This window comes from Pseudoalteromonas sp. S3178 (genome assembly GCF_005886985.1).
Taxonomy (GTDB): Bacteria; Pseudomonadota; Gammaproteobacteria; order Enterobacterales; family Alteromonadaceae; genus Pseudoalteromonas; species Pseudoalteromonas carrageenovora.
In genome coordinates this window covers 115,343-211,741 of record NZ_PNCW01000025.1, presented here as the reverse complement: position 1 = coordinate 211,741, position 96,399 = coordinate 115,343, and the positions used below count along the sequence as shown (strand labels likewise).

Here is a 96,399-nt window from a genome sequence, read left to right as displayed (position 1 = left end):
TTGATAGTTGAATTTGCAGCAGTATGTTTGGTTTTAAGGCAAGGCAGAGCTTATGAAGTGTGGTTATTCCACATAAATAGGCGATAACGCAGCATAAATGCCAAACATGCGCTGCCCTTCGGGTTCTGCCTAGGGGCGATAAACTCTTTGTTGCTCGGTTTTTACTTAGCCCACTAGGTTACAAACCTCGCGCCGCGATTTAATCGCCCCTAGATTGAACAAATTTCAATCCGCAAAGATCAACACGCCCTAGCAATTAGGCAAAAAAAACCGCCAAAGTGGCGGTTAAAAGGTCTACACAACAAAATATAACTACTTTTTTGTTATTTTAATAACGCCAACACATCAAAGCAGGCACCCATAGTGTGGTAATCAGTTTTACCAATAGGGCTTTTTTCGGTATCCATTTTTTTGTTATCTACGGTTAAAATTCTAAACCACGCACCGTATTGATGATCAACTAAGTGCTGCCATGAATACTGCCAAATTTTGTCATACCATTGCTGGTATTTTTCATCACCTGTGGTTTCATAAAGGTACGCTGCACAACACAGTGTTTCGGCTTGTACCCAAAAGTACTTGTCGTCATCACATATGCTTTTATCTGGCGCAAATCCATAACAAATACCGCCGTGTTGTTTATCCCACGCAACATCTATTGAGTTATCAAATAAGGCTTTAGCTCGCTCTACAAGCCAAGCTTGTGGCTTATGCTTATTTAAAAACATCAGCAATTTTGACCACTCGGTTTGGTGACCAGGTTGAAAACCCCACGGGCGAAATAAATTTTTAGGGTCGTTTTTGTTGTACTCTAAATCAACCTGCCAGTTTATATCGTAGTGTTCCCAAATAAGCCCACCCATTAAATTAGCTTGGCGATTAACCATGTTATCGGCAAGTGTGAGCGCGCGATTTAAAAATAGCTCATCTTGAGTTGCTTCATAAGCGGCAATAAGTGCTTCGCACGTATGCATATTGGCGTTTTGCCCGCGATACGCATCGCACTGAGTAAAGTCACTGTTGTGCTGATCTTTATATAAACCCGCTTTGGCATCCCAAAAATGCGTTTCCATTGTTTGAAATGTATCGTTTAGGTATTCACGTGCCTCTGTAACGCCTGCGCGGTAGGCCCAGCTGTAGGCTAAAATAACAAATGCAAAACCATAACAGTGGTTTGTGTTATCAAGCACCGTGGCTTTACCATCGGCTACTTTTAACAGCCAATTGTAGCCACCGGTTTGCTCAACAAAATGATGCTTACGAATAAACTCAATACCCGATTTAACACGGGTAAGGTACTTTTCGTCTTTAAAGGTTTGGTACGCGCGTGCATAATTAAATACAAAGCGGGTAGAGCTTACTAAATGGCGAGTTTGCTTATCAAACACCTCACCATTATCTGAAAAATTTTGGTAAAAGCCGCCGTGCTCATCGTCAATGTTTGGCTCATAAAACGCCAGTGTATCGGCAATGTGCTGCGTTAAAAACTCTCGGCTTTTAAAGTTGTCAGGTGTGTGGCTCATAGTGCGCTCCTAAAATCGTTAAGCGATTTTTCGTTAGGTAAGGAGGTAAACGCTCCTTTGTAAGATGCGGCATGTGCACCACATAACGAAGCAAATTCAAATATAGTTGTTAGCGTATCGGGTTTGTCGCAAAGCCCGTTAAAACTTGCAGGCGTTAAATTTTGTAAGCCTAGCTGATACAGTAACCCACCTACAAATGCATCACCTGCGGCGGTGGCATCAACCATAGTTACTTTTTTTGGAATAAGCGTTTGCTTGGCATTTTTGGTATACCAGTGCATTGGATTGCCTGCATCAGTTACTACAAATAACTCACAACCGTTATTAAGTGTGTGGGCAATAAATTCTTCACCCGTTTGCTCACCGGCTAAATACTCAAGTTCTTCTTTTGAGGCTTTAATAATAGAGCAGTGTTTTAGCAAGGGTAAAATATGCTCTCGCGGGTTGGCATTACTTGGCCATAAGTTTAGGCGCAAGTTAATGTCAAAACTGACAATCGCGTTATTTTGTTTGGCAAACTCAACACCGTAAGCAGTTGTTTTACGTATGTGCTCGTCGGTTAAGGTGTTTGAGCAAATATGAAATATGTCGCATTGCTCAAACCATTCACTGCTAAAGTCATCATTACTAAAGTGTAGGTCGGCGGTGTTATCACGGTAAAACTCAAACGTACGGTCGCCGTCGTTATCAAGCGATACAAACGCAAGGGCGGTTTTAGCTTGGTTTGTAAAGCGCATAAAGTGGGTTTTTACACCTTGCTCTTTTAAAGCGTTATGTAAAAAACTGCCAAAACTGTCGGTGCTCAGCATGCCCGCAAAGTAAGCGTTACCACCTAGCTTTGCAATGGCTACGCTTACGTTTGCAGGTGCACCACCTGCAAATTTAGTAAATGCTTCGTGCTCGCTGTTATTTTGACTTAATTTATCTGAGAGTAAATCAACCAGTACTTCACCAAAACATATTGTGTGTTTCATGATGTTGCCTTAGTTATTAATCAAGTAGCCAATGCAGTGCAATTGCTGCTGTCCATGAGAAGTCTTTACCACCACAGCCTGCGCCAGTTTCTGGGTTAAAGTATTCGTAGTAACCCGATTTAAGCACTAAGTCGCGGGTGTCATCCTGAATTTTTTCAGCAGTTTTCACAAAGCCTGCTTCTTTTAGGCCTGTGGCTATCATCCAGTTAATGTGTAACCAAATAGGGCCGCGCCAGTAGCGTTGTGGTTCGTACTTTTCTTCTTTAGGGTGGGTAGATGCCACACTAAATTGGCTAGACTCAATAAAGTCTTCAGTTGCGGTATTAATAATCTGAGTTTGCTCGTCAGATGTTAAACCAGCATAAACAGTTAATAGTGCTGCTGAGGTTTTAACTTTAGCTAGGCTATTTGTTAGCACGTCTTTACAGTAAAAATACTGGCTCTGCTCACACCACAAAGTGTTAATTGATTGTTGTGTAAGCTCAGCACGCTGGGCTAAATAATCAGTGCGTGCATCGCTTAAACCAAGTTGTTCACCCATTTCGAGTAAATCTTTTGTGGCACGATGTAAAATAGCAATAATACCTAGGTCGTTCATTTTGTAAGGGCTGGTCTCGTAAATCACTTTGCTGTCAAAGTTGTTACGCTTAAAAAAGTCTACTAGGTATAAAAAGCGGTCGTACTCACTTTTATGTGGGCGCTGCGATGAATCTACATGGCTTGTATCACGACGAGTGTACTCCCAATCAACACATGGCACGGCTTGGAGCGCGTCATCCCATGATGGGCTGTTATCCATGCCCGACTCCCACGGATGGTAAGTCACTACTAAACCTGTATTTTCAGGATCGCGGTCGTTGTACCACCATAAATGGTAATCAACAACTTTTGAGAATAATGACTTAACTTTTTGCTCTGCAAGGGTTTTATCTTGTGCGCTTGCAAGCATTTCTTTCATTACTGTGGCCACAACGGGTGGCTGTGAAATAGACGTACTTTTAATTTTTTTGTCTGAGCCCCACACATCAGGACCTGGGAAATACGTGTCGGCATCTTTATGAAATAAGATATGTGGCACCATGCCGTCATCCCACTGACCTGAAAATAACACATCAATTTCTTGCCACGCACGCCCCTCATCAGACTTCATCCAACCTAGCGCAGTTATTGCTGAATCCCAGTTCCATTGAAACGGGTAAAGGCCATGAGTTGGTACTGTATAGCCACCTAAATCGTTTGCTATAAGTGTTTTAGTAGCAAGGTCTGCAAGTGATGCAGCAGTGACTGCATCAATTTTACTGCTGTTTATAGTAGTCATATTGGGTGCTCTTTGTGTGTTATTTTCAATTCGGATAATATTAAAGCACTCATTATGGGTTGTAAATGTTTTTTTTCTGTGCTTAAATCCTGTTCGAAGTAACAAAAAACTAACATGTATATCTTGATTATTTCTACTTTACTTAGCCACACTCTAAGTAAATACACACAGACAACTAGCACAATTGGAGAATACCCGTGAATAAAACAACGATCGCCTCTATTGTATCTTTATGCCTCACACAGGGCGCGTTTGCCGCAGAAGAGTCTGCGCCAGATACAGCAAAAAAAGCTAATAACGTTGAGCGTATTATCGTCTCTGGTACCAGTAAAGGACGTGTAATTTCAGATACTCCACAATCTGTAACCTCAATTAGCGAAGACGAATTAGTAAAGCTTTCATCAAGCAGCCAAGCAGATGTACTCCGTTACATCCCAGGTATTAAAGTAGAAGGGGGCGGTGGTGAGGTTGCAACAAACCTACAAGTAAGGGGCTTGCCTTCGTCGGGTCAGTTTCAGTTTACGCCTTTATCGTATGATGGTTCACCTAGTTTGAGTGTTTTTGGCTTAAACTCGTCGGCATTTGATGTTTACTACCGTAATGACTTAGGCATTGAGCGTGTAGAGTTTGTACGTGGCGGTGTATCTAACTTATTTGGCCAAGGCTCTGTAGCGGGTATTATTAACTACATTTCTAAAACGGGCAGTGATGATCCGCAAAGTACCGTGCAAATGGAGCTATCTGATCAGGGGCGTACTCGTTTAGACTTTGCTACAAGCGGGCCGCTTAACGAAGATGGCCTTTACTATGCGCTATCGGGTTTTTACCGTTACGACGAGGGCCCGTTAGATACAGGACTTGAGACTAAAGGTACTCAGCTTCGCGGTAATATTCGTAAAGAATTTGATGACGGCTCAGGCTCATTTACGGTTTATGGCCAATACATTGACGATCAAGCGCAGTTTTACCTTCCTATTCCGCTTGATGGCGATAGCCGCGAGCGTTTAAGTGGTAACGATGGCAGCGAAGTGGAGTCACTACAAACTGCCAATGTATCTAACCTTACCTATGACACTGCAAATGGTCGTCATGAATCGCCAATTAGCGATGGTGTGGTTACTAAAGGTGGTTCTATTTCAGTTGTATTTGAAAAAGAGCTAGCCAACGACTTTGCAATTAACATGCGCAGCAAATACGCAAAGTACCAGCACGAATTTAACCTATTTTTAGATGGCGACGGTATTATTAACGTCCCTGAGAGCCAAGAAGACTTTTTAGCTAACCGTGGTTTAGGCGATGCAAGTGGTGCAGCGTTTACTTACACCGCATCGGGTCAGGCACTTGCAAGTGATGACTTACTATTTGCTAACCGTATTTTAGACCGCGATCGCCCAGCAGAAGATTTTTCTGCCGAGTTTAATGTTATTAAAAGTATTTTTGTTGGCGATTTTAGCCATGATATTACGGTAGGTACGTTTTTTTCACACAGTGAAGCCGATGACGATAACGTTATTACCACCTACTTAGGGGAGTTTAACAATAACCCTGAGCTGGTGGATTTAACGTACACCAATGCCGACGGCGATGTTGTTCAGTACACACAAAATGGCATTAGTGGGCCTGGTATTTCATACACTAACCAAACTATTAGCGCTACGCGCCGTGCACTTTATATAGCGGATCAAATGGAAAGCGATGATTGGATTATCGACTTTGGTGTACGTTATGAAGAAATTGACGGCAAAATTAGCCGTGAAGGCAGCCAAGTAGTTCAGATTTCTGATGACCCAATGCTTGCCCCTAATTTACAAGTTAACACTACGGGCAGTGGTGTAATGACTTACGGTGAAGTAGACACCTCTGAATTTGCAGTATCGGGTGCGGCGTTATATCGCTTAACTGATAATTTAAATGTATATGCTAATGCATCTCGCGGGTTTTTCTTCCCAGAAATTAGAGGTATTCAGTTTAACGATTTAGGCGAGCCTGCCAGCTACGAAGCCGAAATTGTTGAACAAGGTGAGCTAGGTGTTAAGTTTTTTGATAACGACTTTAGCGGTAGCATTGCTTTATTTAGAACCGATTTAAAAGATAGACGCAGCGTAGACTTTGTAAACGATGGTAACGGGGGCGTATTAGAGCTGCCAGTTATGCAATCGACCAAAGCAACGGGTGTGGAGCTTACTGGTCGTTACGATATTACAGACGAGTGGGCTGTTGATGCCAACATGACCTACACCGACCACGAATTTACTGAGTTTGACTCAGACCCTTCTATTATTGGTAACGAGTTACGTCGTAAACCAAAAATATTATTTAACTCATCTATTAGTTACACCGCAGATAACTGGGATGCATCGATTTACCACAACTTTACCGGTAAAAACTATGCTAACGACTCAAACTCGGTAGAGCTTGATTCATTTCACTTATTTAGATTTGATGCAGGTTATAACTGGCAAATTGCACCAGAGCAAACAGTACGCTTAAGCGTAGGGGTATTTAACTTGTTTGACTCTGATGGTGTAACCGAAGGCTCGCCGCGTTTAGGTAATAGTCAAACGTCAGATAACCCGTATTTTGTAGGTCGCCCAATTCTCCCACGACGCGTTACATTAAGAGTTAAATACGACTTTTAAATAAATGCTTTATGCCTATTAACCTACTTTTTGGTTAATAGGCTTTTTGCATTGTGATGCATTTTTCAGCTAAGTTAGCTATAGGCTTGTTTTTTGACGCTACTTTTATAGAAGTAAGCAAATAGCAAATTTGGTTTTTTATTTTTGAGAAGGCGCTGTGTTTTCTTATTTTGAATACGCGAAATAATTATGAATATATTAGATTTTTCAATAGTTGCTCTCTACCTTGGTGCCTTATTGGTAATGGGGTTTATGCTACGCGAACAAACCAATAAAAGTGATTACTTTTTAGGAGGCAAAAGCTTAGGGTGGAAACCGCTGGCTTTGTCGGTAATGGCCACTCAGCTTTCGGCTATTAGCTTTATTTCGGCTCCTGCATTTGTTGGTTTGCGTGAAGGCGGTGGTATGCAATGGCTCTCGTATGAGTTAGGTGTACCGCTGGCGATGATTTTAATTTTAGCGACTATTTTACCTAAGCTTTATAAGAGCGGCATTGTCAGTATTTACGATTACTTAGAAATGCGTTTTGGCCGCTCAACCCGTGTGCTTATTAGTGTGGTATTTCAGTTTAGCCGCGCATTTGCCACCGGTATTATGATTTATGCCGTATCGCTTATTTTACAAGGCACCATGGGCATAGAAGCGTGGCAGGCCATTGTGCTTACCGGCGTTATAACTGTTTTATATTCACTACAAGGTGGTATGAAAGCGGTTGTATATGGTGATGCCATTCAAATGATCATCATTGTACTGGGTACCATTGCCTGTATTGGCTTTGGGCTTTATCACTTAGGTGGTGTTGATACCTTTATTGCTAATGTTGATTCGAGCCGATTAGAAGCTATAAAGCTTGATTCGTTTGGCTTTAGTGGTGACGGCTTTGGCTTTTTACCTATGATTTTTGGTGGTGTGGTACTTTACGCTTCGTACTACGGGTGTGACCAAACACAAGCACAGCGTGCGCTTAGTGCAAAAGATCCTAAAAACTTGCGCTACATGATTTTAGCCAACGGGGTCGTGCGTTTTCCTATTACTATTTTATATTGTGTGTCGGGTTTAATTGTAGGCACACTGGCTATGACTAATCCTGACTTTTTAGCAAAAATTCCAGCCGATAACCCAGATTGGATGATGCCAATATTTATTTTAGATTACTTGCCGCATGGCCTAATTGGTTTATTAGTTGTAGCTATTTTATCGGCGGCTATGTCGTCACTTAGCTCAGCTATTAACTCGCTTTCGGCGGTCAGTATTGAAGATTACAGCCGTATTTCTAATAAAGAGCTAGACCAACCAACGTATTTAAAACTGGCTAAGTACTTAGGCTTAGCGTGGGGCGCAATTACTCTTGTGTTATCACTTTTTGCTGGTGACATAGCGCCCACGATTATTGAAGCAATTAACAAAGTGGGCTCACTATTTTATGGCCCAATACTCGCGGTATTTTTAATCGCAGTGTTAAGTAAGCGAAGTGCAGCACTACATGCAAATATAGGTTTAATTAGTGGTGTACTAATTAACTTGTTTGTGTCGATATTTGCGCCTGATGTATTTTGGTTTTGGTGGAACTTTATTGGCTTTGTAAGCACTGCAATTATTATTTATGTAACCAGCCGCGTTATTCCGCGTGAAGTAAACGAAGTCGCTAAAGCGCAAAACGCTGAGACAACCTCAAACTCTATTTTAACCGGTAAAGATATCGTTATGCTGCTGAGCATGTTTGTAGTGATGATATTAATGTGCCTTGCTATTCCTTCAATTTTTTCGTGAGCTTTGACTAATGGATGCTAACAAGTCGTTTTTAATCGATTTATTTACCACTGCGGTAAATGCCTGTAAACCGAGTGCTTGCATGAGCAAGTACTTAAAAAATATAGATGCCAGCAATGGCTTATGTGTAGTAGGTGCAGGTAAAGCGGCCGCAGAAATGGCCGCTGAGGTCAATCGCTTTTATGGTGATAAATGCTTTGGCGCTGTAGTGACACGTTATGGCTACGAAAGTGCTGGCGATACTGGGCGCATAAAAGTACTGAGCGCTAACCATCCAACACCAGATGATAACAGCTTAGCTGCAGGCAAAGCACTGTTAGAGCTTGTAAAAAATAACCCTGCCGATATTCCTATTTTGTTTATTATATCAGGTGGTGGCTCGTCGCTTATGTGCTTACCGGTAGATGATGTACCGTTTGCGCAAAAGCAGGCACTTAATCAGTTTTTACTTAAAAGTGGTGCAAGTGTTGATGAAATTAATGTTGTGCGCAAACAACTCTCGCTTGTTAAAGGCGGTAAGTTAGCGCAAGCGGCTGAATCGGATTATGTAACGCTGATTATTTCTGATGTAGTAGGCGATAAGCCAAGCGATATTGCCTCAGGCCCCACTATTAGCGATGGCAGCACTAAAGCTGATGCACTGGCTATTTTACAAAAGTATAATTGGCCAGTCATAAGCGAGATTGAAGCTCATTTACTAAAACCTGAGCAAGCGCGTGCAGCCGATACAGTGGGAGAGCACTTTATTGTAGCTAATGCGCAGCACGCCATTGATAGCGCAATAAATGTAGCACAGCATCAAGGTTGGGATACGCAAGTACTTGGATACGATATTCAAGGAGAGGCAAAAGACGTTGCCCGCGCACATGCTAAAATTGCTCTTGAGCAAAAAGCGCAAGGTAAGCGCGTTATGTTGTTCTCAGGTGGCGAGCTTACAGTAACTGTTGCCGATGTATACGGCGATGGCGGCCCTAATCAAGAGTATTTAATGGCACTGGCTGATGCGCTAAATGGCGAAGCCGGTATTTACGCAATAGCGTGCGATACCGACGGCGTTGATGGTAGTAAAGACGTTGCTGGCGCGTATATAGATAGCAGTACGATTGCTCGCGCACAAGCCGCCGGCGAGAACTTACAAGCGCAGTTACAAGGTCATAATAGCCATCAGTTTTTTAAAGCCATTGATGATTTAATTATTACTGGGCCAACAAACACTAACGTTAACGATTTTAGAGTCATTGTGATTGAGTAGGCGCTGCGCCGTACTTGTTCTTTATAGTGGTTTAACGTAATCTTGTGCTCCAATTTTATTAGGGTTAATAGCTATGTTTTCGCTAAATAACAGTAACTTATTACGCTCAGGTTTTGAGCTTGGAAAAGGCGATAAGCTTTTTCAAGACATTGAGCGTGATATTATTAAAGTGGTGTTTTGGGAGCAATGCGTAACACAAAGCCATATTGTGAGCGCCACCCGAATTCCGCAGCAAACTGTCTCGCGTTTACTTAAGTCGTTAACCCAGCACGGCGTAATAGTGCAAACCGATACGCTCATTCCTAATAAAAAAGGCAAACCTGGGTTTGGCATTGCGCTAAACCCTGATTACGGGTTTACCTTTGGTTTAGCTATTTTGCTTGATGCCATTTCACTTGCGGTTATGGATTTTACTGGCAAAGTGGTTTACACCCACATGCAGCTAATGTCGGATATGAGCATTAATAACGTGCTTAAATGCGCGCAAAAGCTGGTGGATGATATAAGCGCAGAACGCGATATTCCAAGCGATAAAATACTGGGTATGGGCGTGGGTATTTCAGGCTTTTTTAGTTCTATGGACGGTAAAATGAATACCCACCATATGCTAGAAGAGTGGTCGCAAGTTGATATTATCGATATTGTATCGCAGCATTTTCAGTTACCTACTTGGGTGGTTAACGACGCCACAGGCGCAGCTGCAGGCGAGGGCGTTGCAGGTATTGGCCGTGAATATAAAAACTTTGTATATATGTTTGTATCGGCCGCATTTGGTGGCGGTATAGTTAATAACGGCGACGTACTGCGTGGTACTTACGGTAACGCTGGCGAGCTTGGCGATATGCTACCGCCTAAGCTATATGCTCATCCTAATTTAGAGTTACTAAAACGTATTTTGAAAAAAAATGGCGTTGCGGTTAATTCAATTTACGACCTACACGATAACTTTGACCCAGAATGGCCAGGCGTTGAAGAGTGGCTATTTAAAGTTCAAGACTCGTTTGATTTAGTGGCAACTTGTTGCTCAGCGCTATTAGATGCAGAAGCGATTATTATTGGCGGCCATATACCTAAAGAGCTGGCTGAAAAAGTAATAGCCCGCACAGAGGTTTACGCGCAATTTAGACGAGGGGCCAAACGCCCAATGCCTAAGCTGGTGGTGTCTAATATTGATAATTTTCCAGTGTCGATAGGCGCAGCCACATTGCCTTTTAGAGAGCTGTGTTTGTAGCGTTTTCTTATCTTTAATAAATCGCTTAATTTAGCGATTTGGTACTGTAAGCGTAAGCTTAAAAACAAAAAGCCGATAATGCATATGCACTATCGGCTTTTTAGTGTTATTTAGTAAAGCTATTAGGCTTTAGCAAACGCATCTTGTAGTGGTGGTACTACTTGCTTTTTACGGCTTAATACGCCGTTTAACCATACTTTATCATTTTCTGGTTTTACGCCGTAAGCCTGCTCAACTAGGCTTGCATCGTCAGATACAATTAGCATCTCTGAGCCTTCTTTCATGATATCGGTAAGCAGTAAAAATACAGAGTGACGATTACCTTCAGTTTTAAGTTTTGCAATATCAGCTTCAAGGTCAGCTTTAATATCGTCAAACACAGCAAGGTCGATTACTTCTAGTTGGCCAATACCTACTAGGTTACCGTTCATGTTGAAATCTTTAAAGTCACGCATAACTAAGTCACGTGCAGGTGTATCTTCTACTGCAGACTTAACGCGGAACATATCCATGCCTAGTTCTTTAAAGTCTTCAACACCCGCAATTTCAGCAAGTGCTTCAACACATTTAATATCGGCAGTGGTACATGTAGGTGATTTAAATATTACGGTGTCGCTTAAAATTGCACACATCATAATACCTGCGATGTCCTTAGGGATTTCTACGCTGTAAAAATCGTACATCATTTTAATAATGGTGTTTGAACAGCCAACAGGACGGATCCAGCATTCAAGCGGGGTAGATGATGTTAAGTCACCTAATTTATGGTGATCTACCACGCCAACAACACGGGCTTGGTCGATATCATCAGGTGCTTGTGTTTTTTCTGTGTGATCCACAATATACACATCTTCGCCCGCGTAGCTTAATTTAAGCTCAGGTGCTTCGAAGCCAAATTTATCAAGGATAAATTGAGTTTCTGGTGAAACTTCACCAAGACGAGTTGGTATTGCCGGCTCATCGATTTGGTTTTTTAAATAAGCCAGTGCAATTGCACCACAAATAGAATCTGAATCTGGGATTTTATGGCCCACTACATACATAGACATTGACGGAACTCCTTTAAATTTGCCGATATTCTAACAAAGTCTACGCCCTTTAACATATAGACAGTGCAATTAAGTTTTAGTTACACTTTAAAATCTTGAATTTACTAGGTGTATAAATATGCGACTGGGCCGTAAAGGTTGGAACAACGTTATAATTTTTTCAATGTTGATTATGATCTTCTTTTTAAATGGCTGGCATAAGCAATTTTTGGGAGGGGAGGATAAACCAGCATTACAAGCAGTGCTTCCTGAGCAAAGTTTTGTATTAACACTTAAGTTCGTTGATCAAAAAATTGAACGTATAGGTACTAGCTGGCGAACAACACCACTACAAAAAGATGCGCCGCTTATTTGGCAGGCAACTGAGCAGCAACTTAAAGATTTAGTTAGCTATTGGCAAAACGCGCAGCTAATGGGTGTAAATGAATCAGTGGTTTTTAATCCTAATTCACCTTTATATGTTGCCACCTTTGAGCTTGCGGGCGAGAGCCTTCCTTGGGTTTACTTGCTTTATAAAGGATCTGGGCAATATTATTTGCTAGAAAAAAATAGCCAGCGAATACTCGCTCTTGATTTAAGTACTGCACAGCAGTTGTTTCCAAGTTTTGATTTTTCACAAAGTGAGTCTAATTAATGCCTGAATTACCAGAGGTAGAAGTGAGCCGTATGGGGATCACCCCCCATATAAAAAACCAGGTTGTAACTAAGGTCAATATTTATAATGCCAGTATGCGCTGGCCTGTACCTGATGATGTTTACCAGCTAGAAGGGTTAACTGTTACTAGTATTGAGCGCCGTGCAAAATATTTATTACTGCATTGTGAGCTTGGTAGCACTATTTTACATTTAGGTATGTCGGGCAACTTACGGGTTGTAGATAAAAGCGAGCCTTTAAAAAAGCACGACCATGTAGAGTTTGTATTTGGAAATAATAAGGCGCTGCGCTTAAACGATCCACGCCGTTTTGGTTGCTGCTTATGGCAAGAGCCTGGCGAAGTACATAAGTTGCTTTCAAAGCTTGGGCCTGAGCCTCTTACTGATGATTTTTTTGCAAAGCGGGTGTACGAGCAGTCACGCAATAAAAAAGTACCTGTTAAACAGTTTATTATGGATAACGCCGTGGTTGTTGGTGTAGGAAATATTTACGCTAACGAGTCATTGTTTAAAGCAGGGATACATCCAAAACGCGAAGCTGGGAAGGTTTCTCTTAAACGCTATCAAGCGCTTATCCCAATAATAAAAGACACGCTTGCGGCCGCTATAACTCAAGGTGGTACAACCCTTAAAGATTTTGCACAAAGTGATGGTAAGCCAGGCTATTTTGCACAAGAGTTATTAGTGTATGGGCGAAAAGGAAAGCCCTGTTTAACGTGTGATAATGAGTTAGAAGAAATAAGACTGGGGCAGCGTAGCACCGTTTTTTGTTCAAATTGCCAAAAGTAACTACCTTTACTTTTTAATGCTCTAAAGAAAACCCCGTTAGCACATAGTGCTAACGGGGTTTTATTATCTATAAAGCGTTTTATACCAATCCGCAATAATACTTAATCATTTTGCGGGGCTAAACGTGCTGCTACCTGCATTAAAAGACTGCATGGATGCAGAAGGTAGAGCAATGCAGGAACAATTGCCGAGAACAACTCAATAGCGAATTTTTTGCCTAGCTATCAACACGCTTTTCCAGCCTCAAAATAGATCATTTAATTAAGTGAATTGACATTAAACTTTAAATTCGTCTACTGATAAACGTAGCTCTTCAGCAAGTTTTGCAACTTCAGAGCTTGAAATGTTCGTTTGGTTTGCGCCTTCAGCAGTTTGCTCTGCAATCGCTACAATCGACTCTAAACGTTCGCTAATCTCTTGCGCTACTTGTTGTTGCTCTAGTGCTGCTGTTGATATTTCTTCACTTACATCATGCGCTTGTGAAACCGCAAAAGTAATTGAGTCAAGCGCGCTACTTGCTAGGTCTGTTTGTTCAACACACGATACCGCACGTTGCTTACCTTTACCCATTGCTGTTACAGCAGCCTCTGCGCCTGTTTGTAGCGATTCAATCATCGATTGTATCTCTTGGGTCGACTCTTGTGTTTTGCTTGCTAAAGAGCGCACTTCGTCTGCTACAACGGCAAAGCCTCGGCCGTATTCACCCGCACGTGCAGCTTCAATAGCGGCATTAAGTGCAAGTAAGTTAGTTTGGTCAGCAATACCGCGTATAACATCTAAAATACTACCAATTGATGCGCTATCTTGGTGTAGTTTATTTATAACTTGCGACGCATCATCTACTTCGCGTGCTAGTTGCTCAATAGTTGCTTTATTTTGGTTTGAAATACCTTTAACGCGTTCGGCTTCTTTATCGGCATTTTTAATTTCGCTTAGAGCTTGTTGAGCACTGCCACTTACTGTTTGTGAAGTACTGCTCATTTCAGTGGTTGCCGTAGCTGCTTGTTCTACTTGTGCTTGCTGGTTACGAATTGCTTGGCTTGACTCAGCAGTAATTGCAGAGGTTTGCTCTGATGCCGCAGCAAGTTGGGTTGAGCGAGAAATAATACCTTTAATTAAGCTGCGTAGGCTGTCTATTAAGGTATTACAGCTTTTAGATAGTTCGCCAAACTCATCTTTAGCACTATCGTCTAAGCGTTGGGTCATATCGCCGCTAGCTACAATGTCTAAAATACGGTTAACTTCAGCGAGTGGTTTAGTAATACGGCTTACTGTAATAATGGCTATGGCAATAGCAAGTAATGTAGCTATTATCATACCTACCCATGTCCATAAGTTAGCTGAGTCAACGTCGCTACGAACGCCTTGCTGTAATTTAAACGCAACATCACTGGCTTGCTTTACAAGCTCATCAATTTGATTAAGTGCCATTTTTGTTGCTTGTTCTGATTGAGCAAGCTCGGCTTCGGTCAGTGTAATCGCATCAATTAAGCGCTTTTTGTTAGCGGCTAATCCATTGTTACCTTTTATGTTGCTCTCTAACGTATCAACATATTCTTTAAGGCTTGTGTACAAGTCACTATGTGATTGTTCTATTGCTGGTTTAATAAGAGCAAGTGTACGGGTAACTTCATCAAGGTAATAAGTTTGCTCATTTTTAACAATATCGAGCGTACTGAGTGTTTTTACAGTTAGCATATCGGTGCTGTTACTTACGACCGACATGAAGTTGTTTTCTAAGTTGTTTGCAGCTTGATAAGCACGGGGGTGGTTTTGCTCAAATCCATCAATATCAATAATATCTAATACGACCGAGTTAGCGTCTTCAGCACTTAGCTCTATATTTTCAAGTTGTGCGGTTAAGGCTTTATTTAGTGCAAGTTGTTTGCTTTTATCCGTTAGTAAGCTTTCTACTGTGCTTAAAAAGCTTAGGTAAGTTTTTTCTACGTTTTGGCTACTTTGATTCAGAGCGGTATCGTTTTTAACTACTTCTTGAAGTTCACGATGAAGTGTATTAAATAGCTGCTTTTGTTCATTAACTTGTTTTTTTATTGGTTCTAATTCTTTAGCTGATGAAGTGTAAAAGCTAGCTTGAGCGGCTTTACTCATTAAAATAAATTCAGCTTGTAACTCTGAACTCTTATTTAATGCTGGAAGTGATAGTTGATTCACTTTTTGAGTAGAGCGATCGATATTTGCTATTTTTATTAAGGAGTTACCACCAATTATTAGTAGTAAAAGGGTAATAAATATAAAACCACCCCAAATACGTTGGCTTACTGTTAGGTTCATAAGTTTTCCACTCAAAAATACTTCAATTAAATCTTATCGGCGTTTGTACCAATAAGTTAAGCAATTAAAATCAATTACTTTAACTAATTTTAACTTTTAATTGATAAATCTAACAGATGTATTAGTTTATTTCAGTTTATTTAGACAAAAGGTGGGATTTTTCTACAATTAATTTTTTATTACTCAGCTCCATAAGGGTCATACTGCCCCCCCACACACAGCCAGTATCTAAGGCATGAATACATGGGTTTGCTGTTTTACCTTCAAGCGCAGCCCAGTGGCCAAAAATAATATCGTGCTTCGCATTTACTATATTTGGGTGTTTAAACCATGGCGTTAGCTCGCGACTATCAGTTATTGCACCTTTTGCATTAAGCTCTAATTGATTATTAGCAGTTAAAAAACGCATGCGAGTAAAATAATTGACTATGTATCTAAACTTTTCAAAATCATCGAGCTCGCTTGAAAATTTACCAGGATGAGGCTGATACATACGCTCAAAAAATAGTTTGGCATTACTTGATTGGTAACAGCTTTTTGCAAATTCGGCGTACCTTAGCGCATTGTTTATTGTCCAATCAGGGTTTAACCCTGCATGAGAAATAAAACAATTATATTGTTTTAGCTCTATTGCTAATGGCTGAGTTTGTAAAAAAGAAATGTAGCGAGCAAGGAAAGGGCTTTCAAATATAGGGCCTAACTTGTCTTTAGGATTAATTGATTTGTTAAGGTAATAACAGGCAACCATATGAAGGTCGTGATTACCTAAAGTGATAGTCATACTATCTTGGTGTTTGTAAATGTGATCTAGGCAAGCAAGAGAGTCTGGCCCTCTGGCTACTACATCGCCAACTAAATATAAGTGATCTTGGCTTGGGTTAAAATTAACGCGTTGTAAAAGGGTGTTAAATTCACTAAAACACCCTTGTAAATCACCTATTGCGTAATCGGCCATCGATACACTTAATGTAAAATGTTAGGGCAGGCCAGGCGAAACACATTAATAGGTGCCTGAAACTCAGAGCCAAACTCGTTACGTAATGTGTAATGACCCTGCATTGTACCCACTGGCGTATCTAAAATTGCACCACTGGTGTATTTATAGCTTTCGCCAGGGCCAATGTCTGGCATTTCGCCTACAACACCTTCACCTTCAACTTCGACTTCTTTGCCGTTTGCATCAGTGATTAACCAATAACGGCTCAGTAGCTTGGCACTACAAAGGCTATGATTTTTAATTGTTACTGAGTAAGCAAATACGTATTTTTCAAGCTCAGGTTGAGACTGACCTTCTACGTAAAATGTTTCTACAGATACCTTTACAGGCGATCCTATATTACTGCTTGTTGTCATAAATCCAGTTAGCTATATCAATAAATTGTTGTAACGATAGGCTTTCAGCACGAAGAGTAATATCTATACCAATGCTTGTAAGCTCATCAGCTGTTAGTAAATTACCTAAACTATTTCGTAATGTTTTACGACGTTGGTTAAATGCTTCTAAACATACTGTGTTTAAAATTTTCACGCTTTTAGCTGTACGTTGCTCTGCTTTTTTAGGGATTAAGCGAATAACTGCCGAATCAACCTTTGGAGCAGGTTTAAAGCACTCTGGCGGTACTTCAACTACAGGCATTGCATTACAGTAATACTGCGTCATAACACTTAAGCGGCCAAATGTTTTACTGCCAGGGCCAGCTACCATGCGCTTAACGACTTCTTTTTGAAGCATAAAGTGCATGTGCTCAATATGGTCAGCAAATTCAAAAAGATGAAATAGCAAAGGCGTAGAAATATTGTAAGGTAAGTTACCAAACACTTTTAATTTTTTGTCGTCACGTACCAGGCTTGCAAAGTCAAACTTCATTGCATCGCCTTGGTTTACCGTTAATTTAGGACCTAAAAATGGGTGCTCAATTAAACGTTGTGCCAAATCTTTGTCTAGTTCAACAACCGTTAAATGGCCGCTTAAATCAGCCACAGGCTCAGTAATAGCGCCAAGGCCTGGGCCTATTTCTACTAAGTTGTCTTCTGGTTTAGGATCTATCGCGGTGACTATTTTATCGATGATAGATTCATCAAATAAAAAGTTTTGTCCAAAACGTTTACGGGCGCGGTGTCCTAAATGTACTTTATCGGTCATTGATTCTGTGCTTTTTCTTGGGCGAGCTTAATTGCTTCGCGGATCGCTAATTCAAAACTGCCAACATCAGCGGTTCCAGTGCCTGCTAAATCGAGTGCAGTACCGTGGTCAACTGAGGTGCGGATAAATGGTAAGCCTAAGGTAATATTTACCGATTTACCAAATCCCTTGTATTTTAGCACAGGTAATCCCTGATCGTGATACATAGCAAGCACAGCATCGGCTTCAGATAGATATTTATCTTGAAACAGGGTATCGGCTGGAAGTGGACCAATTAAGTTCATGCCTTGGCTATTGAGCAGTTCAAGCGTTGGGGTAATTGTTTCTATTTCCTCAGTGCCTAAATGTCCATCTTCACCTGCGTGTGGGTTTAAACCACACACTAAAATACGTGGTTTTTCTATACCAAACTTAGTTTGTAAGTCGTGGTTTAAAATACCTGCTACTTTAGTTAAACGCTCTGGTGTAATAGCGCGAGATACATAGGCAAGTGGAATATGAGTAGTTACAAGGGCAACACGTAAACCTTCAGTTGCTAGCATCATTACTACATCGGCAGTATTTGATTGCTGTGCAAAATATTCAGTGTGGCCACTGAACGAAATACCCGCTTTATTTATAATACCTTTGTGAACAGGACCTGTAACAACGGCGTCGAAGCTACCGTCCATGTTTTTCTCGCTTGCTATGCGCAAGGTATCTAGTACGTATTGGCCGTTACCATCATCAAGTACGCCAAGCTCTACATCTACACCTAAATCAACTTGATGAATGTATAAGCTGCCCGCAGGCGCTACCATTGCAGGCGCTTCTTCATCAAATTCAATTAAGTTTATTGTTAAGCCTAAATGCTCTGCACGCTCTTTCAATAGTTTGCCATCAGCAATAGCTACTAGTTGAGCGTCCCACGCTTGCTGAGCAAGCGTGAGTAGCAAATCTGGGCCAATACCGGCAGGTTCACCCGGGGTAATAGCAATTCGTAAGGTCATATTTATTGTTCTGTTGGGAAAATTTCAACGTGAGCTTGCTCGCGCATTTCTTGCTGCCAGTTGAAACTTTCTTCCTTAAATTTACGGTTAAATAACATGCCGTGAGCACGGTTACGTTTAGCAAGCTCTGTTTTATCAGCTACGCGTTTTCCTAGTAGCTGAACAATGTGCCAACCAAATTGCGTTCTAAACGGTTCGCTTATTTCATCTTGCTTAAGAGAAAGTAATGTATCTTTAAACGCGGGTACGTAGGTCGTAGGATCAGTCCAGTCGTATTCACCACCTTTAAGTGCTGAGCCTGGATCTTCAGAGTATTCTTTAGCTAGCTCGCCAAAGTCAGCTGTTCCTGCGCGCAAATCTTTTGCAAAACCTGCAAGCATAGAGCGTGCTTTTTCTTCGCTTAAAATAATCGATGGTTTAATAAGAATGTGACGAGAACGAACCTCTGTAGTTTCGACTACTTGTAGGCCACGTACGTCTTGTACTTTAATGATATGAAAACCAGCGCCTGAACGAAGAGGACCAACAATAGCGCCTGTTTTTTTACCTTTTACAGCTTCAGCAAAAAGCGATGGCATTTCGTTAATACCCATATAACCAAGCTGACCACCTTCAAGTGCTTGAGAGCCGCTTGATGATGAAATTGCAATACGTTTAAATTCTTGGCCGTCGTTTAATAGCTCAATAACTTTATCTGCACGTGTTTTAGCACTCGTAATCTCTTCAGCGGTAGCATCGTTAGGGATATCAATTAAAATATGACCAATGTCGTACTCTTCAGCACTTTGACCTTGGGTTTCCATAATTTTTAAAAGGTTATCAACTTCTTGCTCACTGATATAAATACGGCGATCAACGTTGGCTCGCGTTACTTGTTGCGTGGTTATTTCTTTACGAATTTCTTCGCGGTAGCTTTGAAAGCTTTCACCAGCACCTTCAATAGTACGACGTAAATCAGCAATAGTACCGCCTTGCTCTTTAGCCATGTTGGCAAGTGTTTGATCCAGTTGGCTGTCTGAGATTTGTAGACCCATTCGCTCAGCCATTTGCATCATAAGCGCTTGGTTAACTAAACGTTCTACAGCTTGTACACGAAGCGTTTCGTCTTTTGGAAGTTGTTGACCTTGCTCTGCTGCTTGCTTTTTAACACGATCAATAATGGTGTCTACTTCGCTTTTTAAAATTACGCCTTGGTTTACAACGCCTATAACTTTATCAATTTCTACTGGTGCAGCCATTGCACTTTGACAAAGGCTGACACTTAAAACTGCTGATGTTAATAATTTTTTTAAATTCATATTCTTTTTACTACTCTTGCTAATAGTACTGTTGTGATACTAGTTATTAAGAAAATACGGTCTACGATAGCCAAAAATACCTTGTTGTAATAATTTTTGTGCATCATAACGGCTTTTACTGCCAAGTCCTTTTAATACAAAATTCAAACTAATACCTGAATCAAAAGTTGCTTGTTCTTGCCCTATTAACTGATTTAAATCAGTTTCTATTTGGCGATGGCCAGTAATTTGGATTGCCCAACAGCATGATTCATACTGAAATCCGCTCAATACTTCGATGCTTCGATTATTTTCAAGGTCTCGGTGATAACTTGCAATAAATTGCCATTCGTCACTAATAGGAACACTTGTAAATACACCTGCTTGCTCGATTGTATTTCCTGAGACATCATTTGCATAGCGATGGTTCAATTGTACTAGCTGATTATTATCACCTTTGTAATCAAGAGTGACATTAGACTGTACCATTTGCTTGCCATCTGTATCGTACTGAATGCCCCCAGCAAGATACCAGCGGCGATGCCAATGTAACATGGTTTGTGCTGCAAATAGTGCATTATAATTAGTATCGGAGTTTAAGCCTTGCTCTGTAGGCTTTGCATCGTCACTTAAATAAAAGATTTGCCCTGCACTGAAGTTAAACACTTCTTCTTGTTTTTTATCGAACAAGCGAGTTGTTGCACCTAACGTAAATTGATTAGCTGCCGCTATTCGGTCAACACCTGAAAAGCGCACGTCTCTGAATAAGCCGTAATAATCGTCTTGTAATTTGGTGGTATCAAATAAGCCTATGTCTGACTGATCTTTATTTGGGGTATATAAATACTGAATTTGTGGCTCAAGTGTTTGTATACCGTCTTCAAAAAAGTAAGACGCGTCACGCTCAAAATTAAGCTGAGAATACAAGCGTACTTTAGGAATTGTACGAGAAACTGTATCGCTATATTGCGTACCGGTTAAGTTACCATTTTGCTTATAGTTAGTTTGTAATAAGCTCACTTCAGATAAAAAAGACCACGCATGAGTTGCATAGTTATAGCGAGCTTTAGGCTCAATGTGCACGCGTGTTGCACTATCTATATCTACCTCTGAAGAGCCATTAGTAAAATGGCTAATCTCGCCTGATAGCGTAAAGTCAAAGTTGTCAAAGCGCCACGGAGCAGTTTGAGTAAAGTTAATTTGCGGTACAGCCGTGTATGATTCTAAGTGATCGCCGAGTACTTCGAAATTTTGTACTTTTATATCGGTGCGCCATGTCTCACCTAAGTGAGTAAGCGAGCCTGTACGATAAAGCTGAGTATCGGTTTTACTGGCGTAACTTGAACCTAAGTCAGTTATGTAGTTATCATCACTTACGTTAGTTACATCAACATTCGCACGCCAGTTTTCACCTAAGTAACTTTGCTGCTGCCAATGAAATATGTAGCGCTCTTCTAAATCAGGCTCTGAGTCATCGCTATCTAAATATTCAACACCCACTAAACCTTCATGTTGTTCAGTTAGGTATCTAAACTCAGTTTGTAATTGCAGCCCTTTATTAGACATATAGCGAGGGGTGATGGTGGCATCAAAGTTAGGCGCAATATTTAAATAATACGGTGTAACGGTTTCTACGCCGTATTTATCAGAACTTGAAATAGTCGGTGTAAGTAAGCCCGATTTACGGCGCTCATCTAATGGGAATGTGAAATACGGTAAATATAAAACAGGTGTATCTAAAATACGTAAAACTGCGTTGTAGGTTTCGCCCCAACCTTCTTCTCGCGAGAGGTTAATTTCATCGGCTTCTATTTCCCATACTGGCGTATCACTTGGGCAGGTAGTAAAGCTTGCATTCATTAGCAATAAGCCAGACTGATTAACAGTAAGTTTTTCAGCGCCGCCTTTGCCTTGTTGTTCGCTCAGGCTGTAATCGGCGCCTAACAAACTTACTTCTGAATTATTTAAATCGGCGTTTAAACCGGTGCTATTTACCTTACTAACATAATCTTGATAAGTAATTGGCCCTGTTGCATTTAGTAACCCACGCTGTTTGTCTATCAACGCAGTTTGTGCGGACAAACTCATCTTAAGGGTGTTAATATCAACATTGCCGGTAAATTCAGCGCTTTGAGTGCCAAGTAGCTCGACATCATCAGCTTGAATGTCAACTTCACCAAGGTTAAGGCCTTCAAGTGGTTGCCAAGCTCTGGTTTGCATTGAAATGCCACACAAGTTGTGTGCAAGTTCAGTTTCGGCAAGCGATGGTGCGCTAACTACGCTTAGCATCAATATGCCCCAGGTTTTGCTCATTTATTGACCTTAATGCTGTGTGATTAAATATAATCTACACATAATAAAGGAAAATAATGGCAAATACAGTAATTGACCTATAAAAATAGATATCACTATAAAATGACACGCTTTGAGAATTTACAACAATTTATAAACGTACAGCTTAATGCCAAATCGCACACTCTAAATGCCATTACGGGTGATGCGAGCTTTCGTCGTTATTACCGTCTAAATCACGATAATAAGCATTTAATAGTGATGGACTCAGATCCAAAAAAAGTAAATAACGAGCCGTATATTTCGTTAAATAAGGTGTTTACAGAGCAAGGCTTTTTGCTTCCTTCTATAATTGCAAGCGATGAGCAGCAAGGCTTTTTTATATTAAGCGATTTAGGGTCTACTCACTTAGCCGATATGCTCGATGACAAAAATAAAATAGAGCATTATAAGGCATTAATCAGCTTAAATGCGCAGTGGGCAAAAACGCCATCAGCTTCAGCCATGCAAGCTTATAGCAAAGATTTCATCCAACTTGAGCTAGGCATATTTAGCCAATGGTTAGTGAGTGATTTTATAAGTGAATTACTCACTACTGAGCAAGTAGCAATGTGGCACTCAAGCTGCGAGTTACTTACAAATGCTATGCTTTTACAACCTACCGTGACTGTTCACCGCGATTATCACAGCCGCAATATTATGTATAGCAACGGCCAGTGGGCCATTATTGATTATCAAGACGCCGTACAAGGCCCACTTTGCTATGACCTAGTATCGCTATTGCGCGATTGCTACTACAAACTACCTGAAAGTGAGTTATCAAGCTTACTTGATTTTGCTTATAAAGAATTTATCGCTCAAGGGTTAATAAAAAACACCTCTTTTAGTGAATTTAAATATTGGTTTGATTTAACCGGTATTCAGCGTCATTTAAAAGCTGCGGGTATATTTTGTCGGCTATATTTACGGGATTCAAAAACAGGTTATTTAGATAATATTTTACCAACTCTCGATTACATTGTTGAAGTAGCCGCATATTATCCAGAGCTTAGCGATTTAAGTGAGTGGATAAAGAATACAATTGTGCCAAAAGTTACAAAGCAACTTGCTGCGGAGCGAACATGAAAGCAATGATTTTAGCCGCAGGGCGCGGCAAGCGAATGATGCCGCTAACGCAAAATATGCCAAAGCCAATGTTAAAAGTGGCTGAAAAACCACTTATTGAGCACCATATAAATAATTTAAAGGCGGCGGGTATTACTGACATTGTAATAAACCTCGCTTGGCAAGGTGATAAAATTAAAGATTATTTTAAAGATGGCAGCCAATTTGGTGTGTCTATAAATTACAGCCAAGAGGTTGAGGGCGGCCTTGAAACTGCTGGCGGTATTATTGAAGCGTTACCGATGTTAGGTGATTCGTTCATTGTTATAAACGGTGATGTATACACCGATTACGATGTAAGTGCGCTTAAGCAGCTTCACTTACAGCCTGGCGAGGCGCACATAGTGCTTATAGAAAACCCGCCACATAACCCTGATGGCGACTTTACATTAAGTCACTTATCGGATGAGAGCCAAAAATATACGTTTTCAGGGATCAGTCGATATCAGGCTGACTTTTTTAAAGGATTAGCCCAAGGAGTTCGGCCTTTAGGGCCAATATTACGTGAAAAGTTAAATGAACATTTAGTCTCTACTGAGCTCTATATTGGACAATGGGATGACATTGGCACACCAGCGCGTTTGGATGAATTAAACAAACGTTTAAAAGCGCAGTAAATATTAATTTAAAAAAGGCAGTATTATAAATGTGGGGAAAAATTCTCGGTTTTTGTTTTGGCTTTATGTTTGGCAAAATTTTTGGTGCCATATTAGGTTTATACCTAGGTCATTTATTTGATAAAAGCCTTAAAAACGATTTTGACAAAGCCGGTGGCTTTTCAAGCTTATTTAAAGGCGACGATGTACATGAACGCCAAGCTTTATTCTTCTCAAGTTGCTTTGCGGTTATGGGGCACATTGCAAAATCGAATGGCCGTGTAAGCGAAGTACATATAAAAGCAGCTAATTTATTTATGGATGAAATGGGCTTAAAAGGCGATGAACGTCGCGAAGCTCAACATGCATTTCAAGCGGGTAAAGAAAGTGATTTCTCTTTAAAAGAAACCGTAAGCGATTTTAAGGAGCGCTTTACCACTCGCCACGATTTATTGCAGCTGTTTTTAGAGATACAAATTCAAATGGCGTTTTCTGATGGTGTATTAGCTGAGCAAGAAAAACAGTTATTAGCACAGGTAAGTAAGCAGTTAGGTATTTCTAAACCTCATTTTGCATTTGTTTTAAAACGTTACCAAGCTGAGTTTAATTTTAGGCAGCAACAGCAGCGTTACAAGCAACAGCAACAAGGTCAAAGTAGTAGTTACCGTGAAGGTTCTGGGCATCACGTACCGCCTGATAATAGTATGAACCGCTCACAAGCACTTGCGTTACTAGGGTTAAATAGCGACGCTACTGCGCGAGATATTAAAGTCGCATACCGAAAATTAATGGCGCAGCATCACCCTGATAAACTGGTGTCGCAAGGGTTACCAAAGCACATGATGGAAGTTGCGGTTAAAAAAAGCCAAGACATACAGGCAGCTTACGAGTACTTAAAAAAGGCGGCGTAAAAACCCGTCTATTTCTTTGCTTAAACGTGCGTGCTGCTGTGGGGCGTTTCGCATACCAAAAAGCTGGCGCTGACGGTAATCAAACTTAGCGTTTCGGTTAACCCATCGCTTGCGGTTTTTAAGACTCATTAAAATGTCTGTGCTGTCATTTGCATAGTAAATATCAAGTAACGCAGGGGTTACTAGCGATGTTGCTTGGCTTAACTCTTCATTGCGTTGAGCATTCGGTAAGTAGCTGCTTAAACTAACAAAAGCATTAATTTTAGACTCTGGGAAATCTGCATAATACTCAAGTAACATGCCTGCACTCGCTCCTTGGGCTATTACAACAATATTACTGGGCTCAGCCATCGCTGTTTGATAGAGCGCTTCGTAGCGTAGTATTAAATTAGTTTTGTAGTCATCAAGCACATCATTATTTACAGGCTCAATTGCATTTACATAGTGCGGCTCTGCGCTTTGTTTCTCAGGTTCATTAGCATCACCTTTAGACTCATCTCTGGTTGGGGTTTCTACAGCGTCAGTTGGTGTAACAGGTTTCATTTTTTTTGCTTGCCAATCTATATCTGGCACAGTCATAGCGTAGGTTGTGTAACCTAAGTTGTTAAGCTCTTTACGAAGAAAGCTCATACCTGAGTTATTCGTAGGGACTGAATGCCAATCCGGAATAAGTAAAACAACCCCTCTAAAATTGCTGCTCATATATTCGCTATAAAGGCTCAAAAATTCGGTATCGCCAGCAAGAATTGGTTTTATTTCAGCGTTGGGGAGTAGGCGTTCTATATCGCTGTTTTCAATACTTGAAAGTGCAGGAGGGGCAATATGCTCAACCGCAGTTGCAGGCAGAGCTAAAAAAACTGCGCAGCTAAACGCTAAGCAACACAAAATCTTTTTAAATAATTGCAAAAAAACCATAACACACTCAACTAATAGCCATTAGTTAAGTATCGGCCTAGTTAACTAAAAGTTTAATAATTTAGTTAGTCATTGAGCTTATTAAAATTCGGGCTCAGCTTCAAAAGTAAGTACTTGCTCAGTAACAGGGTGCTTTAATATAAGCATTTGCGCATGCAATTGTAAGCGAGGTGCAGCAGAGAGTGCATCTTTATGGGCGTATAACCTATCACCTAAAATAGGGTGGCCAAGGCTTAACATATGCACACGTAATTGGTGCGAACGCCCTGTTATTGGAGTGAGCTCTACGCGGGTAGCATTAGCTTCGCGCGTGAGTATTTTATAATGTGTAAGCGAAGGTTTACCTCTTTCATGGTCAACCATTTGTTTAGGGCGATTAGGCCAGTCGCAAATAAGCGGTAAATCTACTGAACCGTTAGGGTGTTCAAGCTGACCGTAGACGCGTGCAATGTAACGTTTTGCGGTTTCGCGTTCTTGAAACTGCATACTTAAATGCCTATGCGCCGCCTTATTCATTGCCAAACACAATATACCTGAGGTCGCCATATCTAAACGATGAACTATTTTAGCTGTTGGAAAAACGCGATTAACGCGGTTAATTAAACTATCGGCATGTTTTGGATCTTTACCCGGAACCGTTAATAACTCACTTGGCTTATTAACAATGAGCAAGTCGTCATCTTGGTACAGTATGGTCAAATACGGACTCATTGGGGGATTGTAATTAACTAACACGGCCGACCTCAGTAATTTTGCAGGGCGCTATTTTAGGGGAGCGAAGGAAAAGGCTCAAGGAAAACATTCTCAGCCTGTACAAAGGCTCCTAACTTGTATGCAGTTTTCTAATGCATAAAAAAGCGCGGTATAAATACCGCGCTTTATTAAGCTGTCATTTTCAATTTTTTACTAACGTCTGACAGCTATAAACTTAAAGCTCAAAAAACCTTAGTGCGAAACCACAATTAAGCGAATTGCATCAAGTTGTAACTGCGCTTTTTCAATATGCGTAGTCAGCTCGCTGCGCTGCTTATCGAAGAAAGTAATTTCCTCTTGGCGAATATTCGGGTTAATTTGTTTAAGGGCTTCTAAACGAGACTGCTCTTCACCTAGCGTACTTTGCATTTTAGTTAAAGAGGCTTCACGAATCACTTCTAGTTTTTCTTGTGCCATGTCTTTTGCATTGCTGATCATTGGGTGAATAGCACTTTGCAGTGCCCCGGCAAGTTTACTTGCTGTTTGGCGACCTACAGCAGAAAGTTGTTGGTTAAAGCCATCAAACGCTACGTTTTCACCTAAGTTATTACCTGCTTTATCAAGTAATATACGAATAGGTGTTGGCGGTAAAAAGCGACCCACTTGCAATACTTTTGGCGCCATTGCTTCGGCAACAAATATCAACTCAACAAAAAAGGTACCCGGCGGTAATTTTTTGTTTTTAAGCAGTGCAACCGATGCGCTACCAAAGTCATCGTCACAAATCATGTCCATAGTGCCTTGCACCATTGGATGATCCCAGCTAATAAAATGTACATCTTCTTGCGAAAGTGCAGTATCACGGTCAAACGTAACTGTCATACCATCTTCTTTTAAGCTTGGGAACGAGGCGTTTAGCATATGCTCTGTTGGCTTTAATATAATCGTGTTTTCGCCTTTGTCTTCTTGGCTTACGCCGAAGGTGTCGAATACGTTGATCATGTAACTTGGAAGCTCAAACTGATTGTCGAGTTTTTCAATGTCAGTAACCAAAGAGTCGGCAGCACCTTGGCCAGAAGAATGAAGCTCTAATAAACGGTCTCGTCCACTTTCCATTTTTTTACGTAGCACGGCATTTTGTTGCGCTACTTGTTCTAGCATTGGATCTAGCTCGTCTTCATCACAGTTATGCGCTGAAATGTATTCAAGTAAATCTTCGCGAAACTCTTTATACAATAACTGACCAGTGGTTGATGTGGTTTCAAAGGCATCTAGGCCTTCGTTGTACCAACGCAATAATACTTCTTGAGCTGTGTTTTCAAAATATGGCACGTGAATATTCACGTCTTGTGTTTGACCTATGCGGTCAAGTCGGCCAATACGTTGCTCAAGTAAATCAGGGTTTAGTGGTAAATCAAATAACACTAAATGATGCGAGAACTGGAAGTTACGACCTTCTGAGCCAATTTCTGAACACAATAGTATTTGTGCGTTGTCGTATTCGTCGGCAAAAAATGCAGCCGCGCGGTCACGCTCTATAATCGACATACCTTCGTGGAAAACCGAGGCTTTAATCGCTTCGCGTTCACGTAGTATTTGCTCAAGGCTAATGGCGGTTTCGGCTTTGGCACAAATAAGGAGTACTTTTTCGTGTTTAAGCGTTTTAAGTGTTTCGATTAACCAATCTACACGTGGGTCAAATAACCCCCAGCTTGCACTTTCGCCTTCAAATTCTTGAAATATTTTTTCTGGAAAAAGAGCGCGATGTGCACTTAGTTCAGCGTTTTGAATACCACCCATATTACCTAGTACCGACATAGCCGTTTTGTACTGCTTTGGTAATGCCATTGGGTAGGCGTGCAATTTACGGCTAGGGTAGCCATCAATGCCACTACGACTGTTTCTGAATAATATACGGCCAGTACCGTGACGATCGAGCAGCATGTTGAGTATTTCTTTACGTGCTGGTAAATCGCCTTGCTGTGCTTTTGCAAGAATATCGGTAATGTCGGTTTCTTTTAATAGCTCGATAAGTGTCGCTTTAGCTGTATCGTCTAGTGCTTGCTCTTGCAATAACTGATTTGCAGCCTCTGCTACGTCTTTATAATTTGCTTCTTCTTCTTTAAATACGTCGTAGTCGTAAAAACGGTCTGGGTCGAGTAGTTGTAAGCGGGCAAAGTGACTGCTATGACCTAGTTGATCAGGTGTAGCGGTAAGTAAAATAAGGCCTGGAATATCTTGGCTAAGCTCAGCCATTCGTTGATATTCAGTACTTGGTTTACCATTATTAATGCTTAAGTGATGCGCTTCATCAACAACTAATAAGTCCCAGTCAGCAAGTGTTGCTTGTTCAAACCAGCGTTTTTTCTTGGTTAAAAACTCTAGGCTTGTAAGCACTAGCTGCTCTGTATCAAATACGTTTGGTGAATCGGCAAAGGCTTCGTCACAACGCTCTTCATCAAAAATAGAAAAACGTAAGTTAAAGCGACGTAGCATTTCTACTAACCATTGGTGCTGTAGGTTTTCAGGCACAACAATAAGTACGCGGCTTGCACGGCCACTAATTATTTGTTGGTGTAATATCATACCTGCTTCAATGGTTTTACCTAGGCCTACTTCATCAGACAGTAAAACGCGTGGTGCAAAACGTTTACCTACTTCTTGTGCAATATAAAGCTGATGCGGAATAAGGTTAGCGCGTTGGCCAATTAAGCCCTTAATAGGTGATTGCTGGCGTTCAAACTGGTGCTGCCAAGTTTGGTAGCGAAGTGTATAACGATCAAAGCGATCTATTTGGCCTGCAAATAAACGATCTTGTGGTTTATTAAACTTAATAAAATGATCTAAAAAGGTTTCTTTTAACTTTGCTTCTTCGCCGGTATCAACACGCGACCCTACGTAACAAAGTAATTCCCCCTGAACTTCAATAGACTCTACTTCTAATTCCCATTCTTCAACGCTTTTGATCACATCGCCAGGATTAAATGCCACACGGGTAACAGGTGCTTCTGCACTAGAATAAACACGGTTTTCACCACTGGCAGGAAATAAAATGCTGACCTGACGGCCCTCAATGGCAACTACGGTGCCTAATCCTAAATCTGACTCTGTATCACTGATCCAACGCTGACCTAAGGAAAAATTCATGTATGTCTCGTCTATGAAGAAAAAGGCGGCTATGTTACCTGTTACATAACACCACTGCAAGGCGCTATTTGGCTCACTTTTAATTAATTTTGTAAGTGTTAATTATTACTATTAAAACCGCTTGTTTGTGGCTCTTTTTTAGGTAAATAAAAACTATATCTAGTTTGTAATAAAACGGACTTTTATGACAAATAGACTAAACTTACATTATGCCTTAGCAATTAAGTATTGCAGGTTTGAGTTTTGGCCCGTTTTACTTAGTTATTTTGGTATAGCATAAAAATCATAAAACGTAAGGAAAGTGCTATGGAAAAAGCTTCGAACCTTGAAAGTAAAATGTATGTGCTAGACACCAATGTACTGTTGCACGAACCCCTCGCTTATTTATCATTTCAAGAACATAACGTTGTCATCCCCATGACGGTACTTGAAGAGCTCGACCACATTAAAGACAGAAAACACGACGTAAGCCGCGATGCACGTGTAGCTATTAGAGGCTTAGATGAGGTATTAAAAAACGCAACTCCCGAACAAATGCTCCAAGGCGTCGCATTACCAAGTAACAAAAAGGCCAAAGAAAGCTCAACAGGCACCCTTATAATTGTAAATGATCATTTATTTGCCGATTCAATCTCTGGCCTACCGGGTAACGAAAACGACCACCGTATTATTAACTGCGCCGTACATTTACAAAAGCAGCACAGCGACTCAAAAATTGTATTAGTAACAAAAGACATCAATATGCGCCTTAAAGCTAAAGGGGCTGGCCTTAAGTATGTTGAAGATTATAGAACCGACCAACTAATTGACGATATTGCATTACTAACTAGTGGCTATAAAAAAATAGAAGGGGATTTTTGGCAACATGTGGGGCAATGTAATACCGAGCAAAGCGGTCGTGATACCTATCATCATGTTTCTAAAAATTTAATACCAGATGTGTTTTGTAACGAGTATTTGCTCGATGGCGGTGAGCACTTTGCAGCGCGGGTAAAATCGTACGACGATGAACATATTACTTTAAAAGACATAAGCGTTGAGCGACTAATGCATCAACACGCGTGGGGTGTTAAACCTAAAAATATTTACCAAGGTATGGCGCTTGATGCGTTGCTAGATCCAAGTATTGAACTTGTTATTTTAACCGGGCCTGCAGGGTGCGGTAAGACGTTGCTAGCGCTTGCCAGTGCACTTGAAATGGTTATTGAAAAAGGTATTTACGATAAGGTAATTGTAACGCGTAACACCCCAGAAATTGCCGAATCTATTGGCTTTTTACCTGGCACTGAGGAGGAGAAAATGGCGCCGTGGTTAGCTGCCATCACTGATACGCTTGAGGTATTACACAAAGGCGATGAAAACCCAATTTCTAGCCGTAACTACATTATGGAAAAAGCCAATATACAATTTAAGTCGGTTAACTTTATGCGTGGGCGCAGTATTCAAAATGCGGTGGTAATTTTAGATGAAAGCCAAAATTTAACGGCTTCTCAGCTAAAAACAATCATTACACGTTGCGGAGAAGGCACAAAGCTTATTTGTAGCGGTAATCTCGCGCAAATTGATAGTAACTACTTAACGCCTGTTACTTCTGGCTTAACGTATATAGTTGAGCGTTTTAAAGATTTTGAAGGCAGCGCAACGATTAATTTAAATGGTGTAGTACGAAGCCGTTTAGCCTCTTTTGCGGAAGAGAATTTATAGCTTGCGCTTAACAAATTGGCTCGTTAGTCTAACGGTTGATTTTCGAGCCAAATTACAGGCAACACGTTGAATTTTTTACCTCTAAAATATTATTACCGCTCATTATTTATTGCGCTGTTAGTGCCATTAATTGTCGCTTTTTTACTGTGCCTGCATTTATACAATATAAAGCTTGAGCGAGCGGTAGAAAAACGCGCAGCCGATTTTGCTAATGTATCAGCTCAAGTTAATCATGGCATGGAGTCGGTAAATGGCTTACTCAGCTCTATGTTTAATTTATATCAACGACCTATATCTGCTCAAATAAATCAAACTTTACTAGAAGGTATTAATCAGTACAGTGGTTATTACTATCGACACTTTAATGGGCAAGGAACAGAAATTATAGGTAAAGGGGAATTTTCGCTATCCGCTGAGGCACTTTTACAGTGGCAGCAAGTATTTTCACTTGGACCTTCCTTTAATACAACGCTTGCACTTATGCAGTCGCTATCGGCTGTAGCGTATGTAGATGAAAACGATTTTGCTTATGTGAGTAGGCGTAATAAAAGCCAAAGCTTAATGCTTAGTGAAATATTAAACGGTCAGTTTAAACCCGAATTTTCTCCAAATAGGCTAACCTCAAGCCCTATAATTAAAATAAACGATAAGTCCTATTTTGCTATTGGTAGGCAACGAGATATAGGCTCAAGTGATTATATTATTTTAATTTATGACGTTCAGGCTATTTCTGCATGGCTAAGTAAAGTTTCACCAAGTAGTGGTGAATATGTATTTATGAATCAGTCGCATCAAATTATTGCGAGTTCAAAAAACGTAATAGAAAAAGCGGTGCAGCTTGAGTCTTATTGGCCTAATTTAGTAGAGCATACAAAAGAAGCGACAGTATTAGCCAGCAACAGTAACTTTTTTATGCAACCAATGGCTGACTTACCTATTCATGCAGCATATTACGAACCAAAACCTCAGTTTGTAAGCTCAATTAAATACGAAATATTATTAGAATTTGTATTTTTAACTCTGTTTTTAAGCATGATGTTTGCCGTATTTTTTTGGTTAAGCCAACGTATTTTTGTAAAACCCATGACGCATTTAATGCACTTTTTGGAAAGTAATAATGCCCAGCTTAATAACAAATTAAATTATAATGTGCCGCTAAGTTGGCAACCTTGGTTTTCTAAAGTAAAAACTGTATTTAGCAAAAATGAGCAGCTAGTAGATTCGCTAAAAAATGCCAACAAAGCGCTTGATGAACAAGTACAGCGTCAGTCTGAAAAACTCAGCCGTAGTTATGAGGCCAAAGAGCGCCACCTTGCCTTATTAAACACCATGCTAAATAGTGTGCCTGACCTTATTTACTTTAAAAATATTGATGGCACATTTTTAGGGTGCAATAGAGCATTTGAAGCGTATATAGGTAAAGATCAAACAACACTTGTTGGAATGCGTGTAGATGACTTTGGTGAAAACGATCAGCAAATAAATACATTAGAAAAACAAGTGCTGCAAAATAGAAATAGCGTAGAGCAACGAATAGACACTGATACAAAATCATATCAGTTAACAATTGCACCTTTTTATAACGAGCATCAGCATTTGTTAGGCACAATGGGCATTGGTCGAGATATTACCGAGCAGCAGCAAACGCTTCATGCATTAAAAGCCTCAGAATCTAAATTTAGAAGCGCTATTGAATTTGCGGCCAACTGTGTAGTGCTACTTTCACTTGAATATACAATAGTGCAAGTAAATAAAGCGACTAGAAAGCAGTTTTCTGAGCAAAATACCTTAGTGGGCGAGCCATTAAAAACATTATTTGATGAGTCACAATGGCAGCAAATTAAAGACGCTTTAGCGCAGTTGCTTGATGATAAAAAAAGGGTGTATCACTTAACGTTATCTCAAGGAAAACTGGCTAGCTGGCTGCAGTTGAGTATGTCGCTTGTGTGGGATGAAAATCGAGACCCTGCTTATTACGTTATTCACATTCAGGATGTTAGCGCTTTAACTAAGGCAAAGCACGATGCAGAGCGTGCAACATTAGCTAAGAGCCGCTTTATTGCAAACTTAAGCCACGAAATTCGCACGCCTCTTAACGCTGTATTAGGTTTACTCGATATGCTTATTGAGCAAGGGCTAAATCAAAAGCAATTGCAACATACTGACCAGGCTAAAAACGCAGCACAAAGCTTATTATTAATGCTAAACAGAATGCTTGATTTTGCACGTATTGAAAGCGCTCAAACTGATTTAAAGCTAGCCCCATTTAGTGTTATTGAACTTGTTGATATTTGTGAAAGCCTAACGGGACCATTATGTGAAGGCAAAGGCATTGAGTTTATAATTGATATTGACCCGCTAATAGCCCCAGATTTAATTTGCGACAGTATTCGCCTTCAGCAAATATTAGGTAACTTATTAACCAATGCGGTTAAGTTTACTCATACAGGGTCGATTACACTTAAAGTGGAGCTCATAGAGAGCGATAGTCTAGATCAGCAATATATTTGCTTTAAAGTCATTGATACAGGTATGGGTATAGATGAGGCCGATCAGAGGCGCTTGTTTGATGCCTTCACGCAAGGTGATGAGTCATCTACACGAATACACCAAGGCGTTGGCCTTGGTTTAGCTATTGTTAAACATGCAGTGTTGTTAATGGGCGGTGAAATCGCACTCAAAAGCAAAAAAGGCCATGGTTGTGAATTTAGCTTCAGCATTAGCTTATTAGTTGATTCCAGTAAAAATAAAATGCTGCCAAGTAATGCTCTCGCTATTTTATCAGAGCAAAGTAAAGAGCTTGAGCACGTTACTAATGCTTATAGTGAGCTGGCTAATATTAGTTTAGATGAGGTATTAAAATACCCAATTAAGCTATCTAACACTCAACAAATAATAGTGGATGCAAATGATTTACCTGCGCTATTAAAAGTTGAAGTGATTAACGATTCGCTATCAGCGAAAGAAGTATCAGTGATTATAGTTAATCATCAGCACACGCTTAACCTTCCTACCAGTGAGCATTTAGCTGCTAAGCATGTAAAGGCCTCTGCACTTGGGCAAAGGTTATTTAGCTTAAGCTCATTGATTGAGCCTAAAACAGATATAAATACGGTATTACAAAATGTACCAGAACTAAAAGCAGATATATCAGGTCTACTTGTATTAGCGATTGATGATAATCAGCTTAATTTAGAGATTATTAGTAGTGTCCTTCGTCAAGCTAACATAAACGTAGTAACAGCTTTAAGCGCATCCATAGGTATGGAGTTATTACAAGTATTAAAACCGGATCTAATATTGATGGATGTGCAAATGCCACACATAGATGGCTGCCAAGCAACGACTTTGATTCGTCAACAGTTTGACGCAAAACAGTTACCTATTTTTGCGTTAACCGCGCATTGTGAACCCGCTGATATTGAGCGCTCTTTAAAGTGCGGCATGAATAAGCATTTAACAAAGCCTGTAGTTGCTAAGGTACTTATTGATGCAATAGCTGATTTAAACTTAGTAAAACCAAGCTTTTTTGAGCGCTCGTTTGCGCTTAGTCAATTTAGCTTAGACGAGACATTGCTTAATACCATGATTGGTAAGTTTGCTAACTTGTGCGAAACTCAGTTAGCGCAAATAGCAGAAACCACCAGTAAAGATGATTTGGTACGCTTAGTGCATAGCATAAAAGGTGTGGCTGGTAATTTGGGTTTTAGGCGATTATCGCATTGTGCATTAGTATGCGAGCGAAACCTTAAAACGACTAACGAGCCAGTTGAAACAACACTTAAAGAGCTTATTATGCAATTAGAGCAAGTAATTGTTTTTATAAATGGTTTAGGGGAGAAGGATGTCGAAAAGAGCTAAAGTATTAATAGTGGATGATGATCCGCTAAACAGATTAGTACTTGAAAAAACACTTAAAGACGAGCACGACGTGTTCTTAGTTGAGAGTGGTGAAAAAGCGCTGACATTTGTAAAAACAACACAAGTTGATTTAATTATCCTCGATGTAATTATGCCTGGTATTGATGGCTATGAAGTTTTAGTGCAACTTAAAGAAAACCCTATAACTCAATCTGTGCCTATCATATTTATATCAGCAAACCGTAGCCATGACGACGAGGCTAAAGGCCTTGAGTTAGGCGCAATGGATTATATTACTAAGCCATTTAGTCCCTCTATTGTAAGAGTAAGAGTTCGCAATCAGCTACTTATAAAGCAAAAAAATGACTTGCTTGAAATGTTGGCCTCTATTGATGGGTTAACTGAAATACCTAACAGACGCTACCTTGATGAAAACTTATCTCGCGAATGGCGCAGAAGTAAACGCAGTGGAACGCCATTGTCGGTATTACTTATGGATATAGACCATTTTAAACGTTACAACGACTGCTATGGACACCGTGCTGGCGACGAGTGCTTGAAAGACGTTGCTCAAGTTCTTGCAGCTCAATGCGAGCGAGGAAGTGATTTTATAGCGCGTTATGGCGGAGAAGAATTTGCCGCAGTACTGCCTGGGGTTGGTAAAGCTGACGCAATTGAATTTGCCAATAAACTACGTAGTGCGGTTAATGCTTTGGATATAGAGCATAAAGCATCGTTAAATGCTGATCACATAACAATTAGTATTGGTATAGCAACAACCGAAAGCGGGCAAATATACGCTGAGCAAGCCTTACTTGAAGAAGCTGATTTAGGCTTATATGCTGCCAAAGATGAAGGTAGAGATAGAATAATAGCGCGTTAAAAAGAATATTTTTAAATGCAAAACGCCAATATTTATATTGGCGTTTTTAGTATCTAATGACTTTTGAGGTTAGACTTTTTGCTGTTTAGTGCGCGATCATACTTAAAGCAGTGTCACCAATACCTACCAACTTATCATTTTTAAATACAAGCGGCGTACATTCATCTTTCGTTGTTTTAGAATCAGAATGCTTACTATGAGTGACATAAAAAAGTACTTGGTATACATCGTCATCTTTTTTTAATAGCTCTGTGAAATTAGGCGTTTTTAATTGCGTTAAAACAGATTGATAGCTGCTATCCATCGTCAGTTCTGAAATAGCTTCACGGTTATTTTTATGGTGTGCTTGCCAGCTTGATGAGTTTTTCCCTGCCCAATGAGTCTCAGCTTCACCATCAGATACGGCGATAACACAGCCGGTTAAAAATGGCGCAATAAGGGCCGCTGCTAATAGAGATTTTTTCATTGTGATATTCCTTAAATGAGTTTTTTAATATTTTGATCATATAAGGCAAGTAGCAGGCCAAGTTTAAAAGTTATTTAAATTCAGTCGATTAGATTTTCAGGGCTGTATTTAACTAATCATTTACAAAAATAATTAGTAAAAACAGCCACTTTTTAGTTTTTTTAACTATTTGTCTGCAATGCAGTTATACCAAGCGGTTACGAGATTCGCCGTTATTAAATGCAGTAATATTTAGGCTGACCTCATTGATTAGTCGTACGATTGACTCAGTGCTTGCCCATGCAATGTGTGGTGTAAGTAATAAGTTATTACCAGTGTAATTAGCGAGTGGGTTAGTTAGCTCCGCAGGCTCTTTTGTTAGTACATCTACGCCAGCGCCAGCGATTAAGTTTTGTTCAAGTGCTTTGGCTAAGTCAGCTTCGTTAATAATCCCACCACGTGCAGTATTAATAATAATACTACTTGGCTTCATCATTTTAAGCTCTTGTAGTGCTATTAAATCACGAGTTTCGTCAGTAAGAGGGCAGTGAACACTGATTATGTCAGCCGTTTTTAGTACTTCTTCAAATGGGGTGCGTCCGTCTCTGCATTTTACGCCCTTGCGCTCAGCAATAATTACTTTTGCACCAAACGCCTCAGCTACTTTTGCTACGCCTTTACCCAGTGTTCCACCACCTATAATGGCAAACGTTTTATCTTGAAGGTCATTAAAACTGTAATCTAGTCGGCAAAACATTTCACTTTTTTGCCAAGCGCCTTGTTGGCAATCGGCTTGATAGCGATGAGTATTACCTAGTAAGTTAGTCACTAACGAAAATGTATGCTGAACAACAGAAGGCGTTGAGTAACCAGCAACATTAGTAACTGCAATACCAAACTCTTTTGCAGCGTCTAAATCAACATTATTAGTGCCAGTGGCACTAACGCAAATTAGCTTAAGTTGTTTTAACTGGCTAATCGTATCGCGATTTAATACTGCTTTATTGGTAATAAGTACATCTGCATCTTGGCAATGATCAATAACTTGTTCTGGGCTGGTAAGTTCATACGTTGTTAAATTACCAAGTTGCTCAATACAAGCAAGAGATGTGTTAGCTAATGTGGCGTTATCTAAAATAGTAATGTTCATTATGAGCCTTTAATTAGTAGATCTAGGATAGTTTCAATCGTGAAGTGTTAGCGATTTATAGAAACTGAAAATGTGAAGTTAAGGTACTACGAAAGGAAGCCTTTGAAAATGGTATTACTACCAAATGACTAGGTTATCTTTTGAGGCTAAATATACGCTGCTCTTTGCTTTATAAAACCCCTCTTGTTTAAAGCAGTTCTAGTCTGAAAGCCTATAGGGCCTTAATGCGTTATTTATAGTGGTCTGCCCACTAGCACATTGATAACATGGTATTTTGGTTAACTGATCAGATTTTTTGCACTTATGAGCCTCCTCATGGTCATAAGAGTAGTTACTTAGCTAAATTTGGTTAAGAGATTTATTATTTAGGCTCAGAATAAATTAGATCAAAATCGTTTTTTGGTTATTTCGCATTTTAGATCGCCTGAGTTATAATCGAACTTAGACATAAACGGTGCGCCTTGGCGTGCCGTTTTTTAACATTATAGATGTAGTAATGAGTGAATTAGAAGATAAATACGCAGATATACGCCCATACAATGACAGCGAAGTTGCGGCTTCGCTAACACGTTTAATTAACGATAATGCGTTTATTGATGTAATAGCAAAGTATAATTTACCGCGATTTTTATCATCAATGCCTTTTATTACCCGCCCGCTGGTAAAAAGTCAGTTACGTAAAAAGTGGGGCAAAGTAAGCACGGTTGAAGACGTACAAAACGAAGTGGCGCAATACTTAGATAAATTAGTAAAACGTACGACTTCTAAAGTCACTTTTTCTGGGTTAGATCAATTAGATCCAAACCAAGCTTATTTATTTATTTCAAACCATCGCGACATAGTGCTCGACCCTGCTTTAGTAAACTGGGGTTTATATCAGCATAAAATGAAAACAGTGCGTATTGCTATCGGCGATAATTTATTGCAAATACCTTACATCACTGAGCTAATGCGCCTAAACAAAAGCTTTATTGTTAAACGCTCAGCAAAAGCGCCAAAAGAAATGCTTAAAGCGCTCACCCAGCTTTCATCTTATATTTACGACTCTTTAGTTGGCGGTAATTCTATTTGGATTGCGCAAAAAGAAGGGCGTGCAAAAGATGGCTTTGATCAAACTGATCCGGCACTTTTAAAAATGCTGCAGTTAAATGGTCGTAAGCAAAAGAAAGAGTTTTGCGAATATATTAAAGAGCTTAAAATTGTTCCTGTGTCTATTTCGTATCAGTATGAGCCATGTGCTATTGCTAAAGCCAAAGAGCTTTATCATAAGCAGCACCATGGTGAGTATATAAAATCGGCCGGTGAAGACATTGCAAGTATTGTTGAAGGTTTTAGCACCGCGAAAGGGCATGTACATTTAGCCTTTGGGCAACCAATAGAAGAGCAGTGCGATAGCGCAGAAGAGCTAGCTAAAACAATTGATCAGCAAATAGTGGATTCATTTTACCTGCATCCAGGTAACTATATTGCTGGTGGCTGTAAAAAGGCAGTTATTGACTCTCCAGATACGGCTAAGTTTGAGCAGCGTTTAGCACTGGTACCAGAGGAGCTAAAGCCGTTAGTACTGGCCATGTACGCTAAGCCATTTCACCGTAAAACAGAAATAAATACGAATAGCTGCGAGCATTAATAGTTGTTATTTGGGTTAGTTTTTTAAGCTAACTTCAGATCAAATAGATAAAAGCAGCAATTTAATTGCTGCTTTTTTTTTGTGCAAAAATAACGCTATACTAAGTACCTCTTATATAACGGTGCGAATGCCATGCAACAAATTGAAATATTTGATATTCCAAGCCCTTGCAAAAGCATTTGCTTAGTAAATAACAGGGGATATTGTAAGGGGTGTTATCGAAGTCGTGATGAGCGCTTTGCATGGAACACACTTACTAATGCCCAAAAAAAGAAGGTGCTTAGTTTGTGTCAGCAGCGTTATAAACGCTATTTGCAGAAAAAACAGCAAGCTGCATCTCAAAACACAGAGGCTGAGCAGAAAGGGTTCGACTTTTAAAAGTTTAATCCGTATTTGGCTTTAAGTGCGTAAACAGTGCCGTTATTAGTTAAATTAATTAGCGATTTTTCGAGCTTATCTACCAAGTTTTTATTATTTTTATTTAAGTAATGATAAAGCGGGTAAGTGGTTAGTACTTCTTTTTCGAAGCAGCTTTTTGGTATAACCGCAGAGTTATTTTCAGGCACAAAGTCAACCATCAAAGCACCTTGAACCTTTTGCTGAGCAAGTAAGTTTAGTTGTGTGCTTATACTTTTTACTTTAATGATAGAGCCTGCAAATTTAGTGCTCGCTAAATAGCGCTCTTGAACAGGGTAAGCATCAACAATAGCAATGCTCTCAAGTTGTTCTAATTTATTGGGTAGGCATGTTTTATAAAGAATTAAGTCGAATTTAAATAGCTCGTAGTTAACCCTAACTAAATTTTTGTAATCTTGTTCAACGCTTATATCTCTTCCTAATTGGCCATCTAATACGCCGTTATTTGCCGCTAACAAAGCATTCTTACGGCTAAAATCGATTATATGTATTTTAAAGCCAATATCGGCGTACGCTAATTTTAATAGTTCTAATGCATAATCGGCTTGAGGAGTACTTTGTGGGCGGTTGAAGGTCAGACTATATTGATGGCTAAAGCAAGAAGCGCTAAAAAATAAATTTACCAATAATAACAAGGCACTAAAACGTCTGTTCATTATCAGTTCCAATAACTACAGAAATAAATAAAATAAGACGCGTATAATAGCAAGCTGATTACCGCTTGCCCAGTTTAGTGGGGGAGCTATCAATTTAATATATGAATAAGGAAGTATTGTGAGTTTTAATTTATGCCTATTACCACGTGAAGAAAAGTACCAAATTCAGCTCGATTACGAAGCGTCTTTTTGGGCTTATCAAATTAAGCGAAATAAAAAAACACGTGAGCAAGTATACAACACTATTCATAGCCGCCCGATGGCTGAGCAAATGGTGCTAAAGCAAAAATTTGAGCAATATTTAGCATTAATGCTTAGTTAGCGCTTAGGTTAAGCAATGTATAGCGTTGATGTACTCGATGAGTTAAAAACCCCACTCGTTAATAAGTTTTATAAAAAATATAACGTAAGAGGGCGAGCAAACAAACAAGATAGGCTCTGGGTTACTTACTATAATAATGAAATAGTCGCGGCATGTAGGTTACAAAATAAGGCTGATTTTTTGTTTTTATCTACCGTTTATGTCGCTCCAAAGCACCGCGGTAAAGGTGTGGCTAAGCAATTAATATCTGCTCTTATAAAACAGCAGAATAAAGTAATTTATACCTTCGCATATAAAAACGTAGCCGATTTATATTGTGCTATTGGATTTAACCAGGTGTTAACATATACTCTTGCTTTACAAGTACTTTTTGATACTTACAAGCACCGAAATATTATCGCCCTAGAGTACCCATAGTAATAAAATAATAATATGGAATAAGCATGAGCAAATGCGTTAATGGGATCATTAGTTGCTTTATAGTTTTAATAACTATTTTAAGTTGCCAAGTTGGCGCACAAGTAAAACGTTTATCTCCTAGCGAAGGTTTATCACAAAGCTACGTAAATACGATGCTCATTGATAATAACGGTTATCTTTGGCTTTCTACAGAGGCTGGGCTTAATCGTTACGATGGCTATCAAGTTATTCCAATTAATGGCCCTAATGGCGAATTAGAAGAAGCCATAATTGACCGTATTTACCAAGACCCCCAAGGCCACATTTGGATAGCCTCCTTACTTGCTGGCTTATTTAGATACGATCCCGTTACCGACTCTTACCAACAATTTTTAGAAAAACCCACCAGTGAAGAAGAGATAATCAATCAGTCTGTTTTTAGCATGATTGCAGTTGATAAAAAAACGCTTTGGATTGGACGAGGACGAGACTTTGCAAAGCTTGATATAGCTACGGGTAAAATTACCACTATTTTTGAGCTTCCTGAAAAATTTAAAAACACCTTAGTAAGAAAACTATTTGCCTATAATGGCTACATATTTATAGGCACAAGCCATGGTGCTTATGTATTTGATATTGCTACAGAGCAAGTTAGGCCTCTACAGCATCTTAGAGGTGAGGCTGAGCACATATATCAAAATAACGTAAAGTCGTTTGCACTAGGTGAAAACAATCAGCTATTAGTGGGTGCTGTACAAGGCTTATATGAAGTTGATATTAGTAACTTATCAAAAATGTTTGAACGCCCTGACTTACCGTTTAAAAATAAAGTACTACTTACTGATTTAAATGTTTGGGCGATTACTAACGAGCACGGAAAGTTAGATTTAGCTACCGATAAAGGTTTGTTTAAGTTTGATTTAACCTCCGGCGAAATGGTTAAAAATACCCGTATTACGCAAAGCAAATACACCCTTGCAGATACCAGTATTATTGATATGGCAAAAGATAAATCGGGCGGTACATGGGTTGCTACTAAAACAGATGGTGCCTTTTATTTATCACACGATAGTTATCACTTTAATAATGTTGATGGCAGTTTGCTTGGTGGCGATGGATTATCGCATCACTCTATTTGGGGAATTACAGAATATAAAGGCAAGCTTTGGCTTGCTACTCATAACGGCATAACTGAGGTTGATTTAAAAACCAATATTGGTAAAGCCTATTTAAAAGATTACAAAGTAGACTTACTCACCACCGAGTTTACTGTATATGAAATAACACCGTATAAAGATAATTTATGGCTTTATACAAACCGTGGGTTATTTATTTTTGACCCAGTAACACATCAAGTTACGCAGCCTAAAACCCACAATCCTGCTAACCAAGCGTTTATTACTGGCCGGGTACATGGTGTTACTTTAATGCCAAATGGCGACTTATACTTTGTACATTCAGATCATGGGGTATTTATATACAATATAGATACGCAAATTGTTACTCGCTTAGGTGGGCAGCTTGCGCAGTTTGAGCCTTTTTTAGCACATGGCTTTTTACCTGCCTTAAGCAATAAACCTGACTCACCACTGTTTTTTAATGCAGGCATTTTATACCAAGTAAACCCAAACAATTTAACACTTAAAATGATTTATAAAGTACCAAAACAGCATGAAAATGTTGCTATTAGTGTGCTTTCTTACTTAATTGATAATAACAATATTCTATGGATATCATTGTCTAACTTTGGCTTAATTGGGCTTGATGCATCCACTTATCAGCTAGTGCATACCATTGATTTAGAAAAAAACAAATTAGGTACACTGCTTTACGATATGGTGCTTGATGACGATGGCATGATTTGGATGAGTAGCCATAAAGGCATTTGGCGTCTAAATCCCGAAACACTTCATTTTCAACAGTTTAGTACATCTGAAGGGTTGCTCTCAGCTGAATTTAACAGTAATGCTATGGCTGAGCTTAAAGATGGCCGTATTGCATATGGCAGCTTAAAAGGGTTTACCTACTTTCACCCAATGGAAAATCAAAGTTATCAGTCGCTTATTGAGCATGTAAACATTACCCGGGTTGATTTAATGTCACGAGACTTATCGCTTGATTTAAAACAACCACTTAATGAAATTGTTCTCAATCATGATGATATAGGGCTTGAAGTTGCATTCTCGGCAATGGCATTTAGTAACCAAGAACGAATTATTTATGAATACCAACTCGATAACGGTCAAAAAACATATACGCGTAATAATAATCGAGTGTTGTTTCCAAAGTTAAACCCGGGGAATTATCAATTAAAAGTATGGGCAAAAGATCCATTTACCGGTGAATATACATCACCCGCTATTTTAAAAATAAAAGTAAAGTATCCACTTTGGCGAGCGCCCTATTTTATGGTGCTTTATGCCATGTTATTTATTGGTATAGTTGCCGTGTGGGTTATGCGTCGTAATAAAGTGCAGCGAATTTTATTGGCTGCAAACAAAGAAAGTAAAGAAAGCGAAGCCCGCTTAAAGCTTGCGCTTGAAGGCAGTGAATCCGGTGTTTGGGATTGGGAGTCAAGTAGTCCAAGTATTTATCAGCCGCGCTTAGTAAGCGAGCTGGGCTACGAAAATGAAACCGTTAGCCTAGATGAGTATTTATCTAAAATACACCCGCAAGATAAACAGCTATTTCGCTTAGAATGGCTTGAGTTTTTATCAACCGAAAAAGGTTACTTTAACTGCACTTACCGTTTACGTCATGCTAAAGGTTATTGGCGCTGGTACAAAGACTTTGGCAAAGTAGTTGAATGGGATGATAAAACGCCGTTAAAAGTGGCGGGCACGTATACCAATATGACCCGTGAAATGGTGTTTGAAGAACACGCTTTGTTGTTTACCGCAGCGTTTGAGCAAACACGAGATTGGGTGTTTATTCTGGATAAAAATTTAAATATTCGTGCTTCAAATAAGTCACTGCAAACGGCCTTTAATTTTTCTGCTGAGTCTTTATCAAGCCGAGCGCTAAATTTAGGTATATCGCGTAGTAACCGCTTTGACTATTTACGCATAATGCAAAAGCTATCGGTAGGTGAGCACTTCTCGTGTGAAGACAGTGTTGTTTTAGCAAGTGGCGAATCACGCCATGTACTTGTAAAAATAAGTGCTGTAGCCGATAGCGAACAACGCCTTAATAGCTATGTAATTATTTTAACTGATATTAATGCACAAAAATCAGCCGAAAATGAACTGCACTTACTCGCTAACTACGATGGACTTACGGGCTTACCTAATAGAACCTTATTTAACGATAGGGTGGAGCATGCATTAGAACAAGCTGAGCTGCATAAGTGTAAAGCGGCTTTATTACATATTAATATAAAACGTTTTAAATACTTTAATGACTCATTAGGACATGAAGCAGCCGATGGGCTTATAAAAGAAGTGGCTGAGCGCTTAAAGAGTGCTTTACGCCCATCGGATAGTGTTGCTCGCTTTGGTGGCGATGAATTTGTAGTGCTGGTAGAGGATATTCATCAAATCGAAGAAGTGCTTATTATGTGCACTAAATTGATGGACTGCGTAAAACAAAATATTTCAATTAACGACCAGGTAGTTAATGTTAACTTAAGTATTGGCGTTGCTATATCTCCTGATGATGCCCAGCAAGGGCCGGCGCTTTTAAAGGCTGCAAGTATAGCGCTGTATCATGCTAAAGACTCTTTAGAAGGGCGCTATCAGTTTTATAAGCAGGAGATGAATCAGCATGTTCAAAAAGCGCTGCATCTTGAGTCACAGTTAACTAAAGCATATCAAGAAGAAGAGTTTTGTAACTATTATCAACCTATTATTAATGCTAAAAGCCAAAAAACAGAAGGCTTTGAAGTGCTGTTGCGTTGGCCTGAAAACAAACTAGTACAAACTCAAGAGTTTTCGGTTGCGGCAGAAGGGATCGGTTTAATTACAAAAATTATGCTGCAAACTTTTACTCGTGCATTGCAAGAGTTAAAAGAATGGCGAAAGGCCTCTCCTCATTTGTACCTTTCTATTAATCTATCGGCGCTCGATTTTGAATTTGAAGATTTAGTTCCTGAGATCAGAAATGCACTTAATCATGCACAGGTATCATCAGAAGCCATTGTTTTTGAAATAACCGAGTCTGTACTTATGCGCGACTCGCATCAAGCTCTACAAAGCATGGAGCAACTCAAAAAGCTAGGTTGCAGGCTTTACATGGATGACTTTGGAACAGGGTATGCGTCACTCACTTATTTAAAACGTTTTCCTATTGATGTATTAAAAATTGATAGAAGCTTTGTAGAAGATATAGGTGTTGATTCTGATGATGAGGCAATTATTCAGTCAACCCTTGCGCTGGCGCATAGCTTAGGAAAAGAGTGTGTAGCAGAGGGTGTAGAAAGCTTACATCAACTTAGCTTTTTAAAGGCCAGAGGATGCAAGCATTTTCAAGGTTATTTATTTTCTAAACCTGTGCCTAACAAAGAAGTGTTAGGGCTTATTAATCGCGACTGGAGCGATATATTTAATCAACAATAGTATCTTAAACAAAGCGCCCTTAATTTAAGGGCGCTTACCGCAGTGACGACAATAAATATGGCTATTGCGCTCTTTTAGTTGTGTTTTTATGGCCTTATTTGCCTCAAGCTTACTTAATCCCAACTTATAGCGTAGCTCTTCTAAGTGAGCGTGCTGCTCTTTGTTGAGTGTGCCATCATGAATTTGTTCATGGACTGCGTCTTCAAAAAACTGGCGTCGTTTACGTATTTGCTCTGAAAAACTAGATGCGAGTAAACCTGTTGGGATGGCTACCATTCCCATGCTAAGTAATGTGATCACCCCGCCAAAAAATTTACCCAATGAGGTTATAGGGACTACATCGCCATAGCCTACGGTGGTAAGCGTAGCCATTGCCCACCACATCGCCGCGGGAATAGAGCCAAATTTATCGGGTTGAATATCATGTTCAATTAAATAAATACCGCAAGAGGCTAAGATAAGCACGACCGCCATAATAAAAAATGCTGCAAGTAATGAACTGCCTTCATCTATAAATGCTTGTAACAGCAGCTGCATAGCACGAGAGTAGCGAGTAAGCTTAAACACTCTTAGTAGCCTAAGTACGCGTAAAAATCGCAAATCGAGCGGAAATAAAAACATCAGTAAGCTAGGCAAAATAGCAATCAGGTCAATTAGCGCCAGGGGAGATAAAAAATAACTTAGCCTGCGTTTTGTATTAGTGCCATTAATGGCAGCATACTTTGTTTTATCTACACATGCCCATAGCCTTGCTAGATATTCAATAGCAAAAATAGCCACTGAGACAATTTCTAAAATTAAAAATTCATCATAATATTTAAGCGCTACGCTCGGAATTGATTCAATAACGATGGCTATAACATTAATCATTATTAAGCTAATGAGGGTAATGTCTAATAGGTGCCCTGCACGGTGATATTGCCCCGTCCCCTCAAATAGGCAGGCCATTTTTTGTCTTAAAGTTTGTGGACTATTCATTCGTTAAGTTTAAGCACCATGTTAATACTGCCTTCTTCAAAGTCGCGGCTTATTTTAAAGCCGAGCTTGCGAGCTAGCTCAATCATGCCTGTGTTTTCAGGCAATGTGATCCCCTCTACTGTTTCAACGCCTTGGCGCTTACAATGATTAATTGCCGCTGTCATAAGAATAGTGCCAAGGCCTAAACCTTGATAATCAGAGCGCACTACAGTTGCAAATTCAGCATGTAAATTATCAGGGTCCATAATAACTCTTGCTACACCAAGCGTACGGGTTTTGCCTTCAAAGCGCTGGCAAACAATAAATGCCATTTCACGGTCGTAATCAATTTGGGTCATTTTAGCGAGCTGATCGTGATTAAACTGAGGAAGTTCACCAAAAAATCGTTTGTAACGATCTTCCTTATTTAAAGATTGATCAAACTCTTGGTGGGCTTTTTCATCTTCTGGTTTTATAGGTCTGAGAGTTGCTTGGGTGTTGTTTTTAAGAGTCACCACTTCGACAAGCTCAATAGGGTAAGGACGAATAGATAAGCGCTTACGATTGCTTTGTGCTTGGTATTTATTAAGCGTCATAGTGGCATCAAGTACTAAAAACTGCCCGTTACTGGCAAGTATTGGATTTAACTCCATAGAGCTAATATCAGGCTGATCTATCACTAATTGCGAAATACGAGTGAGTAGGGCGCAAAGTCGATATTTATCGACTTTTTCGGGCAATATACGTTCTTTTAGTACCCCTTTATCGTGTGCTGCTGCAATTAAATATTTAGCTAGGTTCATGTTAAGTGGTGGAAGTGCAACAGCAGCTTGTGCGTACTCCAGGCCGTTCCCGGCTTCGCCAAGTAAAATAACGGGCCCAAAATTAGGCTCTGTTTTAATGGCTATTCTAAGCTCATTTGCGCCTGCGCGTGGCGCCATTTTTTGCAGCGAAAACCCTTCAATCACCGCATCTGGGTACGTATTTTTAATCCGGATTAGCATTGCAAACGCGGTTTGCTCTACTTCATTTGCATCGTTAAGGTTAAGGACTACACCACCCACTTCCGATTTTGAAGCAATACTTGGGCTAATTAGTTTTAGTGCCACAGGAAAGCCAAGTTCAATGGCTTGCTCTCTTGCTTCTGTAGGGGTGTAAGCGACCTCTGTTTGAATACATTCAACACCATAGTGGCTCAATACTTGGCTGGCTTGATGGGTCGGTAAATAGCTTTGTTCATCTGTTAAAAACTCAGTAATGAGTGTTTTAGCTGCTACTTTATTTATTTTTGCATCATCTGTGTTCGACTCTGGCGTTTGCGTTAAGTGTTTTTGATTTCGGCGATAGCTAACTAAATGCATAAATGCACCTACAGCACCTTCAGGTGTTCGGTAAGTTGGTATAGCGCTATTAGAGCATACCTTTCTAGCGGCGTAGGAGGCATCTTCTCCCATAAAATTAGTGATCACATAAGGGCGCGCCATTTTAGGAATCGTTTGTAGAGTTTGCACTATTATATCGGCGTAATCTTCACTCGGTGCCAGTGCTGATGGAGTGTGAATTATCAACAAATTTTTAACTTCTTTTGCGCGCAATAAAATATCAAGAGCTTGCTTGTAACGAGCCGGAGCTGAGTCACCAAATATATCAACAGGGTTTGATGTGGTGTCTGATTGTGGGATCACTTTATTGAGTGCTGCGCGGGTTTCATCGCTTAATTGGGTTAACTTGCCAGAGTTTAATATAAGCTCATCAACTGCCATAACCCCAGGGCCGCCACCATTGGTTAAAATTGTAAGTTGCTCTACTTTTAATAATTTTGGGTGCATAGCAAGTGTTTGTGTAGCGGCAAATAGCTCACGTAAATCTTTTACGCGTAGCATACCCGCACGCTGAAATAGTGCATCGTAAACCGCATCTGAACTTTGTTTACCACCGGTGTGAATTTCAGCGGCGAGTGCTCCGGCACTGGTTTTTCCGGTTTTTATAGCAATAACGGGTTTACTAAAAGCAGCAGCTCGCGCTGCAGATATAAACCCGCGAATATCTTCAATATTATCTATGTACAATAAAATGGCTTTGGTTTTAGCGTCGCGGCCTAAAAAGTCGAGCAGTTCATCAAAGTCTATATCTAGGCAATCACCCACCGAGACAAAATACGAAAAGCCGATTTCTTTGTTTTTTGCCCAATCTAAAATGGTCGAACACACTGCAGCCGATTGCGATACAAAAGCAAGTTTACCCGGGCTTGCAACAGTGTGAGAAAAACTTGCGTTTAAGCCAATATGGGGGATAAGTAAGCCTAAACAGTTTGGTCCAAGCAGCGTAACGTTGTGTGCGTGGGCTGATTCTTTTAATGCTGCTTTTAGCTCATTTGAAAGACCATCGGCAATGACTATGGCGCTTTTACAACCAAGCTTACCTAACTGTTCAATGATACTTAGTAGAGTGTTTTTGTTGGTACAAATAACAGCAAGATCAGGTACTTTAGGCAATTCAGCTATGCTTGGGTAGGCAAGTACACCATGTACCGCTGTATGGCTTGGCGTAACTGGCATTATTGGCCCGTTAAAGCCACCCCGTAACAAATTGCGCATTACTACAAAGCCTGCACGAGTTGACACGTTTGAGGCGCCAATAACCGCCACCGACGCGGGGTTAAAAAACTGGCTAATACGTTTTAGGCTCATAGCGGATCCTTGGCTGATTATATTTTGCGTTATTTATACTCACAATGTACCCTGTTTAGTGTGTTATTTCGAGCGTCTAGGTGCTTATTATTGATATCAATCAAGGAGGTGAACGTGAACAAAACACCCGGTTTTTATATTGTTATAGCAGCAATTTGTTTAAGTATAGGCTTAGTTAGCTTTGGTTTTATTTTAAAAGGAACAGCACTTGACGTAAAAGCGATGGAGCGAAGCGTACAAGTTAAAGGATTAGCTGAGCGAGAAGTAAGCGCAGACACCGTAATTTGGCCTTTGCAGTTTAGTGATGCCGACAACAACCTCGAAAAGTTAGTTAGTAGGGTTGAGCAAAAAAATGATGCGGTTATCGCTTTTTTAAAGCTACATGGCTTTGATGATGACGAAATAAGCACAGGGAGTCAGTCAATTATTGATAAGCAAGCCCGCGAATACGCTAACGAAAATCAAAAATTTAGGTATTTAGTACGCTCTAATATTATTGTGTATTCAAGTGCTCCCGATAAAGTACAAAATGCACTGAGTAAAGTAAGTCAATTAGCAAAGCAAAACATTGCAGTCGTACAAGACAGTTACGAAACCAAGGTGGAGTATATATTTACTACTCTTAACGATATAAAACCTGCCATGGTGCAAGAGGCCACAGAGAAAGCCCGAGAAGTGGCGAATAAGTTTGCTAAAGACTCAAATTCAAAACTTGGTAAAATTAAAACGGCGCGACAAGGCCAATTTAGTATTACTAACCGTGACTCAAACACACCTCATATTAAAAAGGTGAGAGTAGTAACAAGCGTAGAATATTACTTAAGTGACTAAATTGCTTTGATTAAATGTGCAATTTGCGCGGTTGAACGCTGCAGGTAAGCTGCACTGAGTAAAATGCTGGTTTCGTTGATGCTTGCCCCTTTTAATATACTTGCCAGTTGTTGCTTAGCCAATGGGTTTTGTTTTTGTTCTATTTCCATAAGGGCTAGCAGCGCTGAAAATTCATGCTTAACTGGGGTGTTAGGTTTATTTGCATATGCAATATAACAAGCAACTGGCGTGAGGCCGCGTGCATTGGTTTGCGCAAGGGCTTTGACTAAATCATCGTTAGATTCAAATAACATTAAAGAGCGCACGTAGTTAAAAGCCAGCTTTTGAGCATGGGCGTGCTTAAATACATTATGTAGCACATTATTACCTTGGGTATCTTGTGCTAAAAAGCCTTCGTTTTCTTTTAATGCCGGTGTAAAAAACGTTAATGCATCAGTGGTCGTTAATTGGTTTATAAAAGGCGCTGGTGGTGTGTTGGTGGTTAAAATACGTGTTGCCATGTTTTGCATAAAGTCGTATTTAATATCCATACGCAAAGCGGTTTCACAAAGGTGATTAAGCTGTAATGTTTGCTGGGCAGGACTTAACTGTTTAAAGTCGCTATCAAGTTCATCTAGCTGATGCTTAGCAATTCGCGCATTAAGTAACTGTATGCTTAAATCCATTCTATCACTCTACCTCTTAACGTTTTTATTACTATAAAACAAAAAAGGCCGCATAAGCGACCTTTCATATTTAAACAGTTGCTTTAAATTGGTTTTAAGCTTTTTTGCTTGCTACCCATTCGTTCACAAAGCTCTCTAGTACGTTAAGTGGTACAGGTCCATTTTTAAGTACTACATCGTGGAACTGGCGAATATCAAACTTATCACCAAGTTGCTTTTTAGCATCTTCACGCAGTTCTAAAATCTTAAGCATACCTACTTTGTATGCTGTTGCTTGCGATGGCATTACAATGTGACGCTCAACCATTTTAACACCGTCTGATGTTGCATTAGGCGTGTTATTTACGTAGTAATCAATACCTTCTTGGCGAGTCCACTTCATTGCGTGAATACCGGTATCAACCACTAGGCGACATGCGCGCCATAATTCCATTGAAAGGCGACCAAAATCTGAGTAAGGGTCTGAGTACATACCCATTTCTTTAGGGATGAACTCTGAGTATAAACCCCAACCTTCAATGTATGCCGTATAGCCGCCAAACTTACGGAACTTAGGTACACCTTCAAGCTCTTGCGAGATAGCAATTTGCATGTGGTGACCCGGAATACCCTCATGGTACGCTAATGCTTCCATTTGATACGTTGGCATCGCTTCCATGTCGTAAAGGTTTGCGTAGTAAATACCAGGGCGTGAGCCATCTGGCGCAGGTTGTTGGTAAAATGCTTTACCTGCTGCTTTTTCACGAAATGCTTCAACGGCTTTAACTTTAAGGTCTGCTTTTGGCTTAACAATAAATAGCTCGTCTAAACGGGTTTTCATGGTATCAATTAGGCCAGTTGCCTCATCTAAATAACGCTGTTTACCTTGTGCGTCATTGGCATAATAAAATTGTTTATCAGTTTTCATAAACTGCATAAACGCTTTTAAATCACCTTTAAAGCCCACTTTATCTTTAATTTCACGCATTTCGTCATGAATACGCTCAACTTCAGCAAGACCAATGGCATGAATCTCTTTAGCCGTTAAATCGGTTGTTGTAGTGCGTTTAAGGGCGTTATTATAAAACGCTTCACCATCTGGCAATTTCCATGCGCCATCACGATTATCAGCGCGTTTCTCTAGCTGTGCTAGGTAATTAATTAGCTTAGAGTAAGAAGGCTTAACCGCTGATTTTAGTGCATCAGTTGCATCGCTAATTAAGGCATCTTTTTCATCTTGGCTAATTTCAAGTGCACTTACTTTGCGTTTAAAGTCGGCTAAAAGGGTAGAGTCTTCACCTTTTTCAAACGGCGCACCATGGATGATGTTTTTGCTTGAATCAATAACATGTGGGAACACAAATTTAGGGGCAATAATACCTTTATCAGCACGCGTTTCTAAATCAGTAATTAGTTGATCAAATACTGTAGGTACACCGTTTAAACGTGCAATGTAGTCTTTTGCTTCTTTAACGTTACTAATTGAATGTTGGTTAATTAAAAATGCAGGCACCATAGAGTGAGTACCAAACATTTGATTCACTGGGTAGTTATGATAACGCCATTTAAAATCAGCAATTGAGCTTTCTAGGTCTTGTTTTTTTAAGTCGTAACTTACTTTTGTTGCATCATCAAGTAGATCGCGATTAATTGCTTTTAGCTCAACTAAATCAGCTTTAGTTTGTGCTAAATCTTTTTGTTTTTGCTCTTCGCTGCCGTCATCCCATTTGTCGTAATCTTTTTTTATGCCCATGTAAGTTTGGTACACAGGGCTGCTCATTACGTCGCGGTTAAATGTATCTTCAAAAAACGCATTGGCTTTGTCTATTTCACTTTGTTGTGATTGAACATTTTGTGCTTTTGCAACCGGTGCGGGTGCGGCCTGTTGAGTTGTTTGCTGGCAACCAGCAATAAGTGCAACGCTTACGGCAGCTGCAATAAAGGTAAGTTTACGCATTGTTTTCCCTTTGTTGTTAGAAACCCATTAGGGTGTATTGTATTTATTTGCTTGTATTTTTATGTTTATCGCGCGTGGTTAAAAACCACTACACGAACAATTCTAGCAGGTCATTTAAAAAACGATGGCCTTTAAGGCTTACTTGCCAGTGGCCGTTTTCTTGTATTAACAATCCTGCATTTATAGCTTTTGTTAAAGCCGCTTGCTGGCTTTGTAGCGGCTGACTAGTCAGCGAACTGAAATCTTCAATTGGGCAAGGCTCGACTAAGCGAAAACGATTCATAAAAAATTCAAAGGCTAAATCGTCTTGCTCTACTTCCCAACTTTTGTACATATATGGCTTAATTAAATCCATATAACCGCGAGGGTGTTTAACCTTTTCGGTGCGTGTTATTACACCCGTTTTTGCATCAGTAACTTTACCATGAGCACCACAACCAATACCGAGATAATCGCCAAAACGCCAATAATTCAAGTTATGTTGGCATTGATAACCGGGCTTTGCATATCCCGATATTTCGTATTGAATGTAACCAGCTTGAGCAAGTAACGCTTGGCCTTGCTCTTGAATGTCCCATAGGGTTTCATCTTGCGGCAGAGTAGGTGGTTTTGAAGCAAACTGTGTATTTGGCTCAATAGTGAGTTGGTACCACGATATGTGCGGCGGATTTAAAGCAATAATGTGTTTTAAATCGCTCAGTGCATCGTCAAGGCTTTGCCCCGGTAAACCATGCATTAAATCAAGATTAAAACTATTTAGCCCAGCGTGTTTAGCTTGCTCAGCGGCGTAGTTTGCTTCATCGGCACCATGAATACGGCCAAGCGCTTTTAGCTTGTCGTTTTGCATACTTTGCACACCAATGGAAATACGGTTAATACCGGCTTTTACATACTCTTTAAAGCGTCCGGTTTCTACGGTGCCAGGGTTTGCTTCAAGGGTTATTTCGCAAGCATCACTAAGGCCAATCAGGCTATCAACTTCTTTAAGTAAACGAGTGTAAGCATCGCCGGTTAATAAGCTTGGCGTGCCACCACCAATAAAAATACTGTGTATTTTACGCCCTTGCACTAAATGTAAATCAGCTTTTAAATCGTCTATTAAATGTTGAATGTATTCAGCTTCAGGTATGTCGCCTTTTTGCCCATGGCTATTAAAGTCGCAGTAAGGGCATTTTTGCACGCACCAAGGTACGTGCACATATAAGCTAAGAGGTGGAAGGTTCACAGGCCGCCTTTGTTTTTAAGCTCTAGTAGTAATTTTTTAAGTGCTTGGCCTCGATGGCTCACTGCATTTTTTTGCTCTTTAGTGAGCTCTGCACTGGTACAGTTTTGCTCAGCAACAAAAAATACTGGGTCGTAACCAAAACCACCTTCGCCATTTTGGCTTTGTGTAATTTCGCCTTCCCAGCTTGCGCTGCAAATAAGTGGGGTAGGGTCATCTGCGTGGCGCATTAATACCAGCACACACCAAAAGCGGGCTTTACGGTTTGAATTACTACCTAAATCATTAAGTAGTTTATCTATGTTGTCTTGATCGCTCGCGCTCTCACCTGCAAAGCGAGCAGAGTAAACGCCCGGCGCGCCATTTAAGCCATCTACTTCTAGGCCTGAATCATCAGCTATGGCTGGCATACCTGTAATTTTAGCCGCATGGCGGGCTTTTATAATGGCGTTTTCTACAAAGGTGGTGCCAGTTTCGGCTACTTCGCCTACGTTAAAGTCACTTTGTGGCACTACGTTAATGTTAAGTGGGCTTAGCATATTTGCCAGCTCATTTACTTTGCCAGGGTTACCTGTAGCAAGTACTAAAGTTTTAGTCATGATATTAATCTACGTAAAATTTTTGCTGAAATTGTAATTTTTGAAACTGGTTACTTTGTTGTATTTCAATTTCAAAACGTAAAATTTCTTCGTTGGTGTAATTTACTTGAGCAAGATAATAAATTGAGTCACCTTCTTTAACTTCTTTAAAAGTTAAGGTTTGTTTATTACCCAGTAAGTTTTTGGCTGTGCCAGTTAACGTGGCTGTTTGTGCTGTTTTATCGGCATCATTTTTTAATATAGAAATGTTTACAACCCCTTTGTAGCCACTGCGCTCAAGGTTGTACGCTTTAGCTATTTTGGGCTGAATAAACGTAGAAGGAAAGGCAATGTAATGTACTTGCCAAGGGCCGAGCTCTTTGTACTGAGCACCTTGCATTTCTTCACTTTGTGCATTAAATGCGAAGGCTAAACAAGCAATAAAACAAAACTTAATTAAACGATTCATTATGGTGTCCTATATAAAAAAGAGGCCATAAGGCCTCTTTTACTTAAAATTGAGTGCTTACGCTAAAAAGTCCATAAACAGCATTTGTAAAAACTGAATACCAATAATGAGTACTAATACTGATAAATCTAAACCACCCATTGGCGGAAGAATTTTACGAATAGGTTTAAGCATTGGCTCAGTAAGCTGATGAAAAACTGCTTCAATAGGGTTATAGCCTTGGCTTACCCAGCTTAAAATAGCACGGATAATTAACACCCAAAATACTAAGTTTAAACCTTCTTTTAATACAGTTATTAATGCTTGGATAAACACCGGCTGCGGTGCCCATGCTCCATAAATAACAAGCATTAGGGTACTAATTTTAGCTACGGCTACAAGGTATGCCAGCAACAATGACGCTAAATCGAGCCCGCCAAATCCAGGTATAATTTTACGTAGCGGTTTAACGGCAAACGACGTTGCTTTAACTACAAATTGGCTCATCGGGTTGTAAAAGTCGGCTTTTGCCCACTGTAGCCAAAAACGCAGTAGCACCACCATTAAAAATAAATCAAACAGGGTACTGATCAAAAATTGCATGGCATTCATAATGTAACCTTCAATAAAAAGTAATTTTAAAGTTCTTTTTCCATTTGCTCTGCGCGGGCAATACATGCATCCATCGCGTCGCTAACAGTTTGTGTTAAGCCTTCGCCTTTTAAATGCTCAACTGCGGCATGTGTAGTACCGCCTTTAGATGTTACATTTGAGCGCAATTGCGAAATAGTTATCTCTGGTTGGCTAAGTGCCATTTCTGCAGCGCCTAGCGCTGTTTGTTGCACTAAGCGACGGGCATCTTCATCGTTAAAACCAAGTGCTTTAGCTTTTTCTTCAATGGCTTCCATAAATAAGAAAAAGTAAGCAGGAGATGAGCCAGTCACTGCAATAATATCGTTAATTTGCGACTCTTGCTCAACCCATACTGCAATACCAGTACATTCAAATACTTGTTGTACAAACTCGTGTTCATCGGCTGTTTCGTTTGCACCAAATAAACCCGATACACCACGGCCAAGCAGCGATGGGGTATTTGGCATACAACGTACCATTTTAACGTCTTGGCCTAGCATTTCACGTAAACGCTTAACGGTTAAACCTGCGGCAACCGATATAAATAATTTATCACTAAAGTCTACGCCTGATTCTTGAAACGATTTACATAAATCGCCCATCATTTGAGGCTTAACAGATAATACAATGACATCAGCATCGCGTAGGGCTTCGTTATTGTCACTGGTGGTTTTCACCTTGAAATCGTCTGCTACCTTTGCAAGCTTTTCTTGGTTGCGGTTTGTAGCAATGATGTTGTTTGCGTTAAAACCGTTTTTTACCATGCCACCAATAATGGCATAGCTCATGTTACCTGTGCCTATAAATGCGATTGTTTTATCTGACATATGTCTGTTATCACCTTTTAAGTTCGAGTTCCAAAAATATCTGTGCCGATCCTCACCATGGTTGAACCTGCACTTATGGCAGCTTCAACATCTCCACTCATACCCATCGACAACGTATCTATATGAGGATATTGGGCCTTTAGTTTATCAAAGCAAGTTTGTAATTGCTCAAAAGATTGAATTTGCTCAGCAGGAACGTCACTTTTAGCCGGAATTGCCATTAAGCCACGCAAAGTTAACTGCTCACATTGGCTAATAAATTCTGCAAGTTCAGGTATTTGATCAACGCTACAGCCTGACTTAGCCTCTTCTGTACTTATATTTACTTGAATAAGCACATTTAAAGGGGGTAAATCAGCAAGGCGTTGTGCGTTTAGTCGTTTTGCTATTTTAATGCGATCAACACTTTGCACCCAGTCAAAATGCTGTGCAACAAGCGCGCTTTTATTTGATTGAATAGGGCCAATAAAGTGCCAAGTGATGTCGCTTAATGCACTTAATTGAGCTATTTTATCTACAGCCTCTTGAACATAAGACTCGCCAAATTGGCGTTGGCCATGCTCGTAAGCTGTAGCTATATCTGCACTAGGTTTTGTTTTTGAAACAGCGAGTAAAGTTATTTCGCTGCTATTTCGTTGTGCATTTTTTGCCGCATTTGCAATTCTAGCGTAGGCGGATGTGAGTCGTTCTGCTATTGTAACCATATATTTATCAGTTAGTTGTGGAGTCATAAATGGATATTACCGAATTATTGGCGTTTAGTGTGCAACACAAAGCATCCGATTTACATTTATCGTCGGGTGTTTCACCTATGATACGCGTAGATGGTGATGTTCGCCGTATTAATATACCAGCACTTGAAGACAAAGACGTAAACAGTCTGGTTTACGACATTATGAACGATAATCAGCGTAAGGACTACGAACAAAATCTTGAAGTGGATTTTTCGTTTGAAGTACCTAACCTTGCACGCTTTCGTGTGAACGCATTTAACTCCAATCGTGGGCCTGCAGCGGTGTTTCGTACCATCCCAAGTGAGGTGCTAACACTTGATGATTTAGGCGCTCCTGATATCTTTAAAACAATTTCAGATACTCCTCGAGGGCTTGTATTGGTTACAGGGCCTACGGGTTCAGGTAAATCAACAACGCTTGCAGCTATGGTTGATTATATAAATCAAAATAAACATCATCATATTCTGACTATAGAAGACCCTATCGAATTTGTTCACGACAATAAGCTAAGCCTTATTAATCAACGTGAAGTGCACCGCGATACTCATAGCTTTTCAAATGCCCTTAGAAGCGCACTGCGTGAAGACCCTGATGTAATTTTGGTTGGTGAGCTTCGTGATTTAGAAACAATTCGCTTAGCAATGACTGCTGCCGAAACCGGCCACTTAGTGTTTGGCACGCTTCATACAACCTCAGCGCCAAAAACTATTGACCGTATTATTGATGTGTTCCCAGGTGAAGAAAAGGCGATGGTACGCTCAATGCTCTCTGAGTCATTACGTGCGGTAATTTCGCAAACGTTACTTAAAAAAATTGGTGGCGGGCGAATAGCCGCTCACGAAATTATGATTGGTGTACCCGCAATTCGTAACTTAATCCGTGAAGATAAAATTGCGCAAATGTATTCATCAATTCAAACAGGTGCATCGCACGGTATGCAAACAATGGATCAATGTTTAACAAATTTAGTAAACCACGGGCTGGTTACAAATAAAGCCGCGCAAGAAAAAGCGCAAGATAAAACACAGTTTGGCGGTTAAGGAATCATCATGAATTTATCTTTAAACCACTTTTTACTCATTATGATTGAGAAAAAAGGCTCTGATTTATTTGTATCGAGTCAATTGCCCGTTAGCGCCAAAATTAATGGTGAATTAATCGCGCTAAGTGACGATAAACTTACCGACGAACAAGCTTTAGAGCTTGTTGAGTCAGCAATGAGCGAAAAGCAAAAAAATGAGTTTCATACCACCAAAGAGTGTAACTTTGCGATAGCAACAGACGAAGGGCGTTTTCGTATATCTGCTTTTTGGCAGCGTGATAGAGCTGGTATGGTTATTCGTCGTATTGTGACTCAAATACCTGACGTGAGTGAGCTTGGACTACCTTCTACGCTAACTGATGTAATTATGTCGAAGCGTGGCTTAGTGTTATTTGTTGGTGGTACTGGGACTGGTAAATCAACATCATTAGCTGCACTTATTGGCTACAGAAATCGTAACCAACGCGGTCATATACTCACAATTGAAGATCCGATTGAATTTGTACATGAGCATCGTAAGAGCATAATAACTCAGCGTGAAGTAGGGCTTGATACCGAAAGTTTTGAATCCGCGCTTAAAAGCTCGTTGCGACAAGCTCCCGATGTAATATTAATTGGTGAAATACGTTCGCAAGAAACCATGGAGTATGCGCTTAGCTTTGCTGAAACCGGTCATTTATGTGTTGCTACATTGCACGCTAACAATGCAAACCAAGCGATTGACCGTATTATGCATTTAGTACCAAAAGAAAAACACGACAAGCTTAAGTATGATTTAGCACTTAATTTACGCGCTATAGTTGCTCAGCAGCTTGTACCTACCTCAGATGGTGAAAGTCGCGTTGCCGCAATAGAGATTTTACTTAATTCACCTATGGTGGCCGAGTTAATCAAAAGCGGCGACATTGGCGGCATTAAAGAGGCAATGGCTAAATCTAAAGAAATGGGCATGCAAACCTTTGACCAAGCCTTATTTGAGCTTTATAGACAGCAGCGTATTAATTACGCCGATGCACTACATCATGCTGATTCGCCAAATGATCTACGCTTAATGATTAAGCTACGTAATAACGAGCAGCAAGGCGCAGGCTTTTTGCAAGGCGTTACTATTGATGGCCTTGATGAAAAAGATAAAAGCTAATAACTACAAAAAAAGCGCCAATTGGCGCTTTTTATTTGCTTATTAATCTACGCAAATACTTAATTAAGTGAATTGGTATAAAATCGTTCTTACTCGCCGTAGCTTGCTTCAAAAAAGCTTTCTAAAATAATAACCGCAGACATATTATCTACATTACCTTTGCCTAAGTTTTTATAGCCGCCGTGTTCAAACAAGCGAGCCTTTGCATCTGCTGTTGTTAAGCGCTCATCTTGTGTTTGCACAGGAATGCCGTAATGGTTATGCAGTCTATTAGCAAACTTCTTAGCTTTAAATGTTACCTCTTGAGAGGTACCATCCATATTAAGCGGTAAACCTACCACCATTAAATCTGGTTGCCACTCTTTAACTTGTACAGCTATATGATCCCAATTAGGAATACCGTCTTGTGCTTTTACAGCTTTAAGGCTTGATGCGCTGCCTGTAAGCTCTTGACCAATAGCTATGCCAATACTTTTAGTGCCAAAGTCAAAGCCCATTACAGTGCGTTCACCTTGCGGTTTAAGCGTTTTTTTTGTCATGTGTTTCCTGTTTTAGGTTTTATTTTGGCCTGTGTGTCTTACAAGGTTAAATTTTTAGTAAATATTTTGTATTTAGGTAAGGTACAGCCTATGTAGTGAGGTTACTCATCATAAATGGGTAATAACGTAGAGTAAATACCAAACATGTGCTTCTCGAAGCTTGAAAATATTTAAATCTAAAAGCTCAAAAAGCCCTAATTCCATGAGCTAAGTTATTAATAATTAACTCATGGAAATAAGGTGGTTTTATGCATGGCCTGCTTCTGGGCTAAGTTGGCTAATATCAAAGCCCAACATAGACACTGCTTTTTCCCAGCGCTTTTCAACAGGTGTATCAAAAATGATCTTTGGATCAGCTTTTATGATCAACCAACTGTTATCTAAAAGCTCTTGCTCAAGTTGTCCTTGCTCCCATCCCGAATAACCCAGCGTAATAATGAATTGATCAGGTGCGTGAACGGTGGTTAAACTTGCCAGAACATCTTTAGATGTGGTGATCATTATATCGCTGCTAAGCTTTTGACTCGCAGAATATCCCGGTTTTGGAGAGTGCAAAACAAAACCTCGGTCTGTTTTAACCGGCCCACCTGCAAACACACTTACTTGAGCTGCATTTTGCGTTTTGTCGTTATCAATTTCTATTTTATCTAAAAGCTCACCAACAGTAACATTAATAGGTTGGTTTATTACCAAGCCCATAGCCCCATCTTCATTGTGCTCACAAATATACGTAACGGCACGTTTAAAAAAAGGGTCTTGCATCGACGGCATAGCGATTAAAAAATGATTTTCTAATGATTGCATAGATTTCGCCCTTTAGTTAATGGATATTAGTTGAACTTTTAGTATGGCATAGTTCTATAAATTGAACATAAAAAGCGCATTAATTGTATGAAATTATTAAATTAATACGCTTTTAAATGGTGTTTAGTTTGTAAGTTTACGCTCAATGGCATCAAACAAAATACCGGTGATAGAAATATCATACGCGGCTTCAATTTCACGTACACACGTTGGTGCTGTTACGTTTATTTCAGTTAATTTATCGCCAATAATATCTAAGCCTACAAATACTAAGCCTTTTTCTTTAAGCGTTGGCGCTATAGCTTGTGCTATTTTTAAATCGGACTCGCTAAGAGGGCGAGCTTCACCTCTACCGCCAGCTGCTAAGTTACCGCGTGTTTCGCCATTTTGAGGAATACGCGCTAAACAATACGGAATTACCTCGCCATCAACAACCAATACGCGTTTGTCGCCTTGTTTGATCTCTGGCACATAATTTTGCACCATCGCAAAGCGGCTGCCGTGTTCGGTTAGCGTTTCGCAAATTACACCAATGTTTGCATCGTCTTCTTTGATACGAAAAATTGATGCGCCACCCATACCATCAAGCGGCTTTAAAATAATGTCTTTATGCTCGGCTAAAAAATCACGAATTTGCTTTTGACTACGTGTTACTAGCGTGTCTGGCGTATGCTCGCTAAACCAAGCTGTAAATAGCTTTTCGTTAGCATCACGAAGGCTTTGTGGCTTATTAATGATAAGCGTGCCTTCTTGCTCTGCACGTTCAAGTATATAGGTTGCGTAAATATATTCAGTATCGAATGGTGGGTCTTTACGCATTAAAATAACGTCTAGGTCAGCAAGAGCAATAGTGGCTTTTTCTTCTAGCTCATACCATTTTTCGGTGTTGTTAAATACTTGAGCTTTAGACGCCGTTGCATACGATTTACCTTTACGAAGAGATAGGTCATCCATCTCCATGTAGTAAATTTCGTAGCCGCGCTCTTGCGCTTGCATCATCATTGCAAAACCGGTGTCTTTTTTAATGTTAAATCCGCTAATAGGATCTGAAATAATACCTAACTTAATTGCCATGCGCTGTGCCTTACTATAAATATTAATGTTTATATGAGGGTGCTTTTAGTTATTTCAATTAGCTAAATCGCCAAATTGTAACTGTAATGCACTTAAGACCGTTAAAGCGGCGGTTTCCGTTCGTAAAACACGCGGGCCTAAGCGAATATCTACAAAATCTTGTTGTTTAGTTTGCGCCATTTCTTCATCGGTAAAACCGCCTTCAGGGCCTACTAAAAAGCGCACACCATCTTTAGGTACTGTAATGGTTTTAATACTGTGCTCAGCACGAGGATGCAAAGTCAGTTTTATTGCCTGCGTTTGCTGCTCTAGCCACTGTTTTAAATCAACGGGAGGGTGAACAACTGGTACAAAGTTACGCCCAGATTGTTCGGCTGCAGCAATTGCAATTTTTTGCCATTGCTGATGTTTTTTCTCTAAGCGATCGCCACTGAGTTTAACGCCGCAGCGCTGGCTAAAAAGAGGGGTGATTTCAGTTATGCCAAGCTCTACAGATTTTTGAATGGTAAAATCCATCTTATCGCCACGGGATACACATTGGCCTAAATGAATTTTAAGAGGCGATTCTACATCATGAGGATTTAGCTCAAGTGGCATTACAATCACTGTTTTTTTAGTTACCTCAATTATTTCACTAAGGTACTCGCCACCTTCGCCATTAAAAATAGACACATGCTCGCCTACTTTCATACGCAGTACGCGGCCAATGTGCCCAGCAGCGTCATCATCTAACGTTACAGGGGTGTTTAAGGCAATATCCGATGCCTGATAAATATGAGGAACTCGCATGGTGTGTTACTTACTTATTAGCGAAAAATATATACCGCTATGGTAAGTAAGCACGAAGCTAGGTGCAATTATTTATTTTTATTATGTAGTTCAGCTTGGCAGATAAGCTCTTGTGTACTGTGAGCTATATCGTGTTCTGCAATTAAAGGCTCGGTTAGCGTGTCATCGGTAATTCGGCTCAATGTGTATTCTGTATCATCGAGATTTATTAAAAAACGGTTTTCGTTTAATGAATTATAAATTGAGCGCTGTTGATCACTTGCCAGTAAGTAATCGGCGCTATTAAAAAGAACGCCATGAATACTGTGATGATCCGCTAAATAATGGCTAAGTTCAGCAACGCTTATCTCGTTTTCAAGGTCGCAATAACAATAATCTTTAATTTGCTCATCAAACATCATTTTTACTAGCTGGCGTGTATTACTGCCCACAGCTATGAGCTCACAAGGTGTGCTGCTTTTATTATTGTTTTTGTTGTACTGTGCAAACGCACGACTAAATTCGTTATCTATGTCGATTAGCAAATAGTTTGTTACTTGCACTGGCAGGGGCCTCGTTGCATTTAAGCAAAGTGATTACCACCTTTACTTAAATGCATAAGTGCTAGTAAAGGAGGGAGTTAAATAGAAAACATGCTTATAAGTAAATAGCCTATAGCACAAAAAACAGCAAACTCTATACATGCAATCCCAATGTTATCTTGGTGATCAACTTCAAGAGCGGTATCAATATTTGGTAAAGATATAACTTTTATTACATAAGTTAAACAATAAAGTAACAACCACATTACACCGCAATGCATTACCAGTGTAAATATATTTTCTACCATTTTACCATTTTGGAACGCTGCGCTTGATAAACCAGCATAAACTGCAAGTGCTAAACCAATTGATTTACCTGCGTATCTTATACCTATTGAGGTGTTTTCTAGATTAAAGTTACTTTGCAATGAGGCACCTTGGTTAGCTTTAGCAAAGCGATGCTCACGTATTTTGCTATCAAGGGCAAACATCCCTTGTAGAGTAAAAAAGCTAACAAAAGCAATGAGTAAGTTACTAAACCCTTGAGTGTGAGTCCATGTATATAAGCCAAGTGCAATAATGCAGTTAGCTATTAACATGCCTGAGTCAACCAAGGCGGCGCATACATTTTGCTTTAATATAGCTGCTTCTTCATTAAATCTGTGTAATATCCATTTTCTGTGGATTAAATGACCAACCTTAATAAATGTAAATAATAAAACAATTAAAATAACTACTTTTAATGGGTTTGACTGTGCGGTACTTACGCTTATTTCGTCAAATAAAAAGGCCATAGTTGCTATAACTACTGATATTTCTGATGCAAAACTAATTCCCATGGCAAAGTTATCGTGTTGTGCTAACTCTTCTTTAAGCGCTTGTTTTGCCTTAAGTTGAGTTACAGTTCGTAAACCAAAAATAGTTATGCAAATAACCGCAAAACTAATGGCAATCGCAATAAAACTAGTGTTAGATAAAGACAAATATGACATGGTGATCCTAATTAAGTTAACCTTTCTAGGTTTTAGTCATTCTAGTACGGTTATTGATGATATAAAAGAGAGGATCGATGAGTAATCTAAAGCAACTTCCTATTCAATTACAAAAACTTGGCTTAGAGCGCTTCGAACAGCTATATCCGCAGCAAAGCGATGAAAGTGAAGTTGTACGATTACTCGCATTGAGCGACTTTGCATGGCGCTCTTTAGAGTCTCAGCCCGATTTAAAAGATTGGCTTTTGTGCAAAGACGAAATACAAAATAGACATGTCACATCTCCCTTTGATGGCCTAGAGCTTACTAATATAGATGAAGCAAAGTGCAATCAAATTTTACGAAAGTACCGCGAAAAGTACTGGCTTAAAGTTGCATACCTCGATCTTTGTTGCGCTAACCCAATTGCAGATAGCATAAACTACATTAGCCAATTGGCCGATATGCTAATAAATAGTGCTAACCAATGGGCGCATGCACAGGTTGCAAAAGTAAATGGCGAACCCCTTGATGAGCAAAACCATTCAATGCCATTAATGGTATTAGGAATGGGAAAGCTTGGTGGTAAAGAGCTAAATTACTCATCAGATATAGATTTAATTTTTGCTTACCCTCGCAGTACAAAAACGCAAGGCGGACGACGAAGCCTAGAAGCCCAAGTGTTTTATACAAAAGTGGCGCAAAAGCTTATTGCAGCGCTTAACCAAGTAACAGGTGATGGGCAAGTATTTAGAGTTGATATGCGCTTGCGCCCGTTTGGTGAAAGCGGCCCTTTAGTTATGAGCTTTAACGCTATTGAGGATTACTACCAAGAGCAAGGGCGCGATTGGGAACGCTACGCCATGTTAAAAGGGCGCTTAATTGGCACACCTAATAAATACTGGGATGAGTTTATTAAGCTGTTAAAGCCGTTTGTTTATCGTCGCTATATTGATTTTTCGGTGATCGAATCACTGCGTAAAATGAAGTTAATGATTGCTCAAGAAGTACGCCGTAAAGGTCTTACTAATAATATTAAACTAGGTGCTGGCGGTATTAGAGAAGTTGAATTTATTGTACAAGCACTGCAAATGGTTAGAGGTGGGCGAGAAGCTAATTTACAAACGCAATCTCTACTCAAAGCATTAAATGAGCTATCACTTAGCCAAGTTATAGACGAGCAAGAAGCTGTAGAGCTTACAAGCAATTACCTTTATTTACGTAAAGTTGAGCAGTACCTGCAAATATTTGACGACCAACAAACACAAACCTTACCAGATGATGAGCTAAATCAGCTGCGCTTAAATTTATTATTAGCGCAAGAAAATTTCAGCGCTACATTAAACACGATTGAAAAAGTTATGAAGCAAGTTAATAGCGAATTTTCGCTAGTAATTGGCGAGGAAACCGTACCGCTAGATACCTGTGAAGGCGCTTTTATTAGTGCGTGGGATCATGGTGATGTGAGCTTTTTAAAAGACGAAAGAGATGAGTGGCAAACGCCCCTAAATGACTTTAAATTAAGACTTTCAAAAGTAAATATTGGTAATCGAGGTCGCGAAATTCTTGATAAGTTGATGCCCGTACTGCTCAATCAACTCAATGATTTTAATGCCAGCGCAGCTGCATTTACAATGGTTTGCCAAATATTAAATAAAATAATATCGCGTACAGCCTACCTAGAACTGCTTTACGAAAACCAAGGCGCGTTAAAGCAACTGGTATTATTGTGCTGCCATAGTAAATGGATAGGTGAGCATATTTCTCGATATCCTATTTTGCTAGATGAATTAATTGATCCCGCAGTACTTTATAAACCCACGCCTCTAAGTGCATACAAAGACGAGATAAGACAGTATTTTTTACGTATTGAGCATGACGACCTAGAGCTACAAATGGAATCGCTTAGGCAGTTTAAGCAAACTCATCAGCTACGTATTGCAGCTGCCGATGCAACCGGCGTTATTGATGTGATGAAGGTTAGCGATCACCTTACAGCACTTGCTGAGGCGATCGTCGATCAATCAGTAAATATTGCGTGGCACAATACTGTTAAGCGCTTTGGTATGCCCCCCGGTACTGATGACGAGCATAAAGGCTTTGCTGTTATAGCCTACGGAAAAACAGGTGGTTTTGAAGTTGGATATGACTCAGACCTTGATTTGGTGTTTGTACACAACCATGACGGCTCAAGCCAAACGAATGGCGATAAGCCAATAGACTCTCGCCAATTTTATTTAAAGCTCGCACAGCGCCTAATGCATTTATTTAATACTCGTACTGCATCGGGTATTTTATATGAGTTAGATACGCGTCTACGCCCAGAGGGCGCATCTGGTTTATTAGCTATTAACTTAGAAAGCTTTAATCATTATCAGCAAACGCAAGCATGGACGTGGGAGCATCAAGCACTCGTCCGGGCTCGACTTATATTAGGTCAAGATGAGTTAGTTGAACGCTTTGCACAAATACGTAAAGAAATATTATGCCAACCACGAGATGCCGACATACTTAAAGCTGATGTAATTAAAATGCGCGAAAAAATGCGTGAACACTTAGCGAAAGGAAACACACAGCAGTTTGATTTAAAGCAAGATATTGGTGGCATGGCAGATATTGAGTTTATAACCCAATATTTAGTACTTAAACACGCTAATGAATTTGAGAATCTAACAGTTTACTCAGACAACGTTAGAATTTTAAGTGATGCCGCTAAGCTTGGCTGTATTAGCAAAGAGCAAAAGCAGCAGCTAATTCAAGCCTATATTGATTATCGCTCACGCTACCATGTGTTGAGTTTAGATCAGCAGGGGCGTTTAGTTTTGAGGGAGCAGTTTGAGCAAGATATTATTAATATTACGCAAATTTGGAATAGCGTATTTGAGCTAGGTTAAAGTGAAATTGCTAAAGTATTTATAATACAGGCAGTTAAACTTTTAGTTTTAAGCAGTTACTTCGGACAAATTCAGAAGGGAGCTCGGTAATAACCGCAGCTCTTTGCTTGTAGCAAAAGTAAGTATAAACCTCGTATTCAAAATCATCATTAATTGCTCTGCCTACTTGGTACAGCGCCGATGTGAAGTTACTATCTACCCTAAAGTGATCCTTTACCACGTAATCTTTACTTAAGTACCAATACAGTTCAACCCCTTCAGTTTTTGCATATTCTTTAAGTACATCTTTAAGTGTTGAGCCATTTTCAAAACGCCTTGGTTCAACCTTTCCAGACCAACTAGCTGGCATAGGATCAACAATACGTGCTCGTTCAGCAAGCACTCTATCAAGGCTTTGTTGAGGGGTTTTAAGCTGTAAAACAAACTGATCACGCTCTTTATTACTTTTTACTTGATTGCGAATAGATGAATAAAAGCGAGATAACCCTTCGGCAGCAGCATTTTTAGATTGTTTTATATCAAGTACCGGGCCATCGCCGAGTAAAAAATACCCCGCAAGTGCAACTAGTACCACAGCAAATGATAAATGTTTAATCCAAAACCACATTATAACTACTCACTTTATTTATGACTTTATCAAGCTCTAATGTAGAGGCTTACTTTTCAAAGTTCAGGTTACCTATATTGTTATACCACTACTTTTTGTAAAATGAAGGGGTATTTTTATCAGGCCTTGTTTTAAAACGACGATGAAGCCACATGTACTGGGCTGGTGCAACATTAATAGCTTGCTCTACTCGCTGGTTAACGCGTGTTACATCAGCTTTATCATCACCGCTTGGGAAGTTTTCAAGCTCAGGAATAATCTCTAAATGGTATTTTCCATTATCATCTCTGTGGCTTATTAAGCTCATTGTTTCGCAATTTTTGCTACCAGCAAACATCAACGTCCCGGTGGTGGTTGCTGTGTCGGGTACGGCGTAAAAAGGCACAAACTCGCAGCGGTTACGGCCGTAGTCTTGATCTGGTAAGTAATAACATACTTTTTTGTTTTTTAAAGATTTCAACAAGCCTTTAACGTCTTTTCGGCCAATCAAGTATTCGTTAGAGCGAAGACGGCCATTAGTTGTAAAATATTCCATTAGAGGGTTGTTGTGCGGGCGATAAAAGCCAAGGCCTTGGCACTTTAAACCCATCACGCGACTGGTCATTTCAAGGTGTAAAAAGTGAGGAACAAGCAATAAAACACCTTTGCCAGAAGCTTGTACGCGCTCAAAATGTTCAAGCCCTTTAATTGAGCCATAGACATTTTTTACACGCCACTGCGGCCACCACCATGCCATGCCCGTTTCGACCATGGCGATACCGGTGTTTTCCATATTTTTTAACACTAATTTTTTTTGTTCGGCTTCACTCATATCAGGAAAGCAAAGCTTAATGTTTACCTCTGCTATATGGCGACGACGTTTCATAAATTTATGGACTAAGCGCCCTAGTAATTTACCTAATCCGAGTTGAAGTTTTTGTGGTAACCAAGAGATCACGTATAAAAATAAAACGCCTATCCATGTTAGCCAATAGCGAGGGCCTAAAAATGATATTTTAAAAGGAGATGAGGTGACCACAAAAAAATCTCTAAAAATAAAAACGCTAGTTTAACGCTAAGCGTAATAAAATACAAAAAGCCAGCAGGTGCTGGCTTTGTAACGAATTAAGTAAGATTAAGTACTAAATTAAACCGATTTTAAACCTTGGTTTATAGCGACTAAATCTTCACTTGTAAGCGTACCTGCTGCTTGTTTTAAACGCAGAGTAGAAAGTACGTAGCGGTAACGTACATCAGCTAGGTTACGTTTAGCATTGTATAAGTTTTGTGTGCTAACAAGTACGTCAACAATAGTACGAGTACCTACTTCAAAACCAGCTTCAGTTGCTTTAAGTGCACTTTGTGCCGATACAACAGCTTGTTCAAGTGCTTTGTATGTCGCAATATCTGAAACAACTTGGTTGTAAGAAGTAATGACAGTACGTGTAACTGCACGGTAGTTTGTTTCGTAATCTTGGCTTGCACCTACATAAAAAGCACGGGCTTGCTTAGTTGCTGCAACCGTTGCTCCACCTGAATATAAAGGCACGCTAAAGTTAAGTGCTACAGAGCTTGAATCTGATCGAGGTTGCTCGTCAAAGTTAGCCCCATTTACTTCAGTATCAGTGAGTGAATCGCCGTAGCTTGCACTAAGCGTTAACTTTGGATAATGACCCGCTTTAGCAAGTACAATTTGATCCTTTGCAATATCAACAGTGACTTTAGCCACTTGTAAGTTAATATTATTTTCTTCAGCTATTTTTACAAAATCACTAGATTGTTTAACTGGCTTAGTCGTTGAAAACGTTTCAGTGTTTAAAAAATCTAATTTTGCATGGTACTTACCAGTGATTTCACGCAGCTCTTCACGTGCAGTCTCTACTGCATTACTTGCAATGATCTCTTGCGCTACTGAGTTATCAAACTGTGCTTGCGCTTCATGTACATCGGTAATTGCTGTTAAACCTACCGCGTAACGTTGCTTGGTCTGTTCAAGCTGACGTTCAATGGCGCGTTTTTCTGCTTGAACAAATTCAAGGTTATCAATTGCGCTTAATACGTTAAAATAGCCTTCAGCAACGCGTACAATTAAGTTTTGCTTAGCTGCATCGTACTGACCATTTGCTTGAAGTGCTTGTTTATCTGCAATGTCTAACGTGTTCCATGCACCTAAATCAAACAATGTTTGGCTTAAGCTAACGCCTCGGCTGAAATCATCTGTTTCAGACTCAACTTTAACTTGATTAGATAAGTCGCCAATACTTTGAAAAGACGTTGAGTCACTTTTTGTATAGCTCGCAGTTAAACCAATTTGAGGTAGCAGTGCACTCATTGCTAAGTCGCTTTGATAAGATTGCGCATCGGCTTGGGCTTTTGCTTTTAAAACGGTAGGATCGTTTGCTGTAGCAATCTCAAAAACTTGTAGTAAATCTTCCGCGTTGGCTGCTGTTGCGCCTAATGCGCATGATAAACTAACCAGCGCCGCAAGGATGTTCTTTTTCATGTTAGGTTCAGTCCTTAGACAATTTTTGTACTAAAAGCATGTTAACCTGTTTTACTTCATAACTAAAAAAAAAATTAGTAAAACAGTATGTTCAAGTGTAACAGAATATATTAACGCATTTTAACCGTTTAGATAAGCAGGAAGTAAAAGCATGACGAGTAAAAACTTGGTAAAATTCACTCATAAAGACGTTAGTGTTAAACCAGTTAAAAACCTTTATAAGGGTTTTTTTCAGGTCGATTTATACCAATTTGAGCATGCGCTGTTTGCAGGTGGAACATCTAACGTTATTAGCCGCGAAATATTAGAACGTGGCGATGCCATTGCAGTACTTCCGTACGATCCGGTATCTGATACTGTGCTTTTAATTGAGCAAATACGTATAGGTGCAATTAAGAGCAAACACTCACCGTGGCTGCTAGAATGTATTGCTGGCATGACCGATGGCAGCACGGATTATGAGTCGGTAGTAAAAAAAGAAGCATTTGAAGAAGCGGGGCTTGAGTTAAACGAACTTGAATTTATGTTGTCGTACTTATCAAGCCCAGGTGGTACTACAGAGCGCTTACATTTGTATTTAGCACGTGCTGATTTAAGCCAAGTAAAAACCGGTGTCTATGGCCTTGAAAGCGAAGGCGAAGATATCAAAACTCACGTTTTAAGTGTTGATGATGCGCTTACGCGCCTCAATAATGGTGAGATGGACAATGCTGCAACAGTTATATGTATGCAGTGGCTTGCGCTTAATCGCGATAAAATGGCCAAAAAGTGGGCATAACTTCAATTTAACCTGATAAAGGGTTAACAACATAATGGCGGTACTTTGACAGCACTATTAGCAACAAAGCGATATATTCAAAGCCTCCCAAAGTATTTAACACTTTGCGAGCATAACTACCTGCGACTATTAAAGTTGTTACCAAGCGAGCGGGATATTGGAAGCACCCGCGAAATTAAATTAGGTAACAGCGAGTTTGCTATTAAAGTAGACGATAGCGCAAAGTACACTATGGATATTTCAATCAAACAGCTAACAGGGATGGTTAAAGGCATTGCTCCACTTTATTTAACACTAAGGTTGTATCACGATGCCAAAGTGGCTGAAATTATTCATCACGATTACCATCAGCGTATAAAACCTTCTTACGGTTACCCTAACCCTAAAATGCATCAAAAAGATGAAAAATATCAGCTTAATGCTTTTTTATATGACTGGTTAGTAGCCTGTGTTGAACGCGGGCAAGCAACGTTAAACTGGGATGTAAATAATGGCTTGGTTTGATGAGGCATATAGTTTTGATAAATCATCTTTAAATATAGCTCATATTACCGACAGTCACCTATTTGCAGATAAAAGTGGTGAGTATTTTAATGTAAATACAGCCAAACACTTTGAAAAGTCACTAGCGCACATAGCAAAGCAAAAGCCCGACTGTGTTATTTTTGGGGGCGACTTAACACAAGATCATAGCTTTGAATCGTACTTATTATTTAGCAATCTTATAAATGAAAGCGCGCTTACTTGCCCGGTATTTTGGGTACCGGGTAATCATGACGAGTTGGCAATGCTAAATCGTATTAGTGGCTCTCAAATAAATGCAGCTAAACGCATTACAGCCAATGGGTTTGATTTATTACTTATAAACTCTAAAGGTCCAACGCCTGCTGGTTGGGTTACAAGTAATCATTTAGATGAAATAACACAGTGTTTAGTGAGCTCTAGTAAAAGCAATGTCATGTTTTGCCATCATAATCCGTTACCTATTAATGGCTACCTTGATAAACACATGTTAGAAAATGGCCCCCAGCTATTAAATATTTTAGTTAATAGTAATAACGTCGCAGCTCTTTTTCATGGACATGTACATAACGAGTATACGCAAAGTTTTAGGGAATTAGCGGTATATGCAACGCCAGCAAGCTCTGTGCAGTTTGTAAAAAACACAGCAAATTGGCAGCAAAAAAACACAGGGCCCGCATACAGAATGCTAAATATTAGCAGCGTTCAAGGTGAGTTAAATGTAAAAACGGACGTGGTATGGCTAAGCGAGTAATCTATATTCATGGTTTTAATAGCTCACAAAAATCATATAAAGCTGTGAGGTTTGGCGAGCTTATGGCAAACTATGACGTTGATTATTGTGTACCGTGCTTAAACCACGAGCCCTTACAAGCCATCATTGAGCTTGAGCAATTACTAACGCCTAATACCGTTTTATTAGGTAGCTCGTTAGGTGGTTTTTTTGCCACGTATTTATCGCAGCGTTATCAAATTCCTGCAGTGGTTATTAATCCCGCGGTCGCACCCTATAATTTATTACAGTCGTTACTTGGGCCTAACTATAATCCATATCAAGATTATCATTATGAGCTAAATAACAGCCATATAGAGGCGCTAAAACTACTGACTGTAGATAAGCTGACGCACCCTGAACTACTGTATTTGTTACAGCAAACAGGCGATGAAGTGTTGAACTATCAACATGCAGTAAAATATTATTCGCAATGCAAGCAATGGATAGAATTTGGTGGCGATCATAGCTACGTTGAGTTTGAACGCACCTTTGCAAGTATTGTAGATTTTCTTAAAATCACGTAAAACTAGTTAACTTAGCGCATATAAAAATAAAACTAGTAAAACAAATTAAAGCCTTAGCGGATATAAAGATAAAAACTATGAGCGAGCAAAACTATAACGCCGAAGCCATTGAGGTCCTCAATGGATTAGACCCGGTAAAAAGACGCCCAGGGATGTACACCGACACCGTACGCCCAAATCATTTAGGCCAAGAGGTCATCGATAATAGTGTCGATGAAGCCATGGCTGGCCATGCCACTAAAATTGACGTGATTTTACACGAAGATAACTCACTTGAAGTAAGTGATGATGGCCGTGGTATGCCTATTGATATTCATCCAGAAGAAGGTATTCCTGGGGTTGAGCTTATTTTTACTAAACTGCACGCTGGTGGTAAGTTTTCAAATAAAAACTATCAATTTTCAGGTGGTTTACACGGGGTAGGTATTTCAGTTGTAAATGCGCTTTCTACCCGTGTTGAAGTCATTGTAAGGCGCGAAGCCCAGCAATATAAAATGGCGTTTGAAAATGGCGACAAAGTAGAAAACCTCAACGTAATTGGTACTGTTGGTAAACGTAATACTGGTACTACCGTTCGGTTTTGGCCCGATGCCAGCTATTTTGACTCAGCAAACTTTTCTATTTCAAAGCTTAATCACTTATTAAAAGCCAAAGCAGTTTTGTGCCCAGGCCTGCGTATTAAGTTTACAAACAAACAAACCAAAGAAAGCCAAGAGTGGTACTACGAAACCGGTTTAAAAGATTATTTAATAGAAGCTGTTAAAGGCTACGAAATATTACCACAAGACCCATTTGTCGGTGAGTTTTCAAGCTCTATTGAAGGTGCTGATTGGGCGGTTGTTTGGCTTCCTGAAGGTGGCGAGTCTATAGCCGAGAGTTACGTAAACTTAATTCCTACCGCGCAAGGCGGTACACATGTTAATGGTTTACGCCAAGGCTTGCTGGAAGCCATGCGTGAGTTTTGTGAATTTAGAAACTTATTACCGCGAGGCGTAAAACTTACCCCAGATGATATTTGGGAGCGCTGTAGTTATGTTTTATCGGTAAAAATGCAAGACCCACAATTTGCAGGCCAAACTAAAGAAAAGCTTTCATCGCGCTCATGTGCAGCGTTTGTGTCGGGTGTCGTAAAAGATTCGTTTAGCTTGTGGTTAAACGAGCATACTGACACGGCAGAGCTATTATCTGAATTATGTATTTCTAATGCACAGCGCAGATTACGTGCAGCTAAGAAAGTTGTTCGTAAGCGTGTTACTGCAGGCCCCGCTTTACCTGGTAAATTAACCGATTGTAGCGCTGCAGATAACGACAGAACAGAGCTGTTTTTAGTAGAGGGTGACTCTGCTGGTGGTTCTGCAAAGCAAGCTCGCGATCGTGAGTTTCAGGCCATTATGCCGCTGCGTGGTAAAATTTTAAATACGTGGGAAGTTGAGTCAGGGCAAATTCTTGCGTCTCAAGAAGTACACGATATTTCAGTGGCACTGGGTATAGACCCAGATTCAAGCGACTTATCAGGGCTTCGCTACAACAAAATTTGTATACTAGCCGATGCTGACTCGGATGGATTACACATTGCGACATTGTTATGCGCTTTATTTGTTCGCCATTTTCCACAGCTGGTTAAAACAGGGCATGTGTATGTTGCTATGCCGCCACTATTTAGAATCGATATTGGCAAAGAAGTATATTACGCCCTCGATGAAGATGAAAAAACCGGTATTTTGGCACGCATAGAAGCCGAGAAAAAACGCGGAAAAGTAAACGTACAGCGATTTAAAGGATTGGGTGAAATGAACCCACTGCAACTTCGTGAAACGACGATGGATCCAAATACACGCCGTTTAGTACAGCTAACTTTAGATGAAGAAGAGCAAACCATGGAAATGATGGATATGCTACTTGCTAAAAAACGATCGCCAGATCGTCGTCAATGGTTAGAAGATCATGGTAACAAAGCACAGGTATAAAGTGCTTTGTATAACACTAGGAGAAGCAAATGAATAAATTACTAGGAAGTTTGCTGTTATTGGGGATAACAAGCGCCCCAGCAATGGCGAAAAACATACTTGATAAACTCACCGTTGCACCAGGGTTTGAAGTAAGCTTATTTGCTGATGATGTTGAAAATGCTCGCCAAATTGCAGTGTCAAAAAAAGGTATTGTGTACGCAGGCTCGCGTAAAGCAGGTAATGTATATGCGCTTATCGATCATAATAGTGATGGCGTAGCGGACAAAAAAATTGTGATTGCTGAAGGTTTAAATATGCCCTCGGGCCTGGCAATTAAAGATGGCGATTTATACGTTGGTGAAGTGCATCGTATTATTCGTTTTAAAAATATCGACACGGAGCTAAAAGATCCAAAGTTTGATGTAATTTATAACGCATTACCATCAGATCGCCACCACGGCTGGAAGTTTCTACGTTTTACACCAACAGGCGAATTACTTATTCCTGTAGGTGTGCCGTGTAATATTTGCGCCGAAGACGAGCGCTACGGTCGTATTTTTTCACTTAATGTAGAAACTAAGCAAATTAAAACCATTGCGCAAGGTGTGCGTAACTCAGTCGGTTTTGATTTTCACCCAAGCACACAGGCTTTGTGGTTTAGTGATAATGGTCGCGACATGATGGGCGATGATATCCCACCAGATGAAATAAACCGTGTAAGTAAAGAAGGTGAGCACTTTGGTTTTCCTTATGTTCACGCCGGCGCAATTATTGACCCTGAGTTTGGTAAAGGTAAAAACATTGCCGATTATACCTCTCCGGCACTTGCGCTTGCTGCACATGTTGCACCTTTAGGCATTCATTTTTATAACGGTAAACAATTTCCAGCAAATTATAAGCAGCAGTTATTTGTTGCAGAGCATGGTTCGTGGAACCGTTCTAAAAAATCAGGTTATAAAGTAGCGTTAGCTACCATTGAGCAAGGTCGAGTCACAAAATATACGCCGTTTATTACAGGCTTTATGAAAGACGAAGCCACATTTGGACGCCCTGTTGCATTTGCAGAATTAGGTGACGGCAGTCTGTTGGTAAGCGATGATTACGCCAATGTGATCTACCGTGTAAGCTATAAGAAAAACTAGGTAAGCTTTAATGAGTGATACAGATACCTTGCTAATGCAAGGAATTGAGCAACAAACAATGGGGCGCTTTACTGAAGACGCCTATTTAAACTACTCCATGTACGTAATTATGGACCGAGCATTGCCACATGTTGGTGATGGTTTAAAACCGGTTCAGCGTCGTATTATTTATGCTATGAGCGAGCTGGGGTTATCGGCTGCTGCTAAATATAAAAAATCGGCTCGTACCGTCGGTGACGTACTAGGTAAATACCATCCGCACGGCGATAGTGCGTGTTACGAAGCGATGGTACTCATGGCGCAGCCGTTTTCCTATCGTTATCCGCTGGTTGACGGTCAAGGTAACTGGGGGGCGGCAGATGATCCTAAATCGTTTGCGGCAATGCGTTATACCGAAGCTCGTTTATCTAAGTTTTCTGAAGTATTACTAAAAGAGCTTGGGCAAGGCACAGTTGATTGGACGCCAAACTTTGATGGCACCATGAACGAGCCTTTAGTATTGCCATCGCGTTTACCGCATATTTTACTAAACGGCGTAACGGGTATTGCCGTTGGTATGGCAACTGATATTCCGCCACATAACGTGCGCGAATTAGCCAGTGCGTGTTGCTTATTACTTGATAAGCCAAAAACTGAACTTGAGGAAATTCTTGAGTTAGTACATGCGCCAGATTACCCAACTGATGCTGAAATAATTACCCCAAAAGCCGATATTCATAAAATATATAAAACGGGGCGAGGCTCTATCAAAATGCGCGCGGTTTATACCGAAGAGCATGGCGACATTGTAATTACAGCACTTCCGCATCAATGCTCTGGTGGTAAAGTACTTGAGCAAATAGCAGCGCAAATGAACGCTAAAAAGCTGCCTATGATTGCCGATTTACGTGATGAGTCTGATCATGAAAACCCAACGCGTATTGTAATTATTCCGCGTTCTAACCGCATTAAAGCTGAGCCATTGATGGCGCACTTGTTTGCTACTACCGATCTTGAAAAAAATTACCGCGTAAATTTAAACATGCTAGGCCTAGATGGTCGCCCGCAAGTAAAAGACTTACGCAGCATTTTATCTGAGTGGCTTACGTTTAGACGTGAAACAGTTCGCAGGCGTTTACAGTATCGTTTAGATAAAGTATTGGCTCGATTACATATTTTAGAAGGTTTACTCGCCGCATTTTTAAATATTGATGAAGTAATCGAAATCATCCGCACCGAAGACAAACCAAAGCCTGTGCTTATGGAGCGCTTTGATTTAACTGATATTCAAGCAGAAGCAATTTTAGAATTAAAACTTCGTCACTTAGCAAAACTAGAAGAGTTTAAAATTCGTGGTGAGCAAGACGAGTTAGCTAAAGAACGTGACAAACTAGAGCTAACACTGGGTTCAGACCGTCGTATGTCAACGCTTCTTAAAAAAGAGATTCAAGAAGCTGCCGAAATGTATGGTGACGATCGCCGATCGCCGGTTATTGAGCGCTCAGAAGCTAAAGCGCTTAACGAAAAAGATTTAATCCCATCAGAGTCAGTGACGGTTGTGCTCTCTGATAAAGGGTGGGCGCGCGTTGGTAAAGGTCATGACCTAGATGTAGAAGGGCTCAATTATCGCTCAGGTGATAATTACAGAGCCTCGGCTCGGGGTAAGAGTAATCAACCCGCTGTATTTTTAGATTCAGCAGGGCGTGCCTTTGCAACGGATGCACATAGTCTGCCTTCAGCCCGAAGCCAAGGCGAACCCATGACAGGGCGATTTAACCTAACCACAGGAGCTAATTTTGAGCACGTGGTAATGGCTGATGACAACCAAGTATTACTCATGGCATCGGATGCGGGTTATGGCTTTATAACCGACTTTAAAGATTTAGTGAGTAAAAACAAAAACGGTAAAGCGCTGGTCAGTGTTCCTAAAGGTGGCATATTGCTTTCGCCAATTAGGGTTAACGATGTAGCTAGCGATTATTGTATGGCTATTTCTAACGAAGGACGCATGCTTTTATTCCCACTACGTGATTTACCAAAACTTGGTAAGGGTAAAGGGAATAAGATTATTTCTATACCTGGAGCAAAGGTACAAGCACGAGAAGAGTTTGTAAAAGTACTGGCTGTTGTGCCACAAGGGAGCAGTGTAACGCTTCACGCTGGTAAGCGTAAGCTAACACTTAAGCCAACTGATTTAGAGCATTATCATGGAGAGCGAGGCCGTAGAGGTAATAAACTTCCGCGTGGTTTGCAACGAGTTGATGAAGCCGTTGTTGAGTTTACTCCTGCTGATGAGGCTGATGAGACAGTCGTTGAAGAGTAACAAACATTAATCTACCAAACGGTCTGCATTTGCAGGCCGTTTTTGTTTGTGCACGTAATTTCAGCGCACAAGTGTACGCTATGTCTCGTGTGTGTAACAAAATAGCGTTATAATACTAAAATGTGCGCAGCATTTGGCGCACTGCACACACATTTTGGAGAGATAGTTTGTTAGCTGTTATACGTATTTTTATTATGCTGCTGTTTATATTATTAAGCTGTGTTTTTGGTTTATTACTTTCGATTGTAAGACCATTTCACGCTAATAATGTACATGTTATAGCGACTTGGTTTGGCTCAATGGCAAAAATGTTGGGTGTAAAACTTGTGCTTACACGCCATCCCGAGGCGGTAAAAGCAGGCCCCGCTGTATACTTAGCAAATCATCAAAACAACTATGACTTATTTACGATTCCTGCCATGGTGCCAAAAAATTGCGTCAGCCTAGGTAAAAAAAGCTTAAAGTGGATCCCATTTTTTGGTCAGCTTTATTGGTTGTCGGGTAATATTTTAATTGATAGATCGAATCGCTCGAAAGCGGCAGGAACCATTTCTAAAGCAGCCGAAAAAATTAAAAGTAATGGTCTATCTGTATGGATGTTTCCTGAAGGCACGAGAAGCTACGGAAGAGGGCTATTACCTTTCAAAACAGGTGCATTTCACACCGCAATGAGCGCAGATGTGCCCGTTATTCCGGTATGTATGAATACAACGCATAAATCCATAAAGCTAAATCGATGGGATAATGGTACAATTTACATTGAAATGTTAGCGCCCGTATCGCTTGATAAAAATATTAGCGCGCGTGAGCACGCTAAAAGCGTGCATAGCATTATGGCTGCTAAAATAACTGAATTAGATGCTCAAGTGAGAGATAAATAATGGAAAACTGGCGCGAAATAAGTGAAGACATCGTAAGTTCACTACTTGAAGATGGATCAGATCCTGAAATACTTTATGAAGTAGAGCACCATTTTGTGTGTGAAGACTTCCCTAAGCTAGAGCAAGCGGCATTGGCTGCTTTTAAACTAGGCTACGATGTTGAAGAGCCAGCAGAGCTTGAGCTTGAAGACGGCAGCAAAATATGGAGCTTCGACATAGTAGTAGAAGCTGAGCTAGACGTAGACGTAATTATGGAAGACGTTGATAAACTAGCAGCACTTGCTGTTGAGTGCGACGTTGAATACGACGGTTGGGGCACTTACTTTCAAGAGTAATTAATCACCCAGCATTAGAAAAATAGTAAAGGCGAGCATTTAACAATGCTCGCCTTTTTTAGTTTTATCCCCCTGTTTAGGCTCAAATATACTCATTAGCCTCTATTTATAAAATAAAGTATATATTACCAATTCTCATCTGTGTTGTTACCAATTTAAATTTAAGCTCTAATTTGTCTCAAGTTTTATTTTTAATTCATACTAAATTAATATTGTTCATAATTATTGGTAAGCGACGTAAATTATTTTTTAGTACTAATGTCTGAAATTTAAATTTATTTTTAAAAATTAAATTTTTACTTCTTAAATCTTAATTTATTGATTAAATTAATATTTAAATTTATTTTTAAGTGATAATAAAGATGAAAGTAATACTTATTTGCTATTTTATACTGTATTGACATATTGGTAATAATAAATATAACCTTTATTTCGCCTTCGGGTACATGCACTGGTAATGTTAATTGGTAATGTTTTAAGTGCTATTTAAATTACCAATGCTATTCATACACAATTAAAAACCTGTTTAGCGGTAAGATCTAAGTGTTAGTGAATCTCACTGACCTAAGTAGTTAGGTTGTTTTTATGTTCAGGTTTAAAGGAATAAAGATAATGATTAACCACAAAAAATTGTTTATTTGCACTGCAATTACTGCAACCTCAGCGTTATCTCACGCTGCAACTATTAATAACCCCGGCTTTGAAAGTGGTTTTAATAGTTGGAACGAAACTGAGCCAGCGGCTATTTCATCTGATGCCTATAGCGGATCAAATTCGTTAAAAATTCAGGGAAGCCCAGCACGTGTTTATCAATTAGTAAATATTCAGCCAAACACTGAATATACATTAAGTGCTTATGTACTTGGTAAAGGGCAAATTGGAGTTAACGACTTAAACGGTTTATTTAAAAATAAAACCTTTGATGTATCGTCTTGGACTAAAGTAACTAAAACATTTACCTCAGCGAATACAAATTCACTGCAAGTATTTGCTAAGCATTACAATAGCTCAAGTGATGTTCGCTTTGATAATTTTACATTGGTTGAGGGCAGTAGTAATGGCGGTGGCACTGATGATGGAGCAGGCTCAGGAGACGGTACAACGATTCCAAGTAGCATCACAAGTGGTAGTGTTTTTGATTTAGAAGGGGATAACCCTAATCCATTAGTGAACGATAGTACGTTGGTATTTGTACCTTTAGAAGCGCAGCATATTACACCTAACGGGAATGGTTGGCGTCATGAATACAAAGTAAAAGAAAGCTTGCGCGTTGCCATGACACAGTCTTACGAAGTATTTGAAGCAACTGTAAAAGTTGAAATGTCTGATGGCGGTAAAACAATTATTTCACAGCACCACGCCAGCGATACCGGAACTATTTCTAAAGTGTATGTTTCTGACACTGATGAATCAGGTTTTAACGACAGCGTAGCGGGTAATGGTATTTTTGATGTGTATGTTCGTTTACGTAATACCAGCGGTAATGAAGAAAAATATGCGCTAGGTACTATTACAAGCGGTGAGTCATTCAATCTACGAGTGGTAAACAATTACGGCGATGTCGATGTAAGTGCGCTAGGTAATTCGTTTGGAATTCCTGTAGAGGATGATTCTGAATCTTACTTTAAGTTTGGTAACTACTTACAATCTCAAGATCCAAATACTTTAGATAAATGCGGTGAAGCAGGTAACTCTAATTCATTCAAAAATTGCTTTGAAGATTTAGGGATTACTCAATCAAAAGTAACAATGACTAATGTCACTTATACCCGTCAAACAAACTAAGTAGCCACTTAATTATGGCCACTCAATTGAGTGGCCATATTAAATATGCGTTTTAATTTACAGCCATTTTTTATTTTTAAAATACACGCCAATACCACCTGTAAGCACAATCAAAAATATAACAAATGCACTAAATGCATAGGGGTTTTCGGTACCAGGTATACCGCCTACGTTTACACCTAACAGGCCAGTTAAAAAGCCTAGTGGTAAAAATAATGCAGCCACAACCGACATTACATACATGCGCTGATTTAATTGTTCAGACACTTGGTTGGTAATGGTTTGTTGAATGATTTGTGCACGTTCTATTGAACTGTCTAGCTCTTCTAAATAGCGAATAAGTAAGTTAGTGGTTTCGTTTAGCTTTGCTTTATCGTCATCTAATAGCCACGGGTAGTGGTTATTTACCATTGAGCTAAGTGCTTCTTTTTGCGGTTTTAAGTAACGCTTTAGAGCAATAGTTTGACGGCGTAATTGCGATAAACCTTGGTTATCAAACTTTTTGCTTGGCTCGTCAATTTCTTCTTCAAACTCGTCTAGTGTTTCATCGAGTGAATCAATAACGCTTTGCATGCGCGATGTTAATTTTTGCGTTATAGAGCATACAAGTTCTGAAATATCACAAGGACCGCTATTTGCTTTTAATGAGGCAATAATATCTTGTACAGACAGCAAACGACGTTTGCGTGTTGTAATTAGGATATTTTCACTAATGAATAAGCGAATTGAAACCATGTCCTCAGGGCTTTGCGCAGGGTTTAAATTTACACCGCGTAAAAATAGCATATGGCCATTTGTTGTAGCAGTAATTCGTGGGCGAGTTTCATCTGCAATTAAAGAATCGAGTTCGTAATCGGTTAAATGAGATTGTGATTTTAGCCACTGTACAGCTTCGCTTTGGCTATAGTCCATATGAACCCAAAGTTTACCTTGGCCTGGTTGCCAGTTATTTAACTCACTCGTGCTTTCTATTGAGCGTGCGCCGCCTTGTTCATCAAGCACAAGGGCATGTAGTAAACCATTAATCATAATTAATTCTCAAAATAGTATATTTTTAATACTGTTAACTATAGTGTATCTACTTAGTCGCTTACAAACTTACCTTTATTTTTAATAAGTTAAGTTTATTTTGTAAAAACATATGCAGAGCCTTTGTGCTGAATAAAACGGCTAATAGCACTAATCAGCAAGGCGCGCATTGTGTGATGAGTTACCTAAAAAGATCAATTTAATTTACTCATCGACTAGATAAATTTATTTCGTTGGTGTTTTTTGACCCGTAGCGTATAAGTCACTTTTTTATTAAGGGCACATTTATGACAGCAAAGATCACAGTTGGTTGGCGTGAGTGGTTAAGTTTACCCGAGCTTGGCATCGAGAAGATTAAAGCAAAAGTTGATACTGGCGCCCGCACTTCATGTATTCATGCAATTAACATTGAAGAGTACGAAGAAGGCGGTGAAAAGTGGGTAAAATTTATAGCCCAGCCTTTGCAAGACGATGAGCAAACACGCATTACTTGCAAAGCAAAGGTTAAAAAAATTAAGGCCGTAACCAGCTCTAGTGGGCAAAAAGAGTTACGGTACTTTATAGAAACAACATTGCATGCAGGGCAGCACAGCTGGCCAATAGAAGTCACTTTAACGAGTAGAGCAACAATGAAGTTTAGAATGTTACTAGGGCGTACAGCCATGGAAAATCGTATAGTCGTTGATCCGGCTTTATCTCATTTATTAGATAGTTAAGGTTTTAACTATGAAAATTGGTATTTTATCTCGCAACAGAAATTTATATTCAACTCGCCGCTTAATTGAGGCGGCGGAAGCGCGTGGTCACGAAGTTAAAGTGATTGATGCACTTCGTTGTTACATGAATATAAACTCAGAGCAGCCAGAAATTCACTACCGCGGTGAAAACTTAAAAGAATTTGACGCAATCGTCCCGCGTATTGGTGCATCAGTTACATTTTATGGCTGTTCTGTATTACGTCAGTTTGAAATGATGGGTGTTTACCCTGTTAACGAATCGGTGGCTATTTCACGTTCTCGCGATAAATTACGTTCGCTACAGTTACTTTCGCGTAAAGGCGTAGGTATGCCGGTAACCGGTTTTGCAAGCAAACCCGATGACGTTAAAGACTTACTTGAAATGGTAGGCGGCGCACCAGTAGTAATTAAGTTACTTGAAGGCACACAAGGCATTGGTGTTGTACTTGCCGAAACGCGTAAAGCGGCTGAAAGTGTTATTGAAGCGTTTATGGGCTTAAAAGCCAATATTATGGTTCAAGAATATATTAAAGAAGCCGGCGGTGCCGACATTCGTTGTTTTGTATTAGGCGATAAAGTAATAGCAGCCATGAAACGCCAAGCTCAAGAGGGTGAGTTCCGTTCAAACCTTCACCGTGGTGGTAGCGCTACACTTGTACGCATTACACCAGAGGAGCGTAAAACGGCTGTAGCTGCAGCAAAAGCAATGGGCTTAAATGTAGCGGGTGTTGACTTACTTCGCTCATCTCGTGGACCACTGGTAATGGAAGTTAACTCTTCACCAGGCCTTGAGGGTATTGAAGTAGCAACAGGTAAAGATATTGCGGGCATGGTAATCGACTTCATCGAAAAAAATGCCGCTATTAAAGGAACAGCAACTCGTGGCAAAGGTTAAAATTAACCGTCCTTTTACCTTATTAGGTGAAAGCGTAGGCGTAGGCGAGCGTAAAACACTTGCCTTAGAGGCAGCTAAACTTTACACCCATTCACCGCTCAATATCCCTATTGAGGTGGTTAACGGTGTGATGGAAGGCCCTGTGCTTATGGTATGTGCCGCTATTCATGGTGATGAGCTAAATGGTGTAGAAGTTGTGCGTCAGCTGCTCTCTAAAATAGATGCAAGCCAACTGCGCGGAACCATAATTGCTGTGCCTATTGTTAATGTGTTTGGCTTTATTCATAAATCGCGTTATTTACCCGATAGACGTGATATGAACCGCAGTTTTCCGGGCTCTGAGCGCGGATCGCTAGCTGGGCGTATGGCACATATGTTTTTTAATCAGGTGGCGGTACATTGTACTCACATTATTGATTTACATACCGGTGCTATTCATCGTACTAATTTACCGCAAATACGCGCTAATTTAGAAGATGAAGCAACCGCTGATATGGCTAAAGCATTTGGCACACCAGCGGTAATAAACGCATCTCTTCGTAATGGCTCACTAAGAAGTGAAGCCGCTAACTTAGGTATACCGGTTATTACTTACGAAGCCGGTGAAGCACTTCGCTTTGATCCTATTGCCATAGCAGCAGGTGTGCAGGGTGTGGATTATGTGATGCGTCATTTAAAAATGATCCGTGGCAAACGTCCTAAAAAGCTACCCGATCCTATTATTGCAGGGTCTACAAGTTGGATACGTGCTGAAGTGGATGGCATTGTGCGCGCACAAGTATCGCTTGGTGAGCATGTAGAAAAAGGCCAAGTGCTGGCGTATATAAGTAGCCCTTTAGGGGATTCTGAGCTTGAGCTTTTAGCGCCTAAAGGCGGTATTGTAATTGGTCAGCAAACTATGCCATTAGTAAACGAAGGGGATGCGGTATTCCACCTTGCTTACTTTGCAAATGACAATAGCTTAGTAGAGCAGCAACTAGAGCACTTTATTGACGAAATAAATGATTTAGATGAAGAGCTTAAAACAGCTGAGCTAAATAACTAGTCTTAATTGTGGTTAGTTAAGTATTAAAAAGCCGCAGTAGGTAATTTACCTACTGCGGCTTTTTTGTGAATATGACTTTTTAAACTATGTCTTTTTAGGGCCAATAATGCGCTTAATTATCGGCGCTTTAGTGGGCTTAGGCTCTTTTTTTAATACCATTACAGGGCGAGTAACAAAGAGGTTATTTGGGTATACAACTCTGTGCCCATCTACATGCTCAAGCACGACATTCATTAAGCCTAGCTCAACAATACGTCCTTCTACATGGTTTGCGCCATCAACAATACGTACCCAGTAGCCAACATGAAAATCGTTTTGAATAAACATTAATAAAAAGGCGGTAAGGTTACTTAGTAACGACCAAGCTGCAAATAAAGCGACCCCTAACATAGCAAACAAAGATGAGCCTAAAACTAATAATCCACGCAGCTCTATACCCCAAAATATGAGCACTAAGCACAGTACTACAAACGCGAGTATTATTTTTAATAACAGCTCAGCTCTAAATTTACGATGAACATCTACTTTGCCTTTTATGGCTTTTTCGAGCAGCTTTTTAGTTATTTTTAATAAAAGAGGAAAAAGTAAAATGGCAATAAGGGTGACAATTAATTTATATTGCGTACCCATTAGCTCTAAAAGCGCAAACAATTCCAAAGTGTGATCCCGTACTATTTTTAAGCGAGTTTAAAGTGCTAGTTTAGCGCTTTCGTATGCTACTCGCTATTTAAAAGGTGTTTTTGACGCTAACTAACCACTGCACCGAATCAACATCGTCGTAGCTATCAAGAGGCGCTGCAATATCAATATGGATCATGGTGCCAGAGTTTGCTCTGCTTGGCGCTAAGCGCAGCCCAATACCGACATTTTTTAAAACATGGTCGTTCTCGCCGTTATCTTCATTATTAAACCAAGCGCGGCCAACATCTAAAAAACCTGCCGCACCCACTTTAAATAGTTGCAGTAAATCATACTCCCAGTAATAGCGCTTTTCTAAACTAACTAAAAAGCTACGATCGCCATGTTGGTAATCCATCGGGTAGCCGCGCAAACCTGTTTCGCCGCCTAATGTAAGCTGTTTATCAGCGGTTAAATTTTTAGCGTACTGCGCGCGAGCTTTAACATACCAAGATTGGTTTTCGCTGGTGTTTAAGTAGTATTGTATTTGGCTGGTGGCTAAAAAGTTTTCTAGTTGTTTTTGTTCTTTATTCCAATAGCCATCAAGCTCAGTACTAAAACGCCAAAGCGTTCTGTCGGTGGTAAAGTGTGCTTTTTTAGCTTTAAAAGAGTAAACGGCTCGGGTGTCGTCATTACTTAATGACTCGTCTGAATAGCCTAATAGTGCTTTTATGTTCCAGCCTAAATTTAAATCTTCAGTGCGAGAAATACTGTCAAAGTTACGCACTTTTATATAGCTGTCTTCAAACCAGTGCCCGCTAACATACGGATAACTCAGCTTTCGGTTTTGAGCAAGCGGGGCAAAGGTAGTGTCAATCTCTTCAAAGCTGTCTTCTTGGTTTACGTAGCCAAGCGTTAGGCGCTGCGTCCAACTATCACTGAGTGCTTTTGAATGGCCTAAAAAAGCACTAAATAGATCGGTCGTTTGATCAAACTCACTGTATTCATCACCACGGCGATACAGCGATTCTTCTCTTTGCTCAGAAAAACTTTTAATACCATAACTATAAGGTGTATCTATGGCATAAAACGGGTAGGTAAGCTCTAATAAGTGGCGTTTACCATCGCTGTTGTCGGCATATTCTAAACGGCCGCGGTAGCGGGTTGAAAAAATATTAGGATCGTCATACACAAACAAGTAACCATTACGATCGCTGTCGGTTGTACGTGCAAACGATAAACGTTTCCCCCAACCGAATAAATTAGACTCTCGAAAGCCAATACTCGATTTATTTTCGCCACCGCTGCGGCTAAAACTGATTTCAGGTAATAAGGTCCATAAATCGCGGGTTACTACGGTTACATCCACATTGCCGTCGCAGTTTTCTGTGGCGCTTATTTGCGCATCATATAAATAATTTTGACGGCGTAATAAGCGCTCTGACTCAGCCAGCTTTTTAGCGTTGTATTTATCGCCTTGCTTAAACAGTAAAATATTACTGATAACATCTGGCTCGGTTTGAATATGGGCGCGGTTAGCAAAGCGAAAAAGCGCGTTATTTTCTTCTTCAAGCTCTGTATTAAATACATTGAGTTGGGTGAGCGTAATTGAAGCTATTTGCGCATCACTTCGGCTATTAAACAGTGTGGTTTTGTCTTCTACTTCTCGGCGCAGGTTTTTATTTTTTTCTAAATGGGCTTGAGTGAGTGGGCAAGTGTCGGTTTTATCAGGCGCTTGCTGAGCAAGTGCGCTAGGCACGAAAAAGCTTAAAACACTTAAGCTAATACAACATTGTGCAATCCATTTCTTATTCACCATTAAACCTCTTTACTACTTAGTAGCAACTGCCGATCATAATATCAGCTTACATCATTGTTATTACAATGTAAGTAAAAGGTATGGATTTTGAAACTAATTAATTGTTACCGTTATGCACCTTTGTTAATGAGTGCAGTTTTAGCTTAAATAAAAGGCAAGGGCTGCTAATAAGTGCTCGGCCTCTAGGCCTTCACCGTTAATCCAAATGCTTTCGCTGTAATGCTCAAAGTTTAAATTAAAAGTATGTTGTTGGTAGCTAAAACGCAGCTGATGACGATCTGCGCCACCAGAGTATTCGTTGATTGTTATTTCATCTGAATGTAAAAATAAAGTGCTCCACAGCTCAAAATCTTCATCGTGTGGTGGCTCTGTTGGATTAACAATTATGCATTTATGGGCGTGATCGTATTCTATTTGGGTCATAGGGTTCTTAATTGGTCGCTAGGTAATTGCGAATTGCAGTTAAAAATTCGCCGCCATACTTGTTTAGTTTGGTAAAGCCAACTCCCGACACTTTTAAAAATTCGCTGTCGTTTGTAGGCATTAACTGCGCCATTTCGGCTAACGTTTTATCGTTAAATACAACATAAGGCGGTACATCGTCGGCATCAGCGAGCTCTTTACGCAGAGCACGTAAGCGGGCAAATAGTTTTTTATCGTAATTAAATTGGGCAAGTTTGTCTTGGTATACGTGTTTAGCTTGCAGGCGAGGTTCAGCCATTTGTAGTGCGTATTCACTTTTAAGTACCGCGCGGGCAGCTTCGGTTAAGCGTAGTGATGCACCTTGCGTTATATCTTGGCTTAGTAAACCCTGATGAATAAGTTGGCGCAAAATACTAAGCCAAAATTCACTACTTTTATCTTTACCTATGCCGTATGTACTTAGTTCATGATGGTTGTTGTCGCGTATGCGGCTTGTATTAGCCCCGCGTAATAACTCAACAATATAACCTAAACCAAAACGCTGCCCAGCTCTGTATACACACGAAAGCGCTTGTTGGGCAACTAAAGTACCATCAAAACTTTTTGGCGGATTTATGCAAATATCGCAGTTACCGCATTGTTCGCGTTTATATTCACTAAAGTAATTAAGGAGGATTTGACGTCTGCAGGTTTGTGCCTCTGCAAAACTTGCCATGGCGTTAAAGCGTTGTTCTTCTACGCGGCGGCGTTGCTCATCATCTATATCTTCAAAAAAGCGCCTAACGCGGCCAATATCAGCCGGGTCAAAATACATTATGGCTTCTGCGGCTAAGCCGTCACGACCAGCACGCCCGGTTTCTTGATAATAAGCTTCTATGCTTTTAGGAATATCGTAATGCAATACAAAGCGCACGTTAGGTTTATTTATTCCCATACCAAATGCCACAGTCGCGACCACTATTTGAATGTCGTCACGGGCAAAACCGGTTTGTACAAATTGGCGTTGCTCGTTACTCATACCCGCATGATAGGCGGCGGCATTTAGGCCTGCATCGGCAAGTTTTTCGGCTATGTCGTCAACGCGTTTGCGGCTGGTGCAGTAAATAATACCACTTTGATTTTTTTGCTCTTTTAAATAGCGCAGTAGTTGCGCCATAGGCTTAAATTTTTCTTCTATTGTGTAGCGAATATTAGGGCGATCAAAGCTGCCAGTATGGATATAGGGCTGTTGTAGTTTTAATTGTTCAACTATATCAAAGCGAGTGGCTTTATCGGCTGTGGCAGTAAGCGCCATCATCGGTACATGAGAAAAACGTTGTTTAAGCTCGTTTAATCTAAAGTAATGCGGTCTAAAGTCATGTCCCCAATGGGATACACAGTGCGCTTCGTCTATGGCAAAGAGGCTTACATTTAGGTGCGATAAGCGCCCTAAAAAGTCACGCTGCAATACTTTTTCAGGGGCTACGTATAATAGTTTAATTAATCCCTGATGGAGCTGTTGATACACTAATTGCTGTTCTTCTCGCCCTAAGCTGTTATTTACATAAGCAGCTTTAACACCTAATGCTTGTAATTGCGTAACCTGATCTTGCATTAACGATATAAGTGGAGAAATAACAATAGTAACGCCATCAAGTACTAAGGCCGGAACTTGGTAGCACACTGATTTACCACCGCCTGTAGGCAGCAATACCAGAGAATCTTTACCGCTAATAGCCGCATCAATCACTGCTTTTTGGCCATCGCGGAATTCGCTGTAGCCAAACACTTGTTTGAGGACAGTTTCGGGTTTGCGCACTAGAGTGCTAGAAGGTTGCGTTAATGTAGTCATCGGCGGGTATTTTAGTGTTTTTTTTATAAGATGTCTTTAGCTTAAAGGTAAATGATTTGATCAGAGCCTCGTAGTTTTGCTCAAGTTATGCTTTACTCATCGTACCAGTGTTGATTTAAACATAGAGAATAATAATGAATAAAGAAATGTTAATTGAACAAGTAGGCGCGTTGTTTGTAAGTGGTATGCCATTTAACCAGTTTTTAAACATATCAGTGGAGTCGCTAAGCCCTGAACAAGCTAAAATAAGCTTTCCTTGGCAGGATGTGTTTGTTGGTAACCCTGCGCAAAAAATTCTCCACGGCGGAATTATTTCAGCCGTACTTGATAATGTCGGCGGTATGCTTGCAGCAGCCAGTGTAATAGACAAACTAACCGATATAGATGTGCCAAGTGTGCAGCAAAAGCTTGCTACATTAGGCACTATTGATTTACGCACCGACTATTTACGCCCAGGTAAAGGGGAGAGCTTTATAGCGAGTGCCACACTTATTCGTTCAGGTAATAAAGTATGTGTGTGCAGAATGGAGCTGCATAATGAAAAGTCAGTACAAATAGCTTTTGGCACAGGTACGTATTTAGTGGGGTAAAGCCACTAATTAAGTACTGCTAAATAAAAAGCTTTGCCTTGCGTTTAGGTTTACTCGCCTCAAAATAAATCACTTAATAGTGCGAATTGGTATAAACTGTCGGCCTTTTAGTATGAGTAAGTTGTATTTATGTCGATGGAAAACGAGCAGCGTAAAGGCGGTATTTTTGCCTGTTTAGCCTTTTTAATGTGGGGCTTAGCACCGATTTATTTTAAGCAAATTCAACATGTTTCTGCTTTTGAGATTTTAACTCACCGCGTTGTCTGGTCGGTCGTATTTTTAGTACTTGTAGTGAGTGTGCTTAAATATTGGGGTAAGGTTAAGCGCATTGTTGTTCAGCCAAAAATTATGCTTATGTTGGTTATAACGTCTTCTATATTAGGCTTTAACTGGGGCTTATTTATTTGGGCCGTTAATAACAACCACATGCTTGACGCCAGCTTAGGTTACTACATAAACCCGCTGCTTAATGTGTTACTAGGTATGCTGTTTTTAGGCGAGCGCTTACGAAAACTACAAGGGTTTGCGGTATTTTTAGCATTTGCTGGCGTGGTACTACAGCTTGTTAGCTTTGGCTCGTTCCCTGTGGTAGCGTTTTCACTGGCTACCTCATTCGCTATTTATGGCTTGTTACGTAAAAAATTACCAGTTGAAGCACTTCCTGGTATTTTACTCGAAGCACTGATTTTACTGCCTGTCGCGTTAATTTATTGGTGGGTAATGGCTCCTACAGCCACATCAGATTTGGTAGTAAATGATTGGCATACAAATGTATTGCTAATTAGTGCCGGTATTATTACCACTTTGCCACTGCTTTGTTTTACTGGCGCTGCTAAGCGCTTGCAGTACACTACACTGGGCTTTTTCCAATACATAGGGCCAAGCTTAATGTTTATGCTAGCTGTGGTATTTTACGATGAAGTGTTTGATGCCGAGCGAGTTATTACTTTTGCGTGTATTTGGAGCGCTTTAGCGATATTTACGTGGGACTCGTATCATCAGTCGCGTAAACGTAAAAAGGCGGCAATAACAGCCGCCGAGGTGTAAGTGTTACAGCCTAGCTAACTACTTTATTACGGCCGGTTTCTTTAGCGTCATACAGCTTTAAATCGGCCTGTTTTAATAGCTCATCAATTTTATAAACAGGGCCACTTACAAAACCAATTGAAATAGTAAATTTGATTTTAGCGCTACTAAACTCATGGCTATTAGCTTCTATAAAGTATCTAAATCCTTCAAGACGTTTAAGGGCTTCTTGTTTTTCTACATCTATAAAATAAACCGCAAACTCTTCACCACCCAAACGCGCTACAAGGTGCTTTTTAAAGTACTTTTTAAAGCATATAGAAAGCCCTTTTAATACTTCATCGCCTACATCGTGTCCGTGGGTATCGTTAATTGATTTAAAGTGGTCAATATCAAGCATGGCAAGTGCACCATCGCCGTTAGTGCGCTTAATTTGCTTGAGTGATTTTTCAGCCTCTTCAAAAAAGTAGCGGCGGTTAGGCAAGTTTGTTAAGTAGTCAGTATTTGCTTGGCGCTTAATGGTGGCAATTTGCTCTAACATATCTACGTTTTGACTAAGGCGACAGTAAAATTCTTCGCTATTAAAAGGTTTGTGCAGATAATCGTTAGCGCCATTTTTTAAAAATAAGCTAGAAAGCGCTGAAGAGTCAGCCCCAGAAATACCAATAATCGCTTTTTCATCGTTACTGTATAGGCTACGAATTTGTGTACATAATTCGTCACCATTCATATTGGGCATTTCGTTGTCAGTAATTATTACCGTGATATCTGGTGAGGCTTCAAGCATTTTAAGTGCCTCAACACCATCTTTAGCTTCTATTGTTTGGTATTTGTGTCGTGCGAGTAAGCTGCAAATATAGCGACGTGTAGAGGTTGAGTCGTCAACAACGAGTACTTTTACGTTTTCATTACGGGGTAGGCGCAGTAACTGCTTTTCTAAGTATTGATAAGCTTGTTTGTTTTCTTTGGTTATGTAATCAATTATTGGGTATTTTTCTACCGTGTCGCGTGTTTGCTGATCGATATTACCAGTCATTACAATGGTAGGAATTTCTGCAGCTATAGTACAGGGGACAGCTTCGCCTGTTGGCGCATCAGGTAAAATAAAGTCTACGACAGCGCAAAAGTAAGCGTTTGAATTTAATAGTTCTTTAGCTTGAGCTAACGACTCGGCGATATCAACATCGTAGCCAGCTTTAAGCGCAATGTGCTTTTGCACACGCGCTATAGTAGGCGTATCTTCAATTATTAGTATTTTTCGCGTCACGTAGCTACCTTGTTTAATATTTTGCAAAAGTATTTGCTAATACAAGTTGTAACTGCTAAAACGCAAAAAAGCAAATAACTTAGTGGCTTACAAGCTATCTGCTTCTGAATAATACTCTTGGCTAATGGGTGCTGGCCCTGACATTTTAGAACGACCAAATAATGTGTGGAATTTAGTTTTACAGGTTGTTAGTTTTAAGTATTTAACCCACGCACGCTCAATTGGGTTTGTAGGCTCTAAAGAACCCGTAACCACCGCTACAAATTGTTCTTGATGTTCATTTTGTGGCGCTATAGTTTTAGAGTATAAGCCTTTTAAAACAACTCCGTGCTGTTCTAATATGCTGGCTTCTAACAAGGTGAAGTTTCCGCTGCGGCCAAAACCACGTGGAAAGTTTTGATCATCATAAAATTGACGTTGGCTAACAAATGCTTGGCGTAGTAGTGAAATATTATTGCTCATAACTTTATCCTCATACCCTATTAATTAGTTGGAGTATGATGCAAGTTTGGTAATTTATTAAACAAATTATTTTTATCGTGAGGATAAAAAATTGGATATAGATTTATTAAAAACATTTGTAGAAGTAGTGCGTACTCGCCACTTCGGTAAAGCGGCCGAAAACCTCTACATAACGCAGTCTGCAGTAAGTTTTAGGATTCGCCAACTTGAGCAAGGTCTTGGGGTTAATTTATTTATACGCCAACGAAATAATATTCAGTTAACGGCGCCCGGTGAGCGTTTATTACCCCATGCAAAAATGATAATTACTGGTATGCAGCGCGCAAAAGTGGATGTGGCGCTTGCTGATAATATGCATAAGCAGGTAACACTTGCTGGTACACCTAATATTTGGGATGCATTTTTACAGTTTGGTATAACTAATATAGTGTCGGCTATGCCTGGGGTGTCGCTTGTAGCTGAAGTTAAAGCGCAGCAAGAAAGTACACGACTCCTTTTAGAGCGCACACTCGATTTGGCTATTTTGTTTGATCCGCCAAAGGTTGACGAGTTAGTGGTTGAGCGTATCTGTGAGCTGCCAATTATTCCAGTAAGTGCATTTGACACCGCAACAAACGAAAACTTTTTTGATAACCAATATGTGTATGTTGACTGGGGCACTACTTTTTCACTTTGGCATGCTCGCCAGTTTACAGGTAAAACGCCCCCTTATTTTAGAACCAGTACAGGGCGTATTGCGCTTGATTTAATACTGCAATGTGGTGGCAGTGCCTTTATACCTCAGGTGCTTGTGCAAGATCACCTTGATAAGGGTGAGCTGTTTCATGTTAAAGATGTGGAAAATACTTCACGAGATATATTTGTAGCCTATCATAGAGACAATGAGCAAAAGGAATTAATAGAAACTTTAATAAATTTATTACCTAAAGTAGAGCTGACTTAGCAAAAGCTTTTATTAGGTACTAATTTGCCTGATTAGTGAACATGTCCTTTTGATTTCATAAATAATGCAGTTTTATTAACTTTAAAAGACAAAAATATTTCATTTGTAATATTTTTGTCATTTAGTGATGCCAAACTGCAGCTGTTTTAAAAATTAGTCTTTTGTGATTATCGAGGAAATAACATGAAATTTGTAAAATCGAGCTTATGTGTCGCTTTATTAAGTGGTTTATCTTTTAATGCGCTTGCAGACGTTGATGTTTACGGTAAAGCGAATGTTACTGTGCAGTCGTCTGATGATGGTGAAGGGTCTTTCACAGAAATTAAAAGTAACGCATCTCGCTTTGGTCTTAAAGGTTCTGAAAAAATAACAGACGGCCTAGAAGCGGTTTATAAGTTTGAGTTTCAAGTAGACGTGTCTGATGCTGACTCAAAAGGCGACAACGACGACAATATTTCTGCTCGTAACCAATATGTTGGCTTAAAAGGCGCATATGGTCAGGTAGTTGTGGGTCGTAACGATACAGCCCTTAAACAATCTCAAGGTAAATTAGATTTATTTAACGACCTTGAAGGCGATATTAAAAACGTATTTAAAGGTGAAAACCGTTTAGGTGATTCAATTACTTATACATCTAAAACATACGAAGGTTTTAAATTACTTGCTACTTTTATTGCCGAAGATGACGTAGATGCAGATAACGGTTATTCATTAGCGGTTACTTATGGCGATGTAGCACTTAAAAATAGCGCTATATATGCGTCAATAGCAGCCGATAGCGAAGTAAATGGCTACGATGTTGTACGTGCGTCAATTCAAGGTAAAGTTGAAAACTTTAAACTAGGCGCAATGTACCAAACGCAAGAAACAGTGGATGGCAGTGCAGAAGCTGACGGTTACTTACTAAACGCAGCTTACAGCATGGGTAAAAACACCTTCAAAGTACAGTACCAAGCAATGGACTTTGACGATAGCGACGATAAAACTGCGGTATCTGTAGGTGTTGATCACAAGTTTAATAAAAACATTAAAGTATTTGGTTTTTACTCAAGCTTCGACATGGACAACAACGTTGACCAAGATTATGTAGGCTTAGGTATGGAATACAAGTTTTAATTATTCGCTAAATTAGTTAAAACACTCCCTTTTTAACCGTGCTCCTTTGAGCGCGGTTTTTTTTGCTTTAAATTCTTTACCCGCCCATAATAGACCCTCATTTGGAATGAGGTGCAAACCCTCAACTATTCCCGTAACTGTAATTAGCATAAAGCTTTAAGTCAGATACAAATGAGCAATACTAATTAGCATAAATATTTGAACAATTTAGCGAGTTAAATTTATCGCTTAATAGCTTCTGTATCTAAGCAGATTGGTAAAATTTTTTTAACGAGCGGGTTTACTCATTTTTTATTAATGCACTAGGTATTGTTAGCTGTATTGTTAGTGAGTGCACGCCTACCAAGGACTCACTGTTGCACAATAAATCAGCGCCAAACACGCCTTTACTTAACGTTAATAATGTTTCGTGGGGGATTGCCAATAAAAGCATTTTAAATAATATTAATTTGCAAATATCGCCAGGTAAGTTTGTGGGTCTAATCGGGCCAAATGGGGCGGGTAAGTCGAGTTTGCTACGTTGTTTATATCGTTTTAACCGGCCAATATCAGGGCAGATTACTTTTAATAACCACGATATTTGGCAACTTAAAAGTGAAGATTATGCAAAGCAAGTCGCTGTGGTACTTCAAGAAACACCTTCGCAATTTAACCTAAGCGTATTTGACGTTATTGCGCTTGGGCTTACTCCTCATAAATCGTTATTTAGTTCAGTAACCAACAGCGATAAACAAAATATCATCCAAGCTATCAACACTGTAGGGCTTGAGCAACACAGTAATCAAAGTTTCGAATCGCTCTCTGGCGGTGAAAAACAACGCGCTTTAATTGCTCGCGCGATTGTGCAGCAACCTCAGTTATTAATTATGGACGAACCAACCAGCCATTTAGATGTTAAATACCAAATACAAGTTATGGAGCTGGCTAAATCGCTCGGTGTAACTGTATTTGCATCGTTTCATGATTTAAACCTAGCTGCTGCAATGTGTGATGAACTGCTTGTTATTAAAAACGGCGAAATTACGCATTCGGGTACGCCAACACAGGTATTAACCGAAAACATGCTAGCTGAAGTCTTTGGTGTATGCGCTCAAGTAAATAGCCATCCACAGTTATCTAAAGCGGGAAATAGCATTCCTCACATCACTTACTTTTATGGTTATGAATAATATGAGCGCAGTTAATACTCGTCACTCACTTGCACTATTTATAAGCATTGCAGCTGCATTATTTAGCTTATTTGCAGCACTTAGTTTTGGTGCGGCAGATACTTCACTTGAGGATGTGTTAAATAGTTTTTTACTTTCAAATGAAGTCTCTTTTAATACGCGTATTATTTACGAGCTAAGGATGCCACGTACGTTACTTGCGTTTATGGCAGGCGCAGGATTAGCAATTGCAGGGCTTATTTTGCAAACCGTCACGCGCAATCCGCTCGCTGATCCATACTTATTCGGTATATCATCGGGGGCTTCGTTTGGAGTGGTAGTACTTATGGCTGTTACAGGCATTAGCGCTGGTTTTATGTTATCTACTGCGGCGCTTTTAGGCAGTTTGGCTGCAATGAGTTTATTAATACTTA

The 96,399-nt window shown here is 39.9% G+C and carries 83 protein-coding genes (1 of these 83 running past the window's edge); 40 read left to right on the top strand and 43 right to left on the bottom strand.

Annotated features, from left to right (window positions below; all coding sequences use genetic code 11):
- Nucleotides 1-323 precede the first annotated feature (323 nt).
- The 3 genes from CWC11_RS07825 to CWC11_RS07815 are packed head-to-tail and all read right to left on the bottom strand — an operon-like array spanning nucleotide 324 to nucleotide 3,815.
- Complete coding sequence (locus CWC11_RS07825; RefSeq protein ID WP_138682233.1) at nucleotides 324-1,523, bottom strand: AGE family epimerase/isomerase; 1,200 nt, start codon at nucleotides 1,521-1,523, stop codon at nucleotides 324-326.
- Nucleotides 1,520-2,497: a carbohydrate kinase family protein gene (locus CWC11_RS07820; RefSeq protein ID WP_138682232.1), complete on the bottom strand. Its 978-nt coding sequence runs from the start codon at nucleotides 2,495-2,497 to the stop codon at nucleotides 1,520-1,522. The genes CWC11_RS07825 and CWC11_RS07820 overlap by 4 nt, the downstream gene beginning before the upstream one ends.
- A gap of 16 nt (nucleotides 2,498-2,513) precedes the next feature.
- Nucleotides 2,514-3,815, bottom strand: a complete 1,302-nt coding sequence (locus CWC11_RS07815; protein WP_138682231.1) for an MGH1-like glycoside hydrolase domain-containing protein — start codon at nucleotides 3,813-3,815, stop codon at nucleotides 2,514-2,516.
- Between the two features lie 197 nt (nucleotides 3,816-4,012).
- Between CWC11_RS07815 and CWC11_RS07810 the strand changes: the two genes are divergently transcribed.
- From CWC11_RS07810 to CWC11_RS07795, 4 genes are all read left to right on the top strand, one after another.
- Nucleotides 4,013-6,454, top strand: a complete 2,442-nt coding sequence (locus CWC11_RS07810; protein WP_138682230.1) for a TonB-dependent receptor — start codon at nucleotides 4,013-4,015, stop codon at nucleotides 6,452-6,454.
- A gap of 189 nt (nucleotides 6,455-6,643) precedes the next feature.
- Entirely contained in the window at nucleotides 6,644-8,224 is a 1,581-nt protein-coding gene (locus CWC11_RS07805) for a sodium:solute symporter family protein (RefSeq protein WP_138682229.1), read from the top strand.
- 10 nt (nucleotides 8,225-8,234) lie between these two features.
- Nucleotides 8,235-9,476: a glycerate kinase type-2 family protein gene (locus CWC11_RS07800; RefSeq protein ID WP_138682228.1), complete on the top strand. Its 1,242-nt coding sequence runs from the start codon at nucleotides 8,235-8,237 to the stop codon at nucleotides 9,474-9,476.
- Between the two features lie 73 nt (nucleotides 9,477-9,549).
- Nucleotides 9,550-10,707 (top strand): ROK family transcriptional regulator, encoded by a 1,158-nt coding sequence (locus CWC11_RS07795; RefSeq protein WP_138682227.1) that lies wholly within the window; start codon nucleotides 9,550-9,552, stop codon nucleotides 10,705-10,707.
- 122 nt (nucleotides 10,708-10,829) lie between these two features.
- Here CWC11_RS07795 and CWC11_RS07790 read toward each other — a convergent pair whose 3' ends face one another.
- Nucleotides 10,830-11,756 carry a manganese-dependent inorganic pyrophosphatase gene (locus CWC11_RS07790; protein ID WP_138682226.1) on the bottom strand — a complete coding sequence of 309 codons (927 nt, stop codon included), beginning with the start codon at nucleotides 11,754-11,756 and terminating at the stop codon, nucleotides 10,830-10,832.
- A 118-nt stretch (nucleotides 11,757-11,874) separates the two neighbouring features.
- Between CWC11_RS07790 and CWC11_RS07785 the strand changes: the two genes are divergently transcribed.
- Together CWC11_RS07785 and mutM are read left to right on the top strand one after the other, a co-directional pair.
- Complete coding sequence (locus CWC11_RS07785) at nucleotides 11,875-12,390, top strand: hypothetical protein (protein ID WP_138682225.1); 516 nt, start codon at nucleotides 11,875-11,877, stop codon at nucleotides 12,388-12,390.
- Nucleotides 12,390-13,199, top strand: coding sequence for a bifunctional DNA-formamidopyrimidine glycosylase/DNA-(apurinic or apyrimidinic site) lyase (mutM, locus tag CWC11_RS07780; protein WP_138682224.1), 810 nt, complete (start codon nucleotides 12,390-12,392; stop codon nucleotides 13,197-13,199). The genes CWC11_RS07785 and mutM overlap by 1 nt, the downstream gene beginning before the upstream one ends.
- 276 nt (nucleotides 13,200-13,475) lie before the next feature.
- Here the strand turns inward: mutM and CWC11_RS07775 are convergent, their stop codons facing one another.
- The 7 genes from CWC11_RS07775 to lptD all read right to left on the bottom strand — a co-directional run bounded on the left by CWC11_RS07775 (nucleotide 13,476) and on the right by lptD (nucleotide 22,213).
- The gene (locus CWC11_RS07775) at nucleotides 13,476-15,491 is read right to left on the bottom strand and encodes a methyl-accepting chemotaxis protein (protein ID WP_138682223.1); all 2,016 of its coding nucleotides are present in this window, start codon (nucleotides 15,489-15,491) and stop codon (nucleotides 13,476-13,478) included.
- A gap of 136 nt (nucleotides 15,492-15,627) precedes the next feature.
- Nucleotides 15,628-16,446, bottom strand: coding sequence for a symmetrical bis(5'-nucleosyl)-tetraphosphatase (locus CWC11_RS07770; protein ID WP_138682222.1), 819 nt, complete (start codon nucleotides 16,444-16,446; stop codon nucleotides 15,628-15,630).
- Nucleotides 16,447-16,454: 8 nt separating this feature from the next.
- Nucleotides 16,455-16,844, bottom strand: a complete 390-nt coding sequence (gene apaG, locus CWC11_RS07765) for a Co2+/Mg2+ efflux facilitator ApaG/CorD (RefSeq protein ID WP_058549433.1) — start codon at nucleotides 16,842-16,844, stop codon at nucleotides 16,455-16,457.
- Entirely contained in the window at nucleotides 16,828-17,634 is an 807-nt protein-coding gene (rsmA, locus tag CWC11_RS07760; RefSeq protein ID WP_058549434.1) for a 16S rRNA (adenine(1518)-N(6)/adenine(1519)-N(6))-dimethyltransferase RsmA, read from the bottom strand. Before rsmA ends, apaG begins: the two co-directional genes overlap by 17 nt.
- A complete protein-coding gene (gene pdxA, locus CWC11_RS07755; RefSeq protein WP_058549435.1) occupies nucleotides 17,631-18,623 on the bottom strand; it encodes a 4-hydroxythreonine-4-phosphate dehydrogenase PdxA in 993 nt (330 codons plus the stop codon). Before pdxA ends, rsmA begins: the two co-directional genes overlap by 4 nt.
- 2 nt (nucleotides 18,624-18,625) lie before the next feature.
- Nucleotides 18,626-19,921, bottom strand: coding sequence for a peptidylprolyl isomerase SurA (surA, locus tag CWC11_RS07750; protein ID WP_138682221.1), 1,296 nt, complete (start codon nucleotides 19,919-19,921; stop codon nucleotides 18,626-18,628).
- Between the two features lie 39 nt (nucleotides 19,922-19,960).
- Nucleotides 19,961-22,213 carry an LPS assembly protein LptD gene (lptD, locus tag CWC11_RS07745; protein WP_058549437.1) on the bottom strand — a complete coding sequence of 751 codons (2,253 nt, stop codon included), beginning with the start codon at nucleotides 22,211-22,213 and terminating at the stop codon, nucleotides 19,961-19,963.
- 102 nt (nucleotides 22,214-22,315) lie between these two features.
- Between lptD and CWC11_RS07740 the strand changes: the two genes are divergently transcribed.
- From CWC11_RS07740 to djlA, 3 genes are read left to right on the top strand one after another with little or no spacing between them, the layout of a single operon-like run.
- Entirely contained in the window at nucleotides 22,316-23,317 is a 1,002-nt protein-coding gene (locus tag CWC11_RS07740) for an aminoglycoside phosphotransferase family protein (protein WP_138682220.1), read from the top strand.
- Entirely contained in the window at nucleotides 23,314-23,973 is a 660-nt protein-coding gene (gene murU / locus CWC11_RS07735) for an N-acetylmuramate alpha-1-phosphate uridylyltransferase MurU (protein ID WP_138682219.1), read from the top strand. The genes CWC11_RS07740 and murU overlap by 4 nt, the downstream gene beginning before the upstream one ends.
- Before the next feature lie 29 nt (nucleotides 23,974-24,002).
- Nucleotides 24,003-24,863 carry a co-chaperone DjlA gene (djlA, locus tag CWC11_RS07730; protein ID WP_058549440.1) on the top strand — a complete coding sequence of 287 codons (861 nt, stop codon included), beginning with the start codon at nucleotides 24,003-24,005 and terminating at the stop codon, nucleotides 24,861-24,863.
- Here the strand turns inward: djlA and CWC11_RS07725 are convergent.
- The 3 genes from CWC11_RS07725 to rapA form a co-directional block, all read right to left on the bottom strand.
- Nucleotides 24,846-25,778 carry a DUF3530 family protein gene (locus tag CWC11_RS07725; RefSeq protein ID WP_138682218.1) on the bottom strand — a complete coding sequence of 311 codons (933 nt, stop codon included), beginning with the start codon at nucleotides 25,776-25,778 and terminating at the stop codon, nucleotides 24,846-24,848. The two genes, djlA and CWC11_RS07725, sit on opposite strands and share 18 nt — an antisense overlap.
- A gap of 81 nt (nucleotides 25,779-25,859) precedes the next feature.
- The gene (gene rluA, locus CWC11_RS07720) at nucleotides 25,860-26,513 is read right to left on the bottom strand and encodes a bifunctional tRNA pseudouridine(32) synthase/23S rRNA pseudouridine(746) synthase RluA (protein ID WP_138682217.1); all 654 of its coding nucleotides are present in this window, start codon (nucleotides 26,511-26,513) and stop codon (nucleotides 25,860-25,862) included.
- Between the two features lie 210 nt (nucleotides 26,514-26,723).
- A complete protein-coding gene (gene rapA, locus CWC11_RS07715; RefSeq protein WP_138682216.1) occupies nucleotides 26,724-29,618 on the bottom strand; it encodes an RNA polymerase-associated protein RapA in 2,895 nt (964 codons plus the stop codon).
- A 306-nt stretch (nucleotides 29,619-29,924) separates the two neighbouring features.
- Here rapA and CWC11_RS07710 point away from each other — a divergent pair, with 306 nt between their 5' ends.
- From CWC11_RS07710 to CWC11_RS07700, 3 genes are all read left to right on the top strand, one after another.
- On the top strand, nucleotides 29,925-31,322 hold the full coding sequence (locus tag CWC11_RS07710; RefSeq protein WP_104643334.1) for a PhoH family protein: 1,398 nt from the start codon (nucleotides 29,925-29,927) through the stop codon (nucleotides 31,320-31,322).
- A 66-nt stretch (nucleotides 31,323-31,388) separates the two neighbouring features.
- Nucleotides 31,389-35,183, top strand: a complete 3,795-nt coding sequence (locus CWC11_RS07705; protein ID WP_138682215.1) for a PAS domain-containing hybrid sensor histidine kinase/response regulator — start codon at nucleotides 31,389-31,391, stop codon at nucleotides 35,181-35,183.
- Nucleotides 35,167-36,066, top strand: a complete 900-nt coding sequence (locus CWC11_RS07700) for a diguanylate cyclase (protein ID WP_138682214.1) — start codon at nucleotides 35,167-35,169, stop codon at nucleotides 36,064-36,066. The genes CWC11_RS07705 and CWC11_RS07700 overlap by 17 nt, the downstream gene beginning before the upstream one ends.
- 85 nt (nucleotides 36,067-36,151) lie before the next feature.
- On the opposite strand, the gene CWC11_RS07695 is transcribed toward CWC11_RS07700, so the two are convergent.
- The gene (locus tag CWC11_RS07695) at nucleotides 36,152-36,532 is read right to left on the bottom strand and encodes a DUF3192 domain-containing protein (RefSeq protein WP_138682213.1); all 381 of its coding nucleotides are present in this window, start codon (nucleotides 36,530-36,532) and stop codon (nucleotides 36,152-36,154) included.
- Between the two features lie 184 nt (nucleotides 36,533-36,716).
- Complete coding sequence (locus CWC11_RS07690) at nucleotides 36,717-37,661, bottom strand: D-2-hydroxyacid dehydrogenase (RefSeq protein ID WP_138682212.1); 945 nt, start codon at nucleotides 37,659-37,661, stop codon at nucleotides 36,717-36,719.
- A gap of 496 nt (nucleotides 37,662-38,157) precedes the next feature.
- On the opposite strand from CWC11_RS07690, the gene CWC11_RS07685 reads away from it, so the two are divergent.
- Both CWC11_RS07685 and CWC11_RS07680 read left to right on the top strand, forming a co-directional pair.
- The gene (locus tag CWC11_RS07685) at nucleotides 38,158-39,291 is read left to right on the top strand and encodes a 1-acyl-sn-glycerol-3-phosphate acyltransferase (protein ID WP_138682211.1); all 1,134 of its coding nucleotides are present in this window, start codon (nucleotides 38,158-38,160) and stop codon (nucleotides 39,289-39,291) included.
- A 132-nt stretch (nucleotides 39,292-39,423) separates the two neighbouring features.
- Nucleotides 39,424-39,669: a DUF1289 domain-containing protein gene (locus CWC11_RS07680; protein ID WP_138682210.1), complete on the top strand. Its 246-nt coding sequence runs from the start codon at nucleotides 39,424-39,426 to the stop codon at nucleotides 39,667-39,669.
- Here the strand turns inward: CWC11_RS07680 and CWC11_RS07675 are convergent.
- Nucleotides 39,666-40,364, bottom strand: a complete 699-nt coding sequence (locus CWC11_RS07675) for a transporter substrate-binding domain-containing protein (protein WP_138682209.1) — start codon at nucleotides 40,362-40,364, stop codon at nucleotides 39,666-39,668. The two genes, CWC11_RS07680 and CWC11_RS07675, sit on opposite strands and share 4 nt — an antisense overlap.
- 118 nt (nucleotides 40,365-40,482) lie before the next feature.
- On the opposite strand from CWC11_RS07675, the gene CWC11_RS07670 reads away from it, so the two are divergent.
- From CWC11_RS07670 to CWC11_RS07660, 3 genes are read left to right on the top strand one after another with little or no spacing between them, the layout of a single operon-like run.
- Entirely contained in the window at nucleotides 40,483-40,686 is a 204-nt protein-coding gene (locus CWC11_RS07670) for a DUF3283 family protein (protein WP_002962585.1), read from the top strand.
- Between the two features lie 15 nt (nucleotides 40,687-40,701).
- On the top strand, nucleotides 40,702-41,103 hold the full coding sequence (locus CWC11_RS07665; RefSeq protein ID WP_138682208.1) for a GNAT family N-acetyltransferase: 402 nt from the start codon (nucleotides 40,702-40,704) through the stop codon (nucleotides 41,101-41,103).
- Nucleotides 41,104-41,129: 26 nt separating this feature from the next.
- On the top strand, nucleotides 41,130-45,638 hold the full coding sequence (locus CWC11_RS07660; RefSeq protein WP_138682207.1) for an EAL domain-containing protein: 4,509 nt from the start codon (nucleotides 41,130-41,132) through the stop codon (nucleotides 45,636-45,638).
- A gap of 24 nt (nucleotides 45,639-45,662) precedes the next feature.
- On the opposite strand, the gene CWC11_RS07655 is transcribed toward CWC11_RS07660, so the two are convergent.
- Together CWC11_RS07655 and CWC11_RS07650 are read right to left on the bottom strand one after the other, a co-directional pair.
- On the bottom strand, nucleotides 45,663-46,616 hold the full coding sequence (locus CWC11_RS07655; protein ID WP_138682206.1) for an ion transporter: 954 nt from the start codon (nucleotides 46,614-46,616) through the stop codon (nucleotides 45,663-45,665).
- Nucleotides 46,613-49,285, bottom strand: coding sequence for a bifunctional acetate--CoA ligase family protein/GNAT family N-acetyltransferase (locus CWC11_RS07650; protein WP_138682205.1), 2,673 nt, complete (start codon nucleotides 49,283-49,285; stop codon nucleotides 46,613-46,615). Before CWC11_RS07650 ends, CWC11_RS07655 begins: the two co-directional genes overlap by 4 nt.
- A 114-nt stretch (nucleotides 49,286-49,399) precedes the next feature.
- On the opposite strand from CWC11_RS07650, the gene CWC11_RS07645 reads away from it, so the two are divergent.
- Nucleotides 49,400-50,116 (top strand): SIMPL domain-containing protein, encoded by a 717-nt coding sequence (locus CWC11_RS07645; protein WP_058549455.1) that lies wholly within the window; start codon nucleotides 49,400-49,402, stop codon nucleotides 50,114-50,116.
- Here CWC11_RS07645 and CWC11_RS07640 read toward each other — a convergent pair.
- The 8 genes from CWC11_RS07640 to CWC11_RS07605 form a co-directional block, all read right to left on the bottom strand.
- Nucleotides 50,113-50,781 carry a hypothetical protein gene (locus tag CWC11_RS07640; RefSeq protein WP_138682204.1) on the bottom strand — a complete coding sequence of 223 codons (669 nt, stop codon included), beginning with the start codon at nucleotides 50,779-50,781 and terminating at the stop codon, nucleotides 50,113-50,115. The two genes, CWC11_RS07645 and CWC11_RS07640, sit on opposite strands and share 4 nt — an antisense overlap.
- Before the next feature lie 94 nt (nucleotides 50,782-50,875).
- On the bottom strand, nucleotides 50,876-52,717 hold the full coding sequence (locus CWC11_RS07635) for a DUF885 domain-containing protein (RefSeq protein WP_138682203.1): 1,842 nt from the start codon (nucleotides 52,715-52,717) through the stop codon (nucleotides 50,876-50,878).
- A gap of 88 nt (nucleotides 52,718-52,805) precedes the next feature.
- Nucleotides 52,806-53,942, bottom strand: a complete 1,137-nt coding sequence (hemW, locus tag CWC11_RS07630; RefSeq protein ID WP_138682202.1) for a radical SAM family heme chaperone HemW — start codon at nucleotides 53,940-53,942, stop codon at nucleotides 52,806-52,808.
- A complete protein-coding gene (locus tag CWC11_RS07625) occupies nucleotides 53,939-54,538 on the bottom strand; it encodes an XTP/dITP diphosphatase (protein ID WP_138682201.1) in 600 nt (199 codons plus the stop codon). Before CWC11_RS07625 ends, hemW begins: the two co-directional genes overlap by 4 nt.
- Nucleotides 54,539-54,542: 4 nt before the next feature.
- The gene (locus CWC11_RS07620) at nucleotides 54,543-54,986 is read right to left on the bottom strand and encodes a DUF4426 domain-containing protein (RefSeq protein WP_058549460.1); all 444 of its coding nucleotides are present in this window, start codon (nucleotides 54,984-54,986) and stop codon (nucleotides 54,543-54,545) included.
- Nucleotides 54,987-55,043: 57 nt separating this feature from the next.
- Nucleotides 55,044-55,577, bottom strand: coding sequence for a YggT family protein (locus tag CWC11_RS07615; RefSeq protein WP_104643318.1), 534 nt, complete (start codon nucleotides 55,575-55,577; stop codon nucleotides 55,044-55,046).
- A 26-nt stretch (nucleotides 55,578-55,603) separates the two neighbouring features.
- Entirely contained in the window at nucleotides 55,604-56,425 is an 822-nt protein-coding gene (proC, locus tag CWC11_RS07610; RefSeq protein WP_138682200.1) for a pyrroline-5-carboxylate reductase, read from the bottom strand.
- A 17-nt stretch (nucleotides 56,426-56,442) separates the two neighbouring features.
- Nucleotides 56,443-57,156: a YggS family pyridoxal phosphate-dependent enzyme gene (locus CWC11_RS07605; RefSeq protein ID WP_138682199.1), complete on the bottom strand. Its 714-nt coding sequence runs from the start codon at nucleotides 57,154-57,156 to the stop codon at nucleotides 56,443-56,445.
- Nucleotides 57,157-57,158: 2 nt separating this feature from the next.
- Between CWC11_RS07605 and CWC11_RS07600 the strand changes: the two genes are divergently transcribed.
- Both CWC11_RS07600 and CWC11_RS07595 read left to right on the top strand, forming a co-directional pair.
- Nucleotides 57,159-58,199, top strand: a complete 1,041-nt coding sequence (locus CWC11_RS07600) for a type IV pilus twitching motility protein PilT (protein WP_058549464.1) — start codon at nucleotides 57,159-57,161, stop codon at nucleotides 58,197-58,199.
- Nucleotides 58,200-58,208: 9 nt separating this feature from the next.
- Complete coding sequence (locus CWC11_RS07595; protein WP_104643315.1) at nucleotides 58,209-59,342, top strand: PilT/PilU family type 4a pilus ATPase; 1,134 nt, start codon at nucleotides 58,209-58,211, stop codon at nucleotides 59,340-59,342.
- A gap of 89 nt (nucleotides 59,343-59,431) precedes the next feature.
- On the opposite strand, the gene ruvX is transcribed toward CWC11_RS07595, so the two are convergent.
- From ruvX to CWC11_RS07565, 6 genes are all read right to left on the bottom strand, one after another.
- Nucleotides 59,432-59,881, bottom strand: a complete 450-nt coding sequence (gene ruvX, locus CWC11_RS07590; RefSeq protein ID WP_058549466.1) for a Holliday junction resolvase RuvX — start codon at nucleotides 59,879-59,881, stop codon at nucleotides 59,432-59,434.
- 246 nt (nucleotides 59,882-60,127) lie between these two features.
- On the bottom strand, nucleotides 60,128-60,685 hold the full coding sequence (locus CWC11_RS07585; RefSeq protein ID WP_058549467.1) for a YqgE/AlgH family protein: 558 nt from the start codon (nucleotides 60,683-60,685) through the stop codon (nucleotides 60,128-60,130).
- 123 nt (nucleotides 60,686-60,808) lie between these two features.
- Nucleotides 60,809-61,759 carry a glutathione synthase gene (gshB, locus tag CWC11_RS07580; RefSeq protein ID WP_138682198.1) on the bottom strand — a complete coding sequence of 317 codons (951 nt, stop codon included), beginning with the start codon at nucleotides 61,757-61,759 and terminating at the stop codon, nucleotides 60,809-60,811.
- Between the two features lie 54 nt (nucleotides 61,760-61,813).
- Nucleotides 61,814-62,548 (bottom strand): 16S rRNA (uracil(1498)-N(3))-methyltransferase, encoded by a 735-nt coding sequence (gene rsmE, locus CWC11_RS07575; RefSeq protein ID WP_138682197.1) that lies wholly within the window; start codon nucleotides 62,546-62,548, stop codon nucleotides 61,814-61,816.
- 68 nt (nucleotides 62,549-62,616) lie between these two features.
- Entirely contained in the window at nucleotides 62,617-63,096 is a 480-nt protein-coding gene (locus CWC11_RS07570) for a hypothetical protein (RefSeq protein ID WP_138682196.1), read from the bottom strand.
- Between the two features lie 71 nt (nucleotides 63,097-63,167).
- Nucleotides 63,168-64,061, bottom strand: a complete 894-nt coding sequence (locus CWC11_RS07565) for a DUF350 domain-containing protein (protein WP_138682195.1) — start codon at nucleotides 64,059-64,061, stop codon at nucleotides 63,168-63,170.
- A gap of 77 nt (nucleotides 64,062-64,138) precedes the next feature.
- Between CWC11_RS07565 and glnE the strand changes: the two genes are divergently transcribed.
- Nucleotides 64,139-66,934 (top strand): bifunctional [glutamate--ammonia ligase]-adenylyl-L-tyrosine phosphorylase/[glutamate--ammonia-ligase] adenylyltransferase, encoded by a 2,796-nt coding sequence (gene glnE / locus CWC11_RS07560; RefSeq protein WP_138682194.1) that lies wholly within the window; start codon nucleotides 64,139-64,141, stop codon nucleotides 66,932-66,934.
- A gap of 34 nt (nucleotides 66,935-66,968) precedes the next feature.
- Here the strand turns inward: glnE and CWC11_RS07555 are convergent, their stop codons facing one another.
- From CWC11_RS07555 to tolC, 3 genes are all read right to left on the bottom strand, one after another.
- On the bottom strand, nucleotides 66,969-67,541 hold the full coding sequence (locus CWC11_RS07555) for a toxin co-regulated pilus biosynthesis Q family protein (RefSeq protein WP_058549473.1): 573 nt from the start codon (nucleotides 67,539-67,541) through the stop codon (nucleotides 66,969-66,971).
- 88 nt (nucleotides 67,542-67,629) lie between these two features.
- On the bottom strand, nucleotides 67,630-68,559 hold the full coding sequence (gene lpxL, locus CWC11_RS07550) for an LpxL/LpxP family Kdo(2)-lipid IV(A) lauroyl/palmitoleoyl acyltransferase (RefSeq protein ID WP_138682193.1): 930 nt from the start codon (nucleotides 68,557-68,559) through the stop codon (nucleotides 67,630-67,632).
- 108 nt (nucleotides 68,560-68,667) lie between these two features.
- Nucleotides 68,668-70,023 carry an outer membrane channel protein TolC gene (gene tolC / locus CWC11_RS07545; protein WP_138682192.1) on the bottom strand — a complete coding sequence of 452 codons (1,356 nt, stop codon included), beginning with the start codon at nucleotides 70,021-70,023 and terminating at the stop codon, nucleotides 68,668-68,670.
- A 151-nt stretch (nucleotides 70,024-70,174) separates the two neighbouring features.
- Between tolC and CWC11_RS07540 the strand changes: the two genes are divergently transcribed.
- From CWC11_RS07540 to CWC11_RS07495, 10 genes are all read left to right on the top strand, one after another.
- Nucleotides 70,175-70,801, top strand: a complete 627-nt coding sequence (locus CWC11_RS07540; protein ID WP_138682191.1) for an NUDIX domain-containing protein — start codon at nucleotides 70,175-70,177, stop codon at nucleotides 70,799-70,801.
- A 45-nt stretch (nucleotides 70,802-70,846) separates the two neighbouring features.
- Nucleotides 70,847-71,305, top strand: a complete 459-nt coding sequence (locus CWC11_RS07535) for a DUF1249 domain-containing protein (RefSeq protein ID WP_138682190.1) — start codon at nucleotides 70,847-70,849, stop codon at nucleotides 71,303-71,305.
- Entirely contained in the window at nucleotides 71,292-72,077 is a 786-nt protein-coding gene (locus tag CWC11_RS07530) for a metallophosphoesterase (RefSeq protein ID WP_138682189.1), read from the top strand. Before CWC11_RS07535 ends, CWC11_RS07530 begins: the two co-directional genes overlap by 14 nt.
- Nucleotides 72,062-72,622: a YqiA/YcfP family alpha/beta fold hydrolase gene (locus tag CWC11_RS07525; protein WP_104643307.1), complete on the top strand. Its 561-nt coding sequence runs from the start codon at nucleotides 72,062-72,064 to the stop codon at nucleotides 72,620-72,622. Before CWC11_RS07530 ends, CWC11_RS07525 begins: the two co-directional genes overlap by 16 nt.
- A gap of 77 nt (nucleotides 72,623-72,699) precedes the next feature.
- Nucleotides 72,700-74,589, top strand: coding sequence for a DNA topoisomerase IV subunit B (gene parE / locus CWC11_RS07520; protein WP_138682188.1), 1,890 nt, complete (start codon nucleotides 72,700-72,702; stop codon nucleotides 74,587-74,589).
- 29 nt (nucleotides 74,590-74,618) lie between these two features.
- Nucleotides 74,619-75,713 (top strand): PQQ-dependent sugar dehydrogenase, encoded by a 1,095-nt coding sequence (locus CWC11_RS07515; RefSeq protein ID WP_138682187.1) that lies wholly within the window; start codon nucleotides 74,619-74,621, stop codon nucleotides 75,711-75,713.
- Nucleotides 75,714-75,723: 10 nt separating this feature from the next.
- The gene (gene parC, locus CWC11_RS07510; RefSeq protein WP_138682186.1) at nucleotides 75,724-78,015 is read left to right on the top strand and encodes a DNA topoisomerase IV subunit A; all 2,292 of its coding nucleotides are present in this window, start codon (nucleotides 75,724-75,726) and stop codon (nucleotides 78,013-78,015) included.
- A 167-nt stretch (nucleotides 78,016-78,182) separates the two neighbouring features.
- Nucleotides 78,183-78,896 carry a 1-acylglycerol-3-phosphate O-acyltransferase gene (locus CWC11_RS07505; RefSeq protein ID WP_138682185.1) on the top strand — a complete coding sequence of 238 codons (714 nt, stop codon included), beginning with the start codon at nucleotides 78,183-78,185 and terminating at the stop codon, nucleotides 78,894-78,896.
- Nucleotides 78,896-79,231: a ribonuclease E inhibitor RraB gene (rraB, locus tag CWC11_RS07500; RefSeq protein ID WP_006793171.1), complete on the top strand. Its 336-nt coding sequence runs from the start codon at nucleotides 78,896-78,898 to the stop codon at nucleotides 79,229-79,231. The genes CWC11_RS07505 and rraB overlap by 1 nt, the downstream gene beginning before the upstream one ends.
- Nucleotides 79,232-79,843: 612 nt before the next feature.
- A complete protein-coding gene (locus CWC11_RS07495) occupies nucleotides 79,844-81,016 on the top strand; it encodes a polysaccharide lyase family 7 protein (protein WP_138682184.1) in 1,173 nt (390 codons plus the stop codon).
- Between the two features lie 57 nt (nucleotides 81,017-81,073).
- Here CWC11_RS07495 and CWC11_RS07490 read toward each other — a convergent pair whose 3' ends face one another.
- Complete coding sequence (locus tag CWC11_RS07490; protein WP_138682183.1) at nucleotides 81,074-82,045, bottom strand: zinc transporter ZntB; 972 nt, start codon at nucleotides 82,043-82,045, stop codon at nucleotides 81,074-81,076.
- Nucleotides 82,046-82,332: 287 nt separating this feature from the next.
- On the opposite strand from CWC11_RS07490, the gene CWC11_RS07485 reads away from it, so the two are divergent.
- The 3 genes from CWC11_RS07485 to CWC11_RS07475 are packed head-to-tail and all read left to right on the top strand — an operon-like array spanning nucleotide 82,333 to nucleotide 84,722.
- Complete coding sequence (locus CWC11_RS07485) at nucleotides 82,333-82,761, top strand: ATP-dependent zinc protease family protein (RefSeq protein WP_089346706.1); 429 nt, start codon at nucleotides 82,333-82,335, stop codon at nucleotides 82,759-82,761.
- A gap of 10 nt (nucleotides 82,762-82,771) precedes the next feature.
- Nucleotides 82,772-83,677, top strand: a complete 906-nt coding sequence (gene rimK / locus CWC11_RS07480) for a 30S ribosomal protein S6--L-glutamate ligase (RefSeq protein WP_058549486.1) — start codon at nucleotides 82,772-82,774, stop codon at nucleotides 83,675-83,677.
- Nucleotides 83,664-84,722, top strand: coding sequence for a succinylglutamate desuccinylase/aspartoacylase family protein (locus CWC11_RS07475; RefSeq protein ID WP_138682182.1), 1,059 nt, complete (start codon nucleotides 83,664-83,666; stop codon nucleotides 84,720-84,722). Before rimK ends, CWC11_RS07475 begins: the two co-directional genes overlap by 14 nt.
- An 84-nt stretch (nucleotides 84,723-84,806) precedes the next feature.
- Here the strand turns inward: CWC11_RS07475 and CWC11_RS07470 are convergent, their stop codons facing one another.
- The 4 genes from CWC11_RS07470 to recQ all read right to left on the bottom strand — a co-directional run bounded on the left by CWC11_RS07470 (nucleotide 84,807) and on the right by recQ (nucleotide 89,413).
- The gene (locus CWC11_RS07470; protein WP_138682181.1) at nucleotides 84,807-85,379 is read right to left on the bottom strand and encodes a mechanosensitive ion channel domain-containing protein; all 573 of its coding nucleotides are present in this window, start codon (nucleotides 85,377-85,379) and stop codon (nucleotides 84,807-84,809) included.
- 70 nt (nucleotides 85,380-85,449) lie between these two features.
- Nucleotides 85,450-87,159, bottom strand: a complete 1,710-nt coding sequence (locus tag CWC11_RS07465) for a ShlB/FhaC/HecB family hemolysin secretion/activation protein (RefSeq protein ID WP_138682180.1) — start codon at nucleotides 87,157-87,159, stop codon at nucleotides 85,450-85,452.
- Nucleotides 87,160-87,297: 138 nt separating this feature from the next.
- The gene (locus CWC11_RS07460; protein WP_138682179.1) at nucleotides 87,298-87,582 is read right to left on the bottom strand and encodes a DUF3630 family protein; all 285 of its coding nucleotides are present in this window, start codon (nucleotides 87,580-87,582) and stop codon (nucleotides 87,298-87,300) included.
- A 7-nt stretch (nucleotides 87,583-87,589) separates the two neighbouring features.
- The gene (gene recQ / locus CWC11_RS07455; protein WP_138682178.1) at nucleotides 87,590-89,413 is read right to left on the bottom strand and encodes a DNA helicase RecQ; all 1,824 of its coding nucleotides are present in this window, start codon (nucleotides 89,411-89,413) and stop codon (nucleotides 87,590-87,592) included.
- Nucleotides 89,414-89,547: 134 nt separating this feature from the next.
- Between recQ and CWC11_RS07450 the strand changes: the two genes are divergently transcribed.
- Together CWC11_RS07450 and rarD are read left to right on the top strand one after the other, a co-directional pair.
- Nucleotides 89,548-90,003, top strand: coding sequence for a thioesterase family protein (locus CWC11_RS07450; protein ID WP_171038404.1), 456 nt, complete (start codon nucleotides 89,548-89,550; stop codon nucleotides 90,001-90,003).
- Nucleotides 90,004-90,132: 129 nt separating this feature from the next.
- On the top strand, nucleotides 90,133-91,050 hold the full coding sequence (gene rarD / locus CWC11_RS07445) for an EamA family transporter RarD (RefSeq protein ID WP_138682177.1): 918 nt from the start codon (nucleotides 90,133-90,135) through the stop codon (nucleotides 91,048-91,050).
- A 10-nt stretch (nucleotides 91,051-91,060) separates the two neighbouring features.
- Here the strand turns inward: rarD and CWC11_RS07440 are convergent, their stop codons facing one another.
- Both CWC11_RS07440 and CWC11_RS07435 read right to left on the bottom strand, forming a co-directional pair.
- On the bottom strand, nucleotides 91,061-92,296 hold the full coding sequence (locus CWC11_RS07440) for a response regulator (protein WP_138682176.1): 1,236 nt from the start codon (nucleotides 92,294-92,296) through the stop codon (nucleotides 91,061-91,063).
- A gap of 87 nt (nucleotides 92,297-92,383) precedes the next feature.
- On the bottom strand, nucleotides 92,384-92,758 hold the full coding sequence (locus tag CWC11_RS07435) for a MaoP family protein (protein WP_104643301.1): 375 nt from the start codon (nucleotides 92,756-92,758) through the stop codon (nucleotides 92,384-92,386).
- Between the two features lie 91 nt (nucleotides 92,759-92,849).
- On the opposite strand from CWC11_RS07435, the gene CWC11_RS07430 reads away from it, so the two are divergent.
- From CWC11_RS07430 to CWC11_RS07415, 4 genes are all read left to right on the top strand, one after another.
- A complete protein-coding gene (locus tag CWC11_RS07430; RefSeq protein WP_058549494.1) occupies nucleotides 92,850-93,701 on the top strand; it encodes a LysR family transcriptional regulator in 852 nt (283 codons plus the stop codon).
- Between the two features lie 183 nt (nucleotides 93,702-93,884).
- Nucleotides 93,885-94,817, top strand: a complete 933-nt coding sequence (locus tag CWC11_RS07425; RefSeq protein WP_058549495.1) for a porin — start codon at nucleotides 93,885-93,887, stop codon at nucleotides 94,815-94,817.
- 356 nt (nucleotides 94,818-95,173) lie between these two features.
- Nucleotides 95,174-95,986, top strand: a complete 813-nt coding sequence (locus CWC11_RS07420) for an ABC transporter ATP-binding protein (RefSeq protein WP_138682175.1) — start codon at nucleotides 95,174-95,176, stop codon at nucleotides 95,984-95,986.
- Nucleotide 95,987: 1 nt separating this feature from the next.
- Nucleotides 95,988-96,399 carry the beginning of a FecCD family ABC transporter permease gene (locus tag CWC11_RS07415; RefSeq protein ID WP_138682174.1) on the top strand. The gene runs 593 nt beyond the window's last position, so the window shows 412 of its 1,005 coding nt (coding positions 1-412); it begins with the start codon at nucleotides 95,988-95,990; the stop codon falls past the right edge of the window.

Bases quoted from the DNA above. Each gene is read 5' to 3' on its own strand.
- CWC11_RS07825 (WP_138682233.1), bottom strand. From the start codon at position 1,523: ATGAGCCACACACCTGACAACTTTAAAAGCCGAGAGTTTTTAACGCAG.
- CWC11_RS07820 (WP_138682232.1), bottom strand. From the start codon at position 2,497: ATGAAACACACAATATGTTTTGGTGAAGTACTGGTTGATTTACTCTCA.
- CWC11_RS07815 (WP_138682231.1), bottom strand. From the start codon at position 3,815: ATGACTACTATAAACAGCAGTAAAATTGATGCAGTCACTGCTGCATCA.
- CWC11_RS07805 (WP_138682229.1), top strand. From the start codon at position 6,644: ATGAATATATTAGATTTTTCAATAGTTGCTCTCTACCTTGGTGCCTTA.
- CWC11_RS07800 (WP_138682228.1), top strand. From the start codon at position 8,235: ATGGATGCTAACAAGTCGTTTTTAATCGATTTATTTACCACTGCGGTA.
- CWC11_RS07795 (WP_138682227.1), top strand. From the start codon at position 9,550: ATGTTTTCGCTAAATAACAGTAACTTATTACGCTCAGGTTTTGAGCTT.
- CWC11_RS07790 (WP_138682226.1), bottom strand. From the start codon at position 11,756: ATGTCTATGTATGTAGTGGGCCATAAAATCCCAGATTCAGATTCTATT.
- CWC11_RS07785 (WP_138682225.1), top strand. From the start codon at position 11,875: ATGCGACTGGGCCGTAAAGGTTGGAACAACGTTATAATTTTTTCAATG.
- mutM (WP_138682224.1), top strand. From the start codon at position 12,390: ATGCCTGAATTACCAGAGGTAGAAGTGAGCCGTATGGGGATCACCCCC.
- CWC11_RS07775 (WP_138682223.1), bottom strand. From the start codon at position 15,491: ATGAACCTAACAGTAAGCCAACGTATTTGGGGTGGTTTTATATTTATT.
- CWC11_RS07770 (WP_138682222.1), bottom strand. From the start codon at position 16,446: ATGGCCGATTACGCAATAGGTGATTTACAAGGGTGTTTTAGTGAATTT.
- apaG (WP_058549433.1), bottom strand. From the start codon at position 16,844: ATGACAACAAGCAGTAATATAGGATCGCCTGTAAAGGTATCTGTAGAA.
- rsmA (WP_058549434.1), bottom strand. From the start codon at position 17,634: ATGACCGATAAAGTACATTTAGGACACCGCGCCCGTAAACGTTTTGGA.
- pdxA (WP_058549435.1), bottom strand. From the start codon at position 18,623: ATGACCTTACGAATTGCTATTACCCCGGGTGAACCTGCCGGTATTGGC.
- surA (WP_138682221.1), bottom strand. From the start codon at position 19,921: ATGAATTTAAAAAAATTATTAACATCAGCAGTTTTAAGTGTCAGCCTT.
- lptD (WP_058549437.1), bottom strand. From the start codon at position 22,213: ATGAGCAAAACCTGGGGCATATTGATGCTAAGCGTAGTTAGCGCACCA.
- CWC11_RS07740 (WP_138682220.1), top strand. From the start codon at position 22,316: ATGACACGCTTTGAGAATTTACAACAATTTATAAACGTACAGCTTAAT.
- murU (WP_138682219.1), top strand. From the start codon at position 23,314: ATGAAAGCAATGATTTTAGCCGCAGGGCGCGGCAAGCGAATGATGCCG.
- djlA (WP_058549440.1), top strand. From the start codon at position 24,003: ATGTGGGGAAAAATTCTCGGTTTTTGTTTTGGCTTTATGTTTGGCAAA.
- CWC11_RS07725 (WP_138682218.1), bottom strand. From the start codon at position 25,778: ATGGTTTTTTTGCAATTATTTAAAAAGATTTTGTGTTGCTTAGCGTTT.
- rapA (WP_138682216.1), bottom strand. From the start codon at position 29,618: ATGAATTTTTCCTTAGGTCAGCGTTGGATCAGTGATACAGAGTCAGAT.
- CWC11_RS07710 (WP_104643334.1), top strand. From the start codon at position 29,925: ATGGAAAAAGCTTCGAACCTTGAAAGTAAAATGTATGTGCTAGACACC.
- CWC11_RS07700 (WP_138682214.1), top strand. From the start codon at position 35,167: ATGTCGAAAAGAGCTAAAGTATTAATAGTGGATGATGATCCGCTAAAC.
- CWC11_RS07695 (WP_138682213.1), bottom strand. From the start codon at position 36,532: ATGAAAAAATCTCTATTAGCAGCGGCCCTTATTGCGCCATTTTTAACC.
- CWC11_RS07690 (WP_138682212.1), bottom strand. From the start codon at position 37,661: ATGAACATTACTATTTTAGATAACGCCACATTAGCTAACACATCTCTT.
- CWC11_RS07685 (WP_138682211.1), top strand. From the start codon at position 38,158: ATGAGTGAATTAGAAGATAAATACGCAGATATACGCCCATACAATGAC.
- CWC11_RS07680 (WP_138682210.1), top strand. From the start codon at position 39,424: ATGCAACAAATTGAAATATTTGATATTCCAAGCCCTTGCAAAAGCATT.
- CWC11_RS07675 (WP_138682209.1), bottom strand. From the start codon at position 40,364: ATGAACAGACGTTTTAGTGCCTTGTTATTATTGGTAAATTTATTTTTT.
- CWC11_RS07665 (WP_138682208.1), top strand. From the start codon at position 40,702: ATGTATAGCGTTGATGTACTCGATGAGTTAAAAACCCCACTCGTTAAT.
- CWC11_RS07660 (WP_138682207.1), top strand. From the start codon at position 41,130: ATGAGCAAATGCGTTAATGGGATCATTAGTTGCTTTATAGTTTTAATA.
- CWC11_RS07655 (WP_138682206.1), bottom strand. From the start codon at position 46,616: ATGAATAGTCCACAAACTTTAAGACAAAAAATGGCCTGCCTATTTGAG.
- CWC11_RS07650 (WP_138682205.1), bottom strand. From the start codon at position 49,285: ATGAGCCTAAAACGTATTAGCCAGTTTTTTAACCCCGCGTCGGTGGCG.
- CWC11_RS07640 (WP_138682204.1), bottom strand. From the start codon at position 50,781: ATGGATTTAAGCATACAGTTACTTAATGCGCGAATTGCTAAGCATCAG.
- CWC11_RS07635 (WP_138682203.1), bottom strand. From the start codon at position 52,717: ATGCGTAAACTTACCTTTATTGCAGCTGCCGTAAGCGTTGCACTTATT.
- CWC11_RS07625 (WP_138682201.1), bottom strand. From the start codon at position 54,538: ATGACTAAAACTTTAGTACTTGCTACAGGTAACCCTGGCAAAGTAAAT.
- CWC11_RS07620 (WP_058549460.1), bottom strand. From the start codon at position 54,986: ATGAATCGTTTAATTAAGTTTTGTTTTATTGCTTGTTTAGCCTTCGCA.
- CWC11_RS07615 (WP_104643318.1), bottom strand. From the start codon at position 55,577: ATGAATGCCATGCAATTTTTGATCAGTACCCTGTTTGATTTATTTTTA.
- proC (WP_138682200.1), bottom strand. From the start codon at position 56,425: ATGTCAGATAAAACAATCGCATTTATAGGCACAGGTAACATGAGCTAT.
- CWC11_RS07605 (WP_138682199.1), bottom strand. From the start codon at position 57,156: ATGACTCCACAACTAACTGATAAATATATGGTTACAATAGCAGAACGA.
- CWC11_RS07600 (WP_058549464.1), top strand. From the start codon at position 57,159: ATGGATATTACCGAATTATTGGCGTTTAGTGTGCAACACAAAGCATCC.
- CWC11_RS07595 (WP_104643315.1), top strand. From the start codon at position 58,209: ATGAATTTATCTTTAAACCACTTTTTACTCATTATGATTGAGAAAAAA.
- ruvX (WP_058549466.1), bottom strand. From the start codon at position 59,881: ATGACAAAAAAAACGCTTAAACCGCAAGGTGAACGCACTGTAATGGGC.
- CWC11_RS07585 (WP_058549467.1), bottom strand. From the start codon at position 60,685: ATGCAATCATTAGAAAATCATTTTTTAATCGCTATGCCGTCGATGCAA.
- gshB (WP_138682198.1), bottom strand. From the start codon at position 61,759: ATGGCAATTAAGTTAGGTATTATTTCAGATCCTATTAGCGGATTTAAC.
- rsmE (WP_138682197.1), bottom strand. From the start codon at position 62,548: ATGCGAGTTCCTCATATTTATCAGGCATCGGATATTGCCTTAAACACC.
- CWC11_RS07565 (WP_138682195.1), bottom strand. From the start codon at position 64,061: ATGTCATATTTGTCTTTATCTAACACTAGTTTTATTGCGATTGCCATT.
- glnE (WP_138682194.1), top strand. From the start codon at position 64,139: ATGAGTAATCTAAAGCAACTTCCTATTCAATTACAAAAACTTGGCTTA.
- CWC11_RS07555 (WP_058549473.1), bottom strand. From the start codon at position 67,541: ATGTGGTTTTGGATTAAACATTTATCATTTGCTGTGGTACTAGTTGCA.
- tolC (WP_138682192.1), bottom strand. From the start codon at position 70,023: ATGAAAAAGAACATCCTTGCGGCGCTGGTTAGTTTATCATGCGCATTA.
- CWC11_RS07540 (WP_138682191.1), top strand. From the start codon at position 70,175: ATGACGAGTAAAAACTTGGTAAAATTCACTCATAAAGACGTTAGTGTT.
- CWC11_RS07530 (WP_138682189.1), top strand. From the start codon at position 71,292: ATGGCTTGGTTTGATGAGGCATATAGTTTTGATAAATCATCTTTAAAT.
- CWC11_RS07525 (WP_104643307.1), top strand. From the start codon at position 72,062: ATGGCTAAGCGAGTAATCTATATTCATGGTTTTAATAGCTCACAAAAA.
- parE (WP_138682188.1), top strand. From the start codon at position 72,700: ATGAGCGAGCAAAACTATAACGCCGAAGCCATTGAGGTCCTCAATGGA.
- CWC11_RS07515 (WP_138682187.1), top strand. From the start codon at position 74,619: ATGAATAAATTACTAGGAAGTTTGCTGTTATTGGGGATAACAAGCGCC.
- parC (WP_138682186.1), top strand. From the start codon at position 75,724: ATGAGTGATACAGATACCTTGCTAATGCAAGGAATTGAGCAACAAACA.
- rraB (WP_006793171.1), top strand. From the start codon at position 78,896: ATGGAAAACTGGCGCGAAATAAGTGAAGACATCGTAAGTTCACTACTT.
- CWC11_RS07495 (WP_138682184.1), top strand. From the start codon at position 79,844: ATGATTAACCACAAAAAATTGTTTATTTGCACTGCAATTACTGCAACC.
- CWC11_RS07490 (WP_138682183.1), bottom strand. From the start codon at position 82,045: ATGATTAATGGTTTACTACATGCCCTTGTGCTTGATGAACAAGGCGGC.
- CWC11_RS07485 (WP_089346706.1), top strand. From the start codon at position 82,333: ATGACAGCAAAGATCACAGTTGGTTGGCGTGAGTGGTTAAGTTTACCC.
- rimK (WP_058549486.1), top strand. From the start codon at position 82,772: ATGAAAATTGGTATTTTATCTCGCAACAGAAATTTATATTCAACTCGC.
- CWC11_RS07465 (WP_138682180.1), bottom strand. From the start codon at position 87,159: ATGGTGAATAAGAAATGGATTGCACAATGTTGTATTAGCTTAAGTGTT.
- CWC11_RS07460 (WP_138682179.1), bottom strand. From the start codon at position 87,582: ATGACCCAAATAGAATACGATCACGCCCATAAATGCATAATTGTTAAT.
- recQ (WP_138682178.1), bottom strand. From the start codon at position 89,413: ATGACTACATTAACGCAACCTTCTAGCACTCTAGTGCGCAAACCCGAA.
- CWC11_RS07450 (WP_171038404.1), top strand. From the start codon at position 89,548: ATGAATAAAGAAATGTTAATTGAACAAGTAGGCGCGTTGTTTGTAAGT.
- rarD (WP_138682177.1), top strand. From the start codon at position 90,133: ATGTCGATGGAAAACGAGCAGCGTAAAGGCGGTATTTTTGCCTGTTTA.
- CWC11_RS07435 (WP_104643301.1), bottom strand. From the start codon at position 92,758: ATGAGCAATAATATTTCACTACTACGCCAAGCATTTGTTAGCCAACGT.
- CWC11_RS07425 (WP_058549495.1), top strand. From the start codon at position 93,885: ATGAAATTTGTAAAATCGAGCTTATGTGTCGCTTTATTAAGTGGTTTA.